This is a genomic window from Micromonospora sp. NPDC049891, from assembly GCF_040660295.1.
Lineage (GTDB): Bacteria > Actinomycetota > Actinomycetes > Mycobacteriales > Micromonosporaceae > Micromonospora.
Genome location: NZ_JBFAML010000026.1, coordinates 1 through 92,808, shown reverse-complemented (window position 1 = coordinate 92,808; position 92,808 = coordinate 1). Strand labels below are relative to the sequence as shown.

Annotated in this window: 91 protein-coding genes; 23 read left to right on the top strand and 68 right to left on the bottom strand. The window is 72.0% G+C overall.

Translation table 11 applies throughout. The features are described from left to right. Positions 1-570 precede the first annotated feature (570 nt). A complete protein-coding gene (gene tyrS / locus AB0I71_RS26160) occupies positions 571-1,857 on the bottom strand; it encodes a tyrosine--tRNA ligase (RefSeq protein WP_357588918.1) in 1,287 nt (428 codons plus the stop codon). Between the two features lie 113 nt (positions 1,858-1,970). On the opposite strand from tyrS, the gene AB0I71_RS26155 reads away from it, so the two are divergent. The 4 genes from AB0I71_RS26155 to AB0I71_RS26140 all read left to right on the top strand — a co-directional run bounded on the left by AB0I71_RS26155 (position 1,971) and on the right by AB0I71_RS26140 (position 4,436). Further along, entirely contained in the window at positions 1,971-2,369 is a 399-nt protein-coding gene (locus AB0I71_RS26155) for a PaaI family thioesterase (RefSeq protein ID WP_357588916.1), read from the top strand. 162 nt (positions 2,370-2,531) lie between these two features. After that, positions 2,532-3,758, top strand: coding sequence for a divalent metal cation transporter (locus AB0I71_RS26150; RefSeq protein WP_357588905.1), 1,227 nt, complete (start codon positions 2,532-2,534; stop codon positions 3,756-3,758). After that, the gene (locus AB0I71_RS26145; protein ID WP_357588903.1) at positions 3,755-4,135 is read left to right on the top strand and encodes a hypothetical protein; all 381 of its coding nucleotides are present in this window, start codon (positions 3,755-3,757) and stop codon (positions 4,133-4,135) included. The genes AB0I71_RS26150 and AB0I71_RS26145 overlap by 4 nt, the downstream gene beginning before the upstream one ends. After that, positions 4,122-4,436, top strand: a complete 315-nt coding sequence (locus AB0I71_RS26140) for a PRC-barrel domain-containing protein (protein WP_357588900.1) — start codon at positions 4,122-4,124, stop codon at positions 4,434-4,436. The genes AB0I71_RS26145 and AB0I71_RS26140 overlap by 14 nt, the downstream gene beginning before the upstream one ends. 76 nt (positions 4,437-4,512) lie before the next feature. On the opposite strand, the gene AB0I71_RS26135 is transcribed toward AB0I71_RS26140, so the two are convergent. From AB0I71_RS26135 to AB0I71_RS26125, 3 genes are all read right to left on the bottom strand, one after another. Next, positions 4,513-5,907, bottom strand: coding sequence for a hemolysin family protein (locus AB0I71_RS26135; protein WP_357588898.1), 1,395 nt, complete (start codon positions 5,905-5,907; stop codon positions 4,513-4,515). Between the two features lie 133 nt (positions 5,908-6,040). Beyond that, a complete protein-coding gene (locus AB0I71_RS26130; protein WP_357588896.1) occupies positions 6,041-6,676 on the bottom strand; it encodes a hypothetical protein in 636 nt (211 codons plus the stop codon). 69 nt (positions 6,677-6,745) lie between these two features. Then, a complete protein-coding gene (locus AB0I71_RS26125) occupies positions 6,746-7,225 on the bottom strand; it encodes a GNAT family N-acetyltransferase (protein WP_357588894.1) in 480 nt (159 codons plus the stop codon). Between the two features lie 129 nt (positions 7,226-7,354). Here AB0I71_RS26125 and ppdK point away from each other — a divergent pair, with 129 nt between their 5' ends. The 5 genes from ppdK to AB0I71_RS26100 all read left to right on the top strand — a co-directional run bounded on the left by ppdK (position 7,355) and on the right by AB0I71_RS26100 (position 15,125). Beyond that, positions 7,355-10,015, top strand: a complete 2,661-nt coding sequence (gene ppdK, locus AB0I71_RS26120; protein ID WP_357588892.1) for a pyruvate, phosphate dikinase — start codon at positions 7,355-7,357, stop codon at positions 10,013-10,015. 13 nt (positions 10,016-10,028) lie between these two features. Beyond that, positions 10,029-10,469 (top strand): hypothetical protein, encoded by a 441-nt coding sequence (locus AB0I71_RS26115; protein WP_357588890.1) that lies wholly within the window; start codon positions 10,029-10,031, stop codon positions 10,467-10,469. A gap of 197 nt (positions 10,470-10,666) precedes the next feature. Further along, complete coding sequence (locus AB0I71_RS26110; protein ID WP_357588888.1) at positions 10,667-13,282, top strand: cation-transporting P-type ATPase; 2,616 nt, start codon at positions 10,667-10,669, stop codon at positions 13,280-13,282. A gap of 34 nt (positions 13,283-13,316) precedes the next feature. After that, positions 13,317-14,213: a universal stress protein gene (locus tag AB0I71_RS26105; RefSeq protein ID WP_357588886.1), complete on the top strand. Its 897-nt coding sequence runs from the start codon at positions 13,317-13,319 to the stop codon at positions 14,211-14,213. A gap of 72 nt (positions 14,214-14,285) precedes the next feature. Further along, positions 14,286-15,125, top strand: coding sequence for a universal stress protein (locus AB0I71_RS26100; RefSeq protein WP_357588884.1), 840 nt, complete (start codon positions 14,286-14,288; stop codon positions 15,123-15,125). A 48-nt stretch (positions 15,126-15,173) separates the two neighbouring features. Here the strand turns inward: AB0I71_RS26100 and AB0I71_RS26095 are convergent, their stop codons facing one another. The 5 genes from AB0I71_RS26095 to AB0I71_RS26075 all read right to left on the bottom strand — a co-directional run bounded on the left by AB0I71_RS26095 (position 15,174) and on the right by AB0I71_RS26075 (position 19,350). Continuing rightward, positions 15,174-15,797, bottom strand: a complete 624-nt coding sequence (locus AB0I71_RS26095) for an FMN reductase (RefSeq protein WP_357588882.1) — start codon at positions 15,795-15,797, stop codon at positions 15,174-15,176. Further along, the gene (locus tag AB0I71_RS26090) at positions 15,794-16,933 is read right to left on the bottom strand and encodes an LLM class flavin-dependent oxidoreductase (protein ID WP_357588880.1); all 1,140 of its coding nucleotides are present in this window, start codon (positions 16,931-16,933) and stop codon (positions 15,794-15,796) included. Before AB0I71_RS26090 ends, AB0I71_RS26095 begins: the two co-directional genes overlap by 4 nt. Positions 16,934-17,094: 161 nt before the next feature. Next, the gene (locus AB0I71_RS26085) at positions 17,095-17,700 is read right to left on the bottom strand and encodes a DNA-3-methyladenine glycosylase (RefSeq protein ID WP_357588878.1); all 606 of its coding nucleotides are present in this window, start codon (positions 17,698-17,700) and stop codon (positions 17,095-17,097) included. 100 nt (positions 17,701-17,800) lie between these two features. Continuing rightward, positions 17,801-18,493 carry a response regulator transcription factor gene (locus tag AB0I71_RS26080; protein WP_357588876.1) on the bottom strand — a complete coding sequence of 231 codons (693 nt, stop codon included), beginning with the start codon at positions 18,491-18,493 and terminating at the stop codon, positions 17,801-17,803. After that, positions 18,490-19,350 (bottom strand): histidine kinase, encoded by an 861-nt coding sequence (locus AB0I71_RS26075; protein ID WP_357588874.1) that lies wholly within the window; start codon positions 19,348-19,350, stop codon positions 18,490-18,492. Before AB0I71_RS26075 ends, AB0I71_RS26080 begins: the two co-directional genes overlap by 4 nt. A gap of 124 nt (positions 19,351-19,474) precedes the next feature. Here AB0I71_RS26075 and AB0I71_RS26070 point away from each other — a divergent pair, with 124 nt between their 5' ends. From AB0I71_RS26070 to AB0I71_RS26055, 4 genes are all read left to right on the top strand, one after another. Then, positions 19,475-20,194 carry an ATP-binding cassette domain-containing protein gene (locus tag AB0I71_RS26070; protein WP_357588872.1) on the top strand — a complete coding sequence of 240 codons (720 nt, stop codon included), beginning with the start codon at positions 19,475-19,477 and terminating at the stop codon, positions 20,192-20,194. Beyond that, positions 20,191-20,973 (top strand): hypothetical protein, encoded by a 783-nt coding sequence (locus AB0I71_RS26065; RefSeq protein ID WP_357588870.1) that lies wholly within the window; start codon positions 20,191-20,193, stop codon positions 20,971-20,973. The genes AB0I71_RS26070 and AB0I71_RS26065 overlap by 4 nt, the downstream gene beginning before the upstream one ends. Next, entirely contained in the window at positions 20,970-21,692 is a 723-nt protein-coding gene (locus tag AB0I71_RS26060; RefSeq protein WP_357588868.1) for a hypothetical protein, read from the top strand. The genes AB0I71_RS26065 and AB0I71_RS26060 overlap by 4 nt, the downstream gene beginning before the upstream one ends. A gap of 82 nt (positions 21,693-21,774) precedes the next feature. Then, on the top strand, positions 21,775-22,488 hold the full coding sequence (locus AB0I71_RS26055; protein ID WP_357588866.1) for an alpha/beta hydrolase: 714 nt from the start codon (positions 21,775-21,777) through the stop codon (positions 22,486-22,488). Positions 22,489-22,625: 137 nt separating this feature from the next. Here the strand turns inward: AB0I71_RS26055 and argH are convergent, their stop codons facing one another. The 10 genes from argH to AB0I71_RS26005 form a co-directional block, all read right to left on the bottom strand. Further along, the gene (gene argH / locus AB0I71_RS26050) at positions 22,626-24,089 is read right to left on the bottom strand and encodes an argininosuccinate lyase (protein ID WP_357588914.1); all 1,464 of its coding nucleotides are present in this window, start codon (positions 24,087-24,089) and stop codon (positions 22,626-22,628) included. 58 nt (positions 24,090-24,147) lie between these two features. Next, on the bottom strand, positions 24,148-24,663 hold the full coding sequence (locus AB0I71_RS26045; RefSeq protein ID WP_357588864.1) for an arginine repressor: 516 nt from the start codon (positions 24,661-24,663) through the stop codon (positions 24,148-24,150). After that, positions 24,660-25,589, bottom strand: a complete 930-nt coding sequence (argF, locus tag AB0I71_RS26040; protein WP_357588862.1) for an ornithine carbamoyltransferase — start codon at positions 25,587-25,589, stop codon at positions 24,660-24,662. The genes AB0I71_RS26045 and argF overlap by 4 nt, the downstream gene beginning before the upstream one ends. After that, positions 25,586-26,830 carry an acetylornithine transaminase gene (locus AB0I71_RS26035; RefSeq protein WP_357588860.1) on the bottom strand — a complete coding sequence of 415 codons (1,245 nt, stop codon included), beginning with the start codon at positions 26,828-26,830 and terminating at the stop codon, positions 25,586-25,588. Before AB0I71_RS26035 ends, argF begins: the two co-directional genes overlap by 4 nt. After that, positions 26,827-27,714 (bottom strand): acetylglutamate kinase, encoded by an 888-nt coding sequence (gene argB, locus AB0I71_RS26030; RefSeq protein WP_357588858.1) that lies wholly within the window; start codon positions 27,712-27,714, stop codon positions 26,827-26,829. The genes AB0I71_RS26035 and argB overlap by 4 nt, the downstream gene beginning before the upstream one ends. Positions 27,715-27,769: 55 nt before the next feature. Continuing rightward, the gene (gene argJ / locus AB0I71_RS26025; protein ID WP_357588856.1) at positions 27,770-28,936 is read right to left on the bottom strand and encodes a bifunctional glutamate N-acetyltransferase/amino-acid acetyltransferase ArgJ; all 1,167 of its coding nucleotides are present in this window, start codon (positions 28,934-28,936) and stop codon (positions 27,770-27,772) included. Then, entirely contained in the window at positions 28,933-29,934 is a 1,002-nt protein-coding gene (gene argC, locus AB0I71_RS26020; protein WP_357588854.1) for an N-acetyl-gamma-glutamyl-phosphate reductase, read from the bottom strand. The genes argJ and argC overlap by 4 nt, the downstream gene beginning before the upstream one ends. Before the next feature lie 138 nt (positions 29,935-30,072). Beyond that, positions 30,073-30,723 (bottom strand): hypothetical protein, encoded by a 651-nt coding sequence (locus AB0I71_RS26015; protein WP_357588852.1) that lies wholly within the window; start codon positions 30,721-30,723, stop codon positions 30,073-30,075. Between the two features lie 155 nt (positions 30,724-30,878). Further along, positions 30,879-33,170 (bottom strand): hypothetical protein, encoded by a 2,292-nt coding sequence (locus AB0I71_RS26010; RefSeq protein WP_357588850.1) that lies wholly within the window; start codon positions 33,168-33,170, stop codon positions 30,879-30,881. Continuing rightward, positions 33,167-33,982 carry a hypothetical protein gene (locus AB0I71_RS26005; RefSeq protein ID WP_357588848.1) on the bottom strand — a complete coding sequence of 272 codons (816 nt, stop codon included), beginning with the start codon at positions 33,980-33,982 and terminating at the stop codon, positions 33,167-33,169. The genes AB0I71_RS26010 and AB0I71_RS26005 overlap by 4 nt, the downstream gene beginning before the upstream one ends. A 178-nt stretch (positions 33,983-34,160) precedes the next feature. On the opposite strand from AB0I71_RS26005, the gene AB0I71_RS26000 reads away from it, so the two are divergent. Further along, on the top strand, positions 34,161-35,036 hold the full coding sequence (locus tag AB0I71_RS26000; RefSeq protein WP_357588846.1) for a Crp/Fnr family transcriptional regulator: 876 nt from the start codon (positions 34,161-34,163) through the stop codon (positions 35,034-35,036). A 55-nt stretch (positions 35,037-35,091) separates the two neighbouring features. Here the strand turns inward: AB0I71_RS26000 and AB0I71_RS25995 are convergent, their stop codons facing one another. The 13 genes from AB0I71_RS25995 to AB0I71_RS25935 all read right to left on the bottom strand — a co-directional run bounded on the left by AB0I71_RS25995 (position 35,092) and on the right by AB0I71_RS25935 (position 47,577). Beyond that, positions 35,092-36,117 carry an NAD-dependent epimerase/dehydratase family protein gene (locus AB0I71_RS25995; RefSeq protein ID WP_357588844.1) on the bottom strand — a complete coding sequence of 342 codons (1,026 nt, stop codon included), beginning with the start codon at positions 36,115-36,117 and terminating at the stop codon, positions 35,092-35,094. An 8-nt stretch (positions 36,118-36,125) separates the two neighbouring features. Continuing rightward, positions 36,126-36,905, bottom strand: coding sequence for a glycosyltransferase family 2 protein (locus AB0I71_RS25990; protein ID WP_357588842.1), 780 nt, complete (start codon positions 36,903-36,905; stop codon positions 36,126-36,128). Next, on the bottom strand, positions 36,905-38,107 hold the full coding sequence (locus tag AB0I71_RS25985; protein ID WP_357588839.1) for a nucleotide sugar dehydrogenase: 1,203 nt from the start codon (positions 38,105-38,107) through the stop codon (positions 36,905-36,907). The genes AB0I71_RS25990 and AB0I71_RS25985 overlap by 1 nt, the downstream gene beginning before the upstream one ends. Positions 38,108-38,348: 241 nt before the next feature. Then, positions 38,349-40,925 (bottom strand): phenylalanine--tRNA ligase subunit beta, encoded by a 2,577-nt coding sequence (pheT, locus tag AB0I71_RS25980; RefSeq protein WP_357588837.1) that lies wholly within the window; start codon positions 40,923-40,925, stop codon positions 38,349-38,351. A 36-nt stretch (positions 40,926-40,961) separates the two neighbouring features. Then, on the bottom strand, positions 40,962-42,029 hold the full coding sequence (gene pheS / locus AB0I71_RS25975) for a phenylalanine--tRNA ligase subunit alpha (RefSeq protein ID WP_357588835.1): 1,068 nt from the start codon (positions 42,027-42,029) through the stop codon (positions 40,962-40,964). A gap of 213 nt (positions 42,030-42,242) precedes the next feature. After that, positions 42,243-43,040, bottom strand: a complete 798-nt coding sequence (locus tag AB0I71_RS25970) for an RNA methyltransferase (protein WP_357588833.1) — start codon at positions 43,038-43,040, stop codon at positions 42,243-42,245. Positions 43,041-43,108: 68 nt separating this feature from the next. Beyond that, on the bottom strand, positions 43,109-43,501 hold the full coding sequence (gene rplT / locus AB0I71_RS25965) for a 50S ribosomal protein L20 (RefSeq protein ID WP_093404272.1): 393 nt from the start codon (positions 43,499-43,501) through the stop codon (positions 43,109-43,111). 32 nt (positions 43,502-43,533) lie between these two features. Further along, entirely contained in the window at positions 43,534-43,728 is a 195-nt protein-coding gene (gene rpmI / locus AB0I71_RS25960) for a 50S ribosomal protein L35 (RefSeq protein WP_013732809.1), read from the bottom strand. A gap of 20 nt (positions 43,729-43,748) precedes the next feature. Next, positions 43,749-44,399 (bottom strand): translation initiation factor IF-3, encoded by a 651-nt coding sequence (gene infC, locus AB0I71_RS25955; protein ID WP_204026955.1) that lies wholly within the window; start codon positions 44,397-44,399, stop codon positions 43,749-43,751. A 379-nt stretch (positions 44,400-44,778) separates the two neighbouring features. Continuing rightward, entirely contained in the window at positions 44,779-45,306 is a 528-nt protein-coding gene (locus AB0I71_RS25950; protein WP_357588829.1) for a PH domain-containing protein, read from the bottom strand. After that, a complete protein-coding gene (locus tag AB0I71_RS25945) occupies positions 45,303-46,409 on the bottom strand; it encodes a DMT family transporter (protein WP_357588827.1) in 1,107 nt (368 codons plus the stop codon). Before AB0I71_RS25945 ends, AB0I71_RS25950 begins: the two co-directional genes overlap by 4 nt. After that, positions 46,406-47,251, bottom strand: a complete 846-nt coding sequence (gene hisG / locus AB0I71_RS25940; RefSeq protein ID WP_357588825.1) for an ATP phosphoribosyltransferase — start codon at positions 47,249-47,251, stop codon at positions 46,406-46,408. The genes AB0I71_RS25945 and hisG overlap by 4 nt, the downstream gene beginning before the upstream one ends. A gap of 44 nt (positions 47,252-47,295) precedes the next feature. Beyond that, positions 47,296-47,577 carry a phosphoribosyl-ATP diphosphatase gene (locus tag AB0I71_RS25935; RefSeq protein ID WP_166457935.1) on the bottom strand — a complete coding sequence of 94 codons (282 nt, stop codon included), beginning with the start codon at positions 47,575-47,577 and terminating at the stop codon, positions 47,296-47,298. Between the two features lie 120 nt (positions 47,578-47,697). Between AB0I71_RS25935 and AB0I71_RS25930 the strand changes: the two genes are divergently transcribed. Genes AB0I71_RS25930 through AB0I71_RS25920 form a run of 3 tightly spaced genes read left to right on the top strand, consistent with a single transcriptional unit; the run spans position 47,698 to position 50,164 of the window. Further along, positions 47,698-48,558 carry an ABC transporter substrate-binding protein gene (locus AB0I71_RS25930; RefSeq protein WP_357588823.1) on the top strand — a complete coding sequence of 287 codons (861 nt, stop codon included), beginning with the start codon at positions 47,698-47,700 and terminating at the stop codon, positions 48,556-48,558. After that, a complete protein-coding gene (locus AB0I71_RS25925; protein ID WP_357588820.1) occupies positions 48,555-49,400 on the top strand; it encodes an amino acid ABC transporter permease in 846 nt (281 codons plus the stop codon). The genes AB0I71_RS25930 and AB0I71_RS25925 overlap by 4 nt, the downstream gene beginning before the upstream one ends. Before the next feature lie 2 nt (positions 49,401-49,402). After that, positions 49,403-50,164 carry an amino acid ABC transporter ATP-binding protein gene (locus AB0I71_RS25920; RefSeq protein ID WP_357588818.1) on the top strand — a complete coding sequence of 254 codons (762 nt, stop codon included), beginning with the start codon at positions 49,403-49,405 and terminating at the stop codon, positions 50,162-50,164. A 150-nt stretch (positions 50,165-50,314) separates the two neighbouring features. Here the strand turns inward: AB0I71_RS25920 and ribH are convergent, their stop codons facing one another. The 6 genes from ribH to rpe form a co-directional block, all read right to left on the bottom strand. Next, positions 50,315-50,812 carry a 6,7-dimethyl-8-ribityllumazine synthase gene (gene ribH / locus AB0I71_RS25915; protein WP_357588816.1) on the bottom strand — a complete coding sequence of 166 codons (498 nt, stop codon included), beginning with the start codon at positions 50,810-50,812 and terminating at the stop codon, positions 50,315-50,317. Positions 50,813-50,817: 5 nt separating this feature from the next. Next, positions 50,818-52,080 carry a bifunctional 3,4-dihydroxy-2-butanone-4-phosphate synthase/GTP cyclohydrolase II gene (locus AB0I71_RS25910; RefSeq protein ID WP_357588814.1) on the bottom strand — a complete coding sequence of 421 codons (1,263 nt, stop codon included), beginning with the start codon at positions 52,078-52,080 and terminating at the stop codon, positions 50,818-50,820. After that, positions 52,077-52,697 (bottom strand): riboflavin synthase, encoded by a 621-nt coding sequence (locus AB0I71_RS25905; protein WP_357588812.1) that lies wholly within the window; start codon positions 52,695-52,697, stop codon positions 52,077-52,079. The genes AB0I71_RS25910 and AB0I71_RS25905 overlap by 4 nt, the downstream gene beginning before the upstream one ends. A gap of 2 nt (positions 52,698-52,699) precedes the next feature. Beyond that, the gene (ribD, locus tag AB0I71_RS25900) at positions 52,700-53,761 is read right to left on the bottom strand and encodes a bifunctional diaminohydroxyphosphoribosylaminopyrimidine deaminase/5-amino-6-(5-phosphoribosylamino)uracil reductase RibD (protein ID WP_357588810.1); all 1,062 of its coding nucleotides are present in this window, start codon (positions 53,759-53,761) and stop codon (positions 52,700-52,702) included. Positions 53,762-54,142: 381 nt separating this feature from the next. Continuing rightward, positions 54,143-55,123, bottom strand: a complete 981-nt coding sequence (locus tag AB0I71_RS25895) for a response regulator (RefSeq protein ID WP_357588808.1) — start codon at positions 55,121-55,123, stop codon at positions 54,143-54,145. Position 55,124: 1 nt separating this feature from the next. After that, entirely contained in the window at positions 55,125-55,805 is a 681-nt protein-coding gene (gene rpe / locus AB0I71_RS25890; protein ID WP_357588806.1) for a ribulose-phosphate 3-epimerase, read from the bottom strand. A gap of 246 nt (positions 55,806-56,051) precedes the next feature. On the opposite strand from rpe, the gene AB0I71_RS25885 reads away from it, so the two are divergent. From AB0I71_RS25885 to AB0I71_RS25875, 3 genes are all read left to right on the top strand, one after another. Then, positions 56,052-56,939, top strand: a complete 888-nt coding sequence (locus AB0I71_RS25885; protein ID WP_357588804.1) for a septum formation family protein — start codon at positions 56,052-56,054, stop codon at positions 56,937-56,939. 85 nt (positions 56,940-57,024) lie between these two features. Further along, the gene (locus tag AB0I71_RS25880; RefSeq protein WP_357588802.1) at positions 57,025-57,909 is read left to right on the top strand and encodes a septum formation family protein; all 885 of its coding nucleotides are present in this window, start codon (positions 57,025-57,027) and stop codon (positions 57,907-57,909) included. Positions 57,910-58,286: 377 nt separating this feature from the next. Next, positions 58,287-58,658, top strand: coding sequence for a cupin domain-containing protein (locus AB0I71_RS25875; RefSeq protein ID WP_357588800.1), 372 nt, complete (start codon positions 58,287-58,289; stop codon positions 58,656-58,658). A 6-nt stretch (positions 58,659-58,664) separates the two neighbouring features. On the opposite strand, the gene AB0I71_RS25870 is transcribed toward AB0I71_RS25875, so the two are convergent. The 19 genes from AB0I71_RS25870 to pyrR form a co-directional block, all read right to left on the bottom strand. Beyond that, entirely contained in the window at positions 58,665-60,080 is a 1,416-nt protein-coding gene (locus AB0I71_RS25870; RefSeq protein ID WP_357588798.1) for a transcription antitermination factor NusB, read from the bottom strand. Further along, a complete protein-coding gene (gene fmt / locus AB0I71_RS25865) occupies positions 60,077-61,003 on the bottom strand; it encodes a methionyl-tRNA formyltransferase (RefSeq protein WP_357588796.1) in 927 nt (308 codons plus the stop codon). The genes AB0I71_RS25870 and fmt overlap by 4 nt, the downstream gene beginning before the upstream one ends. A gap of 4 nt (positions 61,004-61,007) precedes the next feature. Further along, complete coding sequence (gene def, locus AB0I71_RS25860; RefSeq protein WP_357588793.1) at positions 61,008-61,568, bottom strand: peptide deformylase; 561 nt, start codon at positions 61,566-61,568, stop codon at positions 61,008-61,010. A gap of 43 nt (positions 61,569-61,611) precedes the next feature. Continuing rightward, positions 61,612-62,880 (bottom strand): cytochrome P450, encoded by a 1,269-nt coding sequence (locus AB0I71_RS25855; protein ID WP_357588791.1) that lies wholly within the window; start codon positions 62,878-62,880, stop codon positions 61,612-61,614. 78 nt (positions 62,881-62,958) lie between these two features. Beyond that, positions 62,959-63,939 carry an AAA family ATPase gene (locus tag AB0I71_RS25850; protein WP_357588789.1) on the bottom strand — a complete coding sequence of 327 codons (981 nt, stop codon included), beginning with the start codon at positions 63,937-63,939 and terminating at the stop codon, positions 62,959-62,961. Positions 63,940-64,207: 268 nt separating this feature from the next. After that, positions 64,208-66,355 carry a primosomal protein N' gene (locus AB0I71_RS25845; RefSeq protein ID WP_357588787.1) on the bottom strand — a complete coding sequence of 716 codons (2,148 nt, stop codon included), beginning with the start codon at positions 66,353-66,355 and terminating at the stop codon, positions 64,208-64,210. Positions 66,356-66,420: 65 nt separating this feature from the next. Further along, on the bottom strand, positions 66,421-67,614 hold the full coding sequence (gene metK, locus AB0I71_RS25840) for a methionine adenosyltransferase (protein ID WP_099846489.1): 1,194 nt from the start codon (positions 67,612-67,614) through the stop codon (positions 66,421-66,423). 88 nt (positions 67,615-67,702) lie between these two features. Then, positions 67,703-68,914, bottom strand: a complete 1,212-nt coding sequence (gene coaBC / locus AB0I71_RS25835) for a bifunctional phosphopantothenoylcysteine decarboxylase/phosphopantothenate--cysteine ligase CoaBC (protein WP_357588784.1) — start codon at positions 68,912-68,914, stop codon at positions 67,703-67,705. A gap of 13 nt (positions 68,915-68,927) precedes the next feature. After that, on the bottom strand, positions 68,928-69,191 hold the full coding sequence (rpoZ, locus tag AB0I71_RS25830; protein ID WP_007075826.1) for a DNA-directed RNA polymerase subunit omega: 264 nt from the start codon (positions 69,189-69,191) through the stop codon (positions 68,928-68,930). 53 nt (positions 69,192-69,244) lie between these two features. Then, entirely contained in the window at positions 69,245-69,778 is a 534-nt protein-coding gene (locus AB0I71_RS25825; RefSeq protein WP_357588782.1) for a guanylate kinase, read from the bottom strand. A 25-nt stretch (positions 69,779-69,803) separates the two neighbouring features. Continuing rightward, the gene (mihF, locus tag AB0I71_RS25820) at positions 69,804-70,121 is read right to left on the bottom strand and encodes an integration host factor, actinobacterial type (RefSeq protein WP_007458370.1); all 318 of its coding nucleotides are present in this window, start codon (positions 70,119-70,121) and stop codon (positions 69,804-69,806) included. Between the two features lie 171 nt (positions 70,122-70,292). Then, positions 70,293-71,129, bottom strand: coding sequence for an orotidine-5'-phosphate decarboxylase (gene pyrF, locus AB0I71_RS25815; RefSeq protein ID WP_357588780.1), 837 nt, complete (start codon positions 71,127-71,129; stop codon positions 70,293-70,295). Positions 71,130-71,285: 156 nt separating this feature from the next. Continuing rightward, positions 71,286-72,560, bottom strand: coding sequence for an adenosylmethionine--8-amino-7-oxononanoate transaminase (locus tag AB0I71_RS25810; protein ID WP_357588778.1), 1,275 nt, complete (start codon positions 72,558-72,560; stop codon positions 71,286-71,288). Between the two features lie 111 nt (positions 72,561-72,671). Next, positions 72,672-73,712 (bottom strand): quinone-dependent dihydroorotate dehydrogenase, encoded by a 1,041-nt coding sequence (locus tag AB0I71_RS25805; RefSeq protein WP_357588776.1) that lies wholly within the window; start codon positions 73,710-73,712, stop codon positions 72,672-72,674. Positions 73,713-73,809: 97 nt separating this feature from the next. Beyond that, positions 73,810-77,154 carry a carbamoyl-phosphate synthase large subunit gene (gene carB, locus AB0I71_RS25800; RefSeq protein WP_357588773.1) on the bottom strand — a complete coding sequence of 1,115 codons (3,345 nt, stop codon included), beginning with the start codon at positions 77,152-77,154 and terminating at the stop codon, positions 73,810-73,812. Further along, positions 77,147-78,310, bottom strand: a complete 1,164-nt coding sequence (gene carA / locus AB0I71_RS25795; RefSeq protein ID WP_357588771.1) for a glutamine-hydrolyzing carbamoyl-phosphate synthase small subunit — start codon at positions 78,308-78,310, stop codon at positions 77,147-77,149. Before carA ends, carB begins: the two co-directional genes overlap by 8 nt. Continuing rightward, positions 78,307-79,584: a dihydroorotase gene (locus AB0I71_RS25790; protein ID WP_357588769.1), complete on the bottom strand. Its 1,278-nt coding sequence runs from the start codon at positions 79,582-79,584 to the stop codon at positions 78,307-78,309. The genes carA and AB0I71_RS25790 overlap by 4 nt, the downstream gene beginning before the upstream one ends. Continuing rightward, positions 79,581-80,507 (bottom strand): aspartate carbamoyltransferase catalytic subunit, encoded by a 927-nt coding sequence (locus AB0I71_RS25785; protein ID WP_357588767.1) that lies wholly within the window; start codon positions 80,505-80,507, stop codon positions 79,581-79,583. Before AB0I71_RS25785 ends, AB0I71_RS25790 begins: the two co-directional genes overlap by 4 nt. Beyond that, positions 80,504-81,088, bottom strand: coding sequence for a bifunctional pyr operon transcriptional regulator/uracil phosphoribosyltransferase PyrR (pyrR, locus tag AB0I71_RS25780; protein ID WP_357588765.1), 585 nt, complete (start codon positions 81,086-81,088; stop codon positions 80,504-80,506). Before pyrR ends, AB0I71_RS25785 begins: the two co-directional genes overlap by 4 nt. Positions 81,089-81,402: 314 nt before the next feature. Between pyrR and AB0I71_RS25775 the strand changes: the two genes are divergently transcribed. Beyond that, entirely contained in the window at positions 81,403-81,891 is a 489-nt protein-coding gene (locus AB0I71_RS25775; protein WP_007458348.1) for a transcriptional regulator, read from the top strand. 87 nt (positions 81,892-81,978) lie between these two features. Here the strand turns inward: AB0I71_RS25775 and nusB are convergent, their stop codons facing one another. The 4 genes from nusB to aroB form a co-directional block, all read right to left on the bottom strand. Continuing rightward, positions 81,979-82,389, bottom strand: a complete 411-nt coding sequence (gene nusB, locus AB0I71_RS25770) for a transcription antitermination factor NusB (RefSeq protein ID WP_199172361.1) — start codon at positions 82,387-82,389, stop codon at positions 81,979-81,981. 23 nt (positions 82,390-82,412) lie between these two features. Further along, complete coding sequence (gene efp, locus AB0I71_RS25765; RefSeq protein ID WP_204008149.1) at positions 82,413-82,970, bottom strand: elongation factor P; 558 nt, start codon at positions 82,968-82,970, stop codon at positions 82,413-82,415. A gap of 593 nt (positions 82,971-83,563) precedes the next feature. Next, positions 83,564-84,004: a type II 3-dehydroquinate dehydratase gene (gene aroQ / locus AB0I71_RS25760; RefSeq protein WP_357588911.1), complete on the bottom strand. Its 441-nt coding sequence runs from the start codon at positions 84,002-84,004 to the stop codon at positions 83,564-83,566. Between the two features lie 2 nt (positions 84,005-84,006). Next, entirely contained in the window at positions 84,007-85,083 is a 1,077-nt protein-coding gene (gene aroB / locus AB0I71_RS25755; RefSeq protein WP_357588763.1) for a 3-dehydroquinate synthase, read from the bottom strand. Positions 85,084-85,213: 130 nt separating this feature from the next. Between aroB and AB0I71_RS25750 the strand changes: the two genes are divergently transcribed. Then, positions 85,214-85,759: a DUF2243 domain-containing protein gene (locus tag AB0I71_RS25750; RefSeq protein ID WP_357588761.1), complete on the top strand. Its 546-nt coding sequence runs from the start codon at positions 85,214-85,216 to the stop codon at positions 85,757-85,759. Positions 85,760-85,770: 11 nt separating this feature from the next. Continuing rightward, positions 85,771-86,574 (top strand): cytochrome c oxidase assembly protein, encoded by an 804-nt coding sequence (locus AB0I71_RS25745; protein WP_357588759.1) that lies wholly within the window; start codon positions 85,771-85,773, stop codon positions 86,572-86,574. 46 nt (positions 86,575-86,620) lie between these two features. On the opposite strand, the gene AB0I71_RS25740 is transcribed toward AB0I71_RS25745, so the two are convergent. From AB0I71_RS25740 to AB0I71_RS25710, 7 genes are all read right to left on the bottom strand, one after another. Further along, positions 86,621-87,115 (bottom strand): shikimate kinase, encoded by a 495-nt coding sequence (locus AB0I71_RS25740; RefSeq protein WP_357588909.1) that lies wholly within the window; start codon positions 87,113-87,115, stop codon positions 86,621-86,623. 17 nt (positions 87,116-87,132) lie between these two features. Continuing rightward, complete coding sequence (gene aroC / locus AB0I71_RS25735) at positions 87,133-88,311, bottom strand: chorismate synthase (RefSeq protein WP_357588757.1); 1,179 nt, start codon at positions 88,309-88,311, stop codon at positions 87,133-87,135. A 101-nt stretch (positions 88,312-88,412) separates the two neighbouring features. Beyond that, positions 88,413-89,333: a glycosyltransferase family A protein gene (locus tag AB0I71_RS25730; RefSeq protein WP_357588755.1), complete on the bottom strand. Its 921-nt coding sequence runs from the start codon at positions 89,331-89,333 to the stop codon at positions 88,413-88,415. Beyond that, positions 89,330-89,905 (bottom strand): glycosyltransferase, encoded by a 576-nt coding sequence (locus AB0I71_RS25725; protein ID WP_357588907.1) that lies wholly within the window; start codon positions 89,903-89,905, stop codon positions 89,330-89,332. The genes AB0I71_RS25730 and AB0I71_RS25725 overlap by 4 nt, the downstream gene beginning before the upstream one ends. A 119-nt stretch (positions 89,906-90,024) precedes the next feature. Continuing rightward, on the bottom strand, positions 90,025-90,507 hold the full coding sequence (locus AB0I71_RS25720) for a UDP-N-acetylglucosamine--LPS N-acetylglucosamine transferase (protein WP_357588753.1): 483 nt from the start codon (positions 90,505-90,507) through the stop codon (positions 90,025-90,027). Between the two features lie 32 nt (positions 90,508-90,539). Further along, on the bottom strand, positions 90,540-91,790 hold the full coding sequence (locus tag AB0I71_RS25715; RefSeq protein WP_357588751.1) for a hypothetical protein: 1,251 nt from the start codon (positions 91,788-91,790) through the stop codon (positions 90,540-90,542). Beyond that, entirely contained in the window at positions 91,787-92,689 is a 903-nt protein-coding gene (locus AB0I71_RS25710; RefSeq protein WP_357588749.1) for a sulfotransferase domain-containing protein, read from the bottom strand. Before AB0I71_RS25710 ends, AB0I71_RS25715 begins: the two co-directional genes overlap by 4 nt. Positions 92,690-92,808 lie beyond the last annotated feature (119 nt).

The following is a 92,808-nucleotide window of genomic DNA, read 5'->3' as shown; positions in this document are numbered from 1 at the left end:
CCAACCAGACAAAAACCTGGCCAGCCCGGGAATCAAACAATTTGGCACTGGCTTATCAAGCACCCTGTTGAGTTCTCAAAGAACAACCACACACCATCAGACAACCCAACCAAGGGCCACCATCCGGGGCACCACACCCAACACAACCGCGCCGGGCACTTTTACCACGTTACCCGGTGGTTTCCGCCGTGTCAAACCGGCTCACACCGCTTTGTCACGCTTCAACCCATTTCTCCGGGCACCATGATCGAGCCGGCTTCCGCCGTTCCGATCGTGGCTTTGGCAGGCCAGCCGCTGCGGTCTCCCGCTAGCGCGCCTGGGGCCCTGCCGGTCGTCAACCATACCCGGTCGGTTTCGCCCCGCCAAATCCGCCTCCCGACGAATCTGGGGCACCGCCCGGCTCCGACCTGGTGGACGTCAGCCACCCGGTCCGAAAGGTCTACCTGCGCTCCGGCCTGAGGTCTTCGACCTCTTCGTCCGTTCCGCGCTGGCAGAGAGAAAGCTACGCGCCCGGCGGATTGATCGTCAAATCCGCCGGGCGCGTCCCGCGTCACATCCGCCGATCGCCGATCAGGAGTCGACCTCCACCCCGGCGAAGGACCGCTTCCCCCGACGCAGCACGAGGTACCTCCCGTGCAGCAGATCCGCCGGAGAGACAACGGCGTCCGCTGCGACGACACGGGTGTTGTTCACGTAGGCGCCGCCCTCAGCGATCACCCGCCGGGCCTCCTTCATGCTTGGCACCAGGCCGGACTCCTTGAACAATGCGGCCACCTCGGGGAGGTCGTCGAGGCGTACCAGACCGGCCTCGGTGAGTGCGGCGCGCAGCGTCACCGCGGACAGCTCGTCAAGCGACCCCCGGCCGAACAGGGCGTGACTGGCCGCGACCACCTGGGCCATCTCACGTTCGCCGTGCACCAGGGTGGTCAGTTCCTCGGCGAGAGCGCGCTGAGCTGCCCGGGACGCCGGCCGCTCCGCGGTCTCCTTCTCCAGTGCCTCCAGTTCCTCCCGGGAGCGGAAGCTGAAGTAGCGCAGGTAGCGGCCCACGTCCCGATCGTCGACGTTGATCCAGAACTGGTAGAAGGCGTACGGGCTGGTCATCTCGGGATCGAGCCAGATCGCGCCGCCCTCGGTCTTGCCGAACTTCGAGCCGTCCGACTTGGTCACCAGCGGGGTGGTGAACGCCTGGACCGGCCCGAGGCCGCGTCGCCGCACGTAGTCGACGCCGGCGGTGATGTTGCCCCACTGGTCCGAGCCACCGAACTGAAGCTGGCAGCCGTGCCGCCGGTGCAGTTCGAAGAAGTCGTTGGCCTGGAGCAGCTGGTAGCTGAACTCGGTGAAGCTGATCCCGCTCTCCAGTCGGGCCCGGACCACCTCACGAGCCAGCATCCGGTTGACCGGGAAGTGCTTGCCCACGTCGCGCAGGAACTCCACCACCGACATCTCGCCGGTCCACTCCAGGTTGTTGACCAGGCGGGCGGCATGGTCCCCGGTGTAGGAGACGAAGGGTGCGAGCTGGTCGCGGATCCGCTGGACCCAGCTCGCCACCACTTCCGGCGGGTTGAGGGTCCGTTCCGCGCTCTCCTTCGGATCGCCGATCTGCCCGGTTGCGCCGCCCACCAGCAGCAGCGGCCGGTGCCCGGCGAGTTGGAGGCGACGGGCGGTGGTGACCTGCATCAGGTGGCCGACGTGCAGGCTCGGCGCGGTCGGGTCGAAGCCCACGTAGAAGGCGGCTCCCGGACCGTCGAGCAGCGCACGCAGCTCGTCGGGGTCGGTGGAGTCCTGAAGCAGGCCCCGCCAGCGCAGGTCATCGGTGAGAGAGTCCCGCCGGGCCGGCGGGAGGTTGCTGTCGGTCACGGTCACCGATTCTCCCCCATCAGCCCGGTCCTGCCCTACCGGGTTCTGGCGGGAGGCACCGGCACTAGGCTGGCGAGTCCAAGATCGTGGAGGTGACCGTGGACGTGTCGGAGATGTCGGGCGGCTTCTTCGCCCTGCTCGGGCTGGAACTGGACGAGATCAGCGGGGACCGGGTCACGATCCGCTGGCGGGTCCGCCCGGAGCTGCACCAGCCGTACGGCATCCTGCACGGCGGGGTCTACTGCTCGGTGGTGGAGACGGCGGCGAGCCTGGGCGCCGGTGTCTGGCTGGGCGAGCGTGGGCAGGTGGTCGGGGTGTCCAACCAGACCGACTTCCTGCGGGCCGTGCGCGAGGGTGAGTTGGTCGCGGTCGGTACCCCGGTGCACCGGGGGCGGAGCCAGCAGCTGTGGCAGGTGGAGATCACGGACGCGGATGCGCGATTGGTCGCCCGTGGCCAGGTACGTCTCCAGAACCTCTATCCGGCCGCCGACCGACAAGGCTCGCCGAGCTGACAGGGCTTGCCGAGTGGGAGCAGACCGTTCGGCTCGACGCCGGGCCCGACCGGGCCGCCACTGATCGTCATCCCTTTCCTGCGCAGGGCTGAGGCGGTTTCGCCTAGATAGCGGCTTTGGTGGCGTTATCGTCGCGTCGATGACCGAGCCCGCACCGCCGACGTGAGGAAGCTCCTCGCCGCCACGCTCGGCATCCTGTCCGCGGTCGGCGGCTTCGTCGACATCGGCGACCTGGTCGCCGCCGGCCAGGCCGGGGCCCGCTTCGGCATGGCGCACACCTGGGTGCTGCTGCTCGGGGTCGTCACCATCTGCGCGTACGCGGACATGGCCGGACGGATCGCGGCGGTCACCGGCCGGGCGGTGTTCGACCTGGTCCGGGAGCGGCTCGGCGCGCGGATGGCCCTGATCAACCTGGTCGCGTCGTACCTGGTCACGGTGATCACCCTGGCCGCCGAGCTGGGCGGGGTGGCGTTGGCGTTGCGGCTGGCCACAGGTGTGCCCTACCTGCTCTGGGTGCCGGTCGCCGGGATCGCGGTCTGGCTGGTGCTGTGGCGGATGCGGTTTCCGGTGATGGAGCGGGTCTTCGGGCTGGCCGGGCTGGCTCTGGTGGTCTTCGCCGTCGCCCTGTTCTGGCTGCCCACCGACTGGGCGGCGCTCGGCCGCAGCGCGGTGGCGCCCGACGAGTCCGGTCAGGGGTGGGGGGCGTACTGGTTCGTCGCGGTGGCGCTGTTCGCCTCGACGGTCAGCCCGTACGAGGTCTTCTTCTTCTCCTCGGGCGGGGTCGAGGAACGCTGGAGCGCCGACGACCTGGCCGACGCCCGCTTCAGCGTGCTTGTCGGTTTTCCGATCGGCGGGTTCCTCGCCCTGTCGCTGATCGCCACGGCGGCCGTGGTGCTGCGCCCCGCCGGCCTGACGGTGGACAGCCTCGACCAGGTCGCGCATCCGGTGGTGCTGGCCTTCGGCGCGGCCGGCCTCGCCGTGGCGGCACTCGCGTTCTTCGCGGTCACCTTCGGCGCCGCGTTGGAGACCGGCCTGTCCGCCGCGTACGCCGCCGCGCAGTACTTCGGCTGGCAGTGGGGCAAACGGGTGAGCCCCCGCGAGGCGGCCCGCTTCCACACGGTGCTGCTGGTCAGCGTGCTGCTCGGGGTGCTCCTGCTGCTCACCACCGTCGACCCGGTGACCCTCACCGAATACATGCTGATCATCAGTGCCGTGGCGTTGCCGCTGACCTACCTGCCGATCCTGGTGGTCGCCAACGACCGCACCTACCTGGGCGATCGGGTCAACGGCCGAGCACTCAACCTGCTGGGCGCGGTGCTGCTGCTGGTCATCCTCGCTGCCTCGATCGTCGCCGTACCGCTGGCGATCGGGACGAGGATGGGCCAGTGAGGATCCAGGTCAGCCAGGAGCTGCTCGACCGGCAACTCGTCGACCGCGACGGGCGGCTGGTCGGCAAGGTCGACGACGTGGAGTTCGCACTCGACGCGGACGGGGTGCCGTACCTGCGGACGTTGCTCAGCGGCCCGGGTGCGCTCGGGCAGCGGGTCGGCGGACGGCTGGGGCGGGTGCTGGTGCTGACCGCCGAGCGGTTCGTCACGGATCGGCCGCTGGCGCCGCTGCGCATCCCGTACGCGCTTGTCGCGCGGGTCGACAGTGCGGTGTGGCTGCGGGTGAGCGCCGACGAGCTGCCCACCTCGCCGGTGGAGGAATGGCTGCGCCGGAACCTGATCGGCCGGATCCCGGGGGCCGACCGTGCGAGCGGGTGAACTACTGGGCCGGACCGCGTACGACCACCAGGGCCGCCGGCTGGGTCGGGTGGTGGACCTCGTACTGCGCGGCCCGGCCGGCGGCCCGCTGCGGCTCACCGATCTGGTCGTCACCCGGCACTGGTACGGCCGGTTGAGCGGCCGGATGATCGGCCCGCAACGGCACCCGTCGGGCCCGTGGGCGATCCGCGCGCTGGCCCGGCTGCTCGGTCGGAGCACCTGGCAGGTGCCGGTGCACCGGGTACGACTGGATCCGCCGCTGCCCGATCCGCCCAGCGCGGGCCGGGCCGCGCGGAGCTGACCCAGCGCGTGCCGGAGCCAGCCAGGTCCGGCTGCGCCAGCCCGGGGTAGGGCCCGCTACGCCTGCTCACACGCGGTCAGCGCCGGGTGCCGTCCAGCACCGACGGGGCGTCGGTCGGCGTCTCCGCCGCGTCGCCCGGCTGCGCCTCGGGCGCGTCGGAGGCCGCCGGTGCCTCGGGCTCGTCCGAGTCCGCGGCTGCCGTCGCGGTGCGACACAGCCGGACACCGGAGACCGCCCGGTCGTCGGCGAGGGTCACCTCCAGCCGCCAGCCGTCGACGGTGAGATGCTCCCCGGCGGTGGGGATCCGGCCGAGGCCGGCCAGGACCAGGCCGGCCACGGTGGTGTAGTCGCCGTCCGGACGCCCGGGCAGGTCCACGCCGATGTCGGGCAGATCGTGGATGGGAAACGTGCCCGGCAGCAGCAGCGCACCGTCGGCATCGGCGCGTACCTCAATGACGTCCCGGTCGGTCTCGTCGTAGATCTCCCCGACGATCTCCTCAAGGATGTCCTCCAGGGTGACGATGCCCTCGACGGCACCACGCTCGTCGACGACCAGGGCCATGTGCTGGCGTTCGGACTTGAACCGGCGGAGCGCGTCGACCACCGGCACCGAGTCCGGCAGCAGCATCGGCGGCCGGGCGTACTCGTCGACCGGTTGGTCGTCACCGACGCCGACCAGGTCCCGCAGGTGGATGACGCCCACCGAATCGTCCAGGCCGCCGTGGCGTACCACCGGCGCGCGGGAGTGCCCGGAGGCGGCCAGCACCAGTCGGGCGGCTTCCGCCGTGGTGCCGCTGTCCAGACAGAAGACCTGCAACCTCGGCACCAGCACCGCCCGTAGCCGCCGCTCGGCGATCTCCACGGCACCTGCGATGATTGTCTGCTGCTCCTTGGTGAAGCCGTGGTGGCCGGCCACGATGTCCCGCAGCTCGTCCGGGCTGATCTCGTCCCGCTCGGGCTTCGGGTCCAGCCCGAACAGCCGTACCACCAGGTCGCTTGTGGCACCGAGGACCCAGACCACCGGCCGGGTGAGGGCGGCGAGCAGATCCAGCGGGCGGGCCACGAGCAGCGCCCACCGCTCCGGGACCTGCATGGCGATCCGTTTCGGGGCGAGCTCACCGAAGACCAGCGTGACGAAGGTCAGCACCAACGTGACAAGCACCACGGACACCGGGCCGGCGGCCCGGCCGAAGACGCCGTCCAGCAGCGGCACCAGCGGCCGGGCCAGCGACACGGCGGCGGCGGCCGAGGCCAGGAACCCGGCCAGGGTGATGCCGATCTGGATGGTGGCCAGGAAGCGGTTCGGGTCGCGGGCCAGTCGGGCCAGCACCCGGCCCGTGCGCCCGGTGCGTTCCAGCCGCTGGACCTGGCTGTCGCGCAGCGACACCAGGGCCAGCTCGCTGCCGGCGAAAATCGCGTTCACCACGATCAGGACCGCGACCAGGGCCAGCTGGCTCCAGTAGCTCTGCACGCCTGGTTCTCCCTCGCTGGACCGCGCCCCGTGGCGCCGCCGGTGGCGGCCCCGCCGGCGTAGCGGTGCCTATGCCCACTCGCTCCGGCGGTGAATCATCGCCCTGCCGGGGCGGCCGGAAGCGCCGACACGCTCAGCTCTGGGGCAGCGCCGGTGCGGGCAGATCCAGCACGTACGACTCCCCCGCGCGGCGGAACCCGAGACGGTGGTAGTACGGGGCGACCATGCCCGGGGGGCTCACCACCTGACGGAACCCGCGATCGGTGAACAGGCTGCTGCGGCGGTAGACGAACTCGCCGGGGGTGAAGTCGCGAAACGGCGGGGTGACGTAGTCCAGGTCGACCTGGGCCACCCCGTCGCCGGCGTCGCGCACCAGGACCACACCGACCACCTCGTCGGCGCGTACGACGAGGAAGGCCGATCGACCGGCCAGCCGGTCCGGATGGAAGCCCGGGTTGAACCGGGCGATGTCGGCGGCGTGCACCCGCAGCGTGTGGGCCAGGAACGCGTCGTCGGCACCCACCTCGACCACCTGGTAGGTCTGCTCGTCGTGACGGGTGGTGAGCAGCCGCCGCAGGTACCAGATGTTGATCACGGCAAGCACCACGTTCAGCCCGACCATGGGCCAGACCGGGATCGTCGCGTTGTAGCCGATCAGGACGGCGCAGCCGACCAGGTTGAGGGCGCGCAGCCGCAGGATGCGCGTCTGCAGCAGCGACCACACCAGCAACGCGGAGCCGGCCCAGCCGACCAGTTCCAGCCAGTTCACCCCGCGAGAGTAGTCGCCGCCCAGGTCAGCCCTGGTGTCAGGGGGCGGATCACGCGGCTCGACGGCGGATCACGCCGGCAGTTCCAGGATGTACTCGTCGATCTCCTGGCCGCGGCCCGGAGCGTACCCCCGGTCGGTCCGTTTAACGACGAAACCGCAGCGGCGCAGCACCGTCAGCGACGCGGCGTTGTCGGTCGCCGTCCGCGCGTGCAGCGGCCGACGCGAAACCTCCCGCAGCAGCGCGCCCAGGGCTCGGGTGGCGTACCCGCGCCCCCAGCGCGTCGGGTCGATCCAGTAGCTGACCTCGATGTCGTCGCCGACCGGGAAGGCCAGCACGTGACCGACCACCGCGCCGTCGACGGTCACCGTGCGGGCCAGGTTCTCCGGGCCGGTGAGGATGCGGACCCAGTGCGCGGCGAACGCCCGCCGGTCCGTCGGGTCCTCGGCGCCGAAGGCCGCCATCCGGTTGGCCTCAGGGTCGAGCTGGTGGACGAAGAACTCCACCAGATCGTCCTCGTGCACCGGGCGCAGCCGCAGGTCGTCGGTCACCGGCCGACCATACGTGTTCCGGTTGAGGACCAGCGGCCCGGTCGGGATCGGCTTTCGGCCCTGCCCCCACGAGCGGCGGCGTTGCTACCAACGAAGCAGAGGCATCGACGGCGAAGTGGAGGCCGGCTCATGACCAGGTACGTGTACGACTTCATCGAGGGCGGACGAGGCATGGCCGACCTGCTCGGCGGCAAGGGGGCCAACCTCGCCGAGATGACCCGGCTCGGGTTGCCGGTGCCGCCCGGCTTCACGGTCAGCACCGACGCCTGCCGGGCGTACCTCGCCGACGGCGAGGTGCCGGCCGGACTGTTCGACGAGGTGAACGGCCATCTGCGGGAGATCGAGGCGCGGCTGGGTCGGCGGCTCGGCGACCCGGGTGAGCCACTGCTGCTGGCCGTCCGTTCCGGCGGGCGGTACTCCATGCCCGGGATGATGGAAACGATCCTGGACATCGGACTCAACGACGCCACGGTGACCGGGCTGGCCCGGATCAGCGGCGACGAGCGGTTCGCCTGGGACTCGTACCGACGGTTGATCCAGATGTTCGGTCGGACGGTGCACGGCGTGCCGGCGGCGGACTTCGACCGGGAGCTGGACGCGTTGCGGGCCAGCGCCGGGCCGGACGGTCCGACGGCGGAGCAGCTGCGCGGGCTGGTCGAGACGTACAAGAAGGTGTTCGCCGACCGGGTCGGTCACGACTTCCCGCAGGCCCCGCACGAGCAGCTGTACCTGGCGATCCGGGCGGTCTTCGAGTCATGGAACGCCTCCCGGGCGGTGCTCTACCGGCGCCGCGAACACATTCCCGACGACCTGGGCACCGCAGTCAACGTGATGGCGATGGTCTTCGGCAACCTCGGCCCGGACTCCGGCACCGGGGTGGCGTTCACCCGCGATCCGGCCACCGGCGCACCCGGCGTGTACGGCGACTACCTGTCCGACGCCCAGGGCGAGGACGTGGTGGCCGGGGTCCGCAACACGGTGGGGCTGGACGAGCTGTCCCGGCTCGACCCGGCCAGCTACCGACGGCTGACCGGGATCATGACGACGCTGGAGCGGCACTACCGGGACCTGTGCGACGTGGAGTTCACCATCGAGCGCGGTCAGTTGTGGATGTTGCAGACCCGGGTCGGCAAGCGCACCCCGGCGGCTGCCTTCGTGATCGCCGCGCAGCTGGCCGACGAGGGTCTGATCAGCTGGGACGAGGCGTTGACCCGGGTCAGCGGGGCGCAGCTCGCCCAGCTGATGTTCCCCACCTTCGACCCGGGCGCCACACCGGAGCCGGTGGCCACCGGCGTGGGCGCCTCCCCCGGGGCCGCAGCGGGTCGGGTGGTCTTCGACAACGCCGCCGCCACCGCGGCGGACGGGCCGGTGATCCTGGTCCGCCGGGAGACCAACCCGGACGACCTGCCCGGCATGATCGCCGCCGCCGGGATCCTGACCGCCCGGGGCGGCAAGACCTCGCACGCCGCGGTGGTCGCCCGGGGCATGGGCCGCACCTGCGTGTGCGGGGCGGAAGCCCTGGAGATCGACCCGGAACGCGGCGAGTTCCGCGTCGACGGCCAGACGGTCCGGGCCGGTGACCTGATCTCCATCGACGGCACCACCGGCCGGATCTACCTCGGCGAGGTGCCGGTGCGTCCCTCCCCGGTGACCCGCTACCTCGCCGGTGAGCTGGCACCAGAGTCCGACCGGCTGGTCTCGGCTGTGGATCGGCTGCTGCGGCACGCCGACTCGGTCCGGCAGCTCGGCGTACGCGCCAACGCCGACACCCCCGCGGACGCGGCACGGGCCCGGGTGCTCGGTGCGACAGGTATCGGACTGTGCCGCACCGAGCACATGTTCCTCGGTGCCCGCCGGGCTCTGGTGGAGCGGCTGATCCTGGCCGACGGGCTGGACGAGATCCACGCCGCGCTGGCGGAGCTGCTGCCGTTGCAGCGGGAGGACTTCGTCGCGATCCTCGCCGCGATGGACGGCCTGCCGGTCACCATCCGGCTGCTCGACCCGCCGCTGCACGAGTTCCTGCCCCCGCTGCCCGAGCTGGCCGCGCGGGTGGCCCGGGCGGAGGCGCTCGGGCAGGACCCCGGCCACGACGCGGTGCTGCTGGCCGCCGTCCGCCGGATCCAGGAGAACAACCCGATGCTCGGCCTGCGTGGGGTCCGGTTGGGGCTGATGGTGCCGGGCCTGTTCGCGATGCAGGTGCGGGCCGTGGCGGAGGCGGCGGCGCGGCGGGTGGCCGACGGCGGCGACCCACGCCCGGAGATCATGGTGCCGCTTGTCGTCGACGTGCACGAGCTGGCCGCGGTGCGCGCCGAGATGGCCGACGTGCTGGCCACCGTGCCCGGTGCGCCGCCGATCCCGGTCGGCACGATGGTCGAGACGCCGCGTGCGGCGCTGACCGCCGGCGAGATCGCGGGCGAGGCGGAGTTCTTCTCCTTCGGCACCAACGACCTGACCCAGACCACCTGGGCGTTCTCCCGGGACGACGGGGAGGGCTCGTTCCTCGGTGCCTACCTGGAGCGGGGCATCGTCGAGGCGTCACCGTTCGAGACCGTCGACGCCCCCGGGGTGGGCCGGCTGGTCCGCCTGGCGGTGGCCGAGGGCCGGGCCGCGCGGCCCGAGCTGACCGTCGGTGTCTGCGGCGAACACGGCGGTGACCCGGAGTCGGTGGAGTTCTTCGCCGAGGCCGGCCTCGACTACGTCTCCTGCTCGCCGTACCGGGTGCCGATCGCCCGGTTGGCCGCCGGTCGGGCCGCGGTGGCCCGTGACTGCGCCGGCTCCGACGCCCGATAGGAGGTACCCCGAGATGACCGCGATCTTCAATGCCACCGGACCGAATCCGCTGGTTCCGCCCCGAGCCGCCCCGGACACGGTGCAGCAACCGGCAGCACCGCTGTCGGTCGGGCCGGTGCTGGAACTGCCGGGCACGCCGCCGGCCGCCCTGGTGCCGGTGAACCGCGACGGACGCCCGGTCGGGGTGTTCGTCGCCACCGGCGGGCGCGTCCGCTACCGGCCGCTGCCCGACCCGGACCGGCTGCTGGTCGCCTCCGCCGGGGTGCTGGCCGTGGGACTGGTCACCGCCGGTGTCACGGTGCTCGGCCGGCGGCGACCACCGGCGGTCGGCCGGCTGAGCATGGGGCCGGGCGGCTGGGTCAGCTTCCGTGGCGTACGCACTCCGGCTCCCCGGGCCGCTCGGCCCTGGTGGGCCCGGCTGGTGCGGGCCCGGCGGCTGGTTGTCGAACGCTGAGCCGGCGCCGAGCGGTGCCGACGGCGACCCACCCGGTCGTCGTCGGCACCGTCGTGGCGGGTGTCGCGGCGCGGGCAGGGCCGTTGGTCCCGGTCCGTGCGGGCGGATCGCCCCTGCCGGGCGCCGCCGGCCTCGGCGAGGCTGAGTGGGAAGGGCGTGCCGCTGGGGCGCGCCTGGGGCACAGGGCGGAGCGGACGGTGGCCGGACAGGTCCAGGTCGCGGACGGGGACGTACGCAGGGAAAGCACCGTGGCGGCCGAACCCGGCACCGGGCTCAGCTCGACCGAGGCCGCCCGGCGGCGGCAAGCGGACGGGCCGAACGCCGCCGCGGCACCGCCCCGCCGACACCTGGCCACCCGGATCGTGCACCAGCTCACCGATCCCCTTGTCGCGTTGCTGCTCGCCGCCGCCGTGGTCACCACGGTGCTGCGGGACTACCCCGACACCGCGGTGATCCTGCTCGTGGTCGCGGTCAACACGGCCATCGGGGTGGTGCAGGAGGTACGCGCCGACCGGGCGATCGCCGCCCTCGACCAGCTCGCCGCACCGACCGCCCGGGTGGTCCGCGACGGCCGTGACGCGGTGCTGCCCGCCACCGAACTGGTCCGGGGTGACCTGGTCCGGGTCGAGGCCGGCGACGTGGTCCCGGCCGACCTGCTGCTGCACGACGCGAACCGGCTGCACCTGGACGAGTCGGCGCTGACCGGCGAGTCGGTGCCGGTGTCCCGGGCGGCGGGCGAGGAGGCCAGCGCCGGCACGGTGGTGACCACCGGCCGGGCCGCCGGCACCGTGGTGCGCACCGGCGCGGCGAGTGCGCTGGGCCGGATCGCCACCCTGGCGGCCACCACCCGGCCGACGGCCACGCCGCTGCAACGCCGGCTCGCCTCGCTCGGCCGGATCCTCGGGCTCGCCGCCGTGGCGCTGTCCGGGCTGGTCTTCGCCGTCGGCGTGGTCAGCGGCCGACCACTTGTCGACATGGCGGTCACCGCGGTGAGCCTGGTGGTCGCCGCGGTGCCGGAGTCGCTGCCGGCGGTGGTGACGTTGGCCCTCGCGCTCGGTGCGCGCCGGATGGCCGCGGCCCGGGCGATCCCCCGCCGGCTGCACGCGGTGGAGACGCTCGGCTCGGTCACCGTCATCGCCTCGGACAAGACCGGCACCCTCACCGAGGGGCGGATGGCCGTGCAGCAGGCGGTCACCGGCGACGGCACCCGGTTCGGGGTCACCGGCAGCGGGTACGCCCCGCACGGCACCGTGCACCGCGACGGCGCGCCGGTGGCCGTGCCGGACGAGCTGCGCCGGCTGGCCCGGGCCGGGTTGCTCTGCAACGACGCGACCCTCGCCCCGCCGACCGAGCAGCGGCCCCGGTGGGGTGCCGTGGGTGATCCGCTGGAGGCGGCCCTGGTGGCTTTCGCCGCCCGCTGCGGCCTGGACCCGCAGACCACCCGCAACGCCTGGCCCCGGGTGGCGGAGCACCCCTTCGACCAGCAGCTACGCCGGATGACCACGGTGCACCGCTCCTGTGACCGCCGCTACCTGGTGGTGTGCAAGGGCGCCCCGGAAAACGTGCTCACTGCCCCGCTGCTCGACGCCGACGCCGACGAACTGGCCGCCCTGACCGCCGCCGCGCACCGGTTGGCCGGCGACGGGCTGCGGGTGCTGGCGCTGGCCGCTGCCCTGGTGGACCATCCACCGGCCGACCCCGCCAACCCCGAGGGGCTGCGCCCGGTGGGTCTGGTCGCCGTCGGCGACCCGCTGCGCGCCGGCGCGCCGGACATCGCCGACGGCTTCGCCGACGCCGGCGTACGGCTCGTGCTGGTCACCGGAGACCATCCGGCCACCGCGGCGGCCATCGCCGGTCAGCTCGGTCTGTGGACCGAGGGTGACCCGGTGGTCCGCGGCGACGACGGCGATCCCGCCGAGGCGCCACCGGCGACGCGGGTGTTCGCCCGTACGCAGCCGGAGCAGAAGCTCGACATCATCGCCGGGTTGCAGTCCCGTGGCCATGTGGTGGCGATGACCGGCGACGGGGTCAACGACGCTCCGGCGTTGCGCCGGGCCGACATCGGGGTGGCGATGGGTGGCGGTACCGAGGTGGCCCGACAGGCGGCCGACCTGGTGCTTGTCGACGACGATCTGTCCACCGTGGCCACCGCGATCGGCGAGGGCCGCCGGATCTACGACAACATCCGCCGGTTCCTGCGCTACGCCCTCTCCGGTGGGGTGGCCGAGATCGCGGTGATGCTGCTCGGGCCGCTGTTCGGCCTGCCCGTGCCGCTGTTGCCGGCGCAGATCCTCTGGATCAACCTGCTCACCCACGGAGTGCCCGGGGTGGCGCTGGGCGCCGAACCGGCTGAACCCGGCACCCTGCGCCGGGTGCCACGCTCTCCGCAGGAGTCGGTGCTCGGCGCGGGGCTGGGCCGGCAGATCCTGGTCGGCGGCGCACTGATCGCGGCGGTGACCCTGGGCGCGGGCGTGCTCGCCGCCCACTGGGACCGGCCGTGGCAGTCGGTGATCTTCATCGTTCTCGGTCTGGCCCAGCTCGGGGTGGCTCTGGCGGTCCGCGCGCCACGACCGCCCGGACAGCGGCGGGGCAATCTGGCGCTGCCGCTGGCGGTCGCCGTCTCCGCGCTGCTCCAGGTGGCCGGGGTGCTGCTGCCGCAGTTGCGGGAGCTGCTCGGCACCGAAGCCCTCGGCGTCACCGAGCTGCTGGCCTGTGGCGCGGTGAGCGTCCTGCCCGGCCTGGTGCTGCGGCTGACCCGGCGCAGACCACGAACCGACGACGGCATGTCCGCCTACCCTGACGCCGTCAGGTGAGCCAGGCTGACTGCGGAGCTGAGGAGGAGATGTGATGGCCAGCAACACCGGCACCCCCATCGTGGTGGGTGTGGACGGTTCCGAGATCGCCCTGCACGCGGTGCGCGCCGCCGCACGGGAGGCGGCGTACCGACACCGCCCGCTGCGGATCGTGCACGCGTTCATCTGGCCGCTGATGCGGGTGCCGTTGGGTCCCGCGCCGGGCGCGCCGGCCGACGGCGGGCTGCGCAACCAGGCCGAGCGGTGCCTCGCCGAAGCCGTCGCCGAGGCCGGCAAGGTGGCCCCGGAGGTGCCGGTGACCGGTGCGGTGGTCGACGGGGCGGCGAGCACCGTCCTGCTCGCCGAGGCCCGGGACGCGGCGCTTGTCGTCCTCGGCAACCGGGGCCTGGGCGGTTTCGCCGGGCTGCTGCTCGGCTCGGTGGCCGTGCAGGTCAGCGCCCACGCGGACTGCCCGGTGCTCGTGGTTCGCGGCGAATCGCGGGCGGACGGGCCGGTGGTGGTCGGTGTCGACGGCTCGGAGCTGTCCCAGGAGGCCGTCCGGTTCGCCTTCGAGGAGGCGGCGTGGCGCGGCTGCGAACTGGTCGCGGTGCACGCCTGGCTCTATCCGACCCCGGCCGGTCCGGGTGACATCCTGCCGCTGGTCTACGACCTGGACGCGTTCCGGGACGAGGAGGAGCGCATCCTCGCCGAGGCGGTGGCCGGCTGGTCCGAGCGTTATCCGGAGGTGCCGGTGCGGCGGCGGTTGGTGCGCGGTTCACCGGGCCGGGCGCTGGTGGAGGAGTCCCGCACCGCCCAGCTGGTGGTCGTGGGCGCACGGGGACGCGGCGCGCTGGGCGGGCTGCTGCTCGGCTCGGTCAGCCACGCCGTGCTGCACCACGCCCACTCCCCGCTGGCGATCGTCCGGAAGCTGCGTACGGTCGAGGGGACCTGACCGGTGGTGTGTCGACGCGTCCCGGCGGCGGGACGCGTCGACAATGAAGCCTGACCGACCCATGGAGAGACGATGAACCGACCTGTCGTGGTGGGGGTGGACGGATCGCCACCGAGCCTGGTGGCCGCGGAGCACGCGGCGCAGGCGGCGGCGTGGCGGTCCCGGCCGCTGCACCTGGTACACGGCTACCTGCACCCGCTCGGCTACGGCGTGCCGATCAACCCGTACGAGGTGGGCGTCCCGGCGGCGTCGGAGGACGGCCGCAAGATGCTCGAACAGGCCGCCGCGGAGTTGGTCGATCGGTGGCCGGGGCTGACGGTCGAGGTGCGTCAGGTGGCCGGCGGGCCAGGTGCGACGCTTGTCGAGGAGTCCCGTCGGGCGGAACTGGTGGTGGTGGGCAGCCGGGGCCTGGGCGGTTTCGCCGGGCTGCTGCTGGGCTCGGTCGGCACCCAGGTCGCCGCGCACGGCCACTGCCCGGTGCTGGTGATCCGCCCGCCCGACCGTCCGATCCCCACCGAGGGCCCGGTGCTTGTCGGTGTGGACGGTTCGGAGTCGGCCGAACTCGCCGTCGGCTACGGCGCCGAGGAGGCCGTCCGGCGCGGCGGCACACTGGTGCTGGTGCACATCGCCGACGAAGGTACCGACGACGGGGAGGCGGCGGCCCTGCTCGCCACCGCCGGTGCGGCCGCGCGGGGCAGTCACCCGGGACTGACCGTGGAGGAACGGGTGATCGCCGCGCCCAAGCCCGACCAGGCGCTGATCGAGGCGACCGGAGACGCGGCGCTGGTGGTGGCCGGATCACGCGGTCGGGGTGGCTTCGCCGGGCTGCTGCTCGGCTCGGTCAGTCAGGCGCTGGTGCACCACGCCCGCTGTCCGGTGCTCATCGCCCACCCGTACCAGCCGGAGCAGTGAGTGCCGGTCGACCGGGCCGCCGCCTCACCGACGGCCCGGTCGACCGGTTCAGGCGTCCCGGCCGCGGAGCAGTTGGTCGAAGCTGGTGGTGAGGGCGAACGGGTCGGCGGGCCCGCTGGACGGTGCGCTGCGCCGCACCAGCTCGGCCAGTTCCCGGCCGGCACGACCGATCCGGGCACGCAACGCACCGTCGACGGTCCCGCCGGACCAGTCCTCCGGTGCGGCGAAGACCGCTGTCGGCGCCACCACCGCCCGCAGGTAGGTGAACATCGGACGGAGCGCGTGCTCCAGCGCCAGCGAGTGCCGTGCGGTGCCGCCGGTCGCGCCGATCAGCACCGCACGGCCACCCAGCGCGTCGGCGTCCACCAGGTCGAAGAACGACTTGAACAGCCCGTTGTACGAGGCATTGAAGATCGGACTGACGGCGATCAGACCGTCGGCACCGGTGACCTCGTCCAGCACCTGCCGCAGTGGCTCCGACGGAAAGCCGGTGAGCAGGTGGTTGACGATGTCATGGGCGTGTTCGCGCAGCTCGACCGGGCGCAGGGTGACCTGCTCGCCATGCCGGTCCAGCTCGTCGCGGGTGGCCGCGGCGAGCTGGTCGGCCAGCAGCCGGGTCGAGGAGGGCTGACTGAGACCGGCCGAGACCACGGCGATGGTACGCATGGTCATCGGGCGGCCTCCGGTGCCCGACCGGTGACGTCGTCGACGGCGTGGACGGTGCTGTCGCTGCCACCACCGGTGGCGGCCTTCAGCGAGGCGTGGGTCGGTGCCAGCGGCACGTGCGCCGGCCGCAGTGACTCGAACTCCTTGCGCAGCACCGGCACGACCTCCTCGCCGAGCAGATCGAGCTGCTCCAGGACGGTCTTCAACGGCAGCCCGGCGTGGTCGACGAGGAACAGCTGCCGCTGGTAGTCGCCCACGTAGTCGCGGAAGCCGAGGGTACGGTCGATGACCTGCTGCGGGCTGCCCACGGTCAGCGGGGTCTGCGCGGTGAACTCCTCCAAGGAGGGGCCGTGGCCGTAGACCGGCGCGTTGTCGAAGTACGGTCGGAACTCGCGCACCGCGTCCTGGGAGTTGCGGCGCATGAACACCTGGCCGCCGAGACCCACGATCGCCTGGTCGGCGGAGCCGTGACCGTAGTGTTCGAAACGCTGCCGGTACAACCCGACCATCCGCCGGGTGTGCTCGGCGGGCCAGAAGATGTGGTTGGCGAAGAAGCCGTCGCCGTAGTAGGCGGCCTGCTCGGCGATCTCCGGGCTGCGGATGGAGCCGTGCCACACGAACGGGGGTACGCCGTCGAGTGGGCGCGGCGTCGAGGTGAACGACTGCAACGGGGTGCGGAACTTGCCCTTCCAGTCGACCACGTCCTCGCGCCACAACCGGCGCAGCAGGTCGTAGTTCTCGATGGCCAGGGGGATGCCGTTGCGGATGTCCTGGCCGAACCAGGGGTAGACCGGCCCGGTGTTGCCCCGGCCCATCATCAGGTCGACCCGGCCGTCAGCGAGGTGCTGCAACATCGCGTAGTCCTCGGCGATCTTCACCGGGTCGTTCGTGGTGATCAGCGTGGTCGCGGTGGAGAGCAGCAGCCGCTCGGTGCGGGCGGCGATCCAGCCCAGCATGGTGGTGGGCGACGAGGGCACGAACGGCGGGTTGTGGTGCTCGCCGGTGGCGAAGACGTCGAGACCGACCTCCTCGGCCTTCAACGCGATGGTCACCATCGCCTTGATCCGTTCGGCCTCGGTGGGCTCCCGGCCGTTTGTCGGGTCGACCGTGACGTCGCCGACGGTGAAGACTCCGAACTGCATGACCGCTCCCTCGTGTCGTCCGGCCGGGGCAGGATGACCCCGACGCCCCCGACAACATATTTGACGAGTCAACTATTCCGCGAGCCAACCTCGCACCAGTGTCCCCCGTCACGCGCGTCCCATCCCCGACGTCGGTCGCCACGCCGGCCGCCGGGCAGCTCTCAGCTCCGTCGTCGTGGCACGTGCCGGCGGTACGGGCTGACGGTCGGGTCGCCGGTGATCCAGAATCGCCACGGCACGTCGTGCGCGGCGGCGACGCCGACGCGCGGGCCGGCGGAGACGGCCGACGGCGCGACCGGGCGGGTCGGCGGCGTCAGCAGCAGCGGTCCGGTCCCGTCGAGCACGCAGGTGCCGTTCGCCGTCGCGTCGACGCCGAGCGCGACCACCAGCCGGGCAGGGCCACGGGCCAGGTCGCGATCGGGCACCCCACCGCGCCGCTTCCGGGCGAGGTCCAGGCCGTCGACCACCTCACCGGCGCGCAGCAGGACCGCCGCCGCCTCCCCCTCGGCACCGCAGACGACGTTCAGACACCAGTGCATACCGAAGACGAAGTAGGTGTAGGCGTACCCCGCCGGGCCGAACATGACATTCGTCCGGGGCGTGGGCCCGCGATGCGCGTGCGATGCGGGATCCACCCCGGTTCCCGCGTACGCCTCGACCTCGGTCAGCCTGATCCGGACCCCGTTCGCCGCCGCCTCCCAGCCGAGCAACGTTCGTGCGGTCTCGGCGACGTGTGCGGCGGGAGCGCGCAGCCAGGGATAATTCACGGATCCAGGTAACCCGGACCGGGGCTCGACCGGCAAGCCGCGCTCCCCTGCGGATCCGACAGGGCCACAGCCGCGACATCCGGCAGGCATGCCGCGAAGATCACGCAGAGGATCGAGGTGCGACGAGATCGTTCTCGTAGGCGGCGATGACGAGCTGTGCTCGATCACGGGCGTCGAGCTTGGTGAGCAGGTTGCCGACGTGAGTCTTGACGGTCTTGATCGAGATGGTGAGTGTCCGGGCGATCTCGTCGTTGGACAGGCCGCGGGCCACGAGAGACAGCACCTCGGTCTCGCGGCCGGTGAGCCTGTCGATCTTACGAACCTCGGGCGGGCCGGGCCGGTCGAGGTAGTGCGCGACGAAGCGGGTGAGAATGCTGGGAGCGAAGAGGGACTCGCCCGCGTGGGTCCGTCGGATGGCGTCGACGAGTTGGTCCGGGTGGGCGTCCTTGAGCAGGAAGCCGTGCGCCCCGGCGCGCAGCGCGGCGGCCACGTACTCGTCGAGTGCGAACATGCTGAGCACGAGGACCCTGGTACCGCTCAGGTCGGTGGCGGCGGCGATGCGTCCGGTCGCTTCGATGCCGTCTCCGTCGGGCATCCGGATGTCCATCAGGACGACGTCGGGGCGGCGTTCACGGGTGAGCGACACGGCCTCGTGTCCGGTGGCGGCCTGACCGACGACGGTGAGGCCCGGGGTGCCGTCGATGAGCAGGGCGAGGCTGTGCCGCAGGAGCGGCTGGTCGTCCGCGACGAGCACCCGGATGCTTGTGGAAGGTCCCGCTGATTCAGTTGTCATCCGGACCGCCGGGCCGGCAGGCGCGCCGTGAGCTGGAAGCCCGGCCCGGCCGGGCCGGCGCGCAGGACACCATCGAGCATGCTCACCCGCTCGCGCAGACCGTCCAGACCGTGGCCGGCCCCGGGGCGGGGTAGCCAGCCGGGGCGGGGACCGGTGTCCCGTACATCCACCACGATCGTGTCGCCGTCGCGATCCACGGATACGTGCACGCAGGTCGGCCCTGCGTGTCGGGCCGTGTTGCTCAGTCCCTCGCGGACGATCGCGCACACGGCGAGCTGCACGCCTGGTGGCACCTCACCGACCTTCCGCACATCGACAGTGGCGGCGATCCCGGCGGCGGTCGTGGACCGCACGATCTCCGGTAGGGCGTCGAGTGTGTCGGGTGGCCGCAAGGGAGCAGGCTCGGCGCCGGGTGCGCGGAGCACGTCGAGCATCCGCCGCAGTTCGGCCGTGGTCTCCCGACCGACCTGTTCGATGTCGGACAGGGCGTTCGCCCGTTCGGCCTCACCGGTTGGCCCGGTCACCCGAGCGGCCGTGGCGGCACGCACGGTGACCAGGCCCAGGCCGTGTGAGACGAGATCATGAAGCTCACGGGCGATGCGCAGCCGCTCCGCCGCCGCGGCCCGCTCCGCCGCCCATGCGGTCAGCCGGTCCTCGTACACCCGCCGTTCCTGACGGGCGCCGATCACCGCCCAGAGCAACGCTGTGACGGCGGTCGTGGTGATCACCGTCAGCAGGAGCGTCCCGGCCGGCCCCACGGTGCCCGCGGTCATCAGGCAGAGAAGCAGAACCACCGGCACCGAGACGGCGGCGGCGGACAGCCAGGGCCGCCGTGTCGGTCGCCCGTCAGGTGCCATCTCGCGAGTCTAGGAACCCGGACCGTGACCTGACATCGGACCTGGGTCGGAGCGACCTGAGGTGGGAGGACCGGCGGAAGTCCCGGCTCTGGTCCGATGACGCGGACCGGCACGCTGAGCTGACATGGTGCTCATGCTGTCAGTCGAGCGTCTGGTCAAGCGGCGCGGTTCCCGCGAGATCCTCACCGATGTCACCTTCCGGGCCACACCGGGCCGGGTGACAGGTCTGTTGGGGCCGAACGGTGCGGGAAAGTCATCCACCCTGCGCATCCTGTTGGGCCTGGACCGGGCGGATGCCGGCACGGCCCTGGTCGACGGCCAGCCGTACCGGCGCCTGCGCCAGCCGTTACGCACCGTCGGGTCGATGCTGGACGGCTCCGGCGCACACCGCTCCCGTACCGCGCGCAACCACCTCACCTGGATGGCGCGCAGCAACGGCATCCCGGTCCGACGGGTGGCCGAGGTGCTCGATCAGGTGGGGCTCGGTGCCGCCGGAGGAACCAGGGTCGGCCGGTTCTCGCTCGGCATGTGCCAGCGGCTCGGGCTGGCCGCCGCGCTGCTCGGCGAACCCCGTGCACTTGTGCTCGACGAGCCGGTGAACGGGCTCGATCCGGAAGGCATTCGCTGGATCCGCGTTCTGCTGCGCGGGCACGCGGACGCCGGTGGCACCGTGCTGCTCTCCAGCCACCTGATGACTGAGGTGGACGAGATCGCCGACGACCTGGTCGTGATCGCCCACGGCCGGGTTGTCGCCGCTGGTCCGATCCGCGAGGTCACGGCCGGTTACCCGACCCTGGAGGATGCCTTCTTCGCCCTCACCGGGGCGACGGCAGGTGGGCGATGACCTTCTTCGACACGGTCGCCGCCGAGACTCGAAAGACGGCGACGCTACCGGCGACCGCTGTCGCGCTGGCTGTCACGGTGCTCGGTCCGGTCGCGATCACTCTGATCAACGCCGTCGGCGTCCGCGCCGCGCTGCGCAGCGGACGGCCCGAGCTGGCCTACACCTCGCCTGTCGAGGCGGTCTTCTCCGCGGTGCCGATCGGCACGGTCGGCGCGGTGGTCCTCGGCGTCGTCGCCGTTGGCGGCGAGTACACCGCGAACAGTGCCAGGATCGGCGGCGGTCGGCAGATCACCACGACCCTCACCGCCACCCCCAGCCGCCTCGGCGTGCTGGCCGCCAAGGCCGTCACCGTCGTCCTGCTGGTCGCGGTCGCGGCTCTGGTGGTGATTCCCGCGTCGTTGGCGCTGGCCGGCGGGATAGTCGGCACCGAGGCTCCTCCTGCCCCGGAAGGGGTGCTGTCCCGCTCCGTCGGTGCCGGGATCTACTGGATGCTCACGGCGCTGATCGCCCTCGCGATCACGGTCTTCACCCGCAACGGGATCGTCCCGATCATCGTGCTCGTGGTGAACAGCACGCTCGTCTCGGTCTCCGTGCTGCTGTCGCACCTCACCCCGCTCGCGAGGTTCCTGCCCGATCTCGCGGGCACGAGCATGTTCGCCGGTGACCTGTTGGCGTTCGACGACGCGCTCGCCCCGGTCACGGGCGGCCTGGTCATGGCCACGTGGACGGCAGGGCTGCTCGCGCTGGCCAGTGCGGTCTTCCTGCGGCGGGACGCGTGATCCGCTCCTGCGCCCGCGCCACCGCCGCGGAGTTGGCCAAGCTGTTCGGCCTGCCTGCGGTGCTGGCCGCGGTCTTCGGCACGATCGGCGCAGCCGTCGCCATCACCTGGGCGTTGGCCGCCTCGCCGGTCGGGCCGAACGAGCCGGTCGCAGTCGTCCTGCGAGCGGTGCCGTACCTTCAGGCCGGCACCATCTCGCTCGGCGTCCTGGCGGTCGGCACCGAGTACGCCGATGGGCAGATCCACACCACCCTGCTGTGCGTGCCGGACCGCCTGGCCGTGCCGGCTGCCAAGGCCCTCGCCTACCTGGCCTGGGCTGCCGGAACCGCCGTCGCGGCGCTCACCGTCGGACTGCTCACGGCCCGAATCGCGCTGGCCACGCGGGATGTCCCGGTGGTCACCGACGGTTTTCCGTGGAGAATCGTCGGCGCGGCGGCCTACCTCACGCTCATCGGGTTGCTCGGGTTGGCTCTTGCCGTGCTCCTGCGGGCCGTCGTTTCCGCTCTCGTCGTCACCCTCAGCCTGGTTCTGGTCGTCTCACCGGTGCTGGACGCCGTCACCCCGCACTCTCGTTACCTGCCGGACCGGGCGGGTGGCCTGCTCTACCTTCCCGACCCGGCGGGGGTCCTGACGCCCGCCGCCGGCCTGCTCGTTCTGCTCGGTTGGGTCGTTGTCCTCGGCAGTGGGGCGGTGGCTGCCTTCCGACGCCGGGACGCCTGAGCCCACCGCGTTTCATCCTCACCTGGTGGGTAATCCGGCGCCGTCGGTAGGTGTGCAGGGTCTCGGAGTCAGGGAGTGCGTCATGTCCGATCAGCGGCCCACCATCATTTTCGTGCACGGCGCGTTCGCCGAGTCGGCGAGCTGGAACGGTGTGATCGAGCGGCTCGGTGGCTACGACGTGGTTGCCGCCGCCAATCCGCTGCGCAGCCTCCCCGGCGACGCCGCGTACGTGGCGGATGTGATGCGGGGGGTCGGCGGGCCTGTCATCCTGGTCGGCCACTCGTACGGCGGCATGGTGATCACGCAGGCCGCGAGTGACAACCCGTCGGTGCGTGCCCTCGTGTACGTCAACGCCTTCGCCCCGGACACCGGCGAGTCCGCACTGTCGCTGTCCGGGCAGTTCCCCGGCAGCACCCTCGCCGACACGCTCGTGCAGTACCCGGTGTCCACCGGCGGTAACGAGGTCGCGATCGGCCAGGACGCCTACCATCGGCAGTTCGCCGCGGACGCGTCCGCCGACCAGGCCGCGCTCATGGCGCGCACCCAGCGACCGGTCACCGAGCAGGCGCTGAACGACGGTCTCACCGGCGACCCGGCCTGGCGGTCACTGCCCAGTTGGTTCGTGTTCGGGGACGCCGACATGAACATCCCGGTCGCCGCGCACCGGTTCATGGCCGAACGGGCCAACCCGCAGGGCCAGCGCGAGCTCCCCGGCGGCTCGCACGCGATGGCCGTGGCCCGGCCCAGCGAGGTCGCCGAGACCATCATCGAGGCGGTCCGGGGTGTCGGCGGCTGACCGACCGCCTCACCACCCGAACCATCCCCACCACCTGACCGGCCATCCCCACAGCAGTTTCGGGGAAACTGTCGCCTCAGCGTGCCTGGAGGCGACAGTTTCCCGAAACTGCACGAGAAACCGCGACGGGGTGCGGGTCAGCGGGGGACGACCTGCTCGGCGGCCCACTCGCGCCAGGTGACCAGCTGGTCGGCGGCGGTGGCGAGCTGGTCGGCGACCGGACCCGGGCCCGTGGAGCCGGGGGTGATCCGGGCGGCGAGGGCGGACCGGACCGACAGCACATCGCGGACGCCCGGATCGAGGTGCTCGCTGACGGTGGCAAGGTCGGCGTCGGAGACCTCGTCGAGGGCACACTCCCGAGCCGCGCAGAGCGCCACCAGCTTGCCGGTGATCTCGTGCGCGTCCCGGAACGGCACGCCCTTACGGACCAGCCAGTCGGCGACCTCGGTGGCCAGGGAGAATCCCACCGGCGCGGCGGCGACCAGCCGGTCGACGCGTACCGTCATCGTGGAGATCATCCCGGCGAGCGCCGGCAGCAGCAGTTCCAGGGTGTCGACCGCGTCGAAGGCCGGCTCCTTGTCCTCCTGCATGTCCCGGTCGTACGTCATCGGCAGGCCCTTGAGCATGGTCAGCACGGCGACCAACCCGCCGACCAGCCGACCGGACTTGCCCCGGGCCAGTTCGGCGATGTCCGCGTTCTTCTTCTGCGGCATGATCGACGAGCCGGTGGCGAAGGCGTCGTCCAGCTCCACCCAGCCGAACTCCTGCGACGTCCAGAGCACCACCTCCTCACCGAGCCGGGACAGGTGCACCCCGATCATCGCGGTGACGAAGAGGAACTCGGCGACGAAGTCCCGGTCGGCGACCGCGTCCATCGAGTTGGCGAAAGACGTCCGGAAGCCCAGTTCCTTGGAGACCGCCACCGGGTCCAGCGGCAGCCCCGAACCGGCAAGCGCCCCCGCGCCGAGCGGGCTGACCGCGGTCCGGTGGTCCCAGTCCCGCAGTCGTTCCAGGTCCCGCAGCAGCGGCTGCACGTGGGCGAGCAGCCAGTGGCCGAAGGTCACCGGCTGAGCGTGTTGCAGGTGCGTCATGCCGGGTGCGGCGGTGTCCACGTGCCGCCCGGCCTGCTCGACAAGCGCCTCGGCCAGCTCGACCAGCCGCGCGGCCACGCCCCGCGCGTGGTCGCGCAGGTAGAGCCGCAGGTCGGTGGCGACCTGGTCGTTGCGGGACCGACCGGCGCGCAACTTGCCGCCGAGGCTGCCGAGCCGCTCCAGCAGGCCGCGCTCCAGGGCGGTGTGCACGTCCTCGTCGTCGACGGTCGGACGGAACGTCCCCGACGCGCAGGCGGCCTCCAGGTCGTCGAGGGCGGCCAGGATGCGGCCCAGTTCCTCCGGGTCCAGCAGGCCGGCACCGGCCAGCACCCGGGCGTGCGCCCGGGACCCGGCGATATCGTACGGGGCCAGCCGCCAGTCGAACTGCACGCTCACCGACAGGCGGGCGAGCGCCTCCGACGGGCCGCCGGCGAACCGACCTCCCCACAGGCTCGTCCGGTTGGCCGCTGCGCTGTTCTCGGTCAGGCTCTTGTCGTCCACCCGGTCAATTGTGGTCCCCACGATCAGCAGGCCCCCCACCGGGCACCCAGGTCCGACGCGACCTCACTCATGACGTACCGCTCCCTTCGGCGCTGTCGTCCCGGCGGGCCCAGCCGGCGAGCCGTTCACCGAGCGCGGCGCCACCGTCAGCGGCGCGCGCCACGACGAAGATGGTGTCGTCGCCGGCGATGGTGCCGACGACCTCCGACAGGCCAGCCCGATCCAAGGCGCTGGCCAGGTAGTGTGCGGCACCCGGCGGGGTGCGCAGGACCGCGATGTTGCCGCTGGAGTCGACCTCGTTGAGCAGCTCGCGCAGCAGCCGCACCAGGCGGGCCGGTGCCGCCTCGGCGTCACGCAGCGGGCGCTGACCGTCCTCGGGAATGACGTAGACGGCTCGGCCGTCACCGCCGCGCGCGGTGACCGCGCCGAGTTCCTTGAGGTCCCGGGAGAGGGTCGCCTGGGTGACCTGGACGCCTTCGTCGCCGAGCAGCTCGGCCAGTTCGGTCTGCGAGCGGACCGCCCGGTCGCGGATCAGCTCGACGATGCGGGCGTGCCGGGCGCCACGGGTCAGTGGTGCGGTCATGTCGTCTCCCCTTGGAGAAGGAAGGTCAGCAGCGCCTTCTGGGCGTGCAGCCGATTCTCCGCCTGGTCGAAGACGGCACTGCGCGGGCCGTCGAGCACCTCGTCGGTGATCTCCTCGCCACGATGCGCCGGCAGGCAGTGCAACACGATGGCCTCCGGCCCGGCATGGCCGAGCAACGACTTGTTGACCTGGTACGGCAGGAACGGGGTGCTGCGGTCCAGCCCGTCCCCCTCCTGACCCATCGAGGTCCAGGTGTCGGTGGCCACCACGTCGGCGTCGCGGACGGCGGCGACCGGGTCGGTGAGCACCCGGACCGAACCGCCGGTGCCCGCGGCGATCGCCTCGGCGCGGGCCACCACGTCCGGGTCGGGATGGAAACCGGCCGGGCCGGCGACCCGCACGTGCATCCCGGCGGTCGCGCCGGCCAGCAGATACGAGTGGGACATGTTGTTCGCCGCGTCCCCGACATAGGCGAGCGTCCGCCCCACGGTGCCGCCGCACCACTGGCGGACGGTCTGCAGGTCCGCGAGCAACTGGCACGGGTGGAACCCGTCGGTCAGCGCGTTGACCACCGGCACGCTGGCTCCGGCGGCCACCTCCGCGATCCGGTCGTCGCCATGGGTACGCAACACGATCGCGGCCACGTAGCGGGACAGCACCCGGCCGGCGTCGCCGAGCGACTCGCCCCGCCCGAAATGGGTGACCTGGGTGTCCACCACAAGGGGGTGGCCGCCGAGTTCGGCGATACCGGCGTCGAAGGAGATCCGGGTACGCAGGCTCTGCTTGTCGAAGAGCACCGCCACCGAGCGCGGCCCGGCCAACGAGGTGAACGCGAAGCGGTCGGCCTTCATCCGGTCGGCCAGGTCGAGGACCGCTGCCTGCTCGGCCGGAGACAGGTCGTCGTCGCGCAGGAAGTGCCGGGTCATGCGGAAGCCTCCGTCGGGGCGGCGGTCGGGATCGGGCTGCGGGACGGCGCCTGCTGGGCGACACGATCCGGTACGGCCGCCGACGCGGTCAGGGCGGCCGGCAGCGCCGCCAGGAAGGCGTCGGCCTGGTCCGCGGTGAGGATCAGCGGTGGCGCCAGGCGGATCACGTCGGGCTGGATCGGGTTGACCAGGAAACCGGCGTCGCGCAGCGCCCCGGCGAGGGCGACGGAGACCGGTGCGGTAAGGGTGACGCCGAGCAGCAGCCCCGCACCACGTACGCCGCCCACCAGCGGATGACCGAGGGACTCGATCCCCCGACGCAGCCGCTCGCCGATCCGCTTGACGTGGTCGAGCAGCCCTTCACTGGCGATGGTGGAGATCACCGCCAGGGCGGCCGCACAGCTCACCGGGTTGCCGCCGAACGTACTGCCGTGCGAACCGGGGCCGAGCAGGTCGGCGGTCGGACCGAAGGCCAGGGTGGCACCGATGGGCAACCCACCGCCGAGGCCCTTGGCCAGGGTCACCACGTCCGGTTCCACACCGTCGGCCTGGTGGGCGAACCAGTGCCCGGTCCGACCGACCCCGGTCTGCACCTCGTCGAGCACGAGCAGGGCACCGTGCCGGGTGGTGATCCGCCGGGCCTCGGCGAGGTATCCGGCGGGCGGGACCACCACACCGTTCTCGCCCTGGATCGGCTCCAGGATCACCATGGCCGTGGCGTCGGTCACCGCCGCGGCCAGGGCGGCCACGTCACCGTACGGGACGTGGGTGACCTCACCCGGCAGCGGCCGGAACGGGTCGGCCTTGGCCGGTTGACCGGTCAACGCGAGGGCACCCATGGTGCGGCCGTGGAAGCCGCCGACGGCGGCCACCACATGGGTACGGCCGGTGCACCGGGAAAGCTTGAACGCCGCCTCGTTGGCCTCGGCCCCCGAGTTGGCGAAGAACACCCGTCCCGGCCGGCCGGCGAGCGCCAGCAGCAACTCGGCAAGCGCCACCGGTGGTTCGGAGATGTACAGGTTGGAGACGTGGCCGAGCGTGGCGACCTGCTTCGACACGGCCGCCACCACCGCCGGGTGGGCGTGGCCGAGAGAGTTGACAGCGATGCCGCCGAGCAGGTCGACGTACTCCCGGCCGGCCTCGTCGACCACGACGGCGCCGGAACCGGCCACCAGCGCCAACGCCGGCGTGCCGTAGTTGTCCATCATCGCCTGCCGCCACCGGCTGACCAGAGCACTCATGAGGGAATCACCATCGTTCCGAACCCTTCCGAGGTGAACACTTCCAGCAGGGTGGAATGGGCGACCCGACCGTCCACCACGTGCGCGGCCGGCACTCCCCCGTTGACGGCCCGCAGGCACGCCTCCATCTTCGGCACCATGCCCGACTCCAGCGACGGCAGCAGCTTCGCCAGCTCGTCGGTGCTGATCTCGCTGACCAGGCTGGACGTGTCGGGCCAGTCGGCGTACAGGCCGGGCACGTCGGTCAGCACGACAAGCTTGCGCGCCCGCAGGGCGACCGCGAGCGCGGCGGCGGCGGTGTCGGCGTTCAGGTTGTGCAGCACCCCGTCCGCGTCCGGCGCCACCGTGGAGATCACCGGGATCCGGCCGGCCGCGATCAGGTCGTCCACCGCCGAGACGTCCACCGACTCGACATCGCCGACCTGGCCGACGTCGACCGGCTGCCCGTCGACGTACGCGGGCCGCCGCACCGCCGTGAACAGGCCGGCGTCCTCGCCGGAGAGACCGACCGCGAACGGACCGTACGCGTTGATCAACCCGACCAGTTCCCGGCCCACCTGGCCGACAAGCACCATCCGGACCACGTCCATCGCCTCCGGCGTGGTCACCCGCAGGCCGCCCCGGAACTCGCTGTCGATGCCCAACCGGCCGAGCATTGCCGAGATCTGCGGCCCGCCGCCGTGCACCACCACCGGCTTGAGCCCGACGTAGCGCAGAAACACCATGTCCGCGGCGAAGGCCCGCTGCAACTCCGGGTCGACCATGGCGTTGCCGCCATACTTGATCACAACCGTGGAGCCGGAGAAGCGGGCCAGCCACGGCAGCGCCTCGATAAGCGTTTCGGCCTTGACCTGGGCGCGGGTCAGATCTGAGTTCAGGCTCACCGGGCCGACCTTTCGTTCGCGACTGCGGGACTCCGCCGCGCTGCGTTCCTCGCGCTCACGTCGAGTAGGCCGAGTTCTCGTGCACGTAGGCGTGCGACAGGTCGTTCGTCCACACCGTCGCCTCCGCGGCACCGGCATGCAGGTCGATCCGGATGGTGACGTCCCGGCCGGAGAGGTCGACCTTCGAACGGTCCTCGGCGGCCGCGCCGGCCCGGCAGACCCAGATGCCGTTGACCGCCACGTCCACGGCGTCCGGCTCGAACACGGCGGTGGTGGTGCCGACGGCCGCGAGGATCCGGCCCCAGTTCGGGTCATTGCCGAACAACGCGGTCTTGACCAGGTTGTTGCGGGCCACCGCCCGGCCGACCTCGACCGCGTCGTCCTCGTCGGCGGCACCGACGACCTCGATGGCGACCTGCTTGGTGGCACCCTCGGCGTCGGCGAGCAACTGCTGGGCCAGGTCGTGGCAGGCGGCGGTGACCGCCGAGGCCAGTTCCGCCTCGCTCGGCGCGACCCCCGAGGCGCCGCTGGCCAGCAACAGCACCGTGTCGTTGGTGGACATGCAGCCGTCGGAGTCGACCCGGTCGAAGGTGACCCGGGTGGCTGCTCGCAGCGCGGCGTCGAGTGTCTCCGGGCCGGCCACCGCGTCGGTGGTGAGGACGCAGAGCATTGTCGCCATCGCGGGGGCCAGCATGCCGGCGCCCTTGGCCATGCCGCCGACGGTCCAGCCGTCGCCGGATACGACAGTGGTCTTCGGTCGGGTGTCCGTCGTCATGATCGCCTCGGCGGCGGGCCCGCCGTCGTCGCCCAGGCCCCCGACGGCGGCGTCCACCCCCGGCAGGAGCCGGTCCATGGGCAGCCGCTCGCCGATCAGGCCGGTGGAGCAGACCGCCACCTCACCCGCGCCGACCTGGTGCGGGTTGGCCGAGGTCAACGCGGCGGCGGTGTGCTCGGCCGTGGCGTGGGTGTCCTGGAAACCGGCCGGGCCGGTGCAGGCGTTCGCGCCACCGGAGTTGAGCACCACCGCCCGCACGATGCCGCCCCGGACGACCTGCTCGGTCCAGAGCACCGGCGCGGCCTTGACCCGGTTGGTGGTGAAGACCCCGGCGACACCGGCGTCAGGGCCGTCATTGACCACCAGCGCCACATCGGGGGCGCCGCTGGTCTTCAGGCCGGCGGCCACCCCGGCCGCCCGGAATCCTCGGGGTGTGGTCACGGTCATGGCGCGGTCCCCCACACGGACAGGCCCGTGGTTTCGGGCAGACCGAACATCAGGTTGGCGTTCTGCACCGCCTGGCCCGCGGCACCCTTGCCGAGGTTGTCCAACGCGGCGACCACGATCAGCCGGCCGGAGTCGACATCGACGGTGGCCTGGAGGTGACAGGAGTTGCCGCCCAGCGTGGCGGCGGTGTGCGGCCACCGTCCCTCGGGCAGCAGGTGCACGAACGGTGCGTCCGCGTACGTCTGCGCCAGCACCGCGCGCGGGTCGACCGCACCTGTCGGCAACGCGGTGACGGTGGCCAGGATGCCGCGCGGCATCGGCGCCAGCACCGGAGTGAACGACAGCCCGGTCGCGCCGGTGGCCTGCTTGATCTCGGGCACGTGCTGGTGCGCGCCCACCTTGTAGGGCGACAGGTCGCCCATCACCTCGCTGGCCAGCAGGTGGGCCTTGGCGCCCCGGCCCGCACCCGAGGTGCCGGACGCGGCGACGACCACCACGTCATCGGGTCGGGCGGCACCGGCGGCGATCAGCGGGGCCAGTGCGAGGGTGATCGTCGCCGCGTAGCAGCCGGTGCTGGCCACCCGGTCGGCGGCGGCGATCCGCTCCCGCTGACCGGGCAGCTCGGGCAGGCCGTAGGTCCACGCCCCCGCGTGCGGGCCGCCGTAGTAACGGGCCCAGGCGTCGGCGTCGACGAGCCGGTGGTCGGCGCCGAGGTCGACGACCCGGACGCTGGCGGGCAGTTGCGCCGCGAGGGCGGCCGACTCGCCGTGCGGCAGAGCGAGGAAGACCAGATCCGCCTCGCCCAGCACCTCCGGCGTGGTCGCGCCGAGGGTCACGTCCAGCCCGGTCAGCTGCGGGTGGACGGCGTCGAGCCGTTGCCCGGCCTGGCTGTGCGCGGTGGCCGCGACCAGGTCGAACTCGGGATGCCCGGCGAGCAGGCGAAGCAGTTCGCCACCGGCGTAGCCGCTCGCCCCGGCGACCGCAGCCCGAATCCCCATACCCACCTCCGCATGACTATGCAGTGAAGGATAGCTGCGTGAGGCTGGGGCTGCAAGGTCATACAGTTCGACGCATGGTGATGTAACCGGGTGTCGGGTGCGGTGGCCCTCCGGTGCCAAGGGAGGGCCACCCCACGATCAGTTGACCTGCCCCGACAGCCCGTGTTGGCGCTCGTACGTGCGGAGCGCGGCGTCCCATGCCTGGGTGTACTCGGACGGCCCGAGCCCGAGGTCACCGTGCCCCTTCACCGCCTCCCGCAGCAGGCTGACGAGATCCGGAACGGTGTCGCGGCGTTCCTCCACGTAGCGCCGGAAGACCTCCGCGAAGTGCTCCCCGGCCAGTCGTGCGGCATGCCCGGTGACCGGATCGTCCTCAAGACTCTGCAGAACGGCAGCCCATCGGCGGGTCAGATCATCGGCCTGCCAGGCACGGATCTTCTGTAGTTCGTGGTGGCATTCAAGTTCGATCCGCTCCTCCCAGTACGGGCGCAGCCGTTCCCGCACCCGCTCGTCCGGGCTGACCCGTAGATGGACGCCGAACTGTGGCAGATTCGCGTCCTGCGGCCAGCGCTGATGCATCAGCAGATTGTTCAGCGCCCGCTCCAAGTCGTGGGCACGGTGTGGCTCATGCTCGCGGGCGAGGTCGACCGCCCGCTCACGGACAATCCCACCCGCCCAGGGCAGCAGCCGCTCGGCTCGCAGGCGCAACTCCTCGAAGCCCATGTTCGAGGCGGTCCAGACGTAGATCGCGTGCAGGCGAAAGTCGAAGGCGTCACCTTTGGCCGGCACCAGGAGAGGCTGCGGTACGTCGTGCCGAAAGGTCACCCGAACGGGCGCTGGGGGCAGCGGCGCGGGCGACGGCGGAAAGATCGAGTGCCACCATCGATGCTCCGTCTGCCTCGGCACGGAGTGGCGCAGATGCGGGTTCCCGGAGGGTTGAGCGCTCATATGTTGTCCTCACCGATCAGTCGTTCGACTTCGTCGAGTAGAGCGTTGCGGGGCATGACCGAGCGCCACACGTGCCGCAACTGGTGGTCGAGCCGCCGTCGCAGCGGCGGCCGCTCGGACGCCACGAGTCGCAGCAGCGCCAGGACGTACCTCGCGACTTCCGGCTGACCGTCCGCGCGGTTGAGCCAGAACCCGAGGGTCCGCCAGGCTCGGTACGCCGTCTCCGGCAGACTCAGTGAGGTGGCCCAGAGGGTCGCCAGGTCGTCGGGGCTGATGACCCCCGTGCGGGCAAGATCCAGTAGCTCCGGCCATTGCTCTCGGGGCGGCCGCGCCCAACGTTCGGCGAGCACCCGCAGCGTTCGGGCTGCGTGCAGTCGCACCTCACGGTCGGGCGATCGGGTCCACTCCGTCAGGTCAGACACCAGCGCCGCGGCATGGCCACCCTGGTAGACCTCGACCAGGCCCCGGACCACCGAGTTGTTCCACCGTTGCATCCGCGCAGACGCCACCAGGCGCAGCTGTACCAGGGCCGCGTCGGGCCAGAGACGGGCCAACCCGAGTTGATGGGCACGGGCCACGGTGTCCCGCAGATGAGCGGCCGACCCGGCGGACCAGCTATCCAACTCGGCCCGTACCCGCTGTCGCAGCCGCGGCTGCATGGCCATCGCGACGAGCGCGATCGCGGCAGCCTGCCGGACCCCGGCCCGCCGCTCCCGGGCCAGCTCACGTACCGCGTCGAGAGCCGCCTGCACGTTCCTGCCCGCCGTCCAGCCGACCGCGCCGGCTGCGGCCTGACGCACCTCTGGCTGTTCGGCACGCACCAGGTCCGCGAGCCAGCCGAGCAGCACCCGGGGCGGCCACCAGTCCGTCCATGCCGCGTCGAGCACGGCGGAACGCAGCTCTTCGCTGCCCGGCGCGAACTGGAGACGGAGACCACCCATAGTCCAGTCGTCGCCCGACACCACCACCGACGCCCGCAGTGTCGGGCCGAGCAGATCGTCGAGCGTGGCGCCACGCAGCCGCACCGGAGCCGCCGCCGACTGCACGGGCTCCCCGGCGGAGACGAGCCGATCAGCGGCGAACCGGATCTCCGAGGTCGTCAGCCCGGCCAGTATCGCGCAGCAGAGCCGGAAGGCCCGTACCTGGGTGTTGGACCAGCCCACGGACGTGCCGGCGTTGTCCTCCGCGTCGAGAATGCGCACGGCGCGCTCGCGCAACTGCCGGGGCAGCAGTTCCGCTAGACGGTCGGTGAGCGCGCCAGCGCGTGGCGCCGTCCGGGCGATGGCTTCCACCACCGGGACCACCTCGCGTGGCCTGGGTTCCCCACTCAGGTACGTCGCGAGCATCGGATGCCGGCCGCACTCCTCGTCGACATAGCGCTCTACGCAGGAGCCGTCACAACCGCCCGCGCAGAAGCCCACACACCGCGCGGCCAGCTCGCGTCGCAGGCGAGCGCGGAAGACCTCCTCCGCAGGAGCCGGCCGATGCTCGACGACATGCCCGCTGAGGTCCTGAATCCGTCGCGAGAAGTCGCCGACCAGCAGCAGCGTCACTTCGTCGGCCTCGGCGCGGGCCGCCAGGGCGACGAGCGTGTACCCGTCCACCGAACGGACAATCTCGTCGCTGACCCGCAGCACGTAACCGCACCCCTGCCGGGGCCCGGAGTCCGAGCCGAGCAGGTCGGCGAGTTGGTCGACCCCTAGAACGCCCACTCGGTCGAGGCCATGCCGGCGAGCCGAGGCGACCATCGCCGAGGTGAAGCGGCCAGTGCCGGTCGGGCCGGACAGACACAGCAGGTGGCGTTGCTTCAGCTGACGGTCCAGCTGCTGGTCGCTCACAGCGGGCGCGTACGCGGTAATGACGTCCCGTACGGTCGTCTCGCTCAGCGTCTCCGACCAGACCCGGCCGCCGGCCGCCGCAGCGGCAGTCACGTTGACCGTGCCGATGGCCATCGCGCCGTGGCCTGTTGCGTTCTGCCCTCGTACCTGCATGTCGCCGACATCGATACGGGCTCCACCGCCGAGCAGGCCGGCGAGTCGGCGTAACACGTCAGCGGGGTCCAGCGACTCCTCGGCGTCGTCGATGTCCTCGGCGTCGTCGATGTCCTCGGCGTCCTCCGCGTCCTGCCGCGACGCGACTGGATCCGGTGCCGGTGAGCCGTCTTCCGCCGTCGGTGCCAGGGGCACGTCCCCCGGCCGGGCGTCGGCCGGCTGCGCACCGGCGTCGAGAGCGTCGTCGCTCAATGCCTCGGAATCGGACGGCACCGACTTCGGATGGCGGTCGCTCACCGGTCCGTGCCCGTGCGGAAGTTCGCATCACGGCCGATCGAACCGATCGCCGCGGCACCGGGGCCGACGGCGTTCTGGCCCTCGACGACGATGTCACCGGTGCGGATCCCACCCGCAGGGGCCCCGCCGCCGCCACGGTACGCGCGCCGGTGGCGGGCGGGTGGTTGCGGCGGCTCTCCGGCCGAAATGCTCGTCGGTAGCGGTGACGACTCGTCCACCCACGAGGTCAGGTCCTCGTCGACGACGCAGAGCCACGCCGGCTCCCGGAACCCTTTTGCCGCGTGCACCACGTCGATTCGCCGGAACCGTTCCGGACGAATCTCCTCGGGATACTCGGTGACCACATCGCGGTATATGTCGGAGGACACCACGAGTGCGATCCCGGCGTCCGGGAAGGCTGCCAGCGCCCGGCGTACGGGTTCCGCGTCGCACAGCCTGCTGACCAGCACGACCGCCTGCCCGGGAAAGCCGTTGGCGCCGTCGAGATGGACCATGCCCTGGTGCACCGCGACCCTGAGCCGGATGCGGGCCGCCGCCAGGCGGCTGACGTTGTACCGCCGCAGCAGCCGGTTCAACTCCGGCACGAACCGACCGATCACCCGCGCCTCGGGAATGTCGCGGGGCAGGATCGCCAGTTCCCCGTCACCGGACTGCTGCGTTGTCCAACCGACCCGGTCCATTCCCACCTCACCAGCCGCTTCCCGCAGCATGCGGTGGAAGTCTTGTTGCGCCTCGTACTGTTGGAGATTGGTACGCCGGCTGTAGCGCTCCATATCCACGCAGACCAGCAGGCGCCGCTCTGGTTGTCGCATGCGGTCGACCCTCCTCACCATGGCCCGTCGGAGCCGGGCAACAGCTGACATCCAAGACGCGACCGATTCTGTAGATCCCGTAGAAAGACGGCATCGCGGCGATTGTCGACGAACCGTCATCCCGTCCTGGTCGGGTATCTCGACGGCACTGCGCGGGTGGACTCGAAGCATGTGGACCGTGCCGATCGACCTGTTCCTCGGGCTGGACCTGCAGACCGGGCCGACGCTCGGCCTGCTGGCCGCGTACCTGCTCGCGATGGCACTGCTCCGGCAGGGGTCGCGCACCGCACGCGACCCGCTACGCTTCGACCGCTGTCGTTGGCTGAGAAGAGTGGGAGCGTTGATGCGGCGAGAACCGCACCCGAGCGCGCAGTGGCCCTACGGCACCTTTCTGCAACGGCTGGGCCCGCCCGTCAGGGCGGCGCTGCTGGAGCTTGGTGTCCGCCGTCGGGTGCCGGCCGGTCAGATCCTGATCCACGAGGGACTGCGGGAGTCACATCTGGTGCTGATCGAGGAGGGCCTGACCAAGGTCACCACAGCACTCCCGGACGGCCGCACCGCGCTGTTGTCGCTTCGGGTCGGCGGCGATCTCGTCGGCGAGATGTCGGCGCTGAACGACCAGCCCCGCTCAGCCACGGTCACCGCGTGCGGGCCTGCCCGTTACAGCGTGATCCCGTGCGAGCGGTTCCGGGCGTTTCTCCGGGGCAACCCCGACGCGGCGCTCGAACTCGCGGCAATGGTGTCGGACCGGCTGCGCTGGTCGAACCGGCGCCGGATCGACTTCACCTCTTATCCGGTCAAGATCAGGGTGGCGCGCGTCGTGGCGGAACTGTCCCGTACCCACGGCCAGCAGGCGCCCGGTGGCGTCGTCATCGATGTACGGCTCACCCAACCGGAACTCGCCTCGATCTGCGGTGCCTCCGAGACCTCAATTCAGAAGAGCCTGCGTGACCTGCGAACCGAGGGCCTCGTCGACACCGACTACCGCCGGATGACCGTCCTCGACCTGCCGCGACTGCGGGCTCTGGGGCAACTCGACGCCGACGAGAGCTGAGCGAGCCCCGTTTCCGCCACGCGGCGGAAACGGGCATCCGCAACAGCTACTTGAGTCAGAGGCGCCCCTCGGCGACCGCGCCGGTCACCCAGGGGATGACCTCGTCGAGCATTTCGTCCAGGGACGTGGTGGCGGTGAAGCCGAGCACCTCGCGGGCCTTCGTGGTGTCCGGTACGCGCTTCTGCACGTCGTACTGGAAGGGGTCGTCGCTGACGTGCCGGAACGGCACGTCCGGCCCCTTGATCTTGCGCCAGATCAGTTCGGCCAGTTCCAGGACGGTCGTCGACTCGGCGGTGGAGAGGTTGAAGTCCTCGTTCTGCGCCGCCGGGTGTTCGATCGCGAGCGCGATCCCCCGGGCCAGATCGCCGCCGTAGGTGTAGTGCCGCACCTGGTCACCCTCACCGAGGATGTGCAGCGGATCCTGTCCCTTGACGATCTTCTGCACCAGGTCCGGCACCACGTGCGACATGGCCAGCTTCACGTTGCCGGAGAGCACCTCGGCCTGACCCAGCGCACGCCCCTCGCCCACGCCTACGCAGTTGAACGGCCGCACGATCGTGTAGGGCAGTCGGTACTGGTCCCAGGCCGCCCGGGCGTAGTACTCCACGGCCAGCTTCTGGAAGCCGTACGAGGACAGCGGCGGCGGGATGCGCCGCTCATCACCCTCTCGGCTCGGCCAGTGCTCGGTGGACTCGAACACCATCGAGGAGGAGAGGTAGGTGACCTTGGACAGCCGCCCGTTACGGTGCGCCTGGATCGCCGCGTCGCAGGTCGCCGCCATGATCCGCTCGTTGGTGGCGAGCAGGTCGTAGGCGTACGCGTGGAAGTAGGAGATCCCGCCGATCATCGCGGCACCGGCGACCAGGTGGTCACAGCCGTCGAGCAGCCCGGTCAGCAGATCGGTGTCGCGGGCGTCCCCCTCGACGAACCGGAACCGGGGATGCCCCTCGTGGCTCTGGGACACCGGGCCGTACTTCGAGAAGTTGTCGACACCCACCACCTCGTGGCCACGGTCGAGCAGCTCCGCGACGAGATAGCCGCCGATGAAGCCGGCCGAACCAGTTACCAGGACCTTCGCCACGTACGCTCCTAAGCCGTCTTCTCGTACTCGGTGCCCCGCGGACTCGGCACGGCCGCCGTCCGCACCCGGGCGGTCAACTTCTCCCGGCTCAGCCGTCGACCGTAGGCGAACAGGTACCAACGTAGGTAGCCGGGGAGGAAGCGGCCCAGGTCGAAGTGGGACTCGCCGAGCGGCCGGTCCAGCCAGATTGTCGGAATCTCGGCCACCGGCAGGCGCAGCCGGGTGGCCTTCGCGGTCAGTTCCAGCCCGATCTCGAAGCCGGTCCGCGACTCGATGCCGACCTCCCGGACGAAGGCCGTGTCGTACGCCTTGAAGCTGTTCGTGGCGTCCCGGGTGCCCGCCCGCGCGAAGGTGTAGAGGCTGCGTCCGGCCCAGCGGGACATCATCCGCTTCAGCCTCGGCCCGCCGACCTGCTGGCCGCCCGGCATGTACCGGGAGGCCGCCGCGACCACCACGCCCCGGTCCACCAACCGGGCCAGTTCGTCGATCTGCCGGGGATCGTCACACCCGTCGGCCATCGTCACCACCGCGACCGGTGCCAGCGCGGCGTCGATGCCGAACCGGATCGCGTTGGCCGGCCCCCGACCGTAGGTGTTGAGCACCGCCCGGACCCTCGGGTCGGTACGCGCGATCCGCTCGACGTACGGGACCGTGGTGTCCTCGGGCATGTCGTGCACGATCAGCACCTCGGCGGGCAGCATCAGCTCGCGCAGCATCCGCTCCAGGCAGCGGACGATCGCCTCGCCCTCGTTGTAGACCGGCACGATCACCGAGACCCGCGGATTCATCACACTCGCACCCCCTGCCCGGTCAGGCCCCACATGTCGATCACCGGTTTGTCGGTGTCGAGGCGGGCGTACTGCTCGTGCGGTGCGGCGATGACCAGCAGGTCGGCGCGGCGCAACACCTCGTCGAGGTCGACGAAGCGCTCGTCGGCCACGTACGGGTCGGTGCAGAGCGTCTCCCGCGTCTTCAACGCCAGGATCTTGCGCAGCTTGTACGCCAGGCTCTCCCGGGGGTCGTCGCTGCCACCCTTGAAGGCCATGCCTAGAATCCCGACAGTCGAGGCGGCCAGGTCGAACCGGTCCTCCAGGCGGGACACCAGGTACAGCGGCAACCCTTCGTTGATCAGCATCGCCGAGTGGCCGAGGACGAAGTTGTTCCGGTTGAACGCGGCAAGTTGCATGGTGTCCTTGAACAGGCACGGTCCGGCCGCGAAACCGGGCATCGGCAGGTCCGCCGCGCGCGGGTAGTCGTACGCCACCGCGTGCCGGATCCGGGCGAAGTCCAGCCCGAAGTCGTTGGCCATCATCCAGAACTGGTTCGCGGTGGCGAACTTGATGTACCGCCAGGTGTTCGTGAACAGCTTCGCCAGCTCGGCCTCCTCGGGTTCGAGCGGGACGATCTGGTCGGTCAGGTGGCGGAACAGCTTCTCCGCCCGGGTCAGCGCCTCCGGGGTACGCGCGGCGACGATCTGCGGCAGCGTGAACAGCTCGGTCATCGCCCGACCCTCGGCGATCCGCTCCGGGCAGAACGCCACGTCCGCGCGCAGGCCCTTGCCGGCCAGCAGTTTCTCGGTAAGCGCGGTCACCCCGGGGTAGACGGTGCTGCGCAGCACGATCAGCTGACCGTCGCGCAGGTGCTCGGCGCAGCGTTCCAGCGCGCGGGGCACGGCACCGAGATCCGGGTTGAGGTGCTCGTCGACGGGCGTGCCGACCACGACGATCAGGTGTTCCGAGACCCCGACGGAGGCCGGGTCGGTGGTCGCGCGCAGCCGCCCGGCGGCCACCGCCTCGGCCAGCGGAGCCGCCGCGCCGGGCTCGGCGAAGGGCAGGGTGGCCGCGTTGACGCCGGCGACGGCCTCGGCGTTGATGTCGTACAGCACGACGGACAGCCCGCGGGCGGCGAAGGCGATGCCCAGTGGCAGGCCCACCCGGCCACAACCACCGACTATGCAGACGTCGACCGACGCGGGTGGATCATCGGACATGAGGGGGACTCCCGTGGGGGTGGCGGGGTGATGATGGTGACGGCACTCGGAATCCAAGCAGGCTAACCGCTCGGAGATGACTCGCGGGTAACCAAACAGCCATCGGTGTTGACCTTTCGGTCGACCCGTCACCTACCGCGTCGCCACCATCACCCAGCGCAGGCGTCACCGCACCCTTTCGGGTAGCCGGACGGGCCCCTTCCCCGACGCGAGGCGTGGGGAGGGGGCCCGTCCTGGCCCGTCAGGCGCCGCGGAGGGTGGCCCCGAAACGTTCCGCCACCCGGGCGACGGCCGCGTCGCGGGCGGCCACCGCCTCCTCGACCGTCAGCGTCCGGTCCGGCGCGCGGAAGGTGAGCTTGTAGGCGAGCGACTTGCGGCCGGCGCCAAGCTGCTCCGAGGCGTACACGTCGAACAGGCGGACCGACTCCAGCAGTTCACCGGCCCCCTCGGCGAGTGCCTGGTGCACCTGCGCCGCCGGCACCGACTCGTCCACCACCAGCGCCACGTCGATGAGCGCCGGCGGGAACGTCGACACCGCCGGAGCGCCGACCGGCGGGGCCGCCGGCAGAGCGTCCAGGTCCAGTTCCATGGCGCAGGTACGCTTCGGCAGCTCCAGCGTCGCCACCACCTGCGGATGCAGTTCACCGGCGTGGCCGACCACCGTCCCGTCGACAAGCAGCTCCGCGCAGCGACCCGGATGCCAGGGGGCGTACTCGGCCGACCGCACCTCGACCCGCCGGTCGGGTACCCCGGCGGCGGTGAGCACCGCCCGGCCGGCCTCGACGGCGTCCGCCCAGCCCGCTGCCCGCCCGCCGCCCCACCAGCCGGCCGGCTCGATGTCGCCGGTCAGCACGGCGGCGACGTGCCGGGGCTGATGCGGAACCACCGCGTCGGCGGCGGCGAACTCCGCGTCGGTGGGACGCCGGTCCACGCCCATGGCCGGCGGGCTGCCGGCGTCCGGCCGGGGATGGAAGACCGTGCCGATCTCGTAGAGGGACAGATCCCGTAGCCCCCGGCCGAGGTTGCGCCGGACGATACCGAGCAGCGGGCCGAGCAGCGTGGTGCGCAGCAGCGGCTCCTCCTCCGACAGCGGGTTGGCCACCCGCACCGCCCGGCGGCGCGGATCGTCGGCGGGCAGGCCGAGCTGGTCGGCCAGCTCGGTGGCGACGAACGGGTGCGCCAGGACCTCGACGTGGCCGCGCTCGGCAAGCGACCGGGACACCGCCCGGTTGCGTCGCTGCTGCCAGGTCAGGCCCCGGCCGGGCGGCGCGGTCGGCAGCACCGACGGCACCTTGTCGTACCCGTCGAGGCGGACCACCTCCTCGACCAGGTCCGCCGGGTCGGTCAGGTCGGGCCGCCAGGTCGGCGGCGTGACGCTGAGCGTCTCGCCGCCCCCGGCGGCCACCGCCACCTCGCCCGGGTCCTCGGCCAGCCGGTCGGTGCCGCGCGCCACGGTGCAGCCGACCTGCTCCAGCAGGGCGACCACCCGGGCCGGCGGGTACTCCACACCGACCCGCCGGGTGGGCAGGTCGGCCGGCAGGGTGACCGGGGTACGCGGCCGGACGTGGTCGATGTCCAGCACCTGCTCGCTCGCGGTGCCGCCCGCGTACGAGGTGAGCAGCCCGACCGCCCGGTCCAGTGCGACCAGCGGCAGCGCCGGATCCACCCCCCGCTCCCAGCGCTTCGCCGCCTCGCTGAACAGCTTGTGCCGGCGTGCGGTGCGGCCGACCATCGCCGGGTCCCAGTGCGCGGCCTCGAAGAGCACGTTGACGGTGCCCGGCAGGACCTCGCTGGTCTCTCCGCCCATCACGGCGGCGAGCGAGATCGGCGTGCCGTCGCCCTCGGCGGCGAGCGGGTTCGGCAGCCCGGCGTCGCAGATGACCATGTCTTCCGGGGCGAGCGCGCGGGTCACCCCGTCGAGCGTGGTCAGCTTCTCCCCCGGTACCGCCCGGCGCACCACGAGCGGACCGGCGATCCGGTCGGCGTCGAAGGCGTGCATCGGCTGGCCGAGTTCGAGCATCACGTAGTTGGTGATGTCGACCGGCAGCGAGATGCTGCGGATGCCGGCGATGGTGAGTCGCTGCCGCATCCAGTCCGGGGTCTGCGCCGCCGGGTCGACGCCGCGCACCATCCGGGCCGCGAACCTGTCACAGCCGACCGGGTCGCGCACCTCGACCGGGTACGCCGGCTCGGCGGTGCCGGGCGTCGCCGGCATCCGACCCCGGTCGGAGTAGTCGAGGTTGAGGGCGTGCGCCAGCTCGCGGGCGAGCCCGCGCAGCGACATCTGGTAGCCCCGGTCCGGGGTGACCTCCACCTCGACGATGATGTCGTTGAGGCCGACCACCGGACGCGCGTCGGCACCGGGCTCGGCCACGACGTGCTCGGGCAGCACCAGGATGCCGGAGTGGTCGTCACCCAGGCCCAGTTCCTTGGCCGAGCAGATCATTCCGTTGGAGTTGCGCCCGTACGTCCGGCGGGCGCCGATGGCGAAGCCACCCGGCAGCACCCCACCGGGCAGGATCACCACGACCCGGTCACCCGGGGCGAAGTTGCGGGCACCGCAGACGATCTCCTGCGGCTCGCCGGTGCCGTTGGCGGCGCCCACGTTCACCCGGCAGAACCGGATCGGCTTCTTGAAGCCGGTCAGCTCCTCGATCTCCAGGACCTCGCCGACCACCAACTGCCCGGTGACCGTGCCGGACAGGTCCACGATGGACTCGACCTCGATACCGAGGTCCACCAGGGCCCGCTCCAGCTCGTCAACGGCCAGGTCGGGAACGTCGACGTACTCCCGCAGCCAACTGAGAGAAACTCGCATGACTTGTAACCACCGTCTCCGTAACTCGCGCCCGCACTAAGCCCCGTGGCCGAACGCCCTGGTGAACCGGACGTCGCCCTCGACCAGGTCCCGCATGTCGCCCACCCCGTGCCGGAACATCACGGTGCGGTCGATGCCCATGCCGAAGGCGAATCCGGAGTAGACCTCCGGGTCGATGCCGCACGCCCGCAGCACCCGCGGGTTGACCATGCCGCAGCCACCCCACTCGACCCACTGCGGGCCCTTGCGGTGCTCCGGGAACCACACGTCGAACTCGGCGGACGGCTCGGTGAACGGGAAGTAGTGCGGCCGGAACCGGGTCTTCGCGCCCTCACCGAACATGGCCCGGGCGAAGTGATCGAGGGTGCCGCGCAGGTGCGCCATCGTGATGCCCTTGTCCACCACCAGGCCCTCCACCTGGTAGAAGACCGGGGAGTGGGTGGCGTCCAACTCGTCGGTGCGGTAGACCCGGCCCGGAACGACCACGTAGATCGGTGGGGTCCGGGTGAGCATGGTGCGCGCCTGCACCGGCGAGGTGTGGGTACGCAGCACCAGACCGGAACCCTCAGGTGCGATGTGGAAGGTGTCCATCAACCCACGGGCAGGGTGGTCGGCGGGGATGTTCAGCGCGTCGAAGTTGGTCCACTCCAGCTCGACCTCGGGCCCCTCGGCCACCTCGTAGCCCATCCCGATGAACAGGTCGCTGATCTGCTCCATCAGCACCGTGATCGGGTGCCGGGAGCCGCGCGGATGCCTGTCGTACGGCAGCGTCACGTCGACTCGTTCGGCGACCAGGACCCGCTCGGCCTGCTCCCGCTCCAGCACCTCGGAACGGGCGGCGTAGGCCTGCTCGATGGTGCGGCGGGCCTCGTTGACCCGCTTACCGGCGTCGGCCTTGGCGGCCGGCGGCAGCGCGCCGATCTCGCGGCGGGCCAGCGAGACCGGGGCGCGGTCCCCCAGATGCGCCGGGCGCACCGCGGCCAGCGCATCGGGGTCACCGGCGGCGGCGAACGCCTTCTCGGCCCCGGTCACGGCCTCGGCCAGGGCGGCCGGGTCGAGCAGGGCGACCTGCTTCGGGTCGTACGGATCATTGCGGTAAGTCATGGCGTACGGGCACTCCCTCACGACGGCGCCAGCCCTCGCGGGCGGCTAGGCGAGTCTACGGACGCGCGGCTGTGCCGCAGCCCGCCGGTGGGAGTCGCGTGGAGAGCAGGTCAGGCTCGCCGCCCGCCGACACCGGCGGGCTGGCTAAACGAACGCCGTGGTGCGTTCACCATCGGGGCCGCATCTCCTCCGTCATGTGCGCCTGACCTCAGGTCAGCGCTGTGCTCTGGCTGAAGCGTACAGGCAGACAGCCGCCGCCGCAGCCAGGTTCAGGCTCTCGGCCCGCCCGTGCAGCGGCACCCGGACCCGGGCGTCGGCGGCCTCGGCCAGCTCGGCGGGCAGGCCGTGCGCCTCGGAACCGAACAGCCAGGCGGTCGGTGCGGCCAGCCGGCCGGCGTCGGCGAGCGCGTCCAGATCGTCCTCACCATGGCCGGTGGCCGCGAGCACGGTCAGCCCGGCGGCCCGCGCCGCGGTGAGCGTCGCGACCGGGTCGCGTTCCCGGACCACGTCGACGTGGAACAGGCTGCCCGCCGACGACCTGACGCACTTGCCGTTGTACGGGTCCACGGCGTCACCAGCGAAGATCACAGCTGTGGCACCGGCCGCGTCGGCGGTACGCAGCACCGTGCCGGCGTTGCCCGGGTCCCGGATCCCGGCCAGCACGGCCACCAGCCGGGGGCCCCGGGACAGCGCGACGGCCAGGGCCACGTCGAGGTGCTGGCAGACGGCGACCAGCCCCTGCGGGGCGACGGTCTCGGCGAGCGCGGCGACGGCGTCGTCGGTCACCTCGGAGACGGGTACGTCGTCGCGGGCGGCGGCCGCCGCCAGATCGGCGTACCGATCGAGGGCGGCGGGGGTGCCGAACAGCTCCAGCACGGTGCGGGGGCGGCCCAGGGCCTCCCGGACCGCCTGTGGTCCCTCGGCCAGGAAACGGCCGGTGGCGTCGCGCTCACGGCGGCGCTGAAGTCGGCGCGCGGCCACCACCCGGGGCGTACGCGGTGTGAAGAGCATGATGTTCTCCGCCACACGCGCGAGGCGCCCCTCGTCGCCGAGGGACGCCTCGCTGCGCTGCGTGGAACTCAGGCGGCCTGGGCCGGCGCGCCGCCGGTGCCCTCGGCCTGCACGGCGGCCCGGGCCAGCTCGACGATCGCCGCGAACGCGGCGGCGTCGTTGACGGCCAGGTCGGCCAGGATCTTGCGGTCGACCTCGATGCCGGCCAGGCGCAGGCCCTGGATCAGCCGGTTGTAGGTCATCCCGTTGGCGCGGGCACCCGCGTTGATCCGCTGGATCCACAGCTGCCGGAAGTCGCCCTTGCGGTCGCGACGGTCCCGGTAGGCGTACTGCATCGAGTGCAGCACCTGCTCCTTGGCCTTGCGGTACAGCCGGGAGCGCTGACCGCGGTAACCGCTCGCGGTCTCCAGCAGGGTACGGCGCTTCTTCTGGGCGTTCACAGCCCGCTTGACGCGTGCCATCTCAACTCCTTCTTGGATTCAGGTGGCGCGCGTCAGCGGCCGAGCAGCTTCTTGAGGCGCTTGACGTCGGACTTGGCGGCCTCGACCACGCCGGTCAGCCGGCGGGTACGGGTGGAGGGCTTCTTCTCCAGGTTGTGCCGCAGACCGGCCTGCTGCTTCATGATCTTGCCCTTGCCGGTCACGCGGACGCGCTTACCCGTCCCCGTGTGGCTCTTCATCTTCGGCATGTGGAACGTCTTCTCCCCTGTTACTGACCGCTGGTGTCAGCGGTCGTGCCGGTCTCACCGGCTGCTGCGCTCTCACTTGTCACCGCAGGTTCGGCGGCCACCGCGGTGGCGGGCTCCTCCGCGGTCCGCTCCCGGGGTCCACCACGGGACGCCGTGGCGGCGACCGCGGAGGCCTTCACGGCCCGGTGCGGAGCGAGAACCATGATCATGTTTCGGCCGTCCTGCTTAGGAGCGGACTCGACGTATCCCAGTTCCGTGATCTCGGACTCGAGCCGGCGTAGGAGCCGGTAGCCCAGCTCCGGGCGGCTCTGCTCGCGACCGCGGAACATGATCGTCACCTTGACCTTGTCGCCGGCCTTGAGGAACCGCACCACGTGACCCTTCTTGGTCTCGTAGTCGTGCGGATCGATCTTCGGCCGGAGCTTCATTTCCTTGATGACGGTCTGCTGCTGGTTACGCCGCGCTTCGCGCGCCTTCAGTGCGCTCTCGTACTTGAACTTGCCGAAGTCCATGAGCTTGCACACCGGCGGGCGCGCCATCGGCGCAACCTCGACCAGGTCCAGATCGACGTCCGCGGCCAGCTGAAGGGCGCGCTCCAGCGGGACGATGCCCACCTGCTCACCCTCGGGGCCGACCAGTCGGACCTCACGTGCCCGGATCTGCTCGTTCACGCGTGGTTCGACGCTGATGGGGCCTCCTCGAGTCGGATCTTCATGCGTGGCCGACCCTGCGGCTCCCGGTGGGAACCGGCCCGGAAAGTAGAAGGCCCCGGCGTATGCCAGGGCCCGCTCGACCGGTCGGCACGATCACAGGATCGCGCATCCGGGACCGGGACGTGCCCGGAACCGGTGACCGGACCCGGACGCCACAGGCGGCGACTCGGGTGGGAGCAGGCGCTCCGCTTTCATGGCAGCCCGCTGAGCGGACAGCCTGGTCGACTCCACAACACTACACCCTCGGTAACGGGCACCTCAAACCGACCCACCCCTGCCCGCCACCGCGCGGCTGCGGGCGGTCGCCCAGGTTCGCGCGCTGGGGGCCGGGGACGGATCAGCGAGCCGCGCGCTCGGTGACGGCGGTCAGGTGCGCCTGGTGCAGGCGGCGCAGTGCCCGGACGCCGTCGACGGCGAGCTGCTTGTCGGCCGCCTGGAGGGCGACCACCGGGAGCAGGTCGTCGTCGTACAGCTCCAGGGCCGCCCACGGGGCGCCCCGGTCGAACCGGACCCCCCGGACGACCTCCCAGGGCAGTTCGTACGAGCCGATGATGTTGCGGACCCGGACACCCCGCGTGTCCGCCTCGACCCGAGGTCGGGTGAACAGCAGCGTGCCCAGGGCGAACACGAACCCGAGCCCGATCATGGCGAACTGGTCACCGCGCTGGAAGGTGCCGTAGCCGTTGCCGGTCGGTCCGCTCAGCGTGGTGGCGATCAGCGCGAAGACCACGACCAGCAGGATGGCCGACACCCAGCAGACCAGCCGGATCCGTCGCGGCCGCAGCCGGATCAGCTCGGTGCCGGTCGCCCGCTCGCGCTCACCCGTGCCGGCACTGGCCTGCGTCGCGTCCCGCCGCTCGCTCATGGCACAAGTCTGCCATCCGGTTCCGGCGGACCGTCCGCCGCCACACTGATGTCGGCCTCGGGTGAGCCCGGCCCAGCGGCCGGACCCGACGCCGCGGTGGGCGGCGGACCGGTCACGGGCGGCCTGCCGTTGGCCGGGGCAGACCCGCCGTTGGCCGAGGCAGGGCCGCCAGTGGACGGGGCGGGGCCGCCGACGGCGCGTGGACCACGCCCGGCGACCAGCACCGCGAGCAGGGTGAGCAGCGCGCCGGCCAGCACCGGCAACCGGGCGCCCGGCCCCTGCGGCAGCAGCACGTCCAACAGCAGGGCACCGGCGAGTTGTCCGCCGACCAGGGCCAGGCCGGTGCGCAGCACTCCGGCCGCGCGTACCCCCACGACCAGGCTGGCGACGATGCCGACCCCGAGCAGCCCACCGGTGTAGAGGTGCCAGCCGTCGGGCCAGCGGATCGACGGACCGGTGAACGCGCCGGCCAACGCCGCGACGAGCAGCACCACAGGCGTACTGACGACGAAGTTGACGGCGACTCCGGCGGCGGCCGACCCGGCCGCGGAGATCCGGCCGTTGAGCGCGGCCTGCAAGGCCACGGCGACGCCGCCGGCCACCGCGAGCAGCAGCAGGCCGACGGCCAGGTCACCGACGGGTTGGCCGGCCTGCGCGAGAGCCACCGCGGCCACCCCGAGCAGCGCCCCGGCGAGCCGGGGCACGGTGAGCGGCAGCCGACCCACCGGGGCCAGGCCGGCCCGGTCCGAGGCCAGCCCGCCGAGGCTGCCACCGGCGACCTGGGCGATGGTGAACACCGCGACCCCGAGCACCGGAACGGCGTACGCGGCGAAGACCACGATGGCCGCCCCACCCAGCCCACCCAGGTACGTCCACCAGGGCAGGCGGGACCGCCGCAGGGCGACCAGCCCGGTCCGCATCGACGGCAGCGCCAGCAGCCCGACCAGGACGAGCAGGCAGCCACCGAGGTTGTTGACGACAGCGCCCAGGGAGGCGTTACCGACCCGCTGCCCCAGCTCCGCGTTCACCGCGCCCTGGGCCGCCGAGGCGATCCCCCCGAGGGCGACAAGGGTCAGTGCGAGCGCTGCCGGCGGCCGTCTCACAGCCGGCAGGCGTGGATGTTGGTTACCAGGATCGCCCGGGCACCGAGTTCGTAGAGCTCGTCCATGATCCGGTGCACGTCGTCGCGGAGCACCATGGCCTGTACGGCCACCCAGCCCTCCCGGTGCAACGGGGAGACCGTCGGCGACTCGATGCCCGGGGTGAGCGAGCTGGCCCGGTCCAACAGCCCGGCCGGCACGTCGTAGGCGAGCATCACGTAGCGGCGGGCCACCAGCACCCCGTGCAGCCGGCGCAGCAGCTGCTCGGCCTGCGGGTGGGAAGCCGCGCCGGTGCGACGGACCAGCACCGCCGAGGATTGCAGCAGGGGCTCACCGAAGACCACCAGGCCGGCCTGACGCAGCGTCGCCCCGGTCTCGACCACGTCGGCGACCACGTCGGCGACGCCCAGTCGGATGGCGTTCTCCACCGCCCCGTCGAGGCGGATCACGTCGGCCTTGACGCCCAGCTCGGCGAGGTGCCGCTCGACCAGGCCCGGGTACGCGGTGGCGATCCGGTGCCCGCCCAGTTCCCGTACGTCGTCGACGTCGTCCGGCCGGGCGGCGAACCGGAAGGTGGCCCGGCCGAAGTTCAGGTCGACGACCTCCTCGGCCGGCGCGCCGGAATCGATGAGCAGGTCCCGACCGGTGATGCCGACGTCCAGGTCACCGGAGCCGACGTAGGTGGCGATGTCCTTCGGCCGCAGGTAGAAGAATTCGATGTCGTTGGCCTGGTCGCGGCAGACCAGATCCTTGGTGTCGGTGCGCTGGCGGTAGCCCGCCTCACGCAGCATCTGGGCGGCCGAATCGGCCAGGGCGCCCTTGTTGGGTACGGCGACACGCAGCATGACGGAGTGCTCCTTCGATCGGTTCGGGTCGACGGTGGGGGCACTCACAGATGTCGGTAGACGTCCTTCAGGTCGAGACCGCTGGCGAGCATCAGCACCTGGACCTGGTAGAGCAGCTGGGAGATCTCCTCGGCGGTGCGCTCGGGCCCCTCGTGCTCGGCGGCCATCCACGACTCGGCCGCCTCCTCGACGACCTTCTTGCCGATGAAGTGCACGCCCTTCTCCAGTGCGGCGACCGTGCCCGAGCCGGGGGTGCCGGCCGCGGCCTTGGCCTGCAACTCCGCGAACAACTCCTCGAACGTCTTCACGGAGACGGATTCTCGCAGTCGCCCTCGGTCGCCACCAGCACCGGGTCGGTGGTGACCGGTGGACGGGACCGATATTCCCTACCGGAACAGTGGGACAACCCTTCGATCTCCGCCTATGTTGGTCGTACGCTGTCCGCCATGGTCACCACCCCGCGTACCCTCGCGTTCGCCACCGCAGCGGCCGTTCTGCTCGCGGCCAGCGCCTGCACGCCGCAGGTGCAGCCCGCACCCATGCCTACCGTGTCGATGGCCTGCACCAAGGACAGCCTGCCCACCGAAACTGCGGGCAAGCTCACCATCGCCACCGACGAGCCGGCCTACCAGCCGTGGTTCGTCGACGACAAACCGGACAACGGCCAGGGCTTCGAGTCCGCCGTGGCCTACGCGGTGGCGGAGCAGCTCGGCTACGCCCGCGACGACGTCACCTGGACACGGGTCCGGTTCGACGCCGCCATCGCACCCGGGCCGAAGAACTTCGACTTCGACATCAACCAGTTCTCGATCACCGACGAGCGCAAGCAGGCTGTCGACTTCTCCGCGCCGTACTACCTCGTACGGCAGACGGTCATCGCGCTGAAATCCTCCAAGATCGCCGGCCGGACCGCGCTCGCCGAGCTGCGTGACGCCCGGCTCGGCGCCCAGGTCGGCACGACCAGCTACCAGGCCATCACCGACGTGGTGCGGCCGAAGTCCGAGCCGCGGGTCTACAACAGCAACGACGACGCGAAGAAGGCCCTGCAGAACGGGCAGATCGACGGCCTGGTGGTGGACCTGCCCACCGCGTTCTACATCACCGGCGCGGAGATCGACGACGCGGTGATCGTCGGGCAGCTGCCCCAGGTCGGCAGCCCGGAGGCGTTCGGGCTGCTGCTGGACAAGGACTCGCCGCTCACCGGCTGCGTCAGCGCGGCGGTCGGCCGGCTCGCCAGCGACGGCGTCCTCAGGCAGCTGGAGGAGAAGTGGCTCGCCCAGGACGCGGGAGCGCCCGAACTCACGTGAGCGCAGCCCTGCACCAGCCCTCGGCCGCCCAGCGGGCGAGGAACGCGTACCGCCGTCGGCAGACCGTGCTCAGCGTGCTGGTCGCCGCCGCCTCCACGGCGGCGATCGGCACGCTGCTGGCGGTCACGGTGACCGGGGCACCCGGCTGGGAGCGGGTACGCCAGACCTTCCTCGACCCGCAGATCGCCCGGGACGCGCTGCCCCGGGTGCTGACCGGGCTCTGGCTCAACGTCCGGCTGCTGGTCTGCTGCGCGATCGGGGCGCTGCTGCTGGGGCTGCTGATCGCGGTGCTGCGGACCCTGCGCGGGCCGGTCTTCTTTCCGGTCCGCGCCCTCGCGGCCGGTTACACGTACACCTTCCGTGGTCTGCCACTGATCATCGTGCTCTACCTGTTCGCCTTCGGCGTGCCCGGGCTGCGGGTGGAGGGCACGCCGTCGGTGCTGGTCCTGGGCGGGCTGGCGCTGATCCTCACCTACGGTGGCTACCTGGCCGAGGTGTTCCGCGCCGGCATCGAGTCGGTGCATCCGAGCCAGCTCGCCGCGGCCCGGTCGTTGGGGCTCAGCTATCGGCAGGCCATGCGCCACGTGGTGCTCCCCCAGGCCGTGCGTCGGGTGGCGCCACCGCTGCTCAACGACGTGGTGGCGTTGCAGAAGGACGTCGGGCTGATCTCGCTGGCCGGCCCGATCGACGCGGTACGCGCCGCGCAGCTGGCCAGCGCGCAGACCTTCAACTACACGCCGTACATCGTGGCCGGGGTGCTCTTCGTCCTGCTCGCTATCCCGCTGATCGCCGTCACCGACCAGGTGACGCTGCGGGCCGCCCGCCGCCAGTCCGGAGGTTGACCATGGACGTGACGTCGGCCCCGGAGGTGCTGCGGTGCCGGGGGCTGCGCAAGGAGTTCGCCGGCCAGGCCGTCCTCGACGGGCTCGACCTGACCGTGGCCGAGCATCAGGTGGTGGCGCTGATCGGGGCGTCGGGATCCGGCAAGTCGACCCTGCTGCGCTGCGTCAACCTGCTGGAAGAGCTGCACGACGGCACCATCGAGCTGGACGGTGAGGAGATCTCCGCCCCGGGCGTCGACCCGGATCGGGTACGCCGCCGCATCGGGATGGTTTTCCAGTCGTACAACCTCTTCCCGCATCTGAGCGTGCTGGACAACATCACCCTCGCTCCGCGTCGGGTGCACCGGCGGGCCCGGGCCGAGGCCGAGGCCCGCGCCCGGGAGCTGCTGGAGCGGGTGGGGCTGGCGGCGAAGGCCGACGCCTACCCGGACCGCCTCTCCGGCGGCCAGCAGCAACGGGTGGCGATCGTCCGGGCGCTGGCCAACTCGCCACGGCTGCTGCTGCTCGACGAGGTCACCTCCGCGCTGGACCCGGAGCTGGTCGGCGAGGTGCTGACCATGATCCGCGACCTGAAGGCGGAGGGGATGACAATGGTCCTGGCCACCCACGAGATGGGTTTCGCCCGCGACGTGGCCGACCAGATCTGCTACCTGGACGCCGGCCGGGTCATCGAGTCCGGCCCACCCGAACAGGTCCTAGCCGACCCGACTCACCCCCGCACCCGCCAGTTCCTCTCCCGCATCATCCAAGCCGGCCGCCTCTAACCCACCCCACCCCACCCCCACTCACACCACCCCACCCCCACCCACCCCGCCAACACCTGTTGATCAAGAAGTTTTCGTCGCCCAGAGGGCGGATCCCGACGCAAACTTCTTGATCAGCCAGGACTGAGGTGGGGGTGGGGTGGGTGGGGGTTAGGTGGTGAAGCCGACGGGGTGGGTGGTGGTGGCGGCTTGGCGGATGGCCAGGGCGGCGTCGAGGGCGGCGACTGTGGAGGACCAGCCCTTGTCCTCGGCGGAGTCGGGCAGGCCGGCGCGGTCGCGCGCCTGCTCGATGGTGTCCACGGTGAGCACGCCGTGGGCGACCGGCTTGCCCTCGTCCAGGGCGACGCGGGTCAGGCCGTCGGTGACCGAGCGGCAGACGTAGTCGAAGTGGGCGGTGGCGCCGCGTACCACCACGCCGAGGGCGACCACCACGTCACAGCGCCGAGCCAGGGCCTGCGCCACCACCGGCAGCTCCACCGAGCCGGCCACCCGGGCCACCACCGCCCGCGCACCGCACGCCTGCGCGGCGGCCACCGCCCGGTCGAGCATGTGGTCGGTCAGGTCACCGTGCCAGCGCGCGGCGACCACACCGACCGTCATCCCGGCCGCGTCGACCGGAGCCGAACCCGGCTCCCCGAAACCCGCCATCTCTCCTACGCTCCGATCTCTCTGCCGGGCACTGGACGCCCCATCGGCGCCTCGGCCACCTCGTCAAGCTGGTCGAGCAGGTGCCCCATCCGGTCCCGCTTGGTCCGCAGGTAACGCACGTTCTCCGGGTGCGGGCGCACCGGCAGCCCCTCCCGGCCGGTGACGGTCAGGCCGTAGCCCTCCAGCCCCGCCCGCTTGGCCGGGTTGTTCGTCAACAGCCGCATCGAGCGGACCCCGAGGTCGTAGAGGATCTGCGCGCCGGTGCCGTAGTCACGCGCGTCGGCCGGCAGGCCGAGGTCGAGGTTCGCGTCCACCGTGTCGCGGCCCTGGTCCTGCAACTGGTACGCCTGGAGCTTGTGCAGCAGCCCGATGCCGCGCCCCTCGTGGCCACGCACGTAGAGGACCACGCCCCGCCCTTCCCGGGCCACCCGGTCGAGGGCGGCGTTGAGCTGCGGCCCGCAGTCGCAGCGCACCGACGAGAAGACGTCGCCGGTCAGGCACTCCGAGTGCACCCGTACCAGCACGTCCCGGCCGTCGCCGATCTCACCCATCACCAACGCCACGTGCTCGGCCGAGTCGTACTCGCTGCGGTAGCCCAGCGCTCGGAACACCCCGTGCTCGGTCGGCATCCGGGCGTCGGCGACCTGCTCGACCTGCTTCTCGGTGCGCCGCCGGTACGCGATCAGATCCGCGATGGTGACCAGGGTCAGCGAGTGCTCGGCGCAGAACTTCTCCAGGTCCGGCAGCCGCATCATGGTGCCGTCGTCGTTGACCAGTTCGCAGAGCACGCCGGCCGGGCGCAGACCGGCCAGCCGGGTCAGGTCGACAGCCGCCTCGGTGTGCCCGGGACGGCGCAGCACCCCGCCCGGCCGGGCCCGCAGCGGCACCACGTGCCCCGGGCGGGCCAGGTCCGTCGGGCCGGTGGCCGGGTCGGCGAGCAACCGGATGGTGTGCGCCCGGTCGGCCGCCGAGATGCCGGTGGTCACCCCCTCCCGGGCGTCGACTGTCACCGTGTAGGCGGTCTGCCGCCGGTCCTGGTTGGTGTGGTGCATGGGCGGCAGGTCGAGCCGATCGCACTCGCTCTCGGTGAGCGGTACGCAGATGAAGCCCGAGGTGTGCCGCACCGTGAAGGCCAGCAGTTCCGGGGTGGCCAGCTCGGCCGCGAAGATCAGGTCACCCTCGTTCTCCCGGTCGGCGTCGTCCACCACCACGACCGGGCGGCCGGCGGCGATCTCGGCCAGCGCCTGCTCGATGTCGGCGAAGGTCATGCCGGCACCTCCGCCCCGTCGACGGTGCGACCACCCAGCAGCCGCTCGACGTACTTGGCCAGCACGTCCATCTCCAGGTTCACCGGGTCACCCACGGAACGGGTACCGAGCGTGGTGGCCGACAGGGTGGTGGGGATCAGGCCGACGGCGAACCAGTCGGCGCCGACCTCGGCCACGGTCAGCGAGACCCCGTCGACGGTGATCGAGCCCTTCTCCACCACGTACCGGGACAGCGCGGCGGGCAACCGGAACCGGACCGTCTCCCACCGCTGCGCCGGCTCGCGGGAGAGCACCTCCCCCACGCCGTCGACGTGCCCCTGCACCAGGTGACCGCCGAGGCGGCTGCCCAGCGCGGCGGCGCGCTCCAGGTTGACCCGGTCGCCGGTACGCAGCGCGCCCAGCGCCGAGCGGCGCAGCGTCTCGCCCATCACGTCGGCGGTGAACACCCCGCCGTCGACGTCGACGACGGTCAGACAGACGCCGTTGACCGCGATCGAGTCGCCGTGTCGTGCGTCGGAGGTGACAAGTGGGCCACGGACCGCTACCACTGTCGAGTCCTCCGCCGTCGGGGTGACCCCGACGACCTCGCCCAGTTCCTCGACGATGCCGGTGAACATACCTAGCCCTCCCTCTTCCGGGGCAGCGCGGTGATCCGCAGGTCGGGACCGACCTGCGTAACGTCGGTGAGTTCCAGGTCGATGGCCTCGGCGATGGTGGTCACACCCGCGTCCACGAGCGCGGCGGGCCCGGCCCCGAGCAGCCGGGGCGCGAGGTAACCGACCACCCGGTCGACCAGGCCGGCGGCGAGGAACGCCCCGGCGAGCCGGGGACCACCCTCCAGCAGCACCGCCCGTACCCCACGGGTGTGCAGGGCGGCGAGCAGCGCCGGCAGGTCGACGCCGCCGTCCGGGCCGGCGCCCACCTCGGCCGCGGTGGCCACCCAGGTACGGGCGGCGCCGTCGCGGACCCGGGCGTCGTCCGGGGTACGCCCGGCCGAGTCGACCACCACGCGCAGTGGCTGCCGGATGGCCAGGCTGCCGTCGCGCAGGTTGCGCACGGTGAGCCGGGGGTCGTCGGCGAGCACCGTGCCGACGCCGACGACGACCGCGTCGACTGTGGCGCGCAGCGCGTGCACGTCCATCCGGGCGGCCTCGGACGTGATCCACATGCTGGTGCCGTCGGCCGCCGCGGAGCGGCCGTCCAGGGTCGCCGCGTACTTCCAGATCACGTACGGCCAGCCTCGGCGCATGGCGGTCAGCCAGGCCACGTTGCCGCTCTCCGCCTCGGCGCCGCGTACCCCCAGGTCGACGCGGACGCCGGCGGCCCGCAACGTGGCGGCGCCGCCGGTGGCGACCGGGTTGGGGTCCGGCACCGCGATGACGACCCGGGCCACCCCCGCCTGGACCAGCGCGGTGCTACAGGGGCTGGTGCGGCCGACGTGGTCACAGGGTTCCAGGGTGACCACCGCAGTGCCGCCCTTGGCCCGCTGGCCGGCCTGGGCCAGCGCGACGATCTCGGCGTGCGGCCCCCCGGCGTACGCGTGGAAGCCCTCGCCGACCACCTCGCCGTCGACGTCGAGCAGCACGCAGCCGACGACGGGATTGGGACTGGTGGTGCCGAGCCCGCGCGCCGCGAGTTCGATCGCACGACGCATCGCCTCGTCCACGGAGACGCTCGCCATCGCCTGCCGTCGCCCTCTCGCTCGTACGCGCGGGCTGGGAGCTGGGCCGGGTGGCCACGGGCAGGCAGCGGAATCCGGGTACGGCACAGCCGCCCCGGCCGGGACGCGCGCACGCCGGAGCCCGGCGAGCCACACGGCCCCCTTCCGTCCCGCGCGCTGTCTCCCATCCGGACTGTCTGGGCGCGGACGAGCCGCACCCAACCGTCGGCCCCGGATTCTCACCAGGTCCACCGGGCGGACGAACCGCTCCCGGGTCGCGGGCTTACCACGGTCGGACCGTGGATCACCGCCGGTTCGGAATTACACCGAGTCCCGCCAGCGCGTGGTGGGTACTGAGCAAAGTCTTACACGTCCGGCGCGACGCCGGGCCACCCGGGCGAGCTACTTCACATGACGGTGACCGGGGTCGGCGACGCCGCGACGGCGATCCACCGCCACGTACGAGCCGGGTTGGCTCTTCGCCACGGTCTTCATCTCGGAGGCGATGGTCATCGCCTCCAGCGGGTTCGTGATGCGCTTGTCGGTGTCGGAGATCGCGACGCCGATGGAGAGGGTGACAAGCGCGGCCCGGCGGATGTTGCCCCGCCGGTCCTTCAACTCCACGTAGCCGCGTTCCCGGTCGGTGGGATCGTAGAGGGCGTCCGCGGCCTTCTCGAAGTCCGACGACACCCGCAGGGTGAGCGGCCGCACCTGCTCGGGCGTGCACACGAAGACGAAGTCGTCACCGCCGACGTGGCCGAGGAAGGCCGGCGGCAGGGCCACCGCGACCACCGCCCGGTGCAGGCTGCGGGCCAGCGCGGAGATGAAGCCGTCACCCCGGACGAAGCCGTACCTGTCGTTGACGCTCTTGAACCGGTCGATGTCGATGTAGCCGACCGCGTAGTCGGCACCGCCACGGACCCGGTCGGCGATCTCCCGGCGGATCCGGCTGTTGCCCGGCAGGCCGGTCAGCGGGGAGACCTCCCGGAACTCCTTGTTGCGCCGCAGCGTGGAGCTGACCCGGGCGACCAGCTCGGCGTTGTCGAAGGGTTTGACCAGGTAGTCGTCGGCACCGGCGTTCAGCCCGTTGACCTTGTCCTGGGTCATCCCCTTGGCCGTCAGCATGATCACCGGCAGGGCCGCGGTCATCGGGTCGGCGCGCAGCCGCCGGGTCAGTTCCAGCCCGTCCACCCGCGGCATCATCAGGTCGACCACGGCCAGGTCGGGCCGCTCCCGCTCGATCAGCTCCAGCGCCTCCTGGCCGTCCGCGGCGAGGATCACCTCGAAGCCCTGCAACCGCAGGTTGAACTCGACGAACCGGGCGATGTCCTCGTCGTCGTCGACGACGAGGATCACGTCCTTGCGGTCGTCGGAGGTTTCCACCTCAGGCCCCGGCCGCCGCGCGCTCGGCCAGCCCGCGCAGCCGGCGTACCGCCTCGGCCGGGTCGTCGGCGCCGTAGACGGCGGTGCCGGCCACGAAGGCGTCGGCGCCCGCCGCGGCCGCCTGCTCGATGGTGTCGGCGGCGATCCCGCCGTCGACCTCGATGCGTAGCTCCAGGTGGCCGGCGTCGACGTGACGACGCGCGGTGCGGACCTTGTCCAACAGCTGCGGAAGGAACCGCTGCCCGCCGAACCCGGCCTTGATGGTCATGACCAGCAGCGTGTCGAAGCTCGGCAGCAGGTCGAGGTACGGCTCGATCGGGGTGTCCCGGTCGATCGCCAGTCCCGCCCGGGCACCGGCCGCCCGCAGGTCCCTGGCCAGCGCCACCGGGTCGTCGCAGGCCTCGGCGTGGAAGGTGACGTTGTACGCCCCCGCGTCGGCGTAGCCGGGAGCCCACCGGTGCGGGTCGGTGATCATCAGGTGTACGTCGAAGGGCAGCTTGGTGGCGGCCCGCAGGCTCTGCACCACGGGCAGCCCGATGGTCAGGTTCGGCACGAAGTGGTTGTCCATCACGTCGACGTGCAACCAGTCCGCGGCGTCCTCGACGGCGCGGACCTCCTCGGCGAGACGGGAGAAATCGGCGGCGAGGATGCTGGGCGCGACGATCGGCGGCGGTACGGTCACAGGGCAAGTGTACGAACGCGGTCAGCAGTCACGGCATCGTGCCAGCAACCGGGACACCCCGTGACCCGGAGGTGACCAATGGTGCAGAATGACCCCCTTCGGACCGGTGAAACGGAATGAAGCTCAGCTTCGACTGGCCAGACGACCGATTCGCGGCAACACTCCATCGGGGACGGTGACGGTATCGTGCAGGCCGGTGGGCGCGGGAGCCGGCAGCCGGGCGGCAGCTCCCGGAAAGGGCGGACGATGCGACGGTGGCTCGCGGCACTGGCGCTGGCCAGTGTGGCTGCGCTGATGCTCAGCGGCTGTGTACGGCCGGGCGGAACCGACGGCGATCTCACCGACGACTGGCAGACACTGCGGGCCCCGACCATGTTCGTGCCGGCCACCGACGCCTGCCTGCCCCGGATCACCGCCGTCGTCCAGGCGAGCACCTACGAGACCGTGGACTGCGCCCGCAGCCACCTCGCCGAGACGGTCCACGTCGGCACGTTCACCGACGCCGCCGCCGAGGGCAAGCGCCCGGAGCCGGGAGCGGCGGCGCTGCGTACCGCCCGGGCCGAGTGCGACCAGCGGGCCCGGTTGGTGCTCGGCGGCGACTGGCACACCGCCCGGTTGACCCTCAACATCTCGCTGCCGTCGGTGCCGGCGTGGAACGGCGGTGCCCGCTGGTTCCGCTGCGACCTCAGCGAGACCGACAGCATCGACAACACCCGGCCGGTCAACCGCACCGGTAGCCTGCGCGGAGCACTGATCGGCGACTCGCCGCTGGTCCATCGCTGCTTCGACCCGAAGCTGATCGGCGACAGCCTGAACTACATGGCCCCGGTGCTCTGCACCGAGCCACACGGCGCCGAGTTCGTCGGGGTCTACATCGAGCAGGACATGAGCTGGGAGCAGTTCGTCGGGTCCGCCAGCCAGGCCCACAAGCGCTGCATGGAGCTGATCGCCGCCTTCGCCGACGTGCCCAACAACGCCGACCTGCCCTATCGCGCCGGTTCCATCTTCTACCCGCCGTCGCAGCGGGAGTGGGAGGAGGGCGACCGGGGAGTGCGGTGCATCCTGTGGAGCGACGACCGCAAGCTGACCGGCTCGATGCGCGGCGTGGGCCCACAGGGACTCCCCGTCACCTGAGCACGGTGCGGAAACGTCCCGGACAGTCCCGGAGCCCGGTGCCGTATGCTGCCGCTTCGACGGCGGGAGCGGGAGGTCGACGGGGATGCGGCGATGGCTGACCGGAGTCGCGCTTGGCGCCGTGGTGGCGCTGGCGGCGACCGGCTGCACCAGACCGGCCGGCACCGACGGTGATCTGGTCGACGACTGGGCGTCGATGGGGGCCCCGGCGGTGTTCACGCCCGGCTCCGGTACCTGCCACGGGCAGCCGCAGGAGGTCGGCTACCTCAGCGCGTACGCACCTGTGGACTGCGCGCAGCCGCACCGGGCCGAGACCCTGCACGTCGGCGCCCTGACCGACTCGACCGGGGCCCGCCCGCCGGCAGTCGGCAGCAAGGGGATGCGCACCGCGTTCAGCGAGTGCGACCGGGAGGCGCGTACGACGTTGGGTGGCGACTGGCGCGGTGCCCGGATCGGGCTCACGGTCGTCCTGCCCTCGCCGCAGGCGTGGACCGGCGGCGCCCGCTGGTTCCGCTGCGACGTCCACGAGCTGCGCGGACTCGACACCCCGGTCCCGGTACGGCGCACCGCCAGCCTGGCCGGTGCGCTGGACGGCTCGTCCCCGCTGCGGCACGGCTGCTTCAACGCCCGGACCGAGGGCGACGAGGTGACCGAGATGGTCGCCGTCAAGTGCACCGCGCGGCACCGGGCGGAGTTCGTGGGCCTCTGGCGGGCGCCGGAGAGCAGTTGGTCGGCGTTCCTGGCGAAGCCCGAGCGGGCCCACAGTGGTTGCCGCAGTGCGGTCGCCCGCTACGCCAAGGTGCCGGACGACGGCAATCTCCAGTTCCGGGTCGGTACGATCTTCTACCACCCCTCGGAAGGCGAGTGGCGCAGCGGCAACCGGTCGGTTCAGTGCTTCCTCTGGATCAGCGACCGCACCCTCACCCGGTCGGTAAAGGGTGCCGGCACCCGGGCGCTGCCGATCACCTGACCCGGCCCGACGCCAGCCACCGTTAGCGAATAACGGAACCGTCCAAGATTTCGACGTGGGGACCCGAATCATCGGCCCGAGGCGGGCCGACGGTGACGGGTGCGATGCGTTCCTCCGCTCGCGACAAAGCGCCCACCCCCGCACGGAAACGGGCGCTCGCGTGCGGTTCGAGGTCAGGACCGCCCGGCGGCCCGGGCGACGAACACCTGCCGCCTGCCGGCGACGCTGCGCCTGCTCGCGGTGAACCGGGACGACAAGCCGATGCGGAGGCCCAGGAACGTACAAGACCGGCGGAGTCCGGGTGTGGCAGGCTCGTGACGCCGGTTCGGGAGCCCACGAGCCGTTCCCGATCGCTCGGAGTCGAGGAAGAATGCCGTATGTCCAAGTCTGTTCTTCCGGTCAACCTCGCCGAGAAGTTGTCGCAGTTCAACGAGCTGTGGTCGCAGAAGACAGTGGCCGTGCTCAACGATTACGAGGTCAAGCTGGCCAAGCTGAAAGGGGAATTCGTCTGGCACACCCACGAGGACACCGATGAATTGTTCCTGGTCATCAGCGGACGGCTCACCATCCAACTCAGGGATGGTGATGTGGTGCTGGAACCCGGCGAGTTGTTCGTGGTCCCCCGTGGAGTCGAGCACTGTCCGGTGGCGGACGAGGAGACCGCGATCCTGTTGTTCGAACCGGCAGGCACGCTCAACACCGGTGACGTTGGTGGACCGATGACCAGAGCGGCCGAGCTTCTCGACTGATCGGAGTCAGCCTCGACGCAGGACCGCGAGGAACATCGCGTCGGTGCCGTGCCGGTGCGGCCACAACTGCACGGTCGGCCCGTCGCCCAACCCCGGCATCCCGGCCGGCAGCACCGTACGCGCGTCGACGAAGTCGACAGGCACCCCACTGCGGCGGGCCGCCTCGGTCACCGTCACGTGGGTCTCCACCGTGTGCGGTGAGCAGGTCACGTAGGCGACCACCCCACCCGGGCGGGCCGCCCGCAGCCCGGCGGCGAGCAGCTCGCGCTGCAACCGGGTCAGGGCCGACAGGTCGGACGGCTGGCGCCGCCAGCGCGACTCCGGCCGGCGGCGCAGCGAACCGAGTCCGGTACACGGCGCGTCGACAAGCACCCGGTCGAAGTGTTCCTCCGGCAGCTTCGCCTCGGTGCCCACCAGCCGGCCGTCGGTGTTCAGCACGGTCACCGGCAGCCCCCGGGTCGAGTTCTCGACCAGCCGCGCCCGGTGTTCGGCGACCTCCACGGCGGTCAGCCGCGCGTCCCGCTGCGCGGCGAGGGCCCCGAGCAGGCCCGACTTGCCGCCCGGCCCGGCGCACAGGTCGAGCCAGCGGCCGTCCGGACCGTCCACAGGTGCCAGCGCGAGCGCGTTCGCCACCAGTTGGGAGCCCTCGTCCTGGACGTGGGCTCGGCCATCCGCCACCGCCGCCAACTCGCCGGGCGCGCCGCCGGACAGATAGACCGCGTACGGCGAGAAGGCGCCGGGCGCGCCGCCCACCTCGTCGGCGAGGTCGACCGGGTCGGCCAGGCCGGGCCGGGCGCACAGGTGCACCGGAGGCCGCTCATTGTCCTCGATCAGCAGGCGGGTGGTCTCGCTGAGGTCACCACCGAGCGCCTCGTTGAACGCGCGCACGATCCACTGTGGATGACTGTGGGCCACCGAGAGGTGACCGATCGGGTCCGACTCGATCGACGGCGCCAGCCGGGACACCCACTCGTCGGCATCGCGGCTGGCGACCTCGCGCAGCACCGCGTTGGCGAACCCGGTGGCCCCCTGGCCGACCGCCCTGACCAGGTCGACGGTGGAGGATACCGCCGCGTGCGCCGGCACCCGGGTGTGCAGCAGCTGGTACGCGCCGATGCGCAGCGCGTCGCGCACCGGCGGGTCGATCCGCTGCACGTCCCGCCCGGCCGCGTCGGTCAGGATCGCGTCGAGGGTGCCCAGATGGCGCAGGGTGCCGTAGGTGAGTTCGGTGGCGAAGGCGGCGTCCCGGCCGGTCAGTCCCGCGTCGGTCAGGATCGCCGGCAGCACCAGGTTGGCGTACGCGTCGTCGCGGTGCACCGCCGCGACCGCCTCGTACGCCGCGTAGCGTGCCCGGTCGACGACCGGTCGCCCGGGACGGGACCCGCGACGCTCCGCACCGCCACGGGCGGCGGTCTCCCTCACGCGAACACCTCCCCGGCACCGACCCGGGCGCCGCGCGCCCAGTCGGTAGCCGGCATGGCCCGCTTTCCGGCCGCGCGTACCTCGCCGAGACGAACCGGCACGGTCGCCGTGCCGGCCAGCACCCGCGCCTTTTCCACGAGCAGCTCACCGGGCTTGAGGTCGGGCGCGTCCGGTGCCGGGGTGACCGGGCCGAGCTTCACCCGCTCGTCCCGGAAGGTCGTCCACGGGCCAGGGGCCGGGGTGCAGGCACGGATGCGCCGGTCCACCGCGAAAGCGGGGTCGCTCCAGCGCACCCGGGCGTCCTCGACAGTCAACTTCGGGGCCAGCGAGACGCCGTCGGCGGGCTGCGGCTCGGCCCGGGCGGTGCCGTCCTCCAGCGCGTCAAGCACCGCCACCAGCAGGTCGGCACCGCTGTGCGCCAGCCGCTCCAGCAGGTCACCGGAGGTGTCCGCGGGCCGGATCTCGTCGGTGAGGGTGCCGTAGACCGGACCGGTGTCCAGCCCCTCCTCCAGTTGGAAGACGGTGGCGCCGGTCAGCTCGTCGCCGTGCAGCACGGCGTGCTGCACGGGCGCGGCACCCCGCCACGCCGGCAGCAGCGAGAAGTGCAGGTTCACCCAGCCGTGCCGGGGGATCTCCAGTGCCACCGGCGGCACCAGCGCGCCGTAGGCGACCACCGGCACGCAGTCGGGGGCCAGCTCGCGCAGCCGGTCCAGGAACTCCGGCTCGCGCGGACGCGCCGGGGTCAGCACCTCGATCCCCCGCTCGTCGGCCCAGGCGCCGACCGGGGAGCGGACCAGGCCCCGGCCGCGTCCGGCGGGCGCGTCCGGTCGGGTGACCACGGCGACCACGTCGTGCCGGGAGGCGGCCACGGCGGCCAGGGCCGGAACGGCGACAGCCGGCGTACCGGCGAAGATCACACGCATCCGGTCACCGACCCAGACCGAAGGGGCTGCCGGCGGCGTGCGGGCTCAGCTTGACGGTGGGCGGGGCGGCGGCGTCGTACCACTCGGCCTGCCGGATCGCCTTCATCGCCTCCTTGCGGCCGGCCGGGTCCAGCCGGTCGAGGAAGAGCACCCCGTCGAGGTGGTCGGTCTCGTGCTGCACGCAGCGTGCCATCAACCCGGTGCCGACGATCTGCATCGGGTCGCCGTAGCCGTTGAAGCCCTTGGCGATGACGTTCTGCCGGCGCTTGGTGTCGAAGTACAGCCCGGGGATGGACAGGCACCCCTCCGGGCCGTCCTGCTCCTCCTCGTCGGGAAACTCCAGCACCGGGTTCACCAGGTGACCGAGCACGTCGTCGACGTCGAAGGTGAACACCCGCAGGCCCACACCCAGTTGCGGCGCGGCGAGACCGGCACCGCCCTGCTCACGCATGGTGTCGGTCAGGTCCTCGATGAGCTTTCGCAGCTCGACGTCGAAGTCGACCACCGGATCGGCCGGCGTGCGCAGCACCGGATCCCCGAACAGACGGATGGGCTGAACGGTCACGCGGGTTGGCTCCTTCACGGCGGGACGGGAGTGCCGTACCAGTCTACGGACTGCCGGTGGCCGTGCCGGCCGGCGCACCACCCTTCCCGCGCGGCAGCGGTTCACCCACGGTGACCGGCAGGTGGTCGTACCCGCGCAGGGTCAACCGGGTCCGCCGCCGGGGCTGCCCGGCCGGTGCCAGCCCGGGCAGCCGGCGCAGCAGCGCCGGGAAGGCGACCTGCGCCTCCAGCCGGGCCAGCCCCGCGCCCAGGCAGTAGTGCGGCCCGGCGCCGAAGGAGAGCGGGTTCAGCTGCGCCCGCCACGGGTCGAACCGCTCCGGCTGCGGGTACCGCCGGGGGTCGCGGTTGGCCGCACCGAGCAGCAGCAGGATCCAGCTGCCGGCGGGCACCTCGACCCCGTCGAGCCGAACGGCTTCCGCGCTGGTACGGGTGGTCAACTGCACCGGTGAGTCGAAGCGGAGCAGTTCGTCCACGTACGCCGGGGCGTGCTGCGGGTGCCGCCGCAGCGCGTCGGCGGCCGGGGGGTGCGCCAGCAGGACCGCCAGTCCGTTGCCGAGCAGGTTGGTGGTGGTCTCGAAGCCCGCGACGAGCAGGATCACCAGGTTCGCCAGCAGTTCCTCGCCGGAGAGCCGGTCACCGGCGTCGTGCGCCTGCACCAGCGCGGTGGTCAGGTCGTCGGCGGGCCGCCGCCGACGGGCGGCCACCAGTTCGGTGAAGTAGTCGCGCAGCTCGGCGGCGCCGGCGTCGGCCACGGCCAGCTCCGCCGGGGTGATCTCGGGCTCCAGCACCCCGGTCAGGTCGGCTGTCCAACGCCGGAACAGCGGACGGTCGGCGGCGGGTACGCCGAGCAGTTCGCAGATCACCCCGACCGGCAACGGGTAGGCGAACTCGGCCATGAAGTCCACCGGAGCGCCGCCCCGGCCGGTCGCCGCCAGCGCGTCGATCAGCTCGTCGGTCTGCGCCGTGACCACCTCGCGCATGGCGCCGATCCGACGTGGGGTGAAGGCTCCGGCGGCGAGCCGGCGCATCCGGCTGTGGTCGGGCGGGTTGGTCCGCAGCATGGACCGGGCGATCGAGGACACGGCCGGGCTCTCCCGCCAGGTGGGCAGGATGCCGTCGCGCAGATGGTCGTCGAGCACCCGGATCCGGGCGTCCCGGAGCAGTTCGTCGGCCTCGGCGTGGCCGGTGACCGCGTACAGGCCCGGACCGGCCGGCACGACCGGTCCGTGGGCACGGAGCCGCTCGTACGCCGGATAGGGGTCGACCCGCCCTTCGGGCGACATGAGCGACGCGAGCGCCTCGGCGGCGTCCATCTGGCCTCCTCGGTGTCCCGGAGGCTCCATCATGCCCGGGCGGTGCCATCGCGGGCGGCACCCGGCGCGGCGGACGGCTCAGCCGGCGGGGCTCTCCCCGGCCAGCACCGCGTCGCCGGCGAGCAGGGCGTGCTCGGGCAGCGGCAGGTGGATGTCGTGGGCCGCCTCCCAGTCGTGGATCAGGCTGGGACGGGTCTGCGCGACGAAGTAGTCCATCGCGCTCACCCCACCGACCACCGGTTCCTCAACCTCGGCGACCAGCCGGCCCGGCACCAGCCGGAAGCCGTTGCGCAGCGCGGCGCTGAGCCGGCGGTGCCCGTTGACCACGAAGAAGTACTCGCCGGTGTACCCGATCTCCAGTGGCTCCAGGCCGGCCTCACCGGCGGCGGCGACCTCGCTGGTGAAGGTCGAGTCCCACAGGCCACGCAGGCCGGCGATGTCCTCGGTCGGGTAGACGCGGCCGGGGTCGAGCAGCAGCAGCGGCGGCGCGCCGCGCAGCACCTCGGGGGCGAGCCGTCCCTCGTACGCGTCGACGATGCGCTCGATCACCTCGTCGGCGGGTGCCCGGGTGGTGTCGCAGATCAGGTCGTAGTTGCGCAGCCTGGCCTTGTCCACGCCGTAGCGGACCAGGAACCGACCGCGCTCGCTCTCGCTGCGTTCCCTGAGCTTGGCCTTCGCCTCGTCCAGGGAGGTGTAGCTCTCGGCCGGCCCGGAGGGACGCAGCAGGACGCGCCGGGCGGCCTCACCCGGCTCGGTGATCATATGCACCTTCAGCGCGTCGGTGAAGAAGTGCCAGGCCAGCCGGGAGTCCATGACCAGGCTCTCACCGGATGCGGCGATGTCACGCTGAAGCTGGTCGACATAGCCGTCGACGGCCTGGTCCAGCTCCGCGTGCAGGTTCAGCTGGAGAGCGGTCATCTGCCGCTCCTGGGCCATCTGCCGGTAGAGGTCACCGACGCTGACCCGGCGCAGGCCGAGCCGCTTGGCGATCTCGACGGAGACGGTGCTCTTGCCGCTGCCGAGGTCACCGTTGAAGACGATCGACTGACGAACGGTCACGACTGGTCCACCCCTGATCGCCGGCTGGTTGAGATCATCGATTTCCGCGCCGGGCCGACGCGGTTCCGCCGTCGTCGCGCCGCCCTCGGACACCTCCAGCTCGACCTGGAGTCGCCGTACGCACCGGCATGACGGGCGATGCTACCACCTCCCACGGGCCTGACCCGACTACGCGACCCCGAGCGGGCGCGCCGACACGCAGCGTCATGATCGGGTAACATATCGCACCGATTGGGACATCGGTCGGCACGCACCGTCACCGATCCGGTCAGAACAACGCGAGCGGGTCGACCTGGAGGCGTACCGGGTCGTTCGCCTTGCGGGCGCTGCGGACCCCGGCTGCCGCGTGCAGCGCATCGGCCATGGCGGCGGCGCGGGCCCTCGGTACCCGCACCAGCATCCGCTCCCGCTCGCCGTCGGCCGGCACCGGCCCGAGCAGTTCAGCCCCGTCGGGCAGGCGCGCGTGCGCCAACAGGTCGGCGACCGCGTCCGGCAGTCCGGTCACGCTGGCCATCCGCATCGCCGGCGGGAAGCCCAGCTCCCGCCGCTCGGCCAGTTCCCGGGCCGCGAACCAGCCGGCGTCCCAGCGCAGCAGCGCCTGCACCGGTGCGAGCGCCCCGTCGGCGACCACCACCACCCGACCCCCGTCGGCGGCTGGCCGGGCCAGTGCCGCGGCGGCCGTCCACCGGCGCAGCGCTTCCTCCCCGGCCCGCAGGTCGGCCCGGGTGAGCAGCGCCCAGGTGTCCAGCAGCAGCACCGCGCCGTAGCCGCCGGTCGCCGCCGGCTCGGCGCCCGGGGTCGCGATCACCAGGCCCGCGCCGCCGGGGACGTCGGTAAGCACCTCCTCCCGCCCGGAGGTCCGCACCGGCACCCCCGGAAAGGCCCGACCCAGTTCCTCGGCGGTCCGGCGGGCACCGGTGACCGAGGCCCGCAGTCGCCGCCCGCCACACTGCGGACAGGCGTACACGGCGGCGATCCGGGCGCACCAGCGGCAGGCCGGCGACCCACCTGCCGACGGCAACGCGAGCGGGCCGGCGCAGTGCGGACAGCGGGCCGGGGTACGGCACTCGGCGCAGGCCACCGAGGGTAGGTAGCCGCGCCTGGGTACCTGGACCAGGACCGGCAGCTCGGCGCGCAGCGCCTCCCGGGCGGCCGTCCAGGCCAGGCTCGGCAGCCGGGCGGTCGCCGCGCCGGGATCACGGGCCAGCTGTGGGTCGTCGCCGGTCGGCACGATCGCGGGGGTACGAGCCCGCAGCACCGCCCGGTCGGCGATCACCTCGCGGGCCCAGCCGGTCTCCACGAGCAACTGCGCCTCGGCGGTACGGGCGTAGCCGCCGACAAGTGCGCCCGCCTCCGCCAACTGGGCTCGGGTGAGCAGCACCTCACGGGCGTGCGGGTAGGGCGCTCGCGGCTCGGCGTGCAGGTCGTCACCGTCGTCCCAGATGGCCACCAGCCCCAGTCGGTCGACCGGGGCGAACATGGCGGCCCGGGTGCCGATCACCACCGGGGCGGCACCGCGGCGGGCCGCCAGGAAGGCGCGGTAGCGCCGCGCCGGGCCGAGGGCGGCCGACAGGCAGATGTGCCGGCCCGCGCCCAGCCGCGCGGTCAGCGCGGCGTCGAGCCGGTCCAGGTCCCGCCCGTCGGCGACCACCACCAGCGCCCCCCGGCCGCCGGCCACCGTGGCGGCGACGGCGGTGGCGTAGCGGGCCGCCCAGTCCTCCCCCGGCAGTGCCGACCAGACCGCCCGGGGGGAACGTCCGTCGGACAGTGCCCGCAGCAGCGCCGGCCCGGCCGGGTAGTCGCGCCAACCTTCGGGCTCCGGCACCCGCACCCCCGGGTCGGCCGCCACCCCAGGCACGGCGGCCACGCCAGGCACAGCCGCCACGCCAGGCACAGCGGCCACGCCGGGCACGGCGGCCACGCGCGGCACAGCCGCTGCCCCAGGCTCAGTCGATCCCGCCGGCCCGCCCTGAATCGCTGGCACGCCCTGACCCGCCGGTTCACCCGCGAAGTCGGCCGATGCAGCCGGGTCCGACGGTGCCGGCGGATCCGCCGGTGTTCCCGGGTCGGCCGATGCGGCCTCGGCGGGCGGGGCGTTGGTGATGATCTCCTTTTCCACCCGGGCATGCCGGGGTGGCACCGCCAGCCGCAGCACGTCGGCCAGGCTGCCGGCGTACCGGTCGGCGACGACCCGGGCCAGCCGGGCCACCTCCGGGGCGAGCACCGGCACCGGGGAGACCACCTTGTCCAGGTAGGCGAGCCGGGGATGCTCGGAGCGTTCGGCCCGTTCCAGCAGCCAACCGTCGACAAGTTGGCCGGCGAAGCGCACCTTCACCCGGACGCCGGGGACGGCGTCGGCGGAGAGCGCCTGCGGGACCAGGTAGTCGAAGGGCCGGTCCAGGTGGGCCAGCGGCACATCGACGCAGACACGAGCGACCGGCGACCCGTCAGCGGGCCGCCGGTCGTCACGCCGGGTGGTTGTCAGGCTCCCGCGGCCGACTTGAGGTCGGCGGCACGGTCGGTGGACTCCCAGGTCAGGTCGGGCAGCTCCCGGCCGAAGTGGCCGTAGGCGGCGGTCTGCGCGTAGATCGGGCGCAGCAGGTGCAGATCCCGGATGATCGCGGCCGGACGCAGGTCGAAGATCTCGGTGACCGCCTTCTCGATCGAGGCCACCGGCACCGTCTCGGTACCGAAGGTCTCGATGAACAGGCTCACCGGGTGCGCCTTGCCGATCGCGTAGGCGACCTGCACCTCGCACCGCTCCGCGAGACCGGCGGCCACCACGTTCTTGGCAACCCACCGCATGGCGTACGCGGCCGACCGGTCGACCTTCGACGGGTCCTTGCCGGAGAACGCCCCGCCACCGTGACGGGCGTAGCCACCGTAGGTGTCCACGATGATCTTCCGCCCGGTCAGGCCCGCGTCGCCCATCGGACCACCGATCTCGAACCGGCCGGTCGGGTTGACGAGCAGCCGGTAACCCTCGGTGTCCAGGCCCAGGCTCTCCAGCTCGGGGGCGATGACGTGGTCCCGCACGTCCGGGGTGAGCAGCGATTCAAGGGAGATGTCGGCGGCGTGCTGGCTGGACACCACCACCGTGTTCAGGCGTACCGGCCGCAGCCCGTCGTACTCGATGGTGACCTGGGTCTTGCCGTCCGGGCGCAGGTAGGGCACCGTGCCGTCCTTGCGCACCGCGGAGAGCCGGCGGGCCAGCCGGTGCGCGAGCGCGATCGGCAGCGGCATCAACTCGGGCGTCTCGGAGCAGGCGAACCCGAACATCATGCCCTGGTCGCCGGCGCCCTGCGCGTCCAACGCGCTCTCCGACGCCCCGGTACGCAGCTCGAAGGCGTTGTCCACGCCCTGTGCGATGTCCGGCGACTGCGACCCGATGGAGACGCTCACCCCGCACGACGCCCCGTCGAACCCCTTCTTCGACGAGTCGTACCCGATACCCAGGATCGTCTCCCGAACGATCGTCGGGATGTCGGCGTACGCCTTGGTCGTCACCTCGCCGGCAACGTGCACCTGGCCGGTGGTGATCAGGGTCTCCACAGCCACCCGGCTGTGCGGATCCTGCGTCAACAGGGCATCGAGGATGCCGTCGCTGATCTGATCGGCGATCTTGTCCGGGTGGCCTTCCGTGACCGATTCGGACGTGAAGAGGCGGCGTGTCACGGTACTCCTAAGTTCTTGGACGTCGTTCCGCGGCAGTGTAGTCACCAACCGTCTACGGCACCGTCGACGGTCGTCTTGGGTCCAGCCGTCAGGAGGAGTCACCGGCCAATCGGGCGACCACCAGGTCCCACACCCCGTCGGCGAGATCCTCCTTGGACCGCTCGGGTATCCGGGTGACCGAGCCGTCCACGCTGATGACCGTGGCCGCGTTGGTCTCGGCGCCGAAGACCTTGTCCGGCCCGACCTCGTTGATGACGATGAGGTCGGCCCGTTTACGGGCCAGCTTGGCCCGTCCGTTGGCCTCGGCGTCGCCGGTCTCTGCGGCGAACACCACCAGCACCTGCTCCGGTCGACGACGCTGACCCAGCTCGGCGGCGATGTCCGGGTTGGTCACGAGTTCGATCGTGGGCGCCGTGCCGTCGTCCGATTTCTTGATTTTGCCAGGCGCGTACGTCGCCGGTCGGAAATCAGCCGGAGCTGCCGCCATCACCACCGCGTCGGCGTCCACCGCCGCCTTCAGCGTGGCCTCACGCAGCTCCCCGGTGGTGCCCACGCGGACCAGGTCCGCGCCGGCCGGGTCGGGCAGCGTGACGTTCGCCGAGATCAGCGTGACCCGGGCACCACGGGCGAGGGCGGCACGGGCGAACGCGTAACCCTGCTTGCCGGAGGACCGGTTGCCCAGGAAGCGCACCGGGTCCAACGGTTCCCGGGTGCCACCGGCGGTGACCACCACCCGGCGGCCGGTCAGGTCGGCCGGCGCGTCGACGCCACGGGCCAGGATGCGACGGGCCACGGCGAAGATCTCCGCCGGCTCCGGCAGTCGGCCCTTGCCGGTGTCGACGCCGGTGAGGCGCCCCACGGCGGGCTCGACCACCCGGACCCCTCGGGCCCGCAGCGTCGCGACGTTGGCGACGGTGGCCGGGTGCTCCCACATCTCGGTGTGCATGGCCGGCGCCAGCAGCACCGGACAGCGAGCGGTGAGCAGGGTGTTGCTGAGTAGATCATCGGCGAGGCCGTGGGCGGCGCGGGCCAGCAGGTCGGCGGTGGTGGGCGCGACCACCACCAGGTCGGCCTGCTGGCCGAGTCGCACGTGCGGCACCTCGTGCACGTCGGACCAGACATCCTCGGCGACGGGTTGCCCGGACAGTGCCGCCCAGGTCGGTGCGCCGACGAAACGCAACGCGGCTGCGGTCGGCACCACCCGGACCTGGTGGCCCGACTCGGTGAACAGGCGCAGCAACTCGCACGCCTTGTAGGCGGCGATCCCGCCGCCGACGCCGAGGATGATCCGGGCGCTCATCGACGCACGGGGGTTACGGCTGGTCGGTCGGCTCAGCGGTGAGCAGGCCCGCGTTGATCTCGCGCATCGCGATGGAGAGCGGCTTCTCCTGGGGAGTGGTCTCGACAAGCGGGCCGACGTACTCCAGCAAGCCCTCACCGAGCTGGCTGTAGTAGGCGTTGACCTGGCGGGCGCGCTTGGCCGCGAAGATGACCAGCGCGTACTTCGACGTCGTCTTCTCCAGGAGCTCGTCGATCGGCGGGTTGGTGATGCCTTCGGGGTTGGCGATGGATCCCACGGATGAACCTCTGCGTCTTTCGCACGGACCGCGCCTGAGCGCGGCGCCGGCGCTCAACCGCGCGGACGCGGCCGGGCCGGAGCCAGGAAGGAAGAACCGATGAATCCTACCAGTTCCTCCACCACCCGCTCGATGCGGTCGTGCGACACGCTGAGGTCGAAGGCGGCCACGACGGGCGGACCCGGCAGTCGACCGGGCGGATGGAGCAGGACCAGTCGCGCTCGCGGCCACAGGGCCCGGACCAGCAGCGCACCGTCGAGGTCCAACGCGAGCAGCACCGGCTGCCCGGCGGCGAGCCGGTGGCGCAGCGGGGTGATCTCCGTGCCGCGCCGGTGAGCGCCGAGCCGGCTCCACTCCAGCAGTTCGCCGGCGGCGAGCCGACTGTCGAACTCCTCCGGCGTGACGAAGTGCCGGTGGACGCCGTCCAGTTCGCTGCCCCGGCGGGGCCGGGTGGTGACCACGACAGGCGTCCACACTGACGGAGAACGCGCCCGGACCAGCTCGACGACACTCTCCCTGCCGGCGCCGGATGGGCCAGCCAGGACAGTGAGCCGAGCCGCCGGGCGCGCCTCGTCATCCAAGCTCACTGCTTGTTTCTACACGCAGTCGTGCTCAGTTGGCGGCGAACTCCCCAAGCAGGGCCTTGCGCTGCTGCTCGCCGAGGCCACGCAGGCGACGGCTGTCGGCGATCTTGAGCTTCTCCATGATCTGAGTAGCCCGGATCTTGCCGATGCCCGGCATGGCCTGCAGCACGGCCGACACCTTGAGCTTGCCGACGACATCGTCGGACTCGGCCCGCTCAAGAACGGCTCCGAGGGTGGTCTTGCCCTGCTTGAGCTGCTCCTTCAGCTCGGCACGGGCTTTGCGGATCTCCGCAGCCTTCTCCAGCGCGGCTGCGCGCTGCTCGGGGGTCAGTGACGGGAGCGGCACCAGTTCTCCTCAGGTCCCTATCGCGACGGGCGGGACGCGCCGCCGCATCTGTGAAACGTGGTGTCGCTGTGAACCAAGGGGTTCCCAGCGCGGGGAAAACTAGCGGTCAACGGAGCTTTCGGCAACGTGGGCACGCAATGATCACCACAAAGTGACCGAGCCGTCAGTCAGTCACGACATCGCCAGAACCGCCCGGCACTCGGCCACAGCCCGGTCCGCGGCGGCCCGCAACGCCGCCGGATCGGGCCCGGCGCCGAGCACCTCACGGGAGTACGCGGGCAGCACGGCGGGCAACGCGGAACCGAAGACGACCCGCAGATCCGCCGCCTTCGCACCCTGCGCCCCGAGCCCCGGCGCGAGCAGCGGGCCGTTCACCGTCGACAGGTCGCAGCCGGTCTCACCGACCGTCGCACCGATCACGGCGCCGATACTCCCGAGCGGCTCCGCACCCGCGTTGAGCTGGGAAATCTCGTCGAGAACCGTCTGCGCGACGGTGCGTCCGTCGGCACCGCGAGCGCGCTGCACCGAGGCGCCCTCGGGGTTGGAGGTGAGCGCCAGGACGAACACGCCACCGCCGTGCTCGGCAGCCAGCTCGAACATCGGAGCCAGTGAGCCGACGCCCAGGAAGGGGCTCGCGGTCACCGCATCGACATACATGGGACTGGATGGATCAAGGTAGGCCGACGCGTACGCGCGGACCGTCGAACCGATGTCGCCGCGCTTGACGTCGAGCAGAACGAGCGAGCCGAGATTTCGTAACTGTCGGATAGTTGACTCAAGGACCGCCATCCCTTGAGACCCGAATCGCTCGAAGAACGCCGACTGGGGCTTGACCACCGCAACCCGGTCACCGAGGGCGTCCACGACGGTCCGGGCGAAGCGGTCGAGACCGCTCACGTCGTCGTCAAGGCCCCATCGGGCCAGCAACTCCGGATGCGGGTCGATCCCCACACAGAGCGGACCACGCTCGTCCATGGCCCGGTGCAGCCGGGCGCCGAAGCTCTCCATAACGCCAGTGCCTTCCTCTCGTCCTCCGCCGGTCCGGTTCTCACCGTCCGCCGCCTACTCACCAGGCTCGAACAGGGGCGACAGCGGGTTACTCCAATTCGCGACGCCCGCCGATCAGGCCTACTCAAATAAAGCCGAGCGTCGAAACTCGCCTACTCAGCCCGCCGCGACCGCTGCCGCGACACCCGACACCACGACCGCCAGGTCGGCGTCCGTGGTGACGTACGGCGGCATCGTGTAGACCAGATCCCGGAACGGACGCAGCCACACCCCCTGCGCCACCGCGGCGGCCGTGGCCGCACCGAGATCCACCTCGTGGTCCAGCTGGACCACACCGATCCCGCCGAGCACCCGTACGTCCGCCACACCCGGCGCACCGCGCAGCGGCTCCAGCCCGGAACGCAGACCCCGCTGAAGCCGCGCCACCTCCCCCGCCCAGTCCCCGGACCGCAGCAGGCCCAGCGACGCGTTGGCGACCGCACAGGCCAGCGGGTTGCCCATGAACGTCGGACCGTGCGCGAGCACACCGCCGGCCCGGATGCCCCGCGCGACCTCCGGCGTGCAGAGGGCCGCGGCCAGGGTGAGGTAGCCACCGGTGAGTGCCTTGCCGACACAGAGCACGTCCGGGGTCACCCCGGCGTGCTCGGCGGCGAACAGTGCCCCGGTACGGCCGAATCCGGTCGCGATCTCGTCGAAGATCAGCAGCACACCGTGCGCGCGGGTCACCTCGCGCAGCACCCGCAGATAGTGCGGGTTGTGGAAACGCATCCCGCCGGCACCCTGCACCACCGGCTCCACGATCACCGCCGCCAGCTCGTGGGCGTGCCGTTCGACCGCGTCGACAAGCGCCGCCTCGTACGCCGGGTCCGGCGGGCTGTCGACGCCGCCGGGCGGCGCCGGGGCGAAGACCTGTCGCGGCAGCACGTCACCCCAGAGGTGGTGCATGCCGCCCTCGGGGTCGCAGACGCTCATCGGATGGAACGTGTCGCCGTGGTAGCCGCCCCGCCAGGTGCCCAACCGGTGTCGCTGCGGCCGGCCGGTGGCCCGCTGGTACTGCAGGCACATCTTCACCGCGACCTCGACACTCACCGAACCGGAGTCGGCCAGGAACACGTGCTCCAGCCCGTCGGGCGTCATCTCGACAAGGGTGCGGGCCAGCTCCACGGCCGGAGCGTGGGTGAGTCCGCCGAACATGACGTGGCTCATCCGTCCCAGCTGGTCGGTCACCGCCGCGTCCAGCACCGGATGCCGGTAGCCGTGGATCGCCGCCCACCACGAGGACATCCCGTCGACCAGCTCACGCCCGTCGGCCAACCGCAGCCGCACCCCCGCCGCACTCTCCACCACATACGGCGCCACCACCGGCGGCAGCACCGAGTAGGGATGCCACACATGCGCCGCGTCGGCCGCGAGAACCTCCTCCGGGGTCACCGGTCCTCCTTCTGCCCCCTTTGCTCTGCTTCACCCCACGCAACGGTTTCGGCGCGGAACCCGTGCGTCCGGTGAAGCAGAGCAAAGGCGGTGGTGAGTAGATGGTGTTCGTCAGGCTCCGGTCGTAGTCGGACGCGCGGCACCGGCAGCCGCACGGGCGACGGCGCGGGGCAGGGCCGGGCCGCGGTAGATGAAGCCGGTGTAGAGCTGCACCAGGCTCGCACCGGCGTCGAACATCCGGGTGGCGTCGTCGGGGTCGACGATCCCGCCGACGCCGATGACCGGCAGTCGTCCGCCCGTCTCGGTGTGGACGAAGGCGACCACCTGCCGCGCCCGGTCGGCCAGGGGGCGACCGGACAGTCCGCCGGCCTCGCCGGAGCGCCCCCGGTCGGCCGGAGCCAAGCCGTCCCGGCCGAGGGTCGTGTTCGTGGCGATCACTCCGGCGGCACCCCGAGCCAGGCACACCTCCAGCAACTCGGCGATGGCCGGCTCGGTGAGATCGGGGGCGATCTTCACCAGGACGGGCTTCTCCCCCACCAACGCCGCCAACAACGCGTCCAGGTGCCCACGGTCCTGCAACGCGCGCAGCCCCGGGGTGTTCGGCGAGGAGACGTTGACCGCGAAGTAGTCGCCGTGGTCGCGCAGCGCACGGTACGACTCGCGGTAATCCTCCACCGCGTCCTCCAGCGCCGTCACCTTCGACTTGCCCAGCGAGATGCCCAGCGGTACGTCGAGCGGTCGGGGCAACGCCGCCAGCCGATCCGCCAGCGCCTGCGCCCCGGCGTTGTTGAAGCCCATCCTGTTGATCACGGCTTCGCTGTCGGCCAGCCGGAACAGCCGGGGCCGGGGATTTCCCGGCTGCGGGCGCGCCGTCACCGTGCCGACCTCGACGAAGCCGAAGCCCAGCGCCGGCCAGGCCGGCAGCGCCACCCCGTCCTTGTCCATGCCGGCGGCCAGCCCGACCGGGTTCGGAAACCGCACCCCGAACACCGTGCGCGGCGCCGCCACCGCGTACCGGGCCCGCACCGCCGCCAGCGCCACCGGCATCCGGGACAGCGCGGCCAACCGCCGCAGGGTGAACTCGTGCGCCGCCTCCGCGTCCCCACCCCCGACCCGGAACAACCCCCGCCTTACCGTCCGCTCGAAGATCATGCCGCCCCTCCCGGTACCCGCGCGTCGATCAAGAGGTTTTCGTCGCGCCGTAGGCCTGCGGAGGACCAGAAGTTCTTGATCAACGAGGAAAGGGGGGTCACTGGGCGGGCCGGAGGAAGGCGTGCAGGGCCTGGAGGGGGCGTACCTGCATGTCGCCCCGGATCCGGGCCTCGATGCCCATGACGGCGGCGGCGGCGCCGGGGACGGTGGTGATGCAGGGGATGTCGGCAGTGACGGCCGCACTGCGGATCTCGTAACCGTCCGAGCGGGCGCTGGCACCCGAACCCTGCGGCGTGTTGACGACCAGGGCGACGTGGCCGCCGAGGATCAGCGACACCGCGTCGTCCTCGGAACCGGCCTCGTAGTGCTTCGGGACCTCCTCGCAGGCGATGCCGTGCCGGCGCAGCACCTCGGCCGTACCGCTCGTCGCGACGATCTCGAAGCCGAGATCGGCCAGGCGCTTGATCGGGAAGATCATGCCGCGCTTGTCGCGGTTGGCCACCGAGACGAAGATCCTGCCCTCGGTGGGCAGCGACCCGTACGCCGCCGACTGCGACTTGGCGAAGGCGTGCCCGAAGGCGGTGTCGATCCCCATCACCTCGCCCGTCGACTTCATCTCCGGGCCGAGCAGCGAATCCACACCCTTGCCAGCCGGCGTACGGAACCGCTTGAACGGCAGCACCGCCTCCTTCACCGCGATCGGGGCGTCCGGCGGCAACGAACCGCCGTCCCCGGTCGCCGGCAGCATGCCCTCGGCACGCAGCTCGGCCAGGGTCGCGCCGAGGGCGATCCGGGCCGCCGCCTTCGCCAGCGGCACCGCCGTGGCCTTCGAGACGAACGGCACGGTACGCGAGGCGCGCGGGTTGGCCTCCAGCACGTACAGCGCGTCGTCCTTCAGCGCGTACTGCACGTTCAGCAGTCCGCGTACGCCGATGCCCCGCGCGATCGCCTCGGTGTACCGGCGGACCTGGGCCACGTGCGAGCTGGCCAGGGTGATCGGGGGCAGGGCGCAGGACGAGTCGCCGGAGTGGATGCCCGCCTCCTCGATGTGCTCCATGATCCCGCCGAGGTAGACCTCGCCGTCGGCGTCGCAGAGCGCGTCCACGTCGATCTCGATGGCGTCGTCGAGGAAGCTGTCGACGAGCACCGGATGGTCCGGGGAGATGTCGGTGGCCCGGCCGATGTAGTCGCGCAGGGTGGCGTCGTCGTAGACGATCTCCATGCCGCGCCCGCCCAGCACGTACGACGGACGGACCAGCACCGGGTAGCCGATCTCGTCGGCGATCTCCTTGGCCTCGTCGTACGAGGTTGCGGTGCCGTGCGCCGGTGCGCGCAGGCCGGCCCGGGCCAGCAGCGACCCGAAGGCGCCCCGCTCCTCGGCCAGGTGGATCGACTCCGGGGAGGTACCCACCACCGGCACGCCGGCGTCCTTGAGCCGCTGGGCCAGCCCGAGCGGGGTCTGTCCGCCCAACTGCACGATCACGCCGACCACACCCGGCCCGCCGGCCGCCCGGCCGGACGAGTCCTCCGCGTGCCAGACCTCAAGCACGTCCTCGAAGGTCAGTGGCTCGAAGTAGAGCCGGTCGGCGGTGTCGTAGTCGGTGGAGACCGTCTCCGGGTTGCAGTTGACCATGACCGTCTCGTAGGACCCCTTCAGGGCCATGACCGCGTGCACGCAGGAGTAGTCGAACTCGATGCCCTGCCCGATCCGGTTCGGGCCGGAGCCCAGGATCAGCACCTTCGGCCGCGCCGAGCCGGCCACCTCGGTCTCGGAGTCGTAGGAGGAGTAGTGGTACGGGGTGGTGGCCTCGAACTCGGCGGCACAGGTGTCCACCGTCTTGTAGACCGGCCGGATGTCGAGGCGGTGTCGCAGCCTGCGCACCCCGTCCTCGGCGGCCAGCTCGGGGCGGAGCGCGGCCAGCTGCCGGTCGGACAGGCCGGCCCGCTTGGCCCGGCGCAGCAGCTCCGCGTCCAGCACCGGCGCCGCCACGATCTCGGCACGCAACTCGACAAGGGCGGCGATCTGGTCCAGGAACCACGGGTCGATGCCGCCGGAGGCGGCGCTGACCTCGGCGACCGAGGCACCGAGGCGCAGCGCCCGCTCGACCGTGTAGAGGCGACCGTCATGCGGCATGCCCAGCGCGGCGAGGGTGTTCTCCCGGGTGGCCCCCGCCGGGTCGGGAACCGTCCAGAAGCCTGATTCCTTGGTCTCCATCGAGCGCATCGCCTTGTTCAGCGCCTCGGTGAAGTTACGCCCGAGGCTCATCGCCTCGCCCACCGACTTCATCGTGGTGGTCAGCTCCGGGTCCGCGCCGGGGAACTTCTCGAACGCGAACCGGGGGATCTTCACCACCACGTAGTCGAGCGTCGGCTCGAAGGCGGCGGGCGTCCTGCGGGTGATGTCGTTGGGGATCTCGTCGAGGGTGTAGCCGATGGCCAGCTTCGCGGCGATCTTCGCGATCGGGAAGCCTGTCGCCTTCGACGCCAGCGCCGAGGAGCGGGACACCCGCGGGTTCATCTCGATGACGACGATGCGGCCGTCGGCCGGGTTCACCGCGAACTGGATGTTGCAGCCGCCGGTGTCCACCCCGACCTCACGCAGCACCGCGATACCCAGGTCGCGCAGGTGCTGGTACTCCCGGTCGGTCAACGTCATGGCCGGTGCCACCGTCACACTGTCACCGGTGTGCACGCCCATCGGGTCGAGGTTCTCGATCGAGCAGACCACCACCACGTTGTCGTGCCGGTCCCGCATGAGTTCGAGCTCGTACTCCTTCCAGCCGAGCACGCTCTCCTCGATGAGCACCTCGTGCACCGGGCTGGCGGCCAGTCCGGCGCCCGCGATGCGCTCCAGGTCGGCGTCGGTGTGCGCCATGCCGGAGCCGAGGCCGCCCATGGTGAACGACGGCCGGATCACCACCGGCAGGCCCAGCTCGGCCACCGTCTCGCGGACCTCGTCCATCGAATGGCAGACCCGCGACCGCGGCACCAGACTCGCCGGATCCTCGACGCCGAGGCGTACGCCGGCCTTCGCCACGATCTCCTTGAACAGCTGCCGGTCCTCGCCGCGCCGGATCGCCTCGATGTCGGCGCCGATCAGCTCGACGCCGTACTTCTCCAGCACCCCGGCCTCGTGCAACGCCACGGCGGTGTTCAGGGCGGTCTGCCCGCCCAGGGTGGGCAGCACCGCGTCGGGGCGCTCCTTGGCGATGACCAGCTCGACGAACTCCGGGGTGATCGGCTCGACGTAGGTGGCGTCGGCGAACTCCGGGTCGGTCATGATGGTGGCCGGGTTGGAGTTGACCAGGCTGACCCGGATCCCCTCGGCACGCAGTACCCGGCACGCCTGGGTACCGGAGTAGTCGAACTCGCAGGCCTGTCCGATGACGATCGGCCCCGAGCCGATCACCAGGATGTGCTTGAGATCGGTCCGCTTAGGCATTGGTACGCCCCCCACTGAGAGCCCGGCCGTCGATCAGCTCGGCGAAGCGGTCGAAGAGATAGTCCGCGTCGTGCGGGCCGGCCGCCGCCTCCGGGTGGTACTGGACGGTGAAGGCGGGCACGTCGCGCGCCCGCAGCCCCTCGACCACGTTGTCGTTGAGGCAGACGTGTGACACCTGGACGCCGCCGAACTCGGTCTCGATCACCTGGTCCGGCACCACCGCGCCCGGCCGGACCCCGGGCACCTCCACCGCGAAACCGTGGTTGTGGCTGGTCACCTCGACCTTGCCGGTGACCCGGTCCAGCACCGGCTGGTTGATGCCCCGGTGGCCGTAGCCGAGCTTGTAGGTGCCGAAGCCGAGCGCCCGGCCGAGGATCTGGCTGCCGAAGCAGATACCGAACAGTGGCACCTCGCGGCGCAGCACCTCCCGGGCCAGCGCGACCGGAGCGTCGGCGGTCGCCGGATCGCCGGGGCCCGGTGAGAAGAAGACCGCGTCGGCACCGGTGGCCAGCAGGTCCTCGATTGTCGAGCCGGCCGGCAGCACGTGGGTGGTCACGCCACGCGCGGCGAGCCGGCGCGGCACGTTGCGCTTGATGCCCAGGTCCAGTGCGGCCACCGTGAACCGGTGCTCGCCCTCGGCTTCGACCACGTACGGCGTCGCGGTGGTCACCTCGGCGGAGAGGTCCGCGCCGACCATCTGCGGCGACTGGCGGACCCGTTCGAGCAGCACCCGGGGGTCCTCCTCGACGCTTGAGACACCCACCCGCATCGCCCCGCGTTCGCGCAGGTGACGGGTGAGTGCCCGGGTGTCCACACCGCTGATGCCGACCACACCCTCGGTGGCCAGCCGGTCCTCCAGGCCGCCGGTGGCCCGCCAGCTGGAGCTGGCCCGGGCCGGGTCACGCACCACGTAGCCGGCCACCCAGATCCGACGGGACTCGTCGTCCTCGGCGTTGACGCCGGTGTTGCCGATGTGCGGGGCGGTCTGCACCACCACCTGACGGTGGTACGACGGGTCGGTGAGGGTCTCCTGGTAACCGGTCATCCCGGTGTTGAAGACCGCCTCGCCGAAGGTCTCCCCGACGCTGCCGTACGCCTCGCCGTGGAAGGTGCGCCCGTCCTCGAGGACGAGAATCGCGGGACGCCTACGACTCACTTGACTGCCTTTCCGTCCAGGACCGTCGCCTCGCCACGCAGGAAGGTCGCCACGATGCGACCCGGCAGCGTCATCCGGGCGTACGGGGTGTTGCGGCTACGGCTGGCCTGCTCCGCCGGCTCGATCACCCGACGCGCCGCCGGGTCGACGAGGGTCAGGTTGGCCGGCGCGCCAGGGGCCGGGTCGTGGCCGTGTTCGGTCAGCCCGGCGATCCGGGCCGGGGTACGCGACATCCGCTCGGCGATCAGGTCCCACTCCGGCCCCAGCACGTCGAGCGCGATGGACAGCGCCGTCTCCAGCCCGAGCATGCCCGGCCGGGCGTACGCCCACTCGCACTCCTTGTCCTCCACGGCGTGCGGGGCGTGGTCGGTGGCGATGATGTCGATCACCCCGTCAACGAGCGCGGCACGCAGCGCGGCGATGTCGGTGGCGGTACGCAGCGGCGGGTTGACCTTGAAGACCGGGTCGTAGGTCTCCGCGCGGGCGTCGGTGAGCAGCAGGTGGTGCGGGGTCACCTCGGCGGTGACGCGTACCCCCCGGGCCTTGGCGTGGCGCAGCACCTCGACGCTGCCGGCGGTGGAGACGTGGCAGACGTGCAGTCGGCTGCCGACGTGCTCGGCCAGCAGCACGTCCCGCGCGATGATCGCCTCCTCGGCGACCGCCGGCCAGCCGGTCAGGCCCAGCCGGGTGGAGACCTCACCCTCGTGCATCTGCGCGCCCTCGGTGAGCCGGGGCTCCTCGGCGTGCTGCGCGATGATGCCGTCGAAGGCCTTCACGTACTCCAGTGCGCGGCGCATCAGGCGGGGGTCGGCGACGCAGTGACCGTCGTCGGAGAAGATCCGCACCCGGGCCGCGGAGTCCGCCATCGCGCCCAGCTCGGCCAGCCGCTCGCCGGCCAGACCGACGGTTACCGCGCCGATCGGCTGCACGTCGACCAGCCCGGCCTCGCGGCCGAGCCGCCACACCTGCTCCACCACTCCGGCGGTGTCGGCCACCGGGGAGGTGTTCGCCATCGCGCAGACCGCCGTGTAGCCGCCGAGCGCCGCCGCCCGGGAACCGGTCTCGACCGTCTCGGCGTCCTCGCGACCGGGCTCACGCAGGTGGGTGTGCAGGTCGACAAGGCCGGGCAGGGCGACCAGCCCGGCGGCGTCGATCACCGTGGCGTCCGGCGCGGACAGCCCCGCGCCGGTCTCGGCGACGACGCCGTCGCGGATCAGCAGGTCGGTCGGTGCGGCGCCGAGGACACTGACGTTCCTGAGCAGGTACGAGTTCACCGGTTGTTCCCCCCGAGCAGCAGGTAGAGGACGGCCATCCGGACAGAGACACCGTTGGCGACCTGTTCGACGATTGTGGAGCGGGACGAGTCGGCGACCTCCGGCGTGATCTCCATGCCCCGGTTCATCGGGCCGGGGTGCATGACGATGGCGTGCTCCGGCAGTCGACCCATCCGCGGCCCGTCCAGCCCGTAGCGGCGGGCGTACTCGCGGGCGGACGGGAAGTAGGAGTCGTTCATCCGCTCCCGCTGCACCCGGAGCATCATCACCACGTCCGACGACGGCAGTACCGCGTCGAGGTCGTAGCAGACGGCGGTGCCCGGCGCGAGGGCGGCGGCGATGTCGACCGGTATGAGCGTGGGCGGCCCGACCAGCGTCACCTTGGCCCCGAGGGTGGACAGCAGCAGCACGTTGGAGCGGGCCACCCGGGAGTGCAGCACGTCACCGACCACCGCCACCGACAGGCCGGCCAGCCGGCCCAGCCGGGACCGCATCGTGTACGCGTCGAGCAGCGCCTGGGTGGGGTGCTCATGGGTGCCGTCGCCGGCGTTGACCACCGAACCGTCGACCCAGTCGGCGAGGCGGTGCGGGGCACCCGAGGCGGGATGACGGACCACCACCGCGTCGGCGCCCATCGCCTGGAGGGTCAACGCGGTGTCCTTCAGGCTCTCGCCCTTGGCGACGCTGGAGCCCTTCGCCGAGAAGTTGATCACGTCGGCGCTGAGCCGCTTGGCCGCCGCCTCGAACGAGATCCGGGTGCGGGTCGAGTCCTCGTAGAAGAGGTTGACGACGGTCCGGCCCCGCAACGCGGGCAGCTTCTTGACCTCGCGCCCGGCCACCGCCGCCATCTCGGCCGCGGTGTCCAGGATCTGGGTGGCGGTGTCGGCGTCAAGATCGGCGCCGGAGAGCAGGTGCCTGATCATCGGGCCTCCTCGCCGTATAGCCGGACCTCGTCCGCGCCGTCGGTCTCGGCAAGCGTCACCTTGACACTCTCGGCCAGTGCGGTCGGGATGTTCTTGCCGACATAGTCAGCGCGGATAGGTAGCTGCCGGTGCCCCCGGTCGACAAGCACGGCGAGCTGCACCGAGGCGGGCCGCCCCAGGTCACCGAGCGCGTCGAGGGCGGCCCGGACAGTCCGGCCGGAGAAGAGGACGTCGTCGACCAGGACCACCCGCATGCCATCGATGCCACCGGCCGGCAACTGGGTGGGGCCGACCGCCCGCGTGGCGTGCCGGCGCAGGTCATCGCGGTAGAGGGTGATGTCGAGCACGCCGACCGGCACGGAAATGCCCTCGAAGGCACTGATCCGGTCGGCGAGGCGGCTGGCGAGGGGGGCACCCCGGGTAGGAATGCCGAGCAGCACGGTGTCGGCCGCGCCCTGGGTCTTCTCGAGGATCTGGTGAGCGATGCGGTCGACGACGCGTTGCACGTCGGCGCTGGTCAGAATCACCTTCACCGAGGGTTGTCGCGGCGGCGACGACTGGGCAGCCGATGGGTAGGCCACGGCGGACCTCCTTCCCCGCCTCACGGGACGGGTCGTTAAAGGACGTCGGATCCTCCCGGCCGGCCGGGCGTGGCCGGCGGAGGGGCTTCGGCAACGTTACCAGTGGTGGCCGCCGCCTCGACGCGCGGGCACCAGGGACGACGGCGTCACGGGCCGGCGTTCGCTGACTGCCCGATCAGCCTGGCGAAACGGGACAACTCACCCGGGGTACACAACGGGAAGATCGCGACCACTTGACCACGTGTACGAATCCCCGTACCGTCACGCTCCGTAGCGAATCGCTGGGAGAACCCGAGCAGCACTGGAGTGTCCGAATGCCCTCTGAATACGCCAAGTCTCTGGGCGCCCGCCTGCGCTCCATCCGCCAGCAGCAGGGCCTGTCCCTGCAGGGCGTGGAGGAGAAGTCGAACGGGCGTTGGAAGGCGGTTGTCGTCGGCTCGTACGAGCGCGGTGACCGGGCCGTCACGGTGTCCCGTCTGGCCGAGCTGGCGGAGTTCTACCGCGTGCCGGTCTCGGAGTTGCTGCCCGACGGCAGCGGGGTGCGGCACGAACCCACCAGCAAGATCGTTCTGGACCTGGAGCGGCTCTACGACGAGGCCAGCGAGGATCTCGCCTACGTGGCCCGCTACGCGCGCGCCATCCAGCAGCAGCGCGGCGACTACAACGGCCGGGTGCTGTCGATCCGCGCCGACGACCTGCGCGCCCTCGCCATCGTCTACGACGCCTCGCCGTCCGGCCTGATCGAGCGGTTGACCGAGCACGGCGTCCTGGTCGCCGACCCGCGGGCGTTCTTCGCCTCCTGAGTCCGACATCCGAAAGGGCCCGTGCCGTCTGGCACGGGCCCTTTCGTCGCAGGTGCGGCGCCCGCCGCCGGGCGGCGTACGCCCGAGTCAGCGGGTGGCGTACTCGGCGATCCGGCCGAGCAGACCGTTGAGGAAGCGGGGCGAGTCGTCGGTCGACATCTGCCGGGCCAACTCCACCGCCTCGCTGATCGCCACCGCGTCGTCGATCTCGTCGAGATACAGCAACTCGTAGACCGCGATCCGGGCCAGGTTCCGGTCGACCACCGGCATCCGGTCCAGCGTCCAGCCCTCGGCGTAGCTGGAGATCAGCTCGTCGATCCGGTCCAGGTGCCCGGCCACCCCCTCGACCAGGCCGACCGCGTACCCCAGGTGGTCGGGACGCGGTTTCTCGATCCGCTCTACGTAGCCCGCCAGCACCTCTGCTGGCGGACGATCACGCAGGTCGGCCTCGAAGAGCACGTCCAACGCCCGCTTGCGCGCCTTGCGGCGCGCCGGCATCTGCTGCTTCGGACCCTCGGCCATCAGGCGCGGCCGAGGTAACGGCCGTCGCGGGTGTCGACCTTGATCTTCTCACCGGTAGTCACGAAGAGCGGGACCTGAACGGTCGCGCCCGTCTCCACCGTCGCCGGCTTGTTGCCACCGGTGGAGCGGTCACCCTGCAGGCCCGGCTCGGTGTAGGTGACCTCCAGCACGACGGACGTCGGCAGCTCGATGTAGAGCGGCACACCCTCGTGGGTGGCCACGGTCGCCTCGGCCTCGGGCAGCAGGTAGTTGGCAGCTTCGCCGACCGTCCCGCCCAGCACCGTGATCTGGTCGAACGTCTCCATGTCCATGAAGACGTAGTCCTCGCCGTCGGCGTAGAGATACTGCATGGTGCGCTTGTCGACGGTCGCGGTCTCAACCTTGGTGCCCGCGTTGAAGGTCTTGTCGACCACCTTGCCGGAGAGCACGTTCTTCAGCGTGGTACGCACGAACGCACCACCCTTACCAGGCTTGACGTGCTGGAACTCGACGACGGCCCAGAGCTCTCCGTCGAGGTTGAGTACCAGGCCGTTCTTCAGGTCGTTGGTGGTGGCCATTTCCTGCCTTGATCATCATTTGGCGGACAGACCTGGCAAGTCTACTAGCCGCTCCGCGACCCGCCGACCGCCGTCGGCCGCCCCTTTCTATCCGACCCGATCCGCCCGGCCCGGCCCGGCGTGGCCCGGCCCGGCGTGGCGTGGCGGGCTCGGCTCGGCTCGGCCGAGGTGTGGTGGGTCAGGCTCGGGCGGAACGGGTTGGACCCGGGGTGACAGGGTTCAACGCAGCCGGGCGTGGCATCGTGCGCCGCTCCGACGCCGCCGACCGGCACTGTCAGTAATGCTCTCGCCCGACCCTCATGTACCACCTACTCCCTTTGCTCTGCTTCAACCCACGCATCAGTCACTCTCTGTTGCGACCTCGCCGCACGCCGCCGCTCACCCTCGCCGCGACGGCCCTGGTTGGCCGCTGGTGCGTGGGTTGAAGCAGAGCAAAGGATGAAAAGAGGAGTTGGGGCCGGGGCGCCAGTCTTTACGGAGGGTAGGCGATACCGAACGTAGCGGAGGTGGCGGATGGGCCGCTGAACGCGAAGGCGAAGTGAAGGCCAGGCGGGCTGGACGCCAGGCGGGCTGAACGCAAAGGCGGGCTGGGCTCAGGCGGGCTGATCGCGGCGGTTGGCCAGGTGGTGCAGGGCGAGGCGGTAGCCGTCCACGCCGAGCCCGCAGATCACGCCGGTCGCCACCGCCGAGACGACCGAGTGGTGACGGAACTCCTCCCGCGCGTGGATGTTGGAGATGTGCACCTCCACCAGCGGACCGCGCAGCATGGCGCACGCGTCCCGTACCGCGATCGAGTAGTGCGACCAGGCTGCCGGGTTGAGCACCACTGCGGCGCCCTCGTCGGCGGCGGCGTGCAACCAGCCGAGCAGCTCGTGCTCGGCGTCGGTCTGCCGCACGATCACGTCCAGGCCCAGGTCCCGCCCGGTCGTCTCGCAGAGTTTCACCAGGTCGGAGTAGCTGGTCACGCCGTAGACGTCGACCTGGCGGGTGCCCAGCCGGCCCAGGTTCGGCCCGTTGAGCACGTACACCTTCATGGTCACCGGGACACCGCGGCGTAGGCGGCGTGCAGCAGGTCGTCGTCCGGACCCGCGAGGATCGCCGGTCTGGCCAACCCGTCGAGCACCACGAAGCGCAGCAAGCTGCCCCGGGCCTTCTTGTCGACCCGCATGGTGGCCAGCAGGCGTGGCCACGCGTCGGCGTCGTAGTCCGTCGGCAGGTCGAGCGCGGTCAACACCGCACGGTGTCGGGACGCGGTGGCCGCGTCCAACCGGCCGGCGAGACGGGCCAGCTCGGCGGCGTACACCAGGCCGACCGACACCGCGTGGCCGTGCCGCCAGCGGTAACCCTCGACCTTCTCGATCGCGTGGGCCAGGGTGTGCCCGTAGTTGAGCACCTCCCGTACGCCCGACTCACGGAGGTCTCCCGCGACCACGTCGGCCTTGACCCGGATGGCCCGCTCGATCAACTCCCGGGTGACCGGCCCGGCCGGGTCGGTCGCGGCGGCCGGGTCGACCTCGACCAGGTCGAGGATGACCGGATCGGCGATGAACCCGCATTTGACCACCTCGGCCAGGCCGGCGGCCAGGTCCACGGTCGGCAGGCTGTCCAGCGTGGCGAGATCGGCGAGCACGCCGACCGGCGGGTGGAAGGCACCGACGAGATTCTTGCCGGCGGCGGTGTTGATCCCGGTCTTGCCACCCACCGCCGCGTCGACCATGCCGAGCAACGAGGTGGCCACCGGCACCCACCGCACCCCGCGCAGCCAGCACGCCGCCACGAACCCGGCCAGGTCGGTGACCGCACCGCCACCGAGACCGACCACCGCGTCGGTACGGGTGAAACCCGCCTCGCCGAGCCGGTCCCAGCACTGCGCCGCCACATCGACATGTTTGCCGGCCTCGGCGTCGGGCACCTCGATCGGCAGGGGTGTCACGCCGGCCGCCGCCAGGACGGCACCGACCGCGTCGGCCAACTCCTTCAGGGGCGGCGCGTGCAGCACCGCCGCCCGAGTGGCGTCGGGCAGCAGGCCGGGCAGCGCATCGAGCAGATCGCGCCCGACCAGGACGTCGTACGGCCGCTCGCCGCCGACCGGGATCCGGGTCACCTCGTCCATCGCGGGGAGCCTAGCCCACCCACCACCGATCCGGCCCGCACCGCCACCGGCTGCCCGAGGGGTGGAACACGTTTGGCGCTCCGTGCAGCGGGCACGGGCAGCCGGGAGCCACCTGCGAGAGGGAGTCGACATGAACGGGCGGACTATCGACGGTGCCGATATCCGGCTGCCCGCCACCATTCTCGGCCTCGGCCTCGGCGGCTTCGTCGACGGCATCCTGCTGCATCAGGTCTTTCAGTGGCACCACATGCTCAGCAGCACCGGCAGCGACAACATCGGCGTACGCGAGTACCCGGTGGACACCGTCGCGGGGCTGGAGATGAACACCCTCTGGGACGGCCTGTTCCACGTGGTGACCTGGGTGGCCGTGCTGACCGGACTCGCGATGCTCTACTCGCGGGTGACCCGCTCCCGGGGTCGGCTGTGGCGCTCGCCCATGCTGTGGGGCTGGGCGTCGATCGGGTGGGGTCTGTTCAACCTGATCGAAGGCATCATCGACCACCACATCCTGGGCATCCACCACGTCCGCGCCGGCGAACACCAACTCTGGTGGGATCTCGGCTTCCTCGCCCTGGGCGTCGTGCTGATCATTGTCGGCTGGCTCGTGCAGCGCCGCGCCACCGCCGTCGACGCCGGTGCCGAGCGGCGGACGCCGACCCGGGGCCGACAGGGGTGAGTCCCCCGCTGGTGGTCAGTCCGGTCCTGATCTCGACGCACGGGGCCGAGCACGCCACCGCAGTCGGTCCGGCACTGCTCTTACCGCTGCTGGCCGGCTGGCTCTACCTGGCCGGCGCACTGCGGCAACGCGCCCCCGACCGGGCCGGCTGGAGCCACTGGCGCACCGCGGCGTTCACCGTCGGATGTGCCCTGCTCGCCGCCGCCCTGCTGGTGCCGGCGGACGACGTCGCCGCACACATGTGGCAGCATCTCCTGCTCGGCATGCTGGCGCCGCTGGGGCTGGTGCTCGGCGCCCCCGGCATCCTGGCGCTACGCTGCGTCGACCGGCGGGCCGGACGGGCGGCGCTGCGGATCTTGGGTTATCCGGCGTTGCGACCACTGACCCACCCGGTCACCGGACTGCTGCTCACCGCCGGCGGGCTGTGGCTGCTCTACCTCACCCCGCTGTACCGGGCCACCCTCACCAACTCCGCCCTGCACGATCTGGTCAACCTGCACTTCCTGCTCAGCGGGCTGCTGTTCACCTGGTCGATCGCCGGCCCGGAACCCTACCCGCACCGGGCCCGGGTACCGGTCCGCCTGGTGGTGCTGGGTGCCGCGGTGATCGCTCACGCCAGCCTCGCCCAACTGATGTACGCGGGCCTGCTGGTCGACGTGCCGGCAACACCGGAGCAACTGCGCGCCGGCGCGACGGTGATGTACTACGGCGGCGATCTCGCCGAGATCCTGCTCGCCCTCGCCCTGCTGACCACCTGGCGACCGCGACCGCCCCGCCGACGTTCGGTCGGCACCGCCGTCACCGCCGGGTCCTGACCCGGGCCGGGCCTACGCCACCATTCGGCGTCGCCGGAACCCAGTGCTACGACTTCAGCAGGGCGACGATCTCGGCGACGATCTCCTCCGGGCTGCGCCCGTCGGTGGCCACCGTGGCGGTGGCGACCTCGGCGTACAGCGGTCGGCGCTGGTCCATCAGATGCTTGAGGGTGGCCCGGGGGTTGATCGCCAGCAGCGGCCGGCCAGCGCCGAGACCGACCCGCTTGACCGCGTCCGGCAGCTCGACGGAGAGGTGCACCACCCGGTGACCGACAAGCGCGGCCCGGTTCTCCTCGGCCAGCACCGCGCCGCCGCCGAGGGCCAGCACCCCGGAGCAGGACGCCAGCGCCGCGGCCACGGCCGCCCGTTCGAGGGTACGGAAGTGCGCCTCCCCCTCGTCGACGAAGATCTCCGGGATCGGCTTACCAGCGAGGCGCTCGATGTCGGCGTCGGTGTCCCGGAACTCGACGCCGAGCGCTTCCGCCAGGCGCTGCCCGATTGTGGTCTTGCCCGAACCGGGCGCGCCGACAAGCACACACATCGGCCGGGTCGTACCGGTCACCGGATCACCAGCGCGTCGAGGTAACCGGTCAGGTTGCGGCGCATCTCGGCGACCGAGTCACCGCCGAACTTCTCCACCGCCGCCTCCGCCAGCACCAGCGCCACCATCGCCTCGGCGACCACGGCGGCGGCCGGTACCGCGCAGACGTCGGAACGCTGGTTGATGGCGGTGGCCGGCTCACCGGTCGTCACGTCCACCGTGGCCAAGGCCCGGTTCAACGAGGAGATCGGCTTCATCGCCGCCTTCACCCGCAGCGGCTCGCCTGTGGTGATGCCACCCTCCAGGCCACCGGCCCGGTCGGTGACCCGGCGTACGCCGGTGGCGGTCGGCATGATCTCGTCGTGCGCCTCGGAGCCTCGGGACCGGGCCTGCTGCCAGCCGTCGCCGATCTCCACGCCCTTGATCGCCTGAATCGACATCAGCGCGGTGGCCAGCCGGGCGTCGAGCTTGCGGTCCCACTGCACGTGGCTGCCCAGACCCGGCGGTACGCCGTACGCCAGCACCTCGACCACGCCACCGAGGGTGTCGGCGGCCTTCTTCGCGGCGTCGACCTCGGCGACCATCCGGGCGCTCGCCTCCGGGTCCAGGCAACGCAGCGGGTCGGCGTCGATGCGCTCGGCGTCCTCCGGGCGGGGCCGCAGCCCCGGTTTGACGGCGACCGGGCCGAGCTCCACCACGTGCGAGACGATCTCGATGCCGAGGGCCTGCTTCACCAGCGCCTTGGCCACCGTGCCGACGGCGACCCGGGCGGCGGTCTCCCGCGCGCTGGCCCGCTCCAGGATCGGCCGGGCATCGGTGTGGCCGTACTTCTGCATGCCGGCCAGGTCGGCGTGGCCGGGCCGGGGACGGGTCAGCGGCGCGTTGCGGGCCTGCCGGGCCAACTCGTCGGGGTCGACCGGGTCGGCGGCCATCACGGTGCGCCACTTGGGCCACTCGGAGTTGCCGACCCGGACGGCGACCGGGCTGCCCAGCGTGACGCCGTGCCGCAGGCCACCGATGATCTCGATCTCGTCCTGCTCGAAGGCCATCCGGGCCCCCCGGCCGTAGCCGAGCCGGCGGCGGGCCAACTCCCCGGCGATCTCGGTGGAGGTCACCTCGACACCGGCCGGCACCCCCTCCAGCAACGCGACGAGAGCGGGCCCGTGTGATTCCCCTGCGGTCAACCAGCGCAACACAGCCATGAGTCTGTCACGCCCGGTGTCCACCACCCCGCGCCGCCCGCCGCGTCCCGCCCTACGGACGCGCCGGCCCGGACGGGAGCGGGGCGGGCGACGGTTCAGATCCCCCGGCCGCGTCGGTGCAGGGTGCGTAGCACCGTGTCGGCGCGGACCACCCGCCCGGCAACCGCCAGGGCCAGGTAGGCCCGGGGCTCGCGTGGGTTGCGACGGATGGTCCGCCGGGCCCAGCGCACCGCGCCCCGGGAGTCACCCGACGCGGCGTGGGCGAAGGCGATCTGCCCGGTGACCCGGGCCTGCCCGGCCGGCTGGCTGGCGAACTCGGGATAGCGGTCCAGCAGCCACTGCAACGCCTCGGAGATGGTGTCCCACCGCTGGGCGAAGTACGACCGCTTGTGCCAGCGCACCACCACGTACGGGGTGCGCAGGTTGACAAGCGGGGCGCTGCGGGCGGCCCGGAGCAGGAACTCGTAGTCCTCGGCGTAGCTGCCCGGGATCTCCTCGTCGACGAGCCCGAACCCGTCGCGCAGCGCCGCCGCCCGGATCACGAACGTCGACGGGTGCAGCTCGGTCATCCGGTCGCGCAGCAGCTCGGCCAGGCTGATCGAGTCGCGGTCCAGCACCCGCTCGACGGTGTGCCCGTCGTAGCTGACCCGGATGCCGCAGCTGACGAACTCGGCACCGGGCACCGCGTTCAGGGCGTCGACCTGGGCGCGCAGCTTGCCGGGCAGCCACTCGTCGTCGTCGTCGCAGAAGGCGATCAGCTCACCGGCGGCGGCCAGGGTGCCCGTGTTGCGGGCACCGGCCAGGCCGGGGGTGCGCCCGTTGGTGACCACCCGCACCGACCGGTCCGGGGTGGACAGTTCGGTGAGCGACACGTCCGGTTCGGACTGGTCGTACACCACGACCACCTCGACCGGCCCCGGATAGTCCTGCGCCACGATGGCCCGTACGGCGGCCCGCAGCAGCTCCGGCCGGTTGCGGGTGGGCACCACGGCGCTAACGCTCGGGTACGGGGTCACGGCTTCCGCCTTCCGTTCGGGCCGGGTCCACGCCACGGCCGCCACCAGGGTCGGTGGTGCCGCTGCGCGGCGGCGGCCACCAGGTCCTCGACGATCACTCCCACCCGCCGTACCGCGGCCCGCCGCCCGTCGGCCGCACCGGCGTCCACCGCGACGGTGAACCGTGACCGGTCGGCGAGTCCGGCGGCGAGCGTGTCCAGCAGCTCCTGTCGGGACTCGCAGAGCGCCACCAGGCCGGCCGCGCCGAGCCGGCGGGCGAACAGCAGCTGATGGTCGTCGACGTGCTCCCCACGACTCGGGTCGCGGGGCACCACGATCGGCAGGTGCCCGTGCCGGCGGGCCTCCAGGATGGTGGCCGGTCCACCGTGGCAGACCACCAGGTCGGCCCCGGCCATCGCCGCCTGCAACTCGGCGTGGCCGAGGAACGGCACCGCGTCGGGCAGGTCGTCGGCCCGGGTGTGTCCGTGCTGCACGGTCAGCATCACCTCCCCGCCGACCGTGTCGTGCCACTGGGCCAGCCAACCGACCAGCCGGTCGAACGGGTGTTTGTCGGTGCCGACGGCCACCAGCACCCGCGGCCGGCCGTCGGGGCGCGGCTCGCGCTGCTCCGGTACGCGTACCGTCGGCTCCTCGGGGGCCGGGCGGGGCCGCACCGGCGTGGCCCGGTGCCCGTCGCCGGGCGCGTCGCCGCTCACAGCAGCGTCCCCACGACTGTGGCCTCCGGGTACTGGCGGCGCTGCTCCTCCCACTGCACGAGCATCGCCGACAGGAACGGGCGGCACAGTCGGGCGGTGAGCGTCGGCGTATCGATCCGGTCGTAGACCTCGATGTAGACGGTCGGGATGCGGCGCAGCCGGGCGAGCACGACGAACGGCACCGCCACACCCGCGCCGGTCGTGACCACCGCGGCGACCCGCCGCCGACGCAGCACCCGGGCGGCCAGCCACGCGTTGCGCAGCAGGTTGCCGAGGTGGCGGGTGGTGGGATGGTACGCCGGAACGACGTCCTCCCCGGCGAGCAGCGACAGCGCCTCCGGCGTGTCGAAGGTGACCCAGCATCGTCGCCAGGTTTCGTACCAGGGCTGCAGCGCCAGCAACTGCGCCAGGTGCCCTCCGCTCGAACCGACAAGCAGCAGCACCGGCTGCTGGTCGGCTCCCTCGATGGTGTTGTCCACGCGACTCCCCACAAGTCCGCTTGACGTGTCGGTCAGCTGTGTCGTTTCTGAATGGTGTCCAGCAGGGCGGGATGCAGCGCCGGGTTCCAGCCGGCACCGGCGTCCGCCAGCCGCCAGGTCCGCAGCCACATCTCCACCAGGTAGGCATCAGCCACCAGCCGCTGCCGGGCCCGGTCCAGTCCCAGCGCGTCGCCGTGCCGGCCCAGCCACGTGTCGACCTGCCGGGCCGCCTCGGCGGCCGGTTCACCGCGCAGCACGAGGGCGCGCTGGAACGCGTCATGGGCCAGGTCGAACCCGACGGGTACCTCCGGCCCGCTGTGCTCCCAGTCCCAGGCGATGAGTTCACCCTCGTGCCGGCCGAGGTTCCACGGCACCCAGTCGCCGTGCCAGTGGCCGAACTCGACGGCGACGTCACCGTGCCGGCTGGCCAGGTCGGCGACGGCCGCCGAGGCACGGTCACCGACGGTGTCGGCGGCCCGCCGCGCCTGCGCGGTCAGCCGGGCCAGGAACGCAGAGCCGGCAAGCGGTCGGGCCGGCGCCGGTGGGCGACCCCGCCGGGCCACCGCGAGCAGCGCCGCGAGGTCGGGTGGCGGGTCGACGGGCATCCCACGGATCCGGGCCGGCAAGGGCTCGACCACCGCGACCGTCTGCCCCGCCCACGCGAACTCGGTGAGCAGGCGGGTGGTTCCGGGGTGTCCGGCTGTCCCGGCCAGCCCGGCCACCTCCCGCAGCGCCGCGGCCTCGGCGGCGACCAGCGCGCGCGTCGCGCCGTTCCAGCCGATCTTCGCGTACCCGCGGGGCTCGCCTCGGCCGTCGAACAGTTGCAGCGTCGGCTTGTGGTTCGGGTCCGGTGGGCGCACCCCGCAGGCCGCGTGCACCGGCACGCCGAGCTCGGCACCGACCCGCTCGGCGAGCAGCACCTCCGCCGGGTCGAGCCCGTCCGGCAGCGCCACGGTCAGCACCGGAAAGGGCGCCCGGTCCACCGCACCGGCCCGAGCCGCCACGCCCAGCACCGCCCGCGCCGCCCGCAGCTTCGCCGGCCGCAGGGAGTTGTACGACAGCAGTGCCGCCGCGGCGACCCGGGGTGCGCCCAACGGCAGCAGGAAACGCGCCCGGGCCACCGACGGCACCACCGCGTACCGGGCCACGACGGTGTACCCGGCCGGCGGACCGGCGGCCACGGTCACCGCGATCCGGGGGTCGGAGAAGACCGCCCGGGTGACCCAGCCCAGCCCGTCGTCGCGGCACCGAGGGTCGTCGGCGGTGGTGGCGGAGGCGGTCACGCGACCCGGTCCGGCCAGTCGAGCCGCAACCCCAGCCGTTGCCGCAGGGCCTCGTTGTGCGGGCGGTAGTACGCGGTCAGCTCGGCGCGCAGCGCCGGCTCCAGCGGCGCGGACCGCCGGTCGTTGTAGACCTTGAAGTCGGACAGGTCGAACGGGGGCAGGCCGAGGAAGTCCAGGGTTCGCTGGTAGGTCGCCCGCGCGTCCCGGTACAACTCCTCGCTGGGCAGGAAGAGAATCTGGCTGCGGTCGAAGCGTTCCAGCCACGGTTGCAGGTGCTCCAGGTACCGGCCCCGGGCCCGGTACGTGTACCAGTCGTAGGGCTCGCTGAAGTAGTTCGGCTCGGCGATCAGCCGTTCCCGCTCCCCTGCCGTGCGCTCCGCCTCGGCGGCCAGCGCGGCGGCGAAGTCGAGCGGCTCCACGCCGTTGGTCCGCCGCTCCTTCCAGTGCGAGTAGGCCCGTTCCACCGGGTCGCGCAGCAGCACGATCAGCCGTACCGAGGGCATCAGCGCGCAGACCCGCTCGGCGGCCAGCGGGTGGAACATGTACAGCGGGGCGGCCTCACCGACCCGGACCGGGCCGCCGTGGCGGTTCTCCAGCGCCTCCCGCTGCCGCAGGGTCGGGAAATGCGAGCGGTACCACGCCTCGCCGCGACTCCAGTGCTCCTCGAAGTAGTGCGAGGACTTCGTGTTCCAGGCCGGGAAGAGCCGGGGCACCAGCGGGTGCTGGATCAGGTAGTTCCACAGTGAGGTGGTGCCGCCGCGTTTGGTGCCGATGATGAGGAAGTCCGGCAACGGCCGGCGGTCGCTGGTGCGTACCCCGTAGTCGACGAGGCTCTCCCGTACCCGGTTCGTCACCTGGGTCGGCACCAACTGCTTCACCCGGTCGCGAATGGACGACACGACGAACTCACCTGCCCTTCGACGTCCGTGGGGGGGGGGGCGGCGCGGCCCCGCCCCCCGAGAGGGCCCACGGGACCCCCCGGGCCCGCCCCCCCCCCCCGGCCCCCAAAAAAACCCCC

What these genes read in the sequence shown, in the direction of transcription:
- AB0I71_RS26155 (WP_357588916.1), top strand. Translation starts at nt 1,971, where the DNA reads ATGTCGGGCGGCTTCTTCGCCCTGCTCGGGCTGGAACTGGACGAGATC.
- ppdK (WP_357588892.1), top strand. Translation starts at nt 7,355, where the DNA reads ATGACCAGGTACGTGTACGACTTCATCGAGGGCGGACGAGGCATGGCC.
- AB0I71_RS26115 (WP_357588890.1), top strand. Translation starts at nt 10,029, where the DNA reads ATGACCGCGATCTTCAATGCCACCGGACCGAATCCGCTGGTTCCGCCC.
- AB0I71_RS26105 (WP_357588886.1), top strand. Translation starts at nt 13,317, where the DNA reads ATGGCCAGCAACACCGGCACCCCCATCGTGGTGGGTGTGGACGGTTCC.
- AB0I71_RS26100 (WP_357588884.1), top strand. Translation starts at nt 14,286, where the DNA reads ATGAACCGACCTGTCGTGGTGGGGGTGGACGGATCGCCACCGAGCCTG.
- AB0I71_RS26095 (WP_357588882.1), bottom strand. Translation starts at nt 15,797, where the DNA reads ATGACCATGCGTACCATCGCCGTGGTCTCGGCCGGTCTCAGTCAGCCC.
- AB0I71_RS26090 (WP_357588880.1), bottom strand. Translation starts at nt 16,933, where the DNA reads ATGCAGTTCGGAGTCTTCACCGTCGGCGACGTCACGGTCGACCCGACA.
- AB0I71_RS26080 (WP_357588876.1), bottom strand. Translation starts at nt 18,493, where the DNA reads ATGACAACTGAATCAGCGGGACCTTCCACAAGCATCCGGGTGCTCGTC.
- AB0I71_RS26075 (WP_357588874.1), bottom strand. Translation starts at nt 19,350, where the DNA reads ATGGCACCTGACGGGCGACCGACACGGCGGCCCTGGCTGTCCGCCGCC.
- AB0I71_RS26070 (WP_357588872.1), top strand. Translation starts at nt 19,475, where the DNA reads ATGGTGCTCATGCTGTCAGTCGAGCGTCTGGTCAAGCGGCGCGGTTCC.
- AB0I71_RS26065 (WP_357588870.1), top strand. Translation starts at nt 20,191, where the DNA reads ATGACCTTCTTCGACACGGTCGCCGCCGAGACTCGAAAGACGGCGACG.
- AB0I71_RS26055 (WP_357588866.1), top strand. Translation starts at nt 21,775, where the DNA reads ATGTCCGATCAGCGGCCCACCATCATTTTCGTGCACGGCGCGTTCGCC.
- AB0I71_RS26045 (WP_357588864.1), bottom strand. Translation starts at nt 24,663, where the DNA reads ATGACCGCACCACTGACCCGTGGCGCCCGGCACGCCCGCATCGTCGAG.
- argF (WP_357588862.1), bottom strand. Translation starts at nt 25,589, where the DNA reads ATGACCCGGCACTTCCTGCGCGACGACGACCTGTCTCCGGCCGAGCAG.
- AB0I71_RS26035 (WP_357588860.1), bottom strand. Translation starts at nt 26,830, where the DNA reads ATGAGTGCTCTGGTCAGCCGGTGGCGGCAGGCGATGATGGACAACTAC.
- argJ (WP_357588856.1), bottom strand. Translation starts at nt 28,936, where the DNA reads ATGACCGTGACCACACCCCGAGGATTCCGGGCGGCCGGGGTGGCCGCC.
- argC (WP_357588854.1), bottom strand. Translation starts at nt 29,934, where the DNA reads ATGGGGATTCGGGCTGCGGTCGCCGGGGCGAGCGGCTACGCCGGTGGC.
- AB0I71_RS26005 (WP_357588848.1), bottom strand. Translation starts at nt 33,982, where the DNA reads ATGCGACAACCAGAGCGGCGCCTGCTGGTCTGCGTGGATATGGAGCGC.
- AB0I71_RS25990 (WP_357588842.1), bottom strand. Translation starts at nt 36,905, where the DNA reads ATGAATCCGCGGGTCTCGGTGATCGTGCCGGTCTACAACGAGGGCGAG.
- AB0I71_RS25985 (WP_357588839.1), bottom strand. Translation starts at nt 38,107, where the DNA reads ATGTCCGATGATCCACCCGCGTCGGTCGACGTCTGCATAGTCGGTGGT.
- pheT (WP_357588837.1), bottom strand. Translation starts at nt 40,925, where the DNA reads ATGCGAGTTTCTCTCAGTTGGCTGCGGGAGTACGTCGACGTTCCCGAC.
- pheS (WP_357588835.1), bottom strand. Translation starts at nt 42,029, where the DNA reads ATGACTTACCGCAATGATCCGTACGACCCGAAGCAGGTCGCCCTGCTC.
- AB0I71_RS25970 (WP_357588833.1), bottom strand. Translation starts at nt 43,040, where the DNA reads ATGCTCTTCACACCGCGTACGCCCCGGGTGGTGGCCGCGCGCCGACTT.
- rplT (WP_093404272.1), bottom strand. Translation starts at nt 43,501, where the DNA reads ATGGCACGCGTCAAGCGGGCTGTGAACGCCCAGAAGAAGCGCCGTACC.
- rpmI (WP_013732809.1), bottom strand. Translation starts at nt 43,728, where the DNA reads ATGCCGAAGATGAAGAGCCACACGGGGACGGGTAAGCGCGTCCGCGTG.
- AB0I71_RS25950 (WP_357588829.1), bottom strand. Translation starts at nt 45,306, where the DNA reads ATGAGCGAGCGGCGGGACGCGACGCAGGCCAGTGCCGGCACGGGTGAG.
- hisG (WP_357588825.1), bottom strand. Translation starts at nt 47,251, where the DNA reads ATGCTGCGTGTCGCCGTACCCAACAAGGGCGCCCTGGCCGATTCGGCC.
- AB0I71_RS25930 (WP_357588823.1), top strand. Translation starts at nt 47,698, where the DNA reads ATGGTCACCACCCCGCGTACCCTCGCGTTCGCCACCGCAGCGGCCGTT.
- AB0I71_RS25920 (WP_357588818.1), top strand. Translation starts at nt 49,403, where the DNA reads ATGGACGTGACGTCGGCCCCGGAGGTGCTGCGGTGCCGGGGGCTGCGC.
- ribH (WP_357588816.1), bottom strand. Translation starts at nt 50,812, where the DNA reads ATGGCGGGTTTCGGGGAGCCGGGTTCGGCTCCGGTCGACGCGGCCGGG.
- AB0I71_RS25910 (WP_357588814.1), bottom strand. Translation starts at nt 52,080, where the DNA reads ATGACCTTCGCCGACATCGAGCAGGCGCTGGCCGAGATCGCCGCCGGC.
- AB0I71_RS25905 (WP_357588812.1), bottom strand. Translation starts at nt 52,697, where the DNA reads ATGTTCACCGGCATCGTCGAGGAACTGGGCGAGGTCGTCGGGGTCACC.
- ribD (WP_357588810.1), bottom strand. Translation starts at nt 53,761, where the DNA reads ATGGCGAGCGTCTCCGTGGACGAGGCGATGCGTCGTGCGATCGAACTC.
- AB0I71_RS25885 (WP_357588804.1), top strand. Translation starts at nt 56,052, where the DNA reads ATGCGACGGTGGCTCGCGGCACTGGCGCTGGCCAGTGTGGCTGCGCTG.
- AB0I71_RS25880 (WP_357588802.1), top strand. Translation starts at nt 57,025, where the DNA reads ATGCGGCGATGGCTGACCGGAGTCGCGCTTGGCGCCGTGGTGGCGCTG.
- AB0I71_RS25875 (WP_357588800.1), top strand. Translation starts at nt 58,287, where the DNA reads ATGTCCAAGTCTGTTCTTCCGGTCAACCTCGCCGAGAAGTTGTCGCAG.
- fmt (WP_357588796.1), bottom strand. Translation starts at nt 61,003, where the DNA reads ATGCGTGTGATCTTCGCCGGTACGCCGGCTGTCGCCGTTCCGGCCCTG.
- AB0I71_RS25855 (WP_357588791.1), bottom strand. Translation starts at nt 62,880, where the DNA reads ATGGACGCCGCCGAGGCGCTCGCGTCGCTCATGTCGCCCGAAGGGCGG.
- coaBC (WP_357588784.1), bottom strand. Translation starts at nt 68,914, where the DNA reads ATGAGCGCCCGGATCATCCTCGGCGTCGGCGGCGGGATCGCCGCCTAC.
- pyrF (WP_357588780.1), bottom strand. Translation starts at nt 71,129, where the DNA reads ATGGAGAGCTTCGGCGCCCGGCTGCACCGGGCCATGGACGAGCGTGGT.
- AB0I71_RS25805 (WP_357588776.1), bottom strand. Translation starts at nt 73,712, where the DNA reads ATGATCTTCGAGCGGACGGTAAGGCGGGGGTTGTTCCGGGTCGGGGGT.
- carB (WP_357588773.1), bottom strand. Translation starts at nt 77,154, where the DNA reads ATGCCTAAGCGGACCGATCTCAAGCACATCCTGGTGATCGGCTCGGGG.
- AB0I71_RS25785 (WP_357588767.1), bottom strand. Translation starts at nt 80,507, where the DNA reads ATGATCAGGCACCTGCTCTCCGGCGCCGATCTTGACGCCGACACCGCC.
- AB0I71_RS25775 (WP_007458348.1), top strand. Translation starts at nt 81,403, where the DNA reads ATGCCCTCTGAATACGCCAAGTCTCTGGGCGCCCGCCTGCGCTCCATC.
- nusB (WP_199172361.1), bottom strand. Translation starts at nt 82,389, where the DNA reads ATGCCGGCGCGCCGCAAGGCGCGCAAGCGGGCGTTGGACGTGCTCTTC.
- efp (WP_204008149.1), bottom strand. Translation starts at nt 82,970, where the DNA reads ATGGCCACCACCAACGACCTGAAGAACGGCCTGGTACTCAACCTCGAC.
- aroQ (WP_357588911.1), bottom strand. Translation starts at nt 84,004, where the DNA reads ATGAAGGTGTACGTGCTCAACGGGCCGAACCTGGGCCGGCTGGGCACC.
- aroB (WP_357588763.1), bottom strand. Translation starts at nt 85,083, where the DNA reads ATGGACGAGGTGACCCGGATCCCGGTCGGCGGCGAGCGGCCGTACGAC.
- AB0I71_RS25750 (WP_357588761.1), top strand. Translation starts at nt 85,214, where the DNA reads ATGAACGGGCGGACTATCGACGGTGCCGATATCCGGCTGCCCGCCACC.
- AB0I71_RS25740 (WP_357588909.1), bottom strand. Translation starts at nt 87,115, where the DNA reads ATGTGTGTGCTTGTCGGCGCGCCCGGTTCGGGCAAGACCACAATCGGG.